The 115,343-nt window shown below is 70.3% G+C and carries 94 protein-coding genes, 4 tRNA genes and 3 pseudogenes (1 of these 101 running past the window's edge); 62 read left to right on the forward strand and 39 right to left on the reverse strand.

The window, feature by feature from the left end; translation table 11 throughout:
* Nucleotides 1–76: 76 nt before the first annotated feature.
* The 6 genes from dnaA (at nt 77) to L3i22_RS00030 (ending at nt 8,497) form a co-directional block, all read left to right on the forward strand.
* Complete coding sequence (dnaA, locus tag L3i22_RS00005) at nt 77–1,975, forward strand: chromosomal replication initiator protein DnaA (RefSeq protein ID WP_221324962.1); 1,899 nt, start codon at nt 77–79, stop codon at nt 1,973–1,975.
* A 1,900-nt stretch (nt 1,976–3,875) separates the two neighbouring features.
* Nucleotides 3,876–5,009: a DNA polymerase III subunit beta gene (gene dnaN / locus L3i22_RS00010; RefSeq protein ID WP_221324963.1), complete on the forward strand. Its 1,134-nt coding sequence runs from the start codon at nt 3,876–3,878 to the stop codon at nt 5,007–5,009.
* Nucleotides 5,010–5,048: 39 nt separating this feature from the next.
* On the forward strand, nt 5,049–5,921 hold the full coding sequence (gene gnd, locus L3i22_RS00015; RefSeq protein WP_221324964.1) for a phosphogluconate dehydrogenase (NAD(+)-dependent, decarboxylating): 873 nt from the start codon (nt 5,049–5,051) through the stop codon (nt 5,919–5,921).
* A 3-nt stretch (nt 5,922–5,924) separates the two neighbouring features.
* A complete protein-coding gene (gene recF, locus L3i22_RS00020) occupies nt 5,925–7,055 on the forward strand; it encodes a DNA replication/repair protein RecF (protein ID WP_221324965.1) in 1,131 nt (376 codons plus the stop codon).
* Nucleotides 7,056–7,712: 657 nt separating this feature from the next.
* Complete coding sequence (locus L3i22_RS00025) at nt 7,713–8,192, forward strand: DciA family protein (RefSeq protein ID WP_221329713.1); 480 nt, start codon at nt 7,713–7,715, stop codon at nt 8,190–8,192.
* A 77-nt stretch (nt 8,193–8,269) separates the two neighbouring features.
* Nucleotides 8,270–8,497: a hypothetical protein gene (locus L3i22_RS00030; protein ID WP_221324966.1), complete on the forward strand. Its 228-nt coding sequence runs from the start codon at nt 8,270–8,272 to the stop codon at nt 8,495–8,497.
* A gap of 177 nt (nt 8,498–8,674) precedes the next feature.
* Here the strand turns inward: L3i22_RS00030 and L3i22_RS00035 are convergent, their stop codons facing one another.
* Nucleotides 8,675–9,241, reverse strand: a complete 567-nt coding sequence (locus L3i22_RS00035) for a hypothetical protein (protein ID WP_221324967.1) — start codon at nt 9,239–9,241, stop codon at nt 8,675–8,677.
* A 525-nt stretch (nt 9,242–9,766) separates the two neighbouring features.
* Here L3i22_RS00035 and gyrB point away from each other — a divergent pair.
* The 8 genes from gyrB (at nt 9,767) to L3i22_RS00075 (ending at nt 16,962) form a co-directional block, all read left to right on the forward strand.
* Nucleotides 9,767–11,719 carry a DNA topoisomerase (ATP-hydrolyzing) subunit B gene (gyrB, locus tag L3i22_RS00040; RefSeq protein ID WP_221324968.1) on the forward strand — a complete coding sequence of 651 codons (1,953 nt, stop codon included), beginning with the start codon at nt 9,767–9,769 and terminating at the stop codon, nt 11,717–11,719.
* A gap of 124 nt (nt 11,720–11,843) precedes the next feature.
* The gene (gene gyrA, locus L3i22_RS00045) at nt 11,844–14,357 is read left to right on the forward strand and encodes a DNA gyrase subunit A (RefSeq protein ID WP_221324969.1); all 2,514 of its coding nucleotides are present in this window, start codon (nt 11,844–11,846) and stop codon (nt 14,355–14,357) included.
* Nucleotides 14,358–14,360: 3 nt separating this feature from the next.
* Nucleotides 14,361–15,260 (forward strand): DUF3566 domain-containing protein, encoded by a 900-nt coding sequence (locus L3i22_RS00050; protein ID WP_221324970.1) that lies wholly within the window; start codon nt 14,361–14,363, stop codon nt 15,258–15,260.
* 76 nt (nt 15,261–15,336) lie between these two features.
* Nucleotides 15,337–15,410, forward strand: a tRNA-Ile gene (locus tag L3i22_RS00055).
* 100 nt (nt 15,411–15,510) lie between these two features.
* On the forward strand, nt 15,511–15,639 hold the full coding sequence (locus L3i22_RS00060; protein ID WP_212847121.1) for a DLW-39 family protein: 129 nt from the start codon (nt 15,511–15,513) through the stop codon (nt 15,637–15,639).
* A 10-nt stretch (nt 15,640–15,649) separates the two neighbouring features.
* A tRNA-Ala gene (locus L3i22_RS00065) sits at nt 15,650–15,725 on the forward strand.
* A 165-nt stretch (nt 15,726–15,890) separates the two neighbouring features.
* On the forward strand, nt 15,891–16,436 hold the full coding sequence (locus tag L3i22_RS00070) for a DUF6461 domain-containing protein (RefSeq protein WP_255658809.1): 546 nt from the start codon (nt 15,891–15,893) through the stop codon (nt 16,434–16,436).
* Nucleotides 16,437–16,527: 91 nt separating this feature from the next.
* Nucleotides 16,528–16,962, forward strand: coding sequence for an NUDIX domain-containing protein (locus L3i22_RS00075; protein WP_221324972.1), 435 nt, complete (start codon nt 16,528–16,530; stop codon nt 16,960–16,962).
* Nucleotides 16,963–17,114: 152 nt separating this feature from the next.
* On the opposite strand, the gene L3i22_RS00080 is transcribed toward L3i22_RS00075, so the two are convergent.
* Nucleotides 17,115–17,561: a hypothetical protein gene (locus L3i22_RS00080; RefSeq protein WP_221324973.1), complete on the reverse strand. Its 447-nt coding sequence runs from the start codon at nt 17,559–17,561 to the stop codon at nt 17,115–17,117.
* A 121-nt stretch (nt 17,562–17,682) separates the two neighbouring features.
* Here L3i22_RS00080 and L3i22_RS00085 point away from each other — a divergent pair, with 121 nt between their 5' ends.
* Nucleotides 17,683–18,234 carry a YbaK/EbsC family protein gene (locus L3i22_RS00085; protein ID WP_221329714.1) on the forward strand — a complete coding sequence of 184 codons (552 nt, stop codon included), beginning with the start codon at nt 17,683–17,685 and terminating at the stop codon, nt 18,232–18,234.
* Nucleotides 18,235–18,291: 57 nt separating this feature from the next.
* On the opposite strand, the gene L3i22_RS00090 is transcribed toward L3i22_RS00085, so the two are convergent.
* The 4 genes from L3i22_RS00090 to L3i22_RS00105 form a co-directional block, all read right to left on the reverse strand.
* Nucleotides 18,292–18,933, reverse strand: coding sequence for a DsbA family protein (locus tag L3i22_RS00090; RefSeq protein ID WP_221324974.1), 642 nt, complete (start codon nt 18,931–18,933; stop codon nt 18,292–18,294).
* A 128-nt stretch (nt 18,934–19,061) separates the two neighbouring features.
* Complete coding sequence (locus L3i22_RS00095) at nt 19,062–19,490, reverse strand: SufE family protein (RefSeq protein WP_221324975.1); 429 nt, start codon at nt 19,488–19,490, stop codon at nt 19,062–19,064.
* An 88-nt stretch (nt 19,491–19,578) separates the two neighbouring features.
* Entirely contained in the window at nt 19,579–19,968 is a 390-nt protein-coding gene (locus tag L3i22_RS00100; RefSeq protein ID WP_221324976.1) for a CBS domain-containing protein, read from the reverse strand.
* 30 nt (nt 19,969–19,998) lie between these two features.
* On the reverse strand, nt 19,999–21,732 hold the full coding sequence (locus tag L3i22_RS00105) for a proline--tRNA ligase (protein ID WP_221324977.1): 1,734 nt from the start codon (nt 21,730–21,732) through the stop codon (nt 19,999–20,001).
* Nucleotides 21,733–21,867: 135 nt separating this feature from the next.
* Between L3i22_RS00105 and L3i22_RS00110 the strand changes: the two genes are divergently transcribed.
* The 10 genes and pseudogenes from L3i22_RS00110 to L3i22_RS00150 all read left to right on the forward strand — a co-directional run bounded on the left by L3i22_RS00110 (nt 21,868) and on the right by L3i22_RS00150 (nt 34,103).
* Nucleotides 21,868–22,641 (forward strand): SGNH/GDSL hydrolase family protein, encoded by a 774-nt coding sequence (locus L3i22_RS00110; protein WP_221324978.1) that lies wholly within the window; start codon nt 21,868–21,870, stop codon nt 22,639–22,641.
* 17 nt (nt 22,642–22,658) lie between these two features.
* Nucleotides 22,659–23,558 carry a sulfurtransferase gene (locus L3i22_RS00115; protein WP_221324979.1) on the forward strand — a complete coding sequence of 300 codons (900 nt, stop codon included), beginning with the start codon at nt 22,659–22,661 and terminating at the stop codon, nt 23,556–23,558.
* A 97-nt stretch (nt 23,559–23,655) separates the two neighbouring features.
* The gene (locus tag L3i22_RS00120) at nt 23,656–25,395 is read left to right on the forward strand and encodes an HSP90 family protein (RefSeq protein WP_221324980.1); all 1,740 of its coding nucleotides are present in this window, start codon (nt 23,656–23,658) and stop codon (nt 25,393–25,395) included.
* Nucleotides 25,392–28,163, forward strand: coding sequence for a tetratricopeptide repeat protein (locus L3i22_RS00125; protein WP_221324981.1), 2,772 nt, complete (start codon nt 25,392–25,394; stop codon nt 28,161–28,163). The genes L3i22_RS00120 and L3i22_RS00125 overlap by 4 nt, the downstream gene beginning before the upstream one ends.
* 32 nt (nt 28,164–28,195) lie before the next feature.
* Nucleotides 28,196–28,801 (forward strand): TetR/AcrR family transcriptional regulator, encoded by a 606-nt coding sequence (locus L3i22_RS00130; RefSeq protein ID WP_221324982.1) that lies wholly within the window; start codon nt 28,196–28,198, stop codon nt 28,799–28,801.
* Nucleotides 28,802–28,818: 17 nt separating this feature from the next.
* A pseudogene (locus tag L3i22_RS53255) lies at nt 28,819–28,938 on the forward strand (hydroxymethylglutaryl-CoA lyase); the annotation flags it as partial.
* Between the two features lie 157 nt (nt 28,939–29,095).
* Nucleotides 29,096–30,211, forward strand: coding sequence for a hypothetical protein (locus tag L3i22_RS00135; protein ID WP_221324983.1), 1,116 nt, complete (start codon nt 29,096–29,098; stop codon nt 30,209–30,211).
* 242 nt (nt 30,212–30,453) lie between these two features.
* A complete protein-coding gene (locus L3i22_RS00140; RefSeq protein ID WP_221324984.1) occupies nt 30,454–31,806 on the forward strand; it encodes a hypothetical protein in 1,353 nt (450 codons plus the stop codon).
* Nucleotides 31,807–31,942: 136 nt separating this feature from the next.
* Nucleotides 31,943–32,599, forward strand: a pseudogene (locus tag L3i22_RS00145) (acyl-CoA dehydrogenase family protein); the annotation flags it as partial.
* Between the two features lie 142 nt (nt 32,600–32,741).
* Nucleotides 32,742–34,103, forward strand: a complete 1,362-nt coding sequence (locus L3i22_RS00150) for a helix-turn-helix domain-containing protein (protein ID WP_255657845.1) — start codon at nt 32,742–32,744, stop codon at nt 34,101–34,103.
* 317 nt (nt 34,104–34,420) lie between these two features.
* On the opposite strand, the gene L3i22_RS00155 is transcribed toward L3i22_RS00150, so the two are convergent.
* Nucleotides 34,421–34,906 (reverse strand): MarR family winged helix-turn-helix transcriptional regulator, encoded by a 486-nt coding sequence (locus L3i22_RS00155; RefSeq protein ID WP_221324985.1) that lies wholly within the window; start codon nt 34,904–34,906, stop codon nt 34,421–34,423.
* A 99-nt stretch (nt 34,907–35,005) separates the two neighbouring features.
* On the opposite strand from L3i22_RS00155, the gene L3i22_RS00160 reads away from it, so the two are divergent.
* Nucleotides 35,006–35,575, forward strand: coding sequence for a YceI family protein (locus tag L3i22_RS00160; RefSeq protein ID WP_221324986.1), 570 nt, complete (start codon nt 35,006–35,008; stop codon nt 35,573–35,575).
* 224 nt (nt 35,576–35,799) lie between these two features.
* Nucleotides 35,800–37,272, forward strand: coding sequence for a glutamate--cysteine ligase (locus L3i22_RS00165; protein ID WP_221324987.1), 1,473 nt, complete (start codon nt 35,800–35,802; stop codon nt 37,270–37,272).
* 9 nt (nt 37,273–37,281) lie between these two features.
* Here the strand turns inward: L3i22_RS00165 and L3i22_RS00170 are convergent, their stop codons facing one another.
* On the reverse strand, nt 37,282–38,826 hold the full coding sequence (locus L3i22_RS00170) for a Hansenula MRAKII killer toxin-resistant protein 1 (RefSeq protein WP_221324988.1): 1,545 nt from the start codon (nt 38,824–38,826) through the stop codon (nt 37,282–37,284).
* A 153-nt stretch (nt 38,827–38,979) separates the two neighbouring features.
* On the opposite strand from L3i22_RS00170, the gene L3i22_RS00175 reads away from it, so the two are divergent.
* A complete protein-coding gene (locus tag L3i22_RS00175) occupies nt 38,980–39,771 on the forward strand; it encodes a Stk1 family PASTA domain-containing Ser/Thr kinase (RefSeq protein WP_221324989.1) in 792 nt (263 codons plus the stop codon).
* Between the two features lie 24 nt (nt 39,772–39,795).
* Here L3i22_RS00175 and L3i22_RS00180 read toward each other — a convergent pair whose 3' ends face one another.
* The gene (locus L3i22_RS00180) at nt 39,796–40,098 is read right to left on the reverse strand and encodes a hypothetical protein (protein WP_221329716.1); all 303 of its coding nucleotides are present in this window, start codon (nt 40,096–40,098) and stop codon (nt 39,796–39,798) included.
* 650 nt (nt 40,099–40,748) lie between these two features.
* Here L3i22_RS00180 and L3i22_RS00185 point away from each other — a divergent pair.
* A complete protein-coding gene (locus tag L3i22_RS00185) occupies nt 40,749–40,967 on the forward strand; it encodes a DUF397 domain-containing protein (RefSeq protein WP_370644596.1) in 219 nt (72 codons plus the stop codon).
* 184 nt (nt 40,968–41,151) lie between these two features.
* Nucleotides 41,152–41,604: a hypothetical protein gene (locus L3i22_RS00190; protein ID WP_221324991.1), complete on the forward strand. Its 453-nt coding sequence runs from the start codon at nt 41,152–41,154 to the stop codon at nt 41,602–41,604.
* A gap of 342 nt (nt 41,605–41,946) precedes the next feature.
* Here the strand turns inward: L3i22_RS00190 and L3i22_RS00195 are convergent, their stop codons facing one another.
* From L3i22_RS00195 to L3i22_RS00205, 3 genes are all read right to left on the reverse strand, one after another.
* Nucleotides 41,947–42,570 (reverse strand): hypothetical protein, encoded by a 624-nt coding sequence (locus tag L3i22_RS00195; RefSeq protein ID WP_255657846.1) that lies wholly within the window; start codon nt 42,568–42,570, stop codon nt 41,947–41,949.
* A gap of 260 nt (nt 42,571–42,830) precedes the next feature.
* Nucleotides 42,831–43,601: a WecB/TagA/CpsF family glycosyltransferase gene (locus L3i22_RS00200; protein WP_221329717.1), complete on the reverse strand. Its 771-nt coding sequence runs from the start codon at nt 43,599–43,601 to the stop codon at nt 42,831–42,833.
* A gap of 330 nt (nt 43,602–43,931) precedes the next feature.
* Nucleotides 43,932–44,014, reverse strand: a tRNA-Leu gene (locus L3i22_RS00205).
* Nucleotides 44,015–44,283: 269 nt separating this feature from the next.
* On the opposite strand from L3i22_RS00205, the gene L3i22_RS00210 reads away from it, so the two are divergent.
* The 7 genes from L3i22_RS00210 to pknB all read left to right on the forward strand — a co-directional run bounded on the left by L3i22_RS00210 (nt 44,284) and on the right by pknB (nt 53,089).
* The gene (locus L3i22_RS00210) at nt 44,284–45,084 is read left to right on the forward strand and encodes a DUF3662 and FHA domain-containing protein (protein WP_221324993.1); all 801 of its coding nucleotides are present in this window, start codon (nt 44,284–44,286) and stop codon (nt 45,082–45,084) included.
* Nucleotides 45,085–45,089: 5 nt separating this feature from the next.
* A complete protein-coding gene (locus tag L3i22_RS00215; RefSeq protein ID WP_221324994.1) occupies nt 45,090–45,572 on the forward strand; it encodes an FHA domain-containing protein in 483 nt (160 codons plus the stop codon).
* Complete coding sequence (locus L3i22_RS00220) at nt 45,569–46,942, forward strand: PP2C family serine/threonine-protein phosphatase (RefSeq protein WP_221324995.1); 1,374 nt, start codon at nt 45,569–45,571, stop codon at nt 46,940–46,942. The genes L3i22_RS00215 and L3i22_RS00220 overlap by 4 nt, the downstream gene beginning before the upstream one ends.
* A gap of 139 nt (nt 46,943–47,081) precedes the next feature.
* Nucleotides 47,082–48,470: an FtsW/RodA/SpoVE family cell cycle protein gene (locus L3i22_RS00225; RefSeq protein WP_255658810.1), complete on the forward strand. Its 1,389-nt coding sequence runs from the start codon at nt 47,082–47,084 to the stop codon at nt 48,468–48,470.
* Nucleotides 48,467–49,969 carry a penicillin-binding protein 2 gene (locus tag L3i22_RS00230; RefSeq protein WP_221324997.1) on the forward strand — a complete coding sequence of 501 codons (1,503 nt, stop codon included), beginning with the start codon at nt 48,467–48,469 and terminating at the stop codon, nt 49,967–49,969. The genes L3i22_RS00225 and L3i22_RS00230 overlap by 4 nt, the downstream gene beginning before the upstream one ends.
* 1 nt (nt 49,970) lies before the next feature.
* Nucleotides 49,971–51,320 (forward strand): serine/threonine-protein kinase, encoded by a 1,350-nt coding sequence (locus L3i22_RS00235; RefSeq protein WP_221324998.1) that lies wholly within the window; start codon nt 49,971–49,973, stop codon nt 51,318–51,320.
* On the forward strand, nt 51,317–53,089 hold the full coding sequence (pknB, locus tag L3i22_RS00240) for a Stk1 family PASTA domain-containing Ser/Thr kinase (RefSeq protein WP_221324999.1): 1,773 nt from the start codon (nt 51,317–51,319) through the stop codon (nt 53,087–53,089). Before L3i22_RS00235 ends, pknB begins: the two co-directional genes overlap by 4 nt.
* Before the next feature lie 81 nt (nt 53,090–53,170).
* Here the strand turns inward: pknB and L3i22_RS00245 are convergent, their stop codons facing one another.
* From L3i22_RS00245 to L3i22_RS00260, 4 genes are all read right to left on the reverse strand, one after another.
* Entirely contained in the window at nt 53,171–53,830 is a 660-nt protein-coding gene (locus L3i22_RS00245; RefSeq protein WP_221325000.1) for an aminodeoxychorismate/anthranilate synthase component II, read from the reverse strand.
* Nucleotides 53,823–54,131, reverse strand: a complete 309-nt coding sequence (locus tag L3i22_RS00250; RefSeq protein ID WP_221325001.1) for a hypothetical protein — start codon at nt 54,129–54,131, stop codon at nt 53,823–53,825. Before L3i22_RS00250 ends, L3i22_RS00245 begins: the two co-directional genes overlap by 8 nt.
* A 4-nt stretch (nt 54,132–54,135) precedes the next feature.
* Nucleotides 54,136–56,331, reverse strand: a complete 2,196-nt coding sequence (locus L3i22_RS53260; protein ID WP_255657847.1) for a class E sortase — start codon at nt 56,329–56,331, stop codon at nt 54,136–54,138.
* Nucleotides 56,332–56,492: 161 nt separating this feature from the next.
* Complete coding sequence (locus L3i22_RS00260; protein WP_221325002.1) at nt 56,493–57,302, reverse strand: DUF881 domain-containing protein; 810 nt, start codon at nt 57,300–57,302, stop codon at nt 56,493–56,495.
* A 173-nt stretch (nt 57,303–57,475) separates the two neighbouring features.
* Here L3i22_RS00260 and L3i22_RS00265 point away from each other — a divergent pair, with 173 nt between their 5' ends.
* Nucleotides 57,476–57,739 carry a cell division protein CrgA gene (locus L3i22_RS00265; RefSeq protein WP_221325003.1) on the forward strand — a complete coding sequence of 88 codons (264 nt, stop codon included), beginning with the start codon at nt 57,476–57,478 and terminating at the stop codon, nt 57,737–57,739.
* Nucleotides 57,740–57,904: 165 nt separating this feature from the next.
* On the forward strand, nt 57,905–60,052 hold the full coding sequence (locus tag L3i22_RS00270; protein ID WP_221325004.1) for a (Fe-S)-binding protein: 2,148 nt from the start codon (nt 57,905–57,907) through the stop codon (nt 60,050–60,052).
* Nucleotides 60,053–60,108: 56 nt separating this feature from the next.
* Here the strand turns inward: L3i22_RS00270 and L3i22_RS00275 are convergent, their stop codons facing one another.
* The gene (locus tag L3i22_RS00275; RefSeq protein ID WP_221325005.1) at nt 60,109–60,771 is read right to left on the reverse strand and encodes a GPP34 family phosphoprotein; all 663 of its coding nucleotides are present in this window, start codon (nt 60,769–60,771) and stop codon (nt 60,109–60,111) included.
* Nucleotides 60,772–60,857: 86 nt separating this feature from the next.
* Between L3i22_RS00275 and L3i22_RS00280 the strand changes: the two genes are divergently transcribed.
* The 3 genes from L3i22_RS00280 to L3i22_RS00290 all read left to right on the forward strand — a co-directional run bounded on the left by L3i22_RS00280 (nt 60,858) and on the right by L3i22_RS00290 (nt 64,267).
* Entirely contained in the window at nt 60,858–62,195 is a 1,338-nt protein-coding gene (locus L3i22_RS00280; RefSeq protein WP_221325006.1) for a hemolysin family protein, read from the forward strand.
* A complete protein-coding gene (locus tag L3i22_RS00285; RefSeq protein WP_221325007.1) occupies nt 62,188–63,219 on the forward strand; it encodes a hemolysin family protein in 1,032 nt (343 codons plus the stop codon). Before L3i22_RS00280 ends, L3i22_RS00285 begins: the two co-directional genes overlap by 8 nt.
* Nucleotides 63,220–63,409: 190 nt before the next feature.
* Nucleotides 63,410–64,267: a LamG-like jellyroll fold domain-containing protein gene (locus tag L3i22_RS00290; protein ID WP_221325008.1), complete on the forward strand. Its 858-nt coding sequence runs from the start codon at nt 63,410–63,412 to the stop codon at nt 64,265–64,267.
* A 563-nt stretch (nt 64,268–64,830) separates the two neighbouring features.
* Here L3i22_RS00290 and L3i22_RS00295 read toward each other — a convergent pair.
* Together L3i22_RS00295 and L3i22_RS00300 are read right to left on the reverse strand one after the other, a co-directional pair.
* A tRNA-Gly gene (locus tag L3i22_RS00295) sits at nt 64,831–64,901 on the reverse strand.
* A gap of 76 nt (nt 64,902–64,977) precedes the next feature.
* On the reverse strand, nt 64,978–65,484 hold the full coding sequence (locus tag L3i22_RS00300; protein WP_221325009.1) for a pyridoxamine 5'-phosphate oxidase family protein: 507 nt from the start codon (nt 65,482–65,484) through the stop codon (nt 64,978–64,980).
* 120 nt (nt 65,485–65,604) lie between these two features.
* Here L3i22_RS00300 and dcd point away from each other — a divergent pair, with 120 nt between their 5' ends.
* On the forward strand, nt 65,605–66,183 hold the full coding sequence (gene dcd / locus L3i22_RS00305; protein ID WP_221325010.1) for a dCTP deaminase: 579 nt from the start codon (nt 65,605–65,607) through the stop codon (nt 66,181–66,183).
* A gap of 9 nt (nt 66,184–66,192) precedes the next feature.
* A complete protein-coding gene (locus L3i22_RS00310; protein WP_221325011.1) occupies nt 66,193–66,819 on the forward strand; it encodes a class I SAM-dependent methyltransferase in 627 nt (208 codons plus the stop codon).
* Nucleotides 66,820–66,860: 41 nt separating this feature from the next.
* Here the strand turns inward: L3i22_RS00310 and L3i22_RS00315 are convergent, their stop codons facing one another.
* Nucleotides 66,861–67,337, reverse strand: a complete 477-nt coding sequence (locus L3i22_RS00315; RefSeq protein ID WP_255657848.1) for a YcxB family protein — start codon at nt 67,335–67,337, stop codon at nt 66,861–66,863.
* A gap of 183 nt (nt 67,338–67,520) precedes the next feature.
* Here L3i22_RS00315 and L3i22_RS00320 point away from each other — a divergent pair, with 183 nt between their 5' ends.
* Nucleotides 67,521–67,799, forward strand: coding sequence for a YciI family protein (locus L3i22_RS00320; protein WP_221329719.1), 279 nt, complete (start codon nt 67,521–67,523; stop codon nt 67,797–67,799).
* Between the two features lie 12 nt (nt 67,800–67,811).
* On the opposite strand, the gene L3i22_RS00325 is transcribed toward L3i22_RS00320, so the two are convergent.
* Nucleotides 67,812–68,354, reverse strand: a complete 543-nt coding sequence (locus L3i22_RS00325) for a phosphoribosyltransferase (RefSeq protein ID WP_221325013.1) — start codon at nt 68,352–68,354, stop codon at nt 67,812–67,814.
* Between the two features lie 124 nt (nt 68,355–68,478).
* On the opposite strand from L3i22_RS00325, the gene L3i22_RS00330 reads away from it, so the two are divergent.
* The 3 genes from L3i22_RS00330 to L3i22_RS00340 all read left to right on the forward strand — a co-directional run bounded on the left by L3i22_RS00330 (nt 68,479) and on the right by L3i22_RS00340 (nt 73,536).
* A complete protein-coding gene (locus tag L3i22_RS00330) occupies nt 68,479–69,606 on the forward strand; it encodes a PP2C family protein-serine/threonine phosphatase (protein ID WP_221325014.1) in 1,128 nt (375 codons plus the stop codon).
* 462 nt (nt 69,607–70,068) lie between these two features.
* Nucleotides 70,069–71,922 carry an acyl-CoA dehydrogenase gene (locus L3i22_RS00335; protein ID WP_221325015.1) on the forward strand — a complete coding sequence of 618 codons (1,854 nt, stop codon included), beginning with the start codon at nt 70,069–70,071 and terminating at the stop codon, nt 71,920–71,922.
* A gap of 165 nt (nt 71,923–72,087) precedes the next feature.
* On the forward strand, nt 72,088–73,536 hold the full coding sequence (locus L3i22_RS00340) for an Ig-like domain-containing protein (RefSeq protein WP_221325016.1): 1,449 nt from the start codon (nt 72,088–72,090) through the stop codon (nt 73,534–73,536).
* A gap of 6 nt (nt 73,537–73,542) precedes the next feature.
* Here the strand turns inward: L3i22_RS00340 and L3i22_RS00345 are convergent, their stop codons facing one another.
* Nucleotides 73,543–74,061, reverse strand: a complete 519-nt coding sequence (locus L3i22_RS00345) for a histidine phosphatase family protein (RefSeq protein ID WP_221325017.1) — start codon at nt 74,059–74,061, stop codon at nt 73,543–73,545.
* Nucleotides 74,062–74,178: 117 nt separating this feature from the next.
* On the opposite strand from L3i22_RS00345, the gene L3i22_RS00350 reads away from it, so the two are divergent.
* Nucleotides 74,179–74,460, forward strand: coding sequence for a DUF6458 family protein (locus L3i22_RS00350; RefSeq protein ID WP_221329720.1), 282 nt, complete (start codon nt 74,179–74,181; stop codon nt 74,458–74,460).
* 80 nt (nt 74,461–74,540) lie between these two features.
* Here the strand turns inward: L3i22_RS00350 and L3i22_RS00355 are convergent, their stop codons facing one another.
* Complete coding sequence (locus L3i22_RS00355; protein ID WP_221325018.1) at nt 74,541–75,218, reverse strand: hemolysin III family protein; 678 nt, start codon at nt 75,216–75,218, stop codon at nt 74,541–74,543.
* A gap of 88 nt (nt 75,219–75,306) precedes the next feature.
* On the opposite strand from L3i22_RS00355, the gene L3i22_RS00360 reads away from it, so the two are divergent.
* Entirely contained in the window at nt 75,307–76,065 is a 759-nt protein-coding gene (locus tag L3i22_RS00360; protein WP_221329721.1) for a LamB/YcsF family protein, read from the forward strand.
* On the opposite strand, the gene L3i22_RS00365 is transcribed toward L3i22_RS00360, so the two are convergent.
* The 6 genes and pseudogenes from L3i22_RS00365 to pdhA all read right to left on the reverse strand — a co-directional run bounded on the left by L3i22_RS00365 (nt 76,040) and on the right by pdhA (nt 85,562).
* Nucleotides 76,040–77,827, reverse strand: a complete 1,788-nt coding sequence (locus L3i22_RS00365; protein ID WP_221325019.1) for an NHL domain-containing thioredoxin family protein — start codon at nt 77,825–77,827, stop codon at nt 76,040–76,042. The two genes, L3i22_RS00360 and L3i22_RS00365, sit on opposite strands and share 26 nt — an antisense overlap.
* Before the next feature lie 62 nt (nt 77,828–77,889).
* The gene (locus L3i22_RS00370; RefSeq protein ID WP_221325020.1) at nt 77,890–81,162 is read right to left on the reverse strand and encodes a hypothetical protein; all 3,273 of its coding nucleotides are present in this window, start codon (nt 81,160–81,162) and stop codon (nt 77,890–77,892) included.
* A gap of 474 nt (nt 81,163–81,636) precedes the next feature.
* Complete coding sequence (locus tag L3i22_RS00375) at nt 81,637–81,774, reverse strand: hypothetical protein (RefSeq protein WP_221325021.1); 138 nt, start codon at nt 81,772–81,774, stop codon at nt 81,637–81,639.
* Nucleotides 81,775–81,972: 198 nt separating this feature from the next.
* Nucleotides 81,973–83,397 carry a dihydrolipoamide acetyltransferase family protein gene (locus L3i22_RS00380; protein ID WP_221325022.1) on the reverse strand — a complete coding sequence of 475 codons (1,425 nt, stop codon included), beginning with the start codon at nt 83,395–83,397 and terminating at the stop codon, nt 81,973–81,975.
* A 5-nt stretch (nt 83,398–83,402) separates the two neighbouring features.
* Nucleotides 83,403–84,392, reverse strand: coding sequence for an alpha-ketoacid dehydrogenase subunit beta (locus L3i22_RS00385; RefSeq protein ID WP_221329722.1), 990 nt, complete (start codon nt 84,390–84,392; stop codon nt 83,403–83,405).
* A pseudogene (gene pdhA, locus L3i22_RS00390) lies at nt 84,389–85,562 on the reverse strand (pyruvate dehydrogenase (acetyl-transferring) E1 component subunit alpha). The gene L3i22_RS00385 and the pseudogene pdhA overlap by 4 nt, the downstream one beginning before the upstream one ends.
* 397 nt (nt 85,563–85,959) lie before the next feature.
* Here pdhA and L3i22_RS00395 point away from each other — a divergent pair.
* Nucleotides 85,960–87,168 (forward strand): hypothetical protein, encoded by a 1,209-nt coding sequence (locus L3i22_RS00395; RefSeq protein ID WP_221325024.1) that lies wholly within the window; start codon nt 85,960–85,962, stop codon nt 87,166–87,168.
* A 91-nt stretch (nt 87,169–87,259) separates the two neighbouring features.
* Here L3i22_RS00395 and L3i22_RS00400 read toward each other — a convergent pair whose 3' ends face one another.
* Genes L3i22_RS00400 through L3i22_RS00410 form a run of 3 tightly spaced genes read right to left on the reverse strand, consistent with a single transcriptional unit; the run spans nt 87,260 to nt 91,933 of the window.
* Nucleotides 87,260–88,465 (reverse strand): hypothetical protein, encoded by a 1,206-nt coding sequence (locus tag L3i22_RS00400; protein WP_221325025.1) that lies wholly within the window; start codon nt 88,463–88,465, stop codon nt 87,260–87,262.
* A 34-nt stretch (nt 88,466–88,499) separates the two neighbouring features.
* Entirely contained in the window at nt 88,500–90,167 is a 1,668-nt protein-coding gene (locus L3i22_RS00405; protein WP_221325026.1) for a GTPase family protein, read from the reverse strand.
* A complete protein-coding gene (locus L3i22_RS00410; protein WP_221325027.1) occupies nt 90,164–91,933 on the reverse strand; it encodes an ABC transporter in 1,770 nt (589 codons plus the stop codon). The genes L3i22_RS00405 and L3i22_RS00410 overlap by 4 nt, the downstream gene beginning before the upstream one ends.
* A gap of 374 nt (nt 91,934–92,307) precedes the next feature.
* On the opposite strand from L3i22_RS00410, the gene dnaK reads away from it, so the two are divergent.
* From dnaK to L3i22_RS00430, 4 genes are all read left to right on the forward strand, one after another.
* Nucleotides 92,308–94,164: a molecular chaperone DnaK gene (gene dnaK / locus L3i22_RS00415; protein ID WP_221325028.1), complete on the forward strand. Its 1,857-nt coding sequence runs from the start codon at nt 92,308–92,310 to the stop codon at nt 94,162–94,164.
* Complete coding sequence (grpE, locus tag L3i22_RS00420) at nt 94,161–94,760, forward strand: nucleotide exchange factor GrpE (RefSeq protein ID WP_221325029.1); 600 nt, start codon at nt 94,161–94,163, stop codon at nt 94,758–94,760. The genes dnaK and grpE overlap by 4 nt, the downstream gene beginning before the upstream one ends.
* Before the next feature lie 73 nt (nt 94,761–94,833).
* Complete coding sequence (gene dnaJ / locus L3i22_RS00425; RefSeq protein WP_221325030.1) at nt 94,834–96,033, forward strand: molecular chaperone DnaJ; 1,200 nt, start codon at nt 94,834–94,836, stop codon at nt 96,031–96,033.
* A 20-nt stretch (nt 96,034–96,053) separates the two neighbouring features.
* Entirely contained in the window at nt 96,054–96,497 is a 444-nt protein-coding gene (locus L3i22_RS00430) for a heat shock protein transcriptional repressor HspR (RefSeq protein WP_221325031.1), read from the forward strand.
* Between the two features lie 73 nt (nt 96,498–96,570).
* Here L3i22_RS00430 and L3i22_RS00435 read toward each other — a convergent pair whose 3' ends face one another.
* The 4 genes from L3i22_RS00435 to L3i22_RS00450 all read right to left on the reverse strand — a co-directional run bounded on the left by L3i22_RS00435 (nt 96,571) and on the right by L3i22_RS00450 (nt 100,178).
* A complete protein-coding gene (locus L3i22_RS00435) occupies nt 96,571–97,017 on the reverse strand; it encodes a hypothetical protein (protein WP_221325032.1) in 447 nt (148 codons plus the stop codon).
* 199 nt (nt 97,018–97,216) lie between these two features.
* Entirely contained in the window at nt 97,217–98,425 is a 1,209-nt protein-coding gene (locus tag L3i22_RS00440) for a cation:proton antiporter (RefSeq protein WP_221325033.1), read from the reverse strand.
* Nucleotides 98,426–98,431: 6 nt separating this feature from the next.
* Complete coding sequence (locus tag L3i22_RS00445; protein ID WP_221325034.1) at nt 98,432–98,929, reverse strand: cation:proton antiporter regulatory subunit; 498 nt, start codon at nt 98,927–98,929, stop codon at nt 98,432–98,434.
* Between the two features lie 43 nt (nt 98,930–98,972).
* Nucleotides 98,973–100,178 (reverse strand): sugar efflux transporter, encoded by a 1,206-nt coding sequence (locus L3i22_RS00450; protein WP_221325035.1) that lies wholly within the window; start codon nt 100,176–100,178, stop codon nt 98,973–98,975.
* Between the two features lie 158 nt (nt 100,179–100,336).
* Between L3i22_RS00450 and clpB the strand changes: the two genes are divergently transcribed.
* The 6 genes from clpB (at nt 100,337) to L3i22_RS00480 (ending at nt 110,063) form a co-directional block, all read left to right on the forward strand.
* On the forward strand, nt 100,337–102,922 hold the full coding sequence (gene clpB, locus L3i22_RS00455; protein ID WP_221325036.1) for an ATP-dependent chaperone ClpB: 2,586 nt from the start codon (nt 100,337–100,339) through the stop codon (nt 102,920–102,922).
* Nucleotides 102,923–103,582: 660 nt separating this feature from the next.
* Nucleotides 103,583–105,397: a hypothetical protein gene (locus tag L3i22_RS00460; RefSeq protein WP_221325037.1), complete on the forward strand. Its 1,815-nt coding sequence runs from the start codon at nt 103,583–103,585 to the stop codon at nt 105,395–105,397.
* A 222-nt stretch (nt 105,398–105,619) separates the two neighbouring features.
* On the forward strand, nt 105,620–107,320 hold the full coding sequence (locus tag L3i22_RS00465; RefSeq protein ID WP_221325038.1) for a hypothetical protein: 1,701 nt from the start codon (nt 105,620–105,622) through the stop codon (nt 107,318–107,320).
* A 1,147-nt stretch (nt 107,321–108,467) separates the two neighbouring features.
* Nucleotides 108,468–108,632, forward strand: a complete 165-nt coding sequence (locus tag L3i22_RS00470; protein ID WP_221325039.1) for a hypothetical protein — start codon at nt 108,468–108,470, stop codon at nt 108,630–108,632.
* A 282-nt stretch (nt 108,633–108,914) separates the two neighbouring features.
* Nucleotides 108,915–109,292: a helix-turn-helix transcriptional regulator gene (locus L3i22_RS00475; protein WP_067701749.1), complete on the forward strand. Its 378-nt coding sequence runs from the start codon at nt 108,915–108,917 to the stop codon at nt 109,290–109,292.
* A gap of 96 nt (nt 109,293–109,388) precedes the next feature.
* Nucleotides 109,389–110,063: a class II aldolase/adducin family protein gene (locus L3i22_RS00480; protein ID WP_221325040.1), complete on the forward strand. Its 675-nt coding sequence runs from the start codon at nt 109,389–109,391 to the stop codon at nt 110,061–110,063.
* A 232-nt stretch (nt 110,064–110,295) separates the two neighbouring features.
* Here the strand turns inward: L3i22_RS00480 and L3i22_RS00485 are convergent, their stop codons facing one another.
* The 3 genes from L3i22_RS00485 to L3i22_RS00495 form a co-directional block, all read right to left on the reverse strand.
* A complete protein-coding gene (locus L3i22_RS00485; RefSeq protein WP_221329723.1) occupies nt 110,296–111,078 on the reverse strand; it encodes a DedA family protein in 783 nt (260 codons plus the stop codon).
* A gap of 166 nt (nt 111,079–111,244) precedes the next feature.
* The gene (locus tag L3i22_RS00490) at nt 111,245–113,734 is read right to left on the reverse strand and encodes a polynucleotide kinase-phosphatase (protein ID WP_221325041.1); all 2,490 of its coding nucleotides are present in this window, start codon (nt 113,732–113,734) and stop codon (nt 111,245–111,247) included.
* A complete protein-coding gene (locus tag L3i22_RS00495; protein WP_221325042.1) occupies nt 113,731–115,092 on the reverse strand; it encodes a 3' terminal RNA ribose 2'-O-methyltransferase Hen1 in 1,362 nt (453 codons plus the stop codon). Before L3i22_RS00495 ends, L3i22_RS00490 begins: the two co-directional genes overlap by 4 nt.
* A gap of 98 nt (nt 115,093–115,190) precedes the next feature.
* On the opposite strand from L3i22_RS00495, the gene L3i22_RS00500 reads away from it, so the two are divergent.
* A protein-coding gene (locus L3i22_RS00500) for a SigE family RNA polymerase sigma factor (RefSeq protein ID WP_221325043.1) crosses the window boundary here: on the forward strand, nt 115,191–115,343 show its 5' end (the start). Its footprint extends 354 nt past the window's final position; only the first 153 of its 507 coding nucleotides appear in the window; it begins with the start codon at nt 115,191–115,193; the stop codon falls past the right edge of the window.

Below are 115,343 nucleotides of genomic sequence, written 5' to 3' on the forward strand. Positions count from 1 at the left end.
GCACGGGCGCCGACAGGCAGAGGAAGGCCGGACACAAGGTCCACCGGGGGTCGGTGGCGATGGGGGTGGCGCGGCGGTGGCCGATCAGGTCGACCTTGGCTTGCTGTGGCAGGACACGCTCAGCGAGTTGTCCGAGGAGATCGCTTCCCGGCAGCAGCGTGCCTATCTCCGATTCACCCGTCTGCGGGCGATCGTCGAGGACACTGCTCTGCTGTCGGTTCCGGACGCCTACACCCGGGACGTGATCGAGCTGCGACTGCGGCCGGCGATCACCGAGGCCCTCACCCGCCGGCTGAACCGGCCGATCCAGGTCGCCGTCACGGTCCGCCCGCCGGAGGACGGCACCGGCATGCCCGGGACCGTGTACGGCACGCCCATCGAGGACACCGCCGAGCAGGCGCCCCGCGATCCGCAGCCGATGCACTACTCCGACGCGCCCCGGCATCCCGACCCGCGGCCGTACCAGCCCGAGTCGTACCAGCCCGAGCTCCCGGCCTACCCGCCCGAGCAGTCGCAGTATCAGCAGCAGGCCTTCGGCCCGCCGGACCGCGCGCCCGAGCCCTACCCGACCGGGTCCGCGCAGCACTCGTCGCCGTCGCCGTACGGCCGCGGTCTGTCCTCGGGCCGAGACAACCGTGACGGCCGAGATGGCCGGGACGGCCAGGAGGCGCTCTTCGCCGACCCGATGCCGCCCGCGACACAGGCCAACCGGCAGGGGCCGGCCCGCGCCCAGGAGCGGGGTTCCGATCGGGAGATGCCGCCGGCGCCGAACGAGTCCAACGCGCTGCGGCACCCCGCCGACCAGGCACACCTGCGGGACAACCAGCGCCATCAGGACGACCGCCGCGACGACCAGATGCCGATGCGCGCCGGTGACAGCGGCCCCGGCCGGGCCCCGATCGACCTGCGCGGCCCGGGTTCCTCCCCGCGCCCCGGCGGCCAGGACGGGAACCGGCTCAACCCGAAGTACATGTTCGAGACGTTCGTCATCGGCTCGTCCAACCGCTTCGCGCACGCGGCGTCGGTCGCGGTGGCCGAGTCCCCGGCGAAGGCGTACAACCCGCTCTTCATCTACGGCAGCTCCGGGCTGGGCAAGACCCACCTCCTGCACGCCATCGGTCACTACGCAACCACCCTCGGACACGCACGCTCCGTGCGCTACGTGTCGACCGAGGAGTTCACCAACGATTTCATCAACAGCCTGCGGGACGACAAGACGCAGGCGTTCCAGCGCCGCTATCGCGACGTCGACATCCTGTTGATCGACGACATCCAGTTCCTGGAGAACCGCGAGCGGACGCAGGAGGAGTTCTTCCACACCTTCAACACGCTCCACAACGCGAACAAGCAGATCGTGATCAGCTCGGACCGCTCGCCGCGGCAGCTGGCCACGCTGGAAGACCGGATGCGCACCCGCTTCGAGTGGGGCCTGCTCGCCGACATCCAGCCGCCGGACCTCGAGACGCGCATCGCGATCCTGCAGAAGAAGGCCGCGCAGGAGCGCATGTACGCCCCCGACGACGTGCTGGAGTTCATCGCGTCCCGGGTCTCCAGCTCAATCCGCGAGCTCGAGGGCGCCCTCATCCGGGTGACCGCGTTCGCCAGCCTGACCCGCTCCCCGGTACAGCTCTCGCTGGCCGAGGAGGTCCTGCGCGACTTCATGCCGGACGGCGCCGGCCCGGAGATCACCGCGGACCAGATCATGGTCTCCACCGCCGATTACTTCGGCGTCTCGCTGGAGGATCTGCGCGGACACTCCCGATCGCGGGTGCTGGTCAACGCGCGCCAGGTCGCCATGTACCTCTGCCGCGAGCTGACCGATCTCTCCCTGCCGCGGATCGGCCAGGCCTTCGGCGGCCGCGACCACACCACGGTCATGCACGCCGACCGCAAGATCCGCCAACACATGGCCGAGCGCCGGTCGCTCTACAACCAGATCGCCGAGCTGACAAACCGGATCAAACAAAACACCTGATTCGGTACGCCGAGCAGCGCCCTCACCGCAGTGACCCCGCCCCGCCGAGCGACCCATGCCCAGCGGGGCCCGGGCCGCTTCCGGCAACCGGGCTGAATCTCTACTCCAGGTACGCGGTCCCATGGCCGGCATCGGTCAGCCACGGGCCACGCCACGGCCGGCCCCCGTCGCCTCTCCTCGCCGCGTCGTCCCCGGCCCGTCCACAGCCACGCGCCACCCGCGCCCGCTGCCCCGCTGCCCACCGCCGTACGCCCGCCCCGCGCCCGCTGCCCCGCCGCCGTGCCCGCGCCCCGCGCCCGCTGCCATGCCCGCGCGTCGGCCCGCGCGCCGCCGGCCGACGCATCCAGGGCGCCTCTCGCCGTCCACACGGCTGGTCACCTGCCCATGGCCTGGTCAAACGCCGTCCACAGACCCCACGCGCCACGTTGTCCACAGGATCCACACAGACCTATACACAGGCCCTCGACCCGCTATTCACCCCTAGTCACGAGTCCCAGCAGGCATTTCGCCACTCGACGGCTGGCCGCCGCCACAGTTATCACCAGGCCCGGCACGGCATCGACCCCGGTTTACCCACAGCCTGGGGCCCCATCGCACAGCTCGCCGCGCCTCCGGCCCGATCCGGCCCACGCCGCCGGACGGCCCCGGACGCCGGCCGATCTGGGTTTCCCACAGGGACGCCAGTTACCCACAGGCAGGTGACAACGGCATTGAACTGGGACAACGCGGAATCCCCACAGTTATCCACCGGTTTTACACGGGGTTGTCCACAGACTCGGCCGCAAATTCGACCCTGAACTGCAGGAATTCACGGTCATCCATGTCAACTTTTTAGGGCGGCCGGAGCAAAGTTGTCAACGTCGGAACGGGTCTGTTTCGTGCCAACGTTGTCCACAGCTATCCACAGGCGTCCACAGGCTCCCTCCCCAGACAGTGGATATCTTTTCGCTCGTAACCCACAGATGTGGACAACTTCTGGGGAAATCGATGTGGACAACCACGGAGAGTCATCGGTTAGTCAGGTGCCTGTGGACGCCTGTGGATTACCTGTTGAAGGATCTGGGGACGACGGGACGGTCACGTGTCTACGTTCATCCACAGGTCGGGGGACAAACCCAGTGGATTACCGGTGGATAACCGGTGGACAACGGTGGACAACCCTGTGCGCGGAGCCTGGCTGTGGACACAGACCCCCAGTTTTACCCCGGTTTCCCACATGTGAATCACCGGTGGATAACCCTGTGACCTGCAAAAACACGGGTTTTCCACAGTTTGCACAGGACCTATGAAGACGACTAGTTATTTCTCTAATGGAGAACAAAAGAAATCATCAGCGTGTGGAAAGTTGGTTGGGCCGCTCGCGGAGCGCCTCGGGAGGGCAGAAACCCGCACCGGAAAAGAGGGTCAGGTGCCTAGCCTCGGATCCCGGAGACTCGCTGCCGATGGGAAGACCGTCGGGAGAGACAGCACCGATGCGCCGCCAACGGAGAACGGTCCAGGACGGCACCGAGCGGATGTGGACGCGCCCTTCCGGCCCGGTGAAGAGTTAGCCCCGATGAGCGTCGACGCCTCGACCCGCTCCGGACCCCGCCTCAGCGATGGATCGGAAGCAGCCGGGCGTCACCCGCTCGGTCAGACCATCAGCACCGGAAGAGACCCGACAGCCCGGCGACCCCGGCGCTGTCGTCCGGATCGAAGAGCGTTCAGTCGGAAGAGCGTCAACATCGGCCGCCCCCGGCGTTTCGCTTCTCGGGCCGGAGCAAGGCAAGGTAGGGCAGTGCCATAAAGGCTCGGCGGGCCTCGCTCGCCGCACCCGGGGTCGGGCACACGTGCACACGGTCAGCGCCATAGAGTTTCAGTGGGCTCCACGCCCCGTAGAGAAAGCATCGCGGAGGACAGCATGAAGTTCCGGGTGGAGCGAGACTCGCTCGCCGAGGCCGTGGCCTGGACGGCCAAGAGCCTGCCCAGCCGGCCGTCAGTGCCGGTGCTCGCCGGCGTCCTGCTGCGAGTCACCGACGGCCGCCTGCAGGTCTCGGGGTTCGACTACGAGGTCTCCAGCCAGGTCTCCGTCGAGGTCCAGGCGGACGCCGACGGCGCCGCGCTGGTCTCCGGCCGCCTGCTCGCCGAGATCACCAAGGCGCTGCCCGGCAAGCCGGTCGACATCGCCGCGGTCGGCGCCCACCTCGAGCTGGTCTGCGGCAGTGCGCGTTTCACCCTTCCCACGATGCCGGTGGAGGACTATCCGACCCTCCCGGACATGCCATCCAGCGCGGGCCTCGTCGACGCCGCTACGTTCGCCTCAGCGGTTTCCCAGGTGGCCATCGCGGCCGGCCGGGACGAGACGCTGCCGATGATGACCGGGGTCCGGATCGAGCTGAACGGCTCGTCGATGGCGATGCTCGCCACCGACCGCTACCGGCTGGCGATGCGCGAGATCGAGTGGACCCCGGACGACCCGGACATCAGCCTGAACGCGCTGGTCCCGGCGAAGACGCTGAACGACACGGCCAAGGCGCTCGGCCCGGCCGGCGGCTCGGTCACGCTGGCCCTGGCACAGGGCAACGCCGGCGAGGGCATGATCGGCTTCGCGGGCGGCGCCCGGCGGACGACCAGCCGGCTGCTCGACGGGGCGAACTACCCGCCGGTCCGCTCGCTCTTCCCGGCCTCGCACAACGCCGAGGCCCGGATCGCCGTCTCGGCCCTGGTCGAGGTCGTCCGACGGGTCGCCCTGGTCGCCGAGCGCACCACCCCCGTGCTGCTCAGCTTCAGCGAGGACGGTCTGGTCGTCGAGGCCGGCACCACCGAGGAGGCGCGCGCCAGCGAGGCAATGGAGGCCGCGTTCACCGGTGAGGGGCTGACCATCGGCTTCAATCCGCAGTATCTGATCGACGGTCTGCAGAACCTCGGCGCACCCACCGCGGTCTTCTCGTTCGTCGACGCGTTCAAGCCGGCTGTGATCTCGCCCGCTGCCGAAAGCGGCGAAATCATCCCGGGATACCGCTATCTGATCATGCCGATCCGGGTAACGCGCTGATACTGAGCGAGGATCATTCGCACTTCTAGGGGGAAGACCATGCAACTCGGCCTGATCGGTCTCGGCCGCATGGGTGGCAACATGCGGGAACGACTCCGTGCTGCCGGGCACGAAGTCGTCGGATTCGACCAGAACCTGGACATCAGTGACGCCAGCAGCCTGGCCGACCTGGCCGGGAAACTGGCTGCTCCGCGCGTGGTGTGGACCATGGTTCCGTCCGGCAAGATCACCGAGGACACCATCGACGCCCTCGCCGAGGTGCTGTCGCCCGGCGACGTCATCATCGACGGCGGGAACTCCAAGTTCACCGACGACGCCCCGCGAGCAGAGCGGCTCGCGAAGAAGGGCATCAAGTACATGGACGTCGGCGTGTCCGGCGGCGTCTGGGGCATCACCAACGGCTACGCCCTGATGGTCGGCGGCGACAAGGAGACGGTGGCGCACTGCATGCCGATCTTCGAGGCGCTGAAGCCGGCCGGTGAGTTCGGGTTCGCGCACGCGGGCGGCCCGGGTGCCGGTCACTACGCCAAGATGGTGCACAACGGCATCGAGTACGGCCTGATGCACGCGTACGCCGAGGGGTACGAGATCCTCGAGGCGTCCGAGCACGTCGACAACGTGCCCGCGATCATCAAGAGCTGGCGGGAGGGCAGCGTCGTCAAGTCGTGGCTGCTCGACCTGCTGGACCGGGCCCTCGACGAGGACCCGAAGCTGTCCGCCCTCAAGGGCTACGCGGACGACACCGGCGAGGGTCGCTGGACCGTCGACGAGGCGGTTCGCCTCGCCGTGCCGGCCCACGTGATCTCGGCGTCGCTGTTCGCCCGGTTCGCGTCCCGCCAGGAGGACTCGCCGGCGATGAAGGCCGTCGCGGCACTCCGTAACCAGTTCGGCGGCCACGCCGTCAAGCGCTGATCGATGCACGTACGCCGGGTCGAGCTCGTCGACTTCCGTTCCTACGAGCGGGTTGCCGTTGATCTCGAACCCGGCGTGTCCGTGCTGGTCGGCCAGAACGGCATGGGCAAGACGAACCTGATCGAGGCGCTCGGGTACGTGGCCACTCTGGACAGTCACCGGGTGGCCACCGACGCTCCGCTGGTGCGCTTCGGCGCCACCTCGGCGGTGATCCGCTGCGCGATCGTCCACGATGGCCGCGAGCTGCTGGTCGAGCTGGAGATCGTGCCGGGCCGGGCGAATCGGGCGCGGCTCAACCGGTCGCCGGTGCGGCGCCCGCGCGAGGTGCTCGGCGCCCTGCGGATGGTGCTCTTCGCGCCGGAGGACCTGGAGCTGGTCCGCGGCGACCCGTCCGAGCGCCGGCGCTATCTCGACGACCTGCTGGTCGCGCGGCAGCCGCGGTATGCCGGGGTCCGCGCCGACTACGACCGGGTGGTCAAGCAGCGCAACGCGTTGCTGCGGACGGCGTATCTGACCCGCAAGGTGGGCGGGACCCGTGGGCAGGACCTGTCGACGCTGGCCGTTTGGGATCAGCATCTGGCCCATCACGGGGCGGAGCTGCTGGCCGGCCGGCTCGAGCTGGCGGCGGCTCTCGCGCCGCATCTGACCAAGGCGTACGACGCGGTGGCGGCCGGCAAGTCGGCGGCGTCGATCACGTACGCGTCGCGGCTCGGCGACGACGTGACACCGGACCGCGCGGCGCTGCAGACCGCCCTGCTGGACAAGATGCTGGAGCGGCGGACGGCCGAGATCGAGCGGGGTACGACGCTGGTCGGCCCACATCGCGACGACCTCGCGCTGTCGCTGGGCGAGCTGCCGGCGAAGGGGTACGCGAGCCACGGCGAGTCGTGGTCGTTCGCGCTGGCGCTGCGGCTCGCGGCGTACGACCTGTTGCGGTCGGACGGGATCGAGCCGGTGCTGATCCTGGACGACGTCTTCGCCGAGCTGGACGCCGGCCGGCGTGATCGGCTGGCGGCGCTGGTGTCCGATGCCGCCCAGCTGCTGGTGACGTGCGCGGTGCCGGAGGACGTGCCGGCGGCGTTGCGCGGCGCCCGCTTCGACGTGACCACCGGAGCCGTGAGCCGTGCGCTCTGACGGCGGTGGGACTACCCACAGCCTGTGGACAACTGCTGTGGTGCTTTGTGGAGATTCGCGGACTTCGCCGGGAATGTGGACGACGATGTGCGCGGGGCGGACGGCCGGCCCGGGAACGGGGCGCCGTTCAGCGGCGCTGAACGGGCCGTGGAGCGCTCCGGGGTGGGCGATGCCGGGGTCGGTGTGGCTGAATAGGTCCGGCGGGGCTGGTGCGCTTGTTGACGGATCGTCGGCCGGTGTCGTGAGCGCGGGTTATCCACAGGGGGTGGCGGCATGCCGCGAGCGGTGAGTGGGGCCGGCGGCGGACGGCGCAATCAGCGGCCTGCGGCGGAGACCGGATCGGCCACGGGCGGCAACGCGGCTCCGGCCGGCGGGGATCCCGCCGCGGCGAGGAGCGGCGCGAGCGGCGGCGACGAGGCATCCGCGGCCAGGGGTGGCACGGCGGGCCGCGGCGGCGCTTCCGCGGCGAAAGCCGGCGCGACAGGCAAAGGAACCACGGGCGCGACAGGCAACGGAACCGCAGGCGGGACAGGTAAGGGAACCGCAGGCGGGACCGGTGACGGGACCGTTGGTGCGACGGGTGGCGGGACCGCTGGGGCGGCCGGTGGCGCGGATGTCGCCGCGGCTGCGGCGGAGGCAGGGAAGGCCGGGCCGGAGCTGGCCCGCGCGGTGCTGGACGCGGCGCTGACGAAGCGGCGGGCGGCGGCTCAGCAGCCCCGCCGGCGCAATGCCGGCCAGGGCGGGAAGCGGCTGCGCGGATACTCCGGGCCGGGGCCCGATCCGCGGGACCCGCAGCTGTTCGGCGCGGTGCTGGAGCGCCTGATGAAGGCGCGCGGCTGGGAGCGGCCGAAGGCCGAGGCGACCGTCTTCGGCGCCTGGGAGAAAGTGGTCGGGGCGGACATCGCCGCGCACAGCCGGCCGATCAAGCTCGATGCCGGGGTGCTGACCGTCGAGGCGGAGTCGACGGCGTGGGCGACCCAGCTGCGGATGCTGACCGGCCAGCTGCTCAAGCAGATCGCCGGCGAGGTCGGCCACAACGTCGTCAACCGGTTGAACATCCACGGGCCGGCCGCGCCGTCCTGGGCCAAGGGGCCGCGCCGGGTGCAGGGCCGCGGGCCGCGGGACACCTACGGCTGAGGTTTGCCGTCGGGTGAACTTCCCGGATTTTCTGCTGTTCGTGCAACCAGAACGGCTTTTCCAGCGTCTTAGCCCACATGGTCCTTCGGCGATTACTGGCCCTGCTCCTGCCCGTGGCGGGTGTTCTCGCGGCCGCGACGACCCCGGCCTGGGCGGCGGCGTCCGGCGGCTCGGTGCGGGACGGCATGCGCTGGTCGTTGTTCCTGGGCACCGGGATCGGGGTGCTGCTGCTCGTGATCGTGGGCGAGATGTGGTGGCTGGGCCGTCAGGACGCGCGTGCGTCGGTGGACTCCGACCGCACGTGACGGACGGTTGAAGCGCAACCACCCACGCAGAATGAAGGGTGCGGCGATCGTTTTGGACGCGCCAGCGGCCAGATCGCCGTGCCCGGCCCCCGCGGGAGCGGCGGTCTGTACCCGTCGCCCACATGGGACATCAATAATTTGATCTTTAATCGGCGGACGGTGACCGAAAACGATCCGTCAGTAATCGGCGAAGACCGCGAACCCGCGCTCCGCGCAGCGGCGGTAGAAACCGGCCAGGACCGCGAGCTCGGTGCGGGCGAAGCTCCAGTGCGGGGCGTTGCCGGCGTCGTCGCGCAGCGCGGCGAGCCGATGATCGAGCCAGCGCAGCTGCTGCTCGGCGAGCCGGCCCCCGGCGATCGCGGTCCGCATCACCTCGGCGACGGTGTCGAAGGTGACCAGGTCACCGAACTTCTCGTGGCCCTCGACGAAGCGCTCCAGGCCGCCGGCGATCCAGGCGCAGCCGTCCGGGTCGATCACCGGGTCCTCGTCCTCGGCGGCCGCGTCGGTCGCGTAGAGCACGCCGTCCAGGCCCAGGAGCAGGTCGACGAGCTCGGTGTACGCGGTCGCGCGCACCGTGCCGGTCTTCGCGATGTGCAGCGCGAGGGCGCCGGTGGGCGCGGCGATCTCCGGCGCGTCGGCGATCCCGCCGAAGTCGACGAACTCGGCGGGGGCCACCGGGTCGTAGTACTGGTTCGTCCGCGGCCAGTGCACCGCGACGTTGTCCAGGCCCTTGTCGTGCGCCATCGGGGCAACCCTTCCTCGACCTGACCTTGCGGCCTTGCGCCATGCATGGCCCGCGCGGGCGAGGTTACGACACCAACGCCTGCCGTTGACAGGCAGTGTCGCAGCGAGTCCCGGCCGGGCCCGGAAGGCGCGCCCGGCTGGCAGCGTTTGCGGTTGCGCGGCCGGGCGTTCCGTGTAGGGGGAGACGTGGGAGGCGGGCTGAATCCGGCTACGGGACTCTCAGACGCCCGGAAGGGGTGCGCGCCCTCGCCAACTCGCTTCGGCGGAGTAGAATCGACAGGGACCGGGAAAACCGTGCTTGACGGTGTTGGAGCTGCTACACGCAGCTACCTTCGTCACGCTACGCGGTTTTTCCAGCCGATCATCATCCGCGGGCAGTCCGCGGCGACCGGCGTGCGTGGTTCCACCGGTGGTCCGCTGCTTCCGCGGTGTCATCAGCCGGTGCCTCGTGCGCGTCGTTCGCTGCTGGGCGCCCGTCAACCCCGTGCGGGGCCCGACGGGTCCGGTGCGAGAAAGCGGCCGAGGGTGGCAGAGAACAATCAGCAGTATGGTGCCGAGTCGATCACCGTGCTCGAAGGCCTCGAGGCAGTTCGCAAGCGTCCCGGTATGTACATCGGCTCCACCGGCGAACGGGGTCTGCACCACCTGGTCTGGGAGGTCGTGGACAACGCCGTCGACGAGGCGCTGGCCGGCTACTGCGACACGATCGACGTGGTCCTGCTCGCCGATGGTGGCGTCTCGGTCACCGACAACGGCCGTGGCTTCCCGGTCGACATGCACCCCAAGCTGAAGAAGCCGGGCGTCGAGGTGGCGCTGACCGTGCTGCACGCGGGTGGCAAGTTCGACAACCAGGCCTACAAGGTCTCCGGTGGTCTGCACGGCGTCGGCGTCTCGGTGGTGAACGCGCTCTCCACCAAGATGGCCGTGGTCATCCACAAGAGCGGCTTTGTCTGGCGTCAGCAGTACAACCTCTCCATCCCGACCGAGCTGATCAAGGGCGAGACGACCGAGACGACCGGGTCGACCGTCCAGTTCTGGCCGGATCCGAACATCTTCGAGACGGTGGAGTTCGACTTCCAGACGATCTACCGCCGGCTCCAGGAGATGGCCTTCCTGAACCGCGCTCTCACCATCAACTTCACTGACGAGCGGCCGGTGTCGGCCGACGAGAACGGTGAGCCCCGCAAGGTCAGCTTCATGTACGCGGACGGCATCGCCGACTTCGTGCGGCACCTCAACGCCACCAAGAGCGCGATCCACAAGACCGTGATCGAGTTCGGCACCGAGGACGACGCCGCCGGCATGGGCGTCGAGATCGCCATGCAGTGGAACGAGTCCTACGGCGAGTCGGTCTACACCTTCGCGAACCGCATCAACACGCACGAGGGCGGCACCCACGAAGAGGGCTTCCGCGCCGCGCTGACCACGATCGTCAACAAGTACGGCACCGAGAAGAAGTTCCTCAAGGGCGACCAGAAACTGTCCGGTGAGGACATTCGCGAGGGTCTCGCCGCGATCATCTCGGTGACCCTGCGCGAGCCGCAGTTCGAGGGCCAGACCAAGACGAAGCTCGGCAACACCGACATGAAGAGCTTCGTGCAGCGGGTCGCCAACGAGCAGCTCGCGGACTGGTTCGACCGCAACCCGGCCGATGCCAAAATGATCATCACCAAGGCCGACCAGGCGGCCCGGGCCCGGATCGCCGCGCAGCAGGCGCGCAAGCTGGCCCGTCGCAAGTCGCTGCTGGAGTCCGGCTCGATGCCGGGCAAGCTGGCCGACTGCCAGTCCACCGACCCGCGCGAGACCGAGCTGTTCATCGTCGAGGGTGACTCGGCCGGCGGCTCGGCGAAGCAGGGCCGGTCGAGCAAGTACCAGGCGATTCTCCCGATCCGCGGCAAGATCCTGAACGTGGAGAAGGCCCGGATCGACCGGGTGCTGAAGAACAACGAGGTCCAGTCGCTGATCACGGCGATGGGCACCGGCATCCACGACGAGTTCGATATCGGCAAGTTGCGGTATCACAAGATCATCCTGATGGCCGACGCCGACGTCGACGGCCAGCACATCCAGACGCTGCTGCTCACCCTGCTGTTCCGCTTCATGCGGCCGATGGTCGAGCTGGGTCACGTCTACCTGGCCGCCCCGCCGCTCTACAAGATCAAGTGGAACAAGCGTGGGGACGATGCGCAGTACGCGTACTCCGACCGGGAGCGGGACGGGCTGATCGCGCTGCGTCAGCAGAAGAAGGCGAACGCCAAGCCGGACGACATCCAGCGGTTCAAGGGCCTCGGCGAGATGAACTTCCACGAGCTGTGGGACACCACGATGGACCCGGAGACGCGGACGCTGCGCCAGGTGACCCTGGACGACGCCGCGGTGGCCGACGAGCTGTTCAGCGTGCTGATGGGTGAGGACGTCGAGGCGCGGCGGTCCTTCATCCAGCGTAACGCCAAGGACGTCAGGTTCCTCGACATCTGATCCTCCGGACTGACACTGCTGGTCATGTGTCCACAGCGATGGGCACATTTCCACAGTGTTATCCACAGCAATTCGCGGGTCTTTGACCGAATTTGTCTGGCTTCACCTTGAGTAAGGGTTAACAGTGACTGACATTCCCGAACCCCCTGACGGCGACGCGATCCCGGAGGCGCCCGGCGGCGGCGTGAGCCAGCGCGTCGAGCCGGTGGGTCTCGAGGTCGAGATGCAGCGGTCGTACCTCGACTACGCGATGAGCGTCATCGTCGGGCGAGCCCTGCCCGACGTCCGTGACGGCCTGAAGCCGGTACACCGCAAGATCCTTTATGCGATGTACGACGCCGGCTTCCGGCCCGATCGTGGGTACGTCAAGTGCGCGCGCGTCGTCGGTGACGTGATGGGCAACTACCACCCGCACGGCGACTCGTCGATCTACGACGCCCTGGTCCGGATGGGCCAGCCGTGGTCGCTGCGGTACCCGCTGATCGACGGCAACGGCAACTTCGGCTCGCCGGGTAACGACCCGCCGGCGGCCATGCGGTACACCGAGTCGAAGCTGTCCGCGCTGGCGATGGAGATGCTGCGGGACATCGACGAGGACACCGTCGACATGCAGGACAACTACGACGGGCGGACCCGGGAGCCCACGATCCTGCCGGCTCGGTTCCCGAACCTGCTGGTCAACGGTTCCGAGGGCATCGCGGTCGGCATGGCGACCAAGATCCCGCCGCACAACCTGCGGGAGATCGCGGCCGCCGTCCAGTGGGCCTTGGACAACATCGACGCCGACGAGGCGACCACGCTCGAGGCGCTGCTCGAGATCGTCAAGGGGCCGGACTTCCCGACCTACGGCCTGATCGTGGGGCAGCAGGCGATCCAGGACGCGTACCGGACCGGGCGCGGCTCGATCCGGATGCGCGCGGTGGTCGAGGTCGAGGAGGACCAGCGCGGCCGCCCCTGTCTCGTGGTGACCGAGCTGCCCTACCAGGTGAACCCGGACAACCTGGCCGAGCGGGTCGCGGAGCTGGTCAAGGAGGGCAAGCTCACCGGGATCGCCGACATCCGGGACGAGTCCTCCGGCCGTACCGGCATGCGGTTGATCCTGGTCCTGAAGCGCGACGCGGTCGCCAAGGTGGTGCTGAACAACCTCTACAAGCACACCCAGCTGCAGGAGACCTTCGGCGCCAACATGCTGGCGCTGGTCGACGGGGTGCCGCGGACGCTGAACCTGGCGCAGTTCATCCGGTACTACGTCGAGCACCAGATCGAGGTCATCCGCCGGCGGACCGCGTACCGCCTGCGCAAGGCCGAGGAGCGCGCGCACATCCTGCGCGGTCTGGGCAAGGCGCTGGACATGCTCGACGAGGTTATCGCCCTGATCCGGCGGTCGCCGACGGTGGAGGACTCCCGCCAGGGCCTGATGACGTTGCTCGACGTCGACGAGATCCAGGCCACCGCGATCCTCGACATGCAGCTGCGCCGCCTGGCCGCCCTGGAGCGGCAGCGGATCATCGACGAGCTGGCGAAGATCGAGCTCGAGATCGCCGACTTCAAGGACATTCTCGCGAAGCCGGAACGGCAGCGGGCGATCATCTCCGAGGAACTCGGCGAGATCGTGCAGAAGTTCGGGAACGACCGGCGTACCCAGATCATCCCGTTCGACGGCGAGGTCTCCATGGAGGACCTCATCGCGCGCGAGGACGTTGTGGTGACCATCACACGAACTGGTTACGCCAAGCGCACCAAGGTCGACATGTATCGATCGCAGAAGCGCGGTGGCAAGGGCGTGAGCGGCGCAACCCTGCGCCAGGACGACATCGTCTCGCACTTCTACGTGATCTCCACGCACGACTGGATGCTGTTCTTCACGAACAAGGGCCGGGTCTATCGGGCGAAGGCGTACGAGCTGCCCGAGGCGAACCGCACGGCCAAGGGGCAGCACGTCGCGAACCTGCTGGCGTTCCAGCCGGACGAGCAGATCGCCCAGGTCATCCAGATCCCGAATTACCAGGTCGCGCCCTACCTTGTGCTCGCCACTAAGAATGGTCTGGTGAAGAAGACCCGCCTCGACGAATTTGACTCCAACCGCAGCGGTGGCATCATCGCCATCAACCTGCGGGAGGATGACGAATTGGTGGGCGCGGCGCTGGTGGCACCGGAGGACGATCTCCTCCTCGTGTCCAAGCACGCCCAGGCCATCCGGTTCAACGCGACCGACGACGCGCTGCGGCCGATGGGCCGGGCGACGTCCGGCGTGATCGGCATGCGCTTCGGCGACAACGACGAGCTGCTTGCCATGGAAGTGGTGGTCCCCGACATGGATGTGTTGGTCGCCACCAATGGTGGGTATGCGAAGCGGACACCGATCGAGGAATATCCGGTGCAGGGTCGTGGCGGCAAGGGGGTGCTCACCGCGAAGATCACCGAACGTCGTGGTGGACTTGTCGGCGCTCTGGTGATCAGCCCGGAGGATGAACTGTTTGCCATCACCAGCAATGGTGGTGTCATCCGGACTCCCGTGAAGCCTGTACGGCGCACACGGGATCGGAACACAATGGGGGTCAAGCTGATGGACCTCCCTGAAGGTGTAACCATCGTGGCGCTTGCTCGCAATGCCGACGAGCCTGACGAACAGGACTAGTTGATGCCGGAGACACAGGCGAAGTCGGGGGGCCCCGGGAGCTCAGCGGCACCGGGCGATGCGGCGAAGAACGACGGCGCCGCAACGCCCGGACGCGAGTCCGCTGGGCGCGCCGCTGTCCCCGCCGATGCCCCGTCCCCGCCGAAGTTCACCAGGGCGCCGGGCATGGCACCGCCGCCCGGTGAGCCATCCGCTCCCGGGCCGGAGGCCGAGGCCAAGCGCCCCGGCGCGCCGGCCGTGGCCAAGGCCTCGGCCGCGGTTCCGGTCGTGACCAAGGGCAAGGGCGCCGCGCCCGGAGCCGTCCAGGCGCGTCCTGGGCAGACCTCCGGCACCGTCTCAGGCGCCGCTGCGCGCCCGGCGGGCAGCGTTCCCTCGGTGACCCCGCCCGGCGCCGCGAAACAGCGCAGCGCGCCTGTCAGCGGGTCGGCCACGCCGGCCGGCCCGGGTGGCACGTCGGCGGTCGGGGCGGCCCGGGTCTCCGAGGCCGTTCGCTCGGCCCGTTCCACGGTCTCGTCGGCCGCGGCGCGTGGCCCGCGCCGGGCCCGGCTGAACCTCAAGCGGATCGACCCCTGGTCGGTGATGAAGTTCGCGTTCGCGGTCTCGATCGTGCTCTTCATCGTGGTGGTCGTCGCGACCTCGGTGCTCTACCTGGCGCTGGACACGATGGGCGTGTGGACCTCGGTCAACGACAGCCTCAAGGAACTGGTCAGCGCCAGCGGCGGGCCGGGCTCGACCGGTGGTGGCTTCCGGATCACCGCGTGGGGTGTCATCGGCACGTCGATGCTGATCGGCGCCGTCAACGTCGTGCTGTTCACGGCGCTGGCGACGCTCGGCGCGTTCATCTACAACGTCTGCGCCGACCTGGTGGGTGGCATCGAGCTCACGCTCGCGGAGCGCGACTGACGTCCTGATCGGGTTGTGAGCCACCCCCGTTTTGGTGGCTCGCAACCCGATGCGGTAAAGTTCTGTCCGCAGGTGAGGGGCTATAGCTCAGTCGGTTAGAGCGCAGAGCTGATAACTCTGAGGTCGATGGTTCGATTCCATCTAGCCCCACGAGCGATCGGGCGATCCCGTCCGCAGAAACGCGGACACGGGTCGCCCATTGTTTTTCTGGTGTTCCGTTACGTCTCCCGTTTCAGAGTGGGGGTAGCTGATGCTCAAGAAGCTTCTGATCGTGGCGGCCGTGGTCGGTGCTGCTGCGCTGGTGGTCAAGAAGGTCAAGGCCTCCAGTGACGAGCGCGCCCTGTGGCACGAGGCGACCACCGCTCCCGATCTGCGCTGAGGCGTCGTCCGGGGCCCTAGCTCAACTGGCAGAGCACCGCCTTTGCAAGGCGGGGGTTAGGGGTTCAAGTCCCCTGGGCTCCACCAATCCTCCAGCCCTCACCCTTCGGTGAGGGCTTTCGCGTTTTCCGGACTGTTTACGCGTTGCGCTCCAATCAGGACAATGCGTCAGCGCATCCTATTCTTTGCGTTACCTTTCGATGAAATTTTTGATCTACTGACGCGGTGCGACGGCGGGCTCTCCTGGCGGCGGTGACGTTGGCGTCATTGGCCGGATGCGGCAGGTCACGGGCGGTTCTGGAGCTCGCGGACAGTGACGAAGGACACCTATGGGCGAAAGCGGACGGGCCGCTCGGGCGGGGGTTCTGCCTCACGCTCGTGCGCGGGCTGCGCCCGGTCAAGGTGGCGCGGGCGATCGGCGGTAAGAGCCACGAGACGGTCTACTGGGCGCAGCTTGTCGGGCCCGGGGACGGTGAAGAGGGTGGCGGGCGGTATTTCCTCGGGCTGGCCGGCTTCGACGACTGGACGCTGATCCTGGAGGACGGCGGCGACGGCGGGCTCGGAATGGACACCGCGATCGTGGGACCGTTGTCCGAAGGGCGTTCCGTGCTGGCGTACCGGGGCGATGCGATGGGACGCGGGAATCGGCGGACCTATCGTGACGGGCGACTCGAAACGGACGTGATGGATCACACCTCGACGGCCATTTCGTACCTCGAAGGGCAGATCGGGTTCAAGCTGACCGGGGCGTTGCTCGAGTCGAAGACATATCTGCTGGTCACCGTTCCGAAGGTGTAGCTACGCATTTGCCCGTTCTGCGTCTGCCAGTTATCCACAGGGGAATGAAGGAATCCTGCACGCGGCCATCGCGCCGGTTAGCCTGCGATTCGTGAGTGAGCGAAGACGGGCCGCCGCCGTGATCGTGCGGGACGGGCGGGTGCTGATGGTGCATGAGCGCAGCCGCCGATCCGGTGGCGGCGAATGGTGGACTCTGCCCGGCGGCGGGCTGCAGCCCGGCGAGACGGCTGAGGACGCGGTGCGGCGTGAGGTCTTCGAGGAGACCGGGCTGGTGGTCAGCGACCTGCGGTATGTGTTGGAGATGCCGTATCCGTCGGGGATGACCTCGGTGTTCGCGGTCTCCGTCGCCGACGGGGAGCCACGGGCGGGGCGGGATGACGGGTCCGGGCCGGAGCCGCTCGGGTTGGACTGGTTGCCGGTGCCGGAGCTGCCGATCGAGACCAGTGGGGTGCCGGTGCCGCCGTTGATGGTGGTGCTGCCGACGATGGGGTCGCCGGTGGAGCGAGCTTCGGCGGTGGATTGGTAGAGGCTGCGGCCGGGGTGCGCGGTGGACTTCTCCGGGCTTCTCCGGGCTTCTCCGGGTCTCGCCAGGGCTGTGAGGCGCCGAGGCCGGCTCAGATCGAGGCCGGCTCAGACCGAGGCCGGCTCAGACCGAGGCCGGCTCAGATCGAGGCCGGCTCAGACCGAGGTTGACTCGGAGATCGGGGCTGGGGTGGGCAGCGGGGCCGCGATCGTGCGGTGGCGCTCGGCGATGAAGTAGACGACCGCCGCGGCGTAGCTGAACGTCAGCAGCAGGCTCAGGACGCGGATCGACGGCGGCGGGAAGGGCAGCGCCGCGATCGAGAGCGAGACGGCCGCCCAGCCGGCGAGCAGGCCGGTGTTGATCAGGTCGTGGCGTCCCCAGCGGCCGGTGCGGCGGTGGGCCTGGCGCTGGATCTCCACGGTGAAGGCGTGAGACATACCCAGGGCCAGCAGGGCCAGCAGAATCGTGGCGAAGACGGAGTGCTGGCCGCCGGCGACCGCGGCCATGGCGGTGGCGCCGGTCATCAGGGCCAGGCCACTGACGGTTCCGACTCGGGCCTCGCGGCGCTCGGGTGCGTACTCCTCTCCCACAATCTCAGACATTCGGCATGATCCGGCGAAACCTGAGTAGTGGCTGGCGGGATGGTGCTTCTGTCCCGCAATGCGTGGCCGGTTGGTGTCCGGTGGTTGCCGGGCGCGGGTTGGGGCGATGATGGCGGGCGTGATGGGAAGCCTGCAGACCGAATCTGCTCAGTCTCGACCCGATCTGCTCGCGGCGCCGGTGGCCAAGGCGCTCGCGGTGTGGCCGGAGGACGCCCCGGTGGACGTCGATCAGGTGCTGGTGGCGCCGATCGATGCGAGCCTGGCGGACACCGCGGCGTTCTGCGAGGCGTACGGGGTGACCCTCGCCGAGTCGGCCAACTGCGTGATCGTCGCCGGCCGGCGGGGTGAGGTCACGAAGTACGCGGCCGTCGTCGTGCTCGCCACGACCCGGGCGGATGTGAACGGCGCGATCCGTCGACACCTCGACGTGCGTAAATGCAGCTTCGCGCCGATGGATGAGGCGGTGTCCCGGACCGGGATGGAGTACGGCGGGATCACCCCGATCGGGCTGCCCGCCGACTGGCCGATCCTGGTCGACTCCCGGTTGATCGCCACGCCGCACGTCATCGTGGGATCGGGAGTCCGGCACAGCAAGATCGCGTTGCCCGGCCCGGCGCTCGGAGCGCTCCCGGGTGCCCAGGTGATCGATGGCCTGGCCAAGGAGATCGGCTGACCTGCGGGGCTCCGACCGTAGCCGTCGATCAGTGTCTATACCGTTCCACGTGAAACGCTATAGACCGGCGTCGACGGCTTCGCGGCGGGCGATCTCGGTGAACGCGGCCAGCAGCGTCGCGGGTTCCTGGGCGCCCTGGACCATGTACTTTCCGTCGATGAAAAAGGCCGGGACGCTGGTGATGTTCAGTTCCCGGGCCGCGGCCAGGTCGGTGGTGACCGCGCTGGTGCCGGCGTCCGACTCCAGGTAGGCCCGGGCCGCCGCGGGGTTCAGCCCGATCGAGCCGGCCACCTCGGCGAGGGCCGGGAGCGAGCCGACGTCGATACCCGCGGCGAAGTGCGCGCGTTGGACGGCGTCCAGCATGTCGGCCTGACGGTTCTGGGTCGCGGCCCAGGCGATCAGCCGGTGCGCGGCGAACGTGTTGGCCGCGATGGCGCGATCGAAGTCGAGCGTCAGGCCGTCCGCCGCGGCCAGGGCGGTCACGTGGGCGAGCATCTGGTCGGCCTGCTCCGTGCCGCCGAACTTCTCGGCCATGACCTGCCGGATCGGGAGTGGGCGTGGCACCGGCGCGGCGTCCAACTGGTACGCGCGGTAGGTGACCGTGACGTCGCCGTCGTACCGGGACAGCGCGATCTCGAGGCGCCGCTTGCCGAGGTAGCACCACGGGCAGACGACATCGGACCAGACCTGGATGTCCACGCTTCTCCGTTCCGAAGTGAAGGGGTGAAGGGGCGAAGGGAAGGCGGCCGACCTGGGGGCGAGGGGTGACGGCCCGGGGTGAGCGGGCCGGGCTGGGCGCCGGCTGGCCCGGGTGGTGTGCGGGTGGGTCAGCTCAGCTGGTCGGTGATCTGGCGCTTGAGGCGGGCCAGGATCGCCGTGCCGCCGCGGACCCGGAGCGGGCTGATCGTCTGGCCCAGACCCATCCGGCCGTAGAGATCGTCCGGCACGGCGAGGATCTCGGCCGCGGTCGAGCCGGCCAGGCCCTCGGCGAGGATGCCGGCGAAGGCGCGGGTGGTCGGCGCTTCCGGCGGGCAGTCGAAGTACGTCACGACGGTGGAGTCCGGCTGGACCTCGGCCTTGAGGAAGAACGCGGTCTGGCACTCCGGCACCTGCTCCATGCCCTCGTGCCCGGTCAGCTCGGCGGGCAGCGGGGGCACCGCGTCGGAGAACTCCAGCAGCATCTCCAGGACCACCTCGCGGGGTGCGGAGACGAAGTCCTCAACGATCTCGGCCAGCTTCGGCGGCATATCGGTCACGAGATCCAACCTACGCGTCGATGCCCAGCGCCCGCCCAACAGCCGGGCGTGAGATCAGGCAGCGGCTGTGGTGGGCCGGTGGGATGGGTCAGGCGGCGGCTGAGGTGGGGAGCAGGGCCACGTCGCTCAGGCTCAGTAGGCCGACGACCTGACGGTCGGCGTCGCAGACCAGGAGGCGGCGGACGGCCCGGGACCGCATGGCCTGGACCGCCTCCTCCACGGTCGCGTTCTGCTCGATCATGATGAGCTCACGGGAGGCGATCGAGCCGAGCGTCGTCGACCCCACCGGCAGACCCTCGGCGATCGCCCGGACCACGATGTCGCGATCGGTGACGATGCCGGCCATGGTCGGCCCGTGGGTCACCACCACGTCGCCGATCCCCTGGTCGCGCATCGCCTGAGCGGCCTCGTCGAGCGACGTGTCCGCCGGCAGGTAGACCACCCGCCGGGTCATCGCGTCCGCCACCAGCCTCGCCATGCCGATCACTCCTGTCCGTCGATACGTCGATTACTCCAGTCTGCCCATGACCACCCCGGGGATGTCCACCAGCGACACGTCGTTCCGCTCACCGGTGCGACGATCACGCCATTCGGCGTACCCCTCGGCGAGGCGGCGGCCGACCACGATCGTCCGGGCGATGCCGATCAGCTCGGCGTCGGTGAACTTGACCCCGGCCGACAGGTTGGGCCGGTCGTCGACCAGGACCCGGAGCCCGGCCGCGACAAGCGTCCGGCCCAGGGACAGCGCCGCCTCGATCTGGCCGTCCTTCCCGGCCGCGACGATGTGCACGTCGGCCGGCGCGACCTCGGCCGGCCAGAGCAGCCCGCGCTCGTCGTGGTGCTGCTCGGCGATCGCGGCGACGGCCCGGGACAGGCCGATGCCGTAGCTGCCCATGGTCGGGCGGACCGGCTTGCCGTCGGCGCCCAGCACGTCCACCTTGAAGGCGTCCGTGTAGCGCCGGCCGAGCTGGAAGATGTGCCCGATCTCGATGCCGCGCCGGATGGTCAGGACGCCGTCGCCGCAGGCCGGGCACGGGTCGCCGGCCCGGACCTCGGCCGCCTCGATCGTGCCGTCCGGGGTGAAGTCCCGGCCGGCGACCACGTCGGTGGCGTGCCGGCCGGGCTCGTTGGCGCCGGTCAGCCACGCGGTGCCGGGCGCGACGCGCGGATCGGCCAGGTAGCGCAGCTTGGTGTCCTGCGGGCCGATGTAGCCCTTGACCAGGTCCGGGCGGGACGCGAAGTCGTCGAAGAGGGTGGCGGTGGCCGGGGCGAGCGCGGCGTTCAGGCGCTTCAGGTCGACCTCACGGTCGCCGGGCACGCCGATGGCCAGCACCTCGTCCTCGCGGCCCGGGTGGTGCACGGTGACCACCACGTTCTTCAGGGTGTCGGCGGCGGTCCAGTCCGAGCGGCCGCCCAGTTGCCGGGCGTTGGCGACGTCGACCAGGGCGGCGATGGTCGGGGTGTCCGGGGTGTCGTGCACGGTCAGGGCCGGCGCGGTGACCGGGGCGGCGGGCGGCACGGGCGTGGTCACGGCCTCGGTGTTGGCGGCGTAGTCGCACGTGGTGCAGCCGACGAAGGTGTCCTCGCCGACCTCGGCGACGGCCAGGAACTCCTCGGAGGCGGACCCGCCCATCGCGCCGGACACCGCCGAGACGATCGTGTGGTCGAGGCCCAGGCGACGGAAGATTCGCTGGTAGGCGGCGCGCATATCGCCGTACGCCGCAATTAGTCCGTCGTCTTTGAGGTCGAAAGAGTAAGCGTCCTTCATCAGGAACTCGCGGCCGCGCAGCAGGCCGCCGCGTGGCCGCGCCTCGTCCCGGAACTTCGTCTGGATCTGGAAGAGGCGGAGCGGAAAGTCCCGGTACGAGGTGGTCATGTCCTGCACGAGCAGGGTGAACATCTCCTCGTGGGTGGGCGCCAGCAGGTAGTCGGCGCCGCGGCGGTCCTGGAGCGTGAAGATGTCGTCGCCGTATTCGGTCCAGCGCCCGCTGACGTCGTAGGGCTCGCGCGGCAGCAGCGCCGGGAAGGCGACCTCCTGGCCGTCGACGGCGGTCATCTCCGCGCGGACGATCGTGGTGATCCGGTCCAGCACCAGCTTGCCGAGCGGCAGCCAGGTGTAGCCGCCCGGCGCGGCGCGACGGATGAAACCGGCGCGAAGCAGGAGCCGATGGCTCGGCACCTCCGCGTCGGCCGGCTCCTCGCGCAGGGTCCTGAGCAGCAATGTGGACATCCGAAGCAGCATGGACATCGAGCCTAGAGATGCGGTACGACTAAATCACGCGCTTATCTAGGTGTCGCCAGCGTCACGTTCCGCTTCTTACCTGTCCGGTGGAAAACTGATCCGGCAACCAAAGCTGAACAGACGTTAGGGGGAACGATGGCCTGGCGCAGCTTCGTGGCAATCGGGGACAGCTTCACCGAGGGCATGTGCGACGAGTATCCGGACGGCACGTACCGAGGGTGGGCGGACCTGGTCGCCACTCGACTAGCGGTCGATTCCGGCCCCGACTTCGGGTACGCCAACCTGGCGATCCGCGGCCGGCTCCTGGATCAGGTGATCGCCGAGCAACTCGAGCCGGCGCTCGCGATGAAGCCGGATCTGGTGAGTTTCGCGGCCGGCGGCAACGACATCCTGCGGCCCCGGGTGGACCCACACACCCTGGTCGAGCGGATGGACCCGGTGATCGCCCGGATCCGGGCCACCGGCGCGGACGTGATCATGTTCCGGTTCGCCGACGTCGCGGTGCACATACCCGGTGGTCAGCGCATGATCGGGACTCGTGCGGGGATCCTCAACGACGGGTTCCGGGAGATCGCCGAGCGGCACGGGGCGCATCTGATCGACCTGTTCGCGGATCACACGTACCTGAACCGGAGCATGTGGAGCGACGACCGTCTGCACCTCTCCGACACCGGGCACCGCCGGGTCGCCGGGCACGTGCTGAACGCGCTCGGCGTCGGCGTCGAGGAGGACTGGATGCTGGTCCCGCCGGCGCCGCAGTCCACGCCGTGGCGGCTGGCGCTCAGCGCGGACGTGCGCTGGGCCCGGGAGCACCTGGCGCCCTGGGTCGGGCGGCACCTGCTCGGGCGTTCGACCGGTGACCTCATCACGGCGAAGCGCCCGGTGCTGGCCCCGATCGACGATGTGTAAGCGCTAGCGTGGCAGGCATGTCCGTTCCGAACGATCCGGCGCAGGCGCTGCAGGCCTACGCGCACCCCGACAAACTGGTCACCACCGAGTGGCTCGCCGCGAACCTGGATACGCCCGGTCTGGTCGTCGTCGAGTCGGACGAGGACGTGCTGCTCTACGACACCGGGCACATCCCGGGGGCGGTCAAGGTCGACTGGCACCTGGAGCTGAACGACCAGGTCACCCGCGACTACCTGGACCCGGCCGCGTTCGCCGCGATGTGTGCGGCCAAGGGCATCGGCCGCGACGACACGATCGTGTTCTATGGCGACAACTTCAACTGGTGGGCGTCGTACGCACTCTGGGTCTTCAGTCTTTTCGGACACCGGGACGTGCGCCTGCTCGACGGCGGCCGGCAGAAGTGGGTGGCCGAGGGGCGCGAGGTGACCCGGGAGAAGACCACCCGCCCCAAGGCGGAGTACGCGGTGCCGGTCCGCAACGACGCGGAGATCCGGGCATTCCGTGACCAGGTCATGGGGCACATCGCCAGCGGGCGGCCGCTGGTCGACGTCCGTTCCCCGCAGGAGTACACCGGCGAGCTGACCCACATGGCGGCGTACCCGCAGGAGGGCGCGCTGCGTGGCGGGCACATCCCGGGCGCGGTGAGCAAGCCGTGGAAGTCCGCCGCCAACGACGACGGCACGTTCAAGGCGCACGACGACCTGATCAAGATCTACCGCGACGAGCTGGGCCTGGAGACGGGCGACGACATCATCGCCTACTGCCGGATCGGCGAGCGGTCCAGTCACACCTGGTTCGTCCTGCGGCACCTGCTGGGGTACCCGCAGGTCCGCAACTACGACGGTTCCTGGACGGAGTGGGGCAATCTGGTCCGCGCCCCGATCGCCAAGGGCGCCGAGCCCGGCGGACTCAGTTGATCTTCGCCTGACGAAAGTCTGATGAAAGCCTGACCAGAGAAGGGGCCCTCGGAAAAGGGCCCCTTTTTGTCAGACGGACCCGGTACCGTGCGCTGCCGTGAGCAACACCTTCCAGGTCGATCTACGGGGCATCGTCGACCTGCTCAGTCACCACCTCTACGCGAGCCCCCGCGTGTACGTCCGTGAGCTTCTGCAGAACGCCGTCGACGCGATCACCGCGGTCGGCCCGGACCACGCCGGCCGGGTCGAGATCAGCACCGGCGAGCGCCTGCGGATCACCGACAACGGCATCGGGCTCACCGAGGCGCAGGTCCACGAGCTGCTCGCCACGATCGGTCGCAGCTCGAAGCGGGACGAGCTGGGCTTCGCCCGGCACGAGTTCCTCGGCCAGTTCGGCATCGGCCTGCTCTCCTGCTTCCTGGTGGCCGACGAGATCCACGTGCACACGCGGCGCGCGGGCGCTCCCCCGGTGCTCTGGACCGGATATTCCGACGGGCGTTACGACGTGCGGCCCGGCGAGGAGCGCGAGCCGGGGACCACGGTCACCCTGCTGCCGCGCCGGGGCGCCGAGCACTACCTGACCGGTGCGACCGTGACCGAGCTGGCCGGGCTCTACGGCTCGCTGCTGCCGGTCGAGGTGACCGTGGACGGGCGCCGGGTCACCACCGGGACGGTGCCGTGGGCGCTTCCGGCGAGCGAGCGGAACGCGTACGCCGAAGAGGTCTTGGGTTTTCGGCCCTTTGACGTGATCGAGCTGAACGTGCCCGGCTCCGGCCTGAGCGGTGCGGCGTTCGTGCTGCCCACCCCGGTCAACCCGGCCAGCCGGGGCGGCCACCGGGTCTACCTCAAGCGCATGCTGCTCTCCGAGGGCGTCGAGGGCCTGCTGCCGGACTGGGCGTTCTTCGCCCGCTGCGTGGTGGACAGCACCGAGCTGCGGCCGACCGCCAGCCGCGAGGCGCTCTACGACGACGGCATGCTGGCCGAGACCCGGGAGGCGATCGCCGACCAGCTGCGCGGCTGGCTGGTGCGGCTCTCCGCGACCGATCCGCGGCGTCTCGCCCAGTTCCTGCAGATCCATCACCTCGGGGTGAAGGCGCTGGCCCTGCACGACGACGAGATGTTGCGCCTGGTCGAGCAGTGGTACCCGATGCAGACCAACATGGGCGAGCTGACGCTCGCCGAGTTCCGCGCGAGGTACGGCGTGCTCCGGTACGCCGCGACCGCCGACGAGTTCCGCCAGCTGGCCGCGGTCGCGGCCGCGCAGGACATCGGCCTGATCAACGGCGGCTACGTCTACGACGCCGACCTGATCCAGCGGCTCGCCGTGGTCGACGCCGAGGTCCGCACCGAGCGCCTGGACCCGACCGACCTGACCACCCGGTTCACCGCCGTCGACGCGGAGACCGAGCTGCGCCTGCGCCCGTTCCTGTCGGCCGCCCAGCGCCGGCTGGACCGGCTCGGCTGCGAGGTCGTGGTCCGCTCCTTCGACCCGGCGAGCCTGCCCGCGCTGTACCTGGTGAGCCGGGCCGCCGCCTTCCACGACGAGTTCACCGCGAGCCGGGACCAGGCCGACGACCTGTGGGGCGGGGTGCTCGACGCGCTCTCCTCGACGGTGCCGAACGACCGGCCGCAGCTCGTCCTGAACCACCGCAACCCGCTGATCCGGCGGGTGGCCGCGCTGGGCGACGCCGGGCTCGCCGCGCTGGCCGTCGAGTCGCTCTACGGCCAGGCGCTGCTGCTCGGCCACCATCCGATCCGGCCGGCCGACGCGGCCCTGCTGACCACGTCGTTCCTGGGCCTGCTGGACCGGGCCGTTCCCGAGGAGGAGAGCCGATGAAGACCGCGGAAGAGCTCTGGGGCGCTCTCGAGGAGGCGCATCAGCTTCCGTACGGCGCGGCCCAGATCGCCCTCGTCGAGCAGGTGCTGCGGCACGCGGACGGCGCGGGCGACCCGGCGCTGGCGTTCTACACCCGGCTGTTCGCGACCACGGCGTACATCTACGGCGGCGAGTCGGTGAAGTCGTTCGCCACGTTCTCCTGGTGCGTCAGCGACTTCGACCGGAACCCGCAGCCGTACCACGAGCGCTGGACGCACAACCTGCTCTGGCTGTTCAAGACGATGACCAGCGCGCTCACCAAGTTCCCGGAGATCCCGCTGGCGCGGACCCGCGCGGTGCTCGACGACATGGAGCGGCGCTATCGGGAGAGCGGGCACGGCCTGCAGCCGGTGTTCAAGCACCGGTACCTGGTCGCCCGGCACATCGGCGCGACCGACGAGGCGAACGACTGGTTCGAGAAGTGGCGGACCGCGCCGCGGACCGAGCTCTCCGACTGCGCCGGCTGCGACCCGACCACCCTGGTCTGGCATCTGAACAGCCGGGAGCGGTTCGACGAGGCGGTCGAGCTGGCCACGCCGGTGCTGGCCGGCGAGCTGAACTGCAACGAGCAGCCGCAGAGCATCCTCAGCGAGCTGATGGTGTCGTACCTGCGGAGCGGTCGGCTGGACGAGGCCGCCGACGCGCACCGCCGCTCCTACCTGGTCGAGCGCGGCAACCTGGCCGATCTGTCCGGTATCGGGGACCACCTGCTGTTCTGCGCGCGCACCGGCAACGAGGCGCGTGGCCTGGAGATCCTGCAGCGGCACATCGACTGGCTGGAGCGGGCGCCGTCCCCGGCCGCGGCGATGGACTTCGCGGCGGCGTCGGTTGCGCTGCTGCGCCGGCTGGTCACGTTGGGGCACGGCGACTCGCCGATCCGGCGGGCCGGGCAGCCGGAGACGACCGTCGCGGCGCTCGCCGACGAGCTGGCGGCGTTCGCGACCGACCTGGCGGCCCGTTTCGACGCCCGCAACGGCACCGGTCACCAGGGTGACTTCATCAAAGAGCGAATGGCTTCCGAGCCGTACGACGTGGTGCTGCCACTGTCCCCGACGGCTCGCCGGACCGTTGCTCCACAACAGACCGTGCAACGGGAGCAGAAGCCGCAAATCGCCGAAGTTCCCGCGGATCTCACCGAGACCGAGCTGCTGGACCTGGCCCAGAAGCACGTCGACGAGGACGAGTACGAGCTGCTCGGCGCGGTGCTGGAGGCGTATTCGAGCCGCTTCCCCGAGCCGGCCGACCCGGGGCTCGCCGGTCGCCTCTGGATGCTGCGCGGCTTCCGGGACAACGGCGACGACCACGAGGCCACGATCGCCGACTACGAGAAGTCCGTCGCGGCGTTCGAGGCGGCCGGTGACCCCGGCAGGGTGAGCGCCATGCGGGCCCGGGCCGCGCTGGAGCGGGCCCGGGCCGGCCTGCTCGACCCGGCGGAGGCGCTGCCGCTCGTCCAGGCGGACGTCGTCCACCAGGACGAACGCGGCACCCATCGGGATCGGGCGAGCGCCGGCCTGCGACTGTCCATGGTGTACTTCCTGATGGAGCGGTACGCCGAGGCCAACGAGGCGGGTGACCGCGCCGACCAGCACGCCGCCGAGCTCGGCGACGTCCGCCGGATGGCGTATCACTCGATGATGCGGGCCCGGAACCGCGGCGCGATGGACCGCGAGGACGAGGCGCGCGTAGCCGCCCGATCCGCGTGGGACTTCTACCGGGCGAACGGTCCGGCCCGGGCGAGCGCGGAGGCGGCGACCGTTTACGCCCAGCTCGCCGAGGAGCCGGCGGACGTGGTGGCGGCGATGACCGAGTCGCTGGCCTACGGGGTGTCCGGCGCCGAGTTGATCGCGTACGCGCTGCGGGCCCGGGCGTCGCTGGCCCTGGAACGGCCGGTCGACGCGATCGAGGACCTGGTGGAGGCTGTCGCGATCTGCGCCGAGCAGGAGAACGACCATTCCGGAACATTCGCTCGGCAGGACCTGGCTCGGGCGTACCGGATGGCCGACCGTCTCCCCGAGGCCGCCGAGGTGGCCGAGGAGGCGCTGCTCGGGTTCGAGCGGCTGGGGTTCGTCCCGCCGGCCAACGACATCCGGTACCTGCTGGCCGGCATTTACCGTGATCTTGGCGACACCGGCCGCGCGCTGGAGTTGTACCGCGAGCTGCTCGAGGCGCTGGCCGACAACCCGGCCGGTCGCGGTCAGATCGGGGAGGACGCCGGCGAGGTGCTCTACAACCTGGACCGGGACGCCGAGGCGGCGCTGACCTTCCAGGCCTCGGCCGAGGCGCTGCGCGAGGCCGGCGATCCGGCCGGGGAGCTGCGGGTCCGGCGGCGCCAGTTGATGGCGTTGAACTACGCGGACCAGGTTCCGGAGGCCGAGGAGTTGATCACCCTGGTTACTCGCCGGTACGAGGAACTGCCCGCCGAACTGGCCGAACAGCCGGCCGTCCAATGGGGTCGCGGGGTCTTCGCATTCGAGGCCGGCAATCTCCTGATGCGCCGCGGCCGGTGGGCCGACGCGCTGCCGCACCTCGACGGAGCACCCGAACGACTTCGCTCGATCGGGGCAGACGATGACGCCGATCGGGTGGCGGGTATGCGTTCCGAGGCGCTTCTGCGGTCCGGCCGGCCGGTCGAAGCGTTGGCACTGATGGACTCGTTGCCGGAGGAGCGACGCTTCCCCGAGCTGTACGCCGAGGCCCGGGAGGCCGTCGATCGGCTGAACGACCGTTAAGTAAGGGCTTGACGACGCGTTAAGGTGGCGAGGTGACGACGGTAGATCAGCGGCACCGGACCACCCCGCCGGCGCCCCGGCGGCGGTCACGCCGCGACGAAATCCTCGAGATCGCGGTCGGGCTGTTCGCATCCCGCGGCTATCACGGTGTCTCGATGGACGACATCGGCTCGGCGGCCGGCGTCACCGGCCCGGCGTTGTATCACCACTTCGCCGGCAAGGAGGCGATGCTGGTCGCCGCGCTGATCCCGGTCAGCGACGGCCTGCTGGAGGGCGGCCGGGAACGGGTCGCCCGCCACCCGGCCGAGGCCGAGGCGGCGCTTGCCGACCTGATCGACTTCCACGTCGACTTCGCCCTGGCGAACCCGGCGGTGATCGCCCTGCACCTGCACGAGCTGGACCGTCTGCCGGAGGAGCCGCGCCGGCAGATCCGGAAGCTGCAGCGCCTCTACGTGGAGGAGTGGGTCGGCGTGCTCACCCTGCTGCGGCCCGAGTTGGACGCGGCCGAGGCGCGGGTGCTGGCGCACGCCGCGTTCGGCCTGATGAACTCGACGCCGTTCCTGGGCGGCGAGGTGGAGCGGCGCCGGCGCGCGGCCCTGCTGCGCGACGCCACCATGCATGCCCTGACCGGCCGCTGACCCGGCGCTCCTGAGCCGGCCACCACGCCGGAATCGATCCGGACGAGTTGATCGGGGCCGCCGAACTGGCCAAATGGCTGGTCGGCCGTCCCCTTCCATCGGGTGTTCTCAGAGCCGGGCCGCAGACCCGTCTCTGATGATTCTTGAGCGCGATTCCTGCGATCATTTTTCTGATTTGCTCGCGTGACTTTCCGCTTGCTCACCTCGTTACCAATACCGAGTGGCCGATATCGCCTGTTCCTCTATTAAGAGGTACGGACGTTTGCGGAAGGCCGACGACGAGGGGTGGAAACGATGCCGGGCTGGAGGGTCGAGCGCACGCCGCGTACGGCGTCCGGTTCCGTGCGGTCCGCCCCCGGCGGCTCCCCGTTCATGCCGCCCCAGAGCCAGGGGGCGGAGCGACGGCCGGAGCGCCGCGCCGGACGTACCGGTTCCCGGTGGGTCCTGCGTGCACTCGTCGTCGGTGGCCTGGCCGGAGTGGCCTGGCTGCTCACCGGCGCTGCCGCGAACGCCGCGGAGCCGGACGCCGAGCCGGTCAACGGCTCGACGTTCGAGGTTGTGCTCGACGACGATGTCGAGCCGGCGACCACCTGGGCCGAGACGGTCCAGGAACCCGCGGCGGGAGAACTCCTGAAGGCGGCCGTCCAGCCGCTGGAGTCCGAGCCGAAGAGCCACCATCGCGTCCTGACCATGCTGTTCGGAAAGCCGGCCGAGAAGCCGGTGGAGGACCTGGTCGAGGACGACGACGAGCCCGCGATCGACGCGGATCCGCTCGGCGATGCCCTGCGAACGGCGCTCGCGCCGCTGCGTGCCAGCAGCGGGACCGTGGCCGCCGACGAGCAGCCCGCAGCCGAGGGTGACGTGGCCGATGCCGAGGCCGTGCCGGCGGCGCAAGCCCCGGTGACCGACCCCGTCGTGACCTCGCGACCCGCTGCCGAGCTGCCGGAACATCCGGTCGCGACCGGCATGGCCGCGGCGACGGCACCGCTCGCCGAAGTGTCGCTCGACGTAGCTGAGTCGAGCGGGACAGATCGGGCGAGCACCAGCATCCGGGCCTTCCGCGACCCGGCCGGCGACACCTCTGACGGTGTCGCACCGGCCCGGCGGATCAGGAAGGCCCCCTCCCGGTCGCACGTCCATCGGCATGCCCCGGCCGCCCGGCCGGCCGCGCCGGAGGCGATCCGGGAGGACGTACCCGGCGGTGACGGACCCGCGCCCGCGCGGACGAACCTCGGGGCAGTCAGCGGTATCCCGGCCGGTGGGTCGGGGGCGAACACGGAGAGCGGCTCGTCGGCCGTGCTTCCGAGCGGGATCGCGAACGGCCCGGTGGACTGTCACCGCTGCCCGGTCGCGCCCGATGTCGATGCCCGGCGCAACGACGCCGAGGCGCCGACCGTCTCACCTGACTAGCAGTTGGCCCGGCGGCGCGCAGAGGCCGCCGTCAGAGCACAGGCCGAACGATTCCCGAACCGTTTGCGTACAAGCGGCGAATCGTGCGCGGTCTGCGGAGCCAGCACCGTAGCGGCGCATGTCGACGAGCGGGGTCAAGGTCGAATAAATCGAGCCGGGGCACCGCTGCGCCCAAAATCGAAAAAGCCAATTGAATACGTGCAAATCCTTGCCGACCATTTTTGAAAGGCATTACTTTCCTCATGAAGAAGACGTGGGTTCGTAAGACGCTGAGCGTCGGAATCATGGCCGCCGGGGCCCTGCTGCTCGGCCCGGTCGCCGCTGCCCAGGCCGGCGGGCACCACACCGCCCCGCAGGGTGGCCAGAACGGGATCACGCAGGTCTCCTCGACCAACCTCGGCGCCCTGAACGGCACCCAGTTCGCGATGCCGGTCACCGCGCCGATGAACATGAACGGCAACGCCCTCGCCCTGGGTGGCATCTCCTCCGCCACCGGTGGCGGCGTCAACCACATCGCCGAGGGGTCCCAGGCCCGCCGCGGCGGCAACGGGATCGCGCAGCAGTCCGGCGGCAACGTCGGCTTCGGGAACGGCACCCAGATCTCCGTGCCGGTCACCGTTCCGACGAACATGAACGGCAACGCCGACAGCCTCTTCGGGGTCAGCTCGGCCCGCGGCACCGGGGTCAACCACGTCACCGAGGGCGCGCAGGCCGCCAACGGTGGCTGGGGCAACGGGATCGGGCAGCAGTCCGGCGGCAACGTCGGCATCCTGAACGGCACCCAGATCGCCGTGCCGATCACCATCCCGATCAACCAGTGCGGCAACGCGGACAGCCTGTTCGGGGTCTCCTCGGCGCGGGCCACCTGCGGCAACTTCATCGGTGGCAGCGGCTTCGGCCGTAGCGTGCAGCAGGGCGGCAACGGCGGCGCGGTCGGCAACGACGGCTGGGGTCACGGCGGCAACGCGGTCGGCGCCCTGGGCCACGGTGGCAACCGGGTCGGTGGCTGGGACAACGGGATCAACCAGTCCAGCTTCGGCAACATCGGCTTCCTGAACGGCACCCAGTTCGCGGCGCCGATCGTCGCCCCGATCAACGCCTGCGGCAACTCGCTCGGCTCGCTGCTGGGCTCTGCCCAGTCCTCGGCGATCTGCGTGAACCGGATCGGCAACGACGGCGACGACGTCATGTGGGTCAAGAAGCCGGCCAAGGGACACCAGCACGGCGGCGACGTCCAGGGTGACCAGGGCGACGACTGCTCCTGCAACGACGACGACAACAGCGGCGACGTCCGTGGCGACCACGGTGGCTACGACAACGGTGGCTCGGCCCCGGCCGTCAACGACGACCACGGCTACACCAACGACGACGACAACGGCGACGTCAAGGGTGACAAGGGTGGCAAGGGCTACGGCGACGTCAAGGACGACAACAAGGGCGACGTCAAGGGCGACAAGGGTGGCAAGGGCTACGGCGACGTGAGCCCGGACAAGTACGGCGACAAGACCGGTGGCCGCAACTCCATCGAGAGCACCCCGGTCAGTGGCCTGACCGGCAGCCTCGGCGGCCTGGACCTGCTGAACAGCCTGCGCTGACGCGCTCGCGGAGACGTCCTTCCGGGCGTCTCCGCACACCGGTGCTCCTCCACGCGCCGGTAATCAGGACGGGAGTCCTCGCTGCGGCGAGGGCTCCCGTTCGTCGTTGCCGGGCGGCGACTACTTCGCGCTCGGCTTCGGTCTCACCGAGCCGGACTCGGGCTCGGACGCGGCCGGCATCACCACCCGCGCGGTGCTCGACGAGGCGACCGGCGAGTGGGTGATCAACGGGACGAAGGCGTTCATCACCAACTCGGGCACCGACCTCACCGTCCTGGTCACGGTCATGGCGGTGACCGGGACGAGGCCGGACGGCAGCCGCGAGCTCTCCACGATCATCGTCCCGTCCGGCACGCCCGGCTTCACCGTCGCCCCGCAGTACTCGAAGGTCGGCTGGTGCACGTCGGACACTCACGAGCTGTCCTTCGACGACGTGCGCGTCCCCGCGGCGAACCTGCTCGGCGAGCGTGGCCGCGGCCTCGCCCAGTTCCTGATCGCGGACATGGAGATGCGTGCCCACCTGGCCCGTCTCGGCTACTACGACGCGGCCGCCCGGCTGGTCGCCGGCGCGGACTTCAAGCGGTACGCGGCGATCGCCAAGCTGAACGCCGGCAACGCCGCCATGGAGAACAGCCGCTATGCGACCCAGGTGCACGGCGGCTACGGCTTCATGAACGAGTCGGCGGTCGGCCGCTTCTACCGCGACGCCAAGATCCTGGAGATCGGTGAGGGCACCTCGGAGGTCCAGCGAATGCTGATCGCCCGCGGGCTCGGACTGGGCGCCGACGCGTGAGTCGAGCGGGGGCCGGACTGGGCGTCGCCGCGTGAGTCACACCGGGGTCGGACTTTAAGTTTTAGTAACTCTCCGGAGTCGAATTCCCGACAAAGGGCCTTCTGGGTTCGCCTCGATCGATTCCGGTGCCTAGGTTCGCAGCATGGCGTCCGATCAGGGCTTCGCGGTCCTGCTGCGCAATTATCGGCGGCGCGCCGGCCTGACTCAGGAAGAGTTGGCCGTCCGCGCCGCCATTGGTGTGCGTACCGTCCGTGATCTGGAGCGGGGTCGCGCCTCGCGTCCACAACGGACCACCGCCGAGCTGCTGGTCGGCGCCCTCGACCTGACCGGTTTCGATCGGGCCGCGTTTCTGGCCGCGGCCCGCGGCCGGCCGGCTCACGACTCGTTTCCCCCGGAGATTCCGCACCCTCCGGACACACCGTTCCTCCGGGCCACGCCGACCGACGACCTGATCGGCCGGGATGCCGACATCGCCCGGCTCGTCGCCGGGGTCCCGGCCACCGGCGGGCCGCGCGGGACGACCCTGGTCGGCGTCGCCGGCGTGGGCAAGACCAGCCTCGCCACGGTCGTCGCGCACCGGCTGGCCGACGTCCACCCGGGCGGTGTGGCCGGGGTGGCGGTGGGCGACGACTCCACCGCCGACGAGCTGCTGGACAGCGTGGCCGCCGGGTTCGGCGCGGCCCGGTCGCGGGATATGTCCGGGCATCTCGCCGGCGGGCCCGCGCTGCTCTTCGTGGACGGGGTGGACCGCGCCCCGGACGCGGTCCGGGAGGCACTGGCCGGGCTGCTGGACCGGGTGCCGGGGCTGCGGTTCCTGGCCACCGGGCGGCAGCCGTCCGGGCTGGCCGAGGAGCGGGTGTGGCCGGTGGTGCCGCTGGCGACCCCGCCGGCCGGACTGTCCGTGCGGACGGTCGCGGAGTTGGTGCCGTACTCCGCAATCGGTCTTTTTCTGGAACGTCTCGGCCGGGTCCGCCGGACCCGTCTGGCCGCGCACGAGATCGACCCGCTCGCCGCGCTGGTCCGCCGGCTCGGTGGGCTGCCGCTGGCGATCGAGCTCGCCGCGGCCCGCGGCCGGGTGCGCACCATTCCGGAGATTCTCGCCGGCTATCCCGGCCCGCCGCCGCATCCGGACCCGGCTCGTCCGCAGGCCGTCGTCCCGCTGCACACCGTGGTGGCGGAGACGTATCGGGTGCTCGCGCCGGCCGAGCAGCGGGCGTTGCGGCTGCTGGCGATGTTCCGGCACCGCTGGTCGCGGGAGCTGGCCGAGGCCCTGCTGGACACCGTGGACGATGACCGCGCCGACGTGGTGCACCTGCTGGATCGCCTGGTCGCGCTCGGGTTGCTCAGCGTGAGTGGCGAGGATGCCGTGCGATTCCGGCTGCCGGCCGCGGTCCGGGATTTCGCCACCGAGCGGGCGTCCGCCGAGGGTGAGCTGGAGGACGCCCGGAAGCGTCATGCCCGCCTGGGCCCGGACACCGGCTCCGGCTACGGCGTCGTGCCGTGATCTCCGGTTGAAACCGGAGAGCTGAAGCCGGAAAAGCTGGGCCCGGGCGCGGCGTGCGCAACCGGCGTGACTCGTGCCCCCCACGCGCCGATCGCTGCTACGCCGCGCCCTCAAGCGGCGAGAACGAAGACTCCCCCGTAAGCCCCGTACGTCGCCTCGAACGCGCCGCATCCCCCAGGGCCGCAACAGTAGCCGGGCCGTGCACCGGGCCAAGGGAATTCGCCCGTTCTGCCGGTGGTTCTGCCGGTCTGCCCGGCCCGGCTTGCCGCAGCGTGACCGTTTCTGACCGGTCGGCGACGACCCTCCACAAGGGCCGGTCAGGCGGTGGCGACGGTCTCCGCGCTGCCGGCCGTGGCGCACGGGTTGACCGCGTCCCGGACCGTCCGGAGGGAGTCGAGCAGGTCGTCCAGCCGGTCCGCCGGGAGCAGCCCGACGAACCACTGCTGGACCAGCTCGAGGTGCCCCGGCAGGACCTGGGCGAGGCGTTCCTGGCCGACGTCGGTGATCACCGCGTAGGAGCTGCGCCGGTCGCTCGGGCAGGCCTCGCGGCGGACCAGGCCGCCGCGCTCCATCCGGTCCACGACCCGGGTGACGCCACTGGTGGAGAGGGTGGTCTGGCCGGCGAGGTCGGTCATCCGGAGGCGGTGGCCGGGCGAGCGGGCGAGGCGCATCAGCACCTCGAACTCGACCGGGGAGAGCCGGTGCTGTTCGAACTGTGTGGCCAGGCGGTTCATCAAGCCCGTGTACGCCTCGGCCAGCAGGCCGACCGCGGTGAGGCGAGGGTCGTCCAGATCGGTGTTCACGCACTCAACACTAGCAGGCACTTGACAAGGGGAATATTGCTGAGCATATAGTTGCTCCGTCAGACAAGCACCCCGCCAGACTTGAGAGAAGGACCAGTCATGACCGTCAGCACGCGCGAGTTCGAGGGCCTGCAGTTCCCCGCGGCCGGCACCTACGACCTGGACGCGGCGCACAAGCGGGTCGGCTTCGTCGTCAAGCACCTCATGGTCAGCAAGGTTCGTGGGCAGTTCGCCGAGGCGAGCGCGACCATCGTGGTGGCGGAGAACCCGCTGGAGTCCTCGGTGACGGCGTCGATCAAGACCGCGAGCGTCCAGACCGGTCAGGTCGACCGGGACAACCACCTGCGCTCCGGTGACTTCTTCGAGCCCGAGAAGTTCCCGACGATGGAGTACCGGAGCACCGGCGTGAAGTCGCACGCCGGCACCGAGTTCGTCCTCGACGGTGAGCTCACGATCAAGGGCATCACCAAGCCGGTCGAGCTCGTCGTCGAGTTCGAGGGCGCCACCACCAGTCCGTACGGTCAGCACGTGTTCGGCTTCAGCGCCAGCACCGAGATCGACCGCACCGAGTGGGACCTGAACTGGAACGTCGCGCTCGAGGGCGGTGGCGTCATGGTCAGCAAGAAGGTCAAGATCGAGATCGAGGGCGAAGCCGTTCTGCAGGCCTGATCCCCGCATCGTCCACAGTCGAGGCGCCACCGGACTCCGGTGGCGCCTCGTTCTGTCTGCCCACCGAAAACTGCCTTTCTGTCCGCAATGCCGGTGTTGCGCCCGCGGAAAACCGTTGTCTGGCGGTAGTCGCTCGGGGATGCGAAGGTGGACCGACAGTATTTGCTCGTTCACAGCGCGGTGATCGGCGTCCGTTTCGTCCCCGACCGGAGCGGGAGGGCACCATGGGCACAGATCTGGCACACGCCGTCTTTTCGCCCGACGATCGGGTTCGTTTCCGGCACAAGGTGCGTCGTGGCCTGGATGTGCTGGGCGGCCTGCTGGACGCCGAGGTGTTCGACACCGGCACCGGCATGACCGGGCTGGAGATCGAGATGAACCTGGTCGACGCGGCGGGCGGCCCGGTGATGCGCAACGCCGAGTTGCTGGCCGACCTGGCCGATCCGCGTTTCCAGGCCGAGCTGGGGCGATTCAACCTCGAGCTCAACGTGCCGCCCCGGCACCTGGCCGCGGACGGTTTCGGAGCCTTCGAAAAAGAGATAACAGACGCTTTGCGTACGGCGGAGGAACGCGCCGCCAAGGCCGACAGCCGCCTGGCGCTGATCGGCATGCTGCCCACGCTCGCCCCCGACGACCTGGTGCTGGCGAACCTCTCGGCGGGCAAACGGTTCCGCGCCCTCAACGACGAGATCGTCGCCGCCCGGGGCGAGCAGTTCCCGCTCGACATCCGCGGGGTGGAGCGGCTGCGCAGCGCGAGCGGGACGATCGTGCCCGAGTCGGCCTGCACCAGCACGCAGTTCCACCTGCAGGTCGCGCCGGAGTCGTTCGCCCGCTACTGGAACGCGTCCCAGGCGGTGGCCGGGGCTCAGGTGGCGCTGGGTGCGAACTCGCCCTTCCTGCACGGGCGACGACTCTGGGCGGAGACCCGGATCGTCCTGTTCGAGCAGGCCACCGACACCCGGCCGGACGAGCTCAAGGAGCAGGGCGTCCGACCACGGGTGTGGTTCGGGGAGAGATGGATCACCTCGGTCTTCGATCTGTACGAGGAGAACGTCCGATTCTTCCCGCCGCTGCTGCCGTACCTCAGCGACGAGGACCCGGACGGCGTCCGGACGGCCGGCGGGATCCCGCGGCTGGCCGAGCTGTGCCTGCACAACGGAACCGTCTACCGGTGGAACCGGCCGGTCTACGACGTGATGGACGGCAAGCCCCACCTGCGCGTGGAGAACCGGGTGCTGCCGTCCGGCCCGACCGTGGTCGACCTGCTGGCGAACGCGGCCTTCTACTTCGGGGTGGTGCGCCGGCTCGCCGAGGCGGAGCGCCCGGTCTGGTCCCGGCTCGACTTCGGCACCGCCGGTGCGAACTTCCGGGCCGGGGCGCGGGCCGGGCTGGACGCCACGGCGCGCTGGCCGGGGCTGGGCGAGGTCGGCGTGGTCGAGCTGGTGCTGGAGACGTTGCTGCCGCTGGCGTACGACGGACTTGATCGTTTCGGGGTTCCGCCGGTCGATCGGGATCGGCTGCTCGGGATCATCGAGGGACGCTGCCGGAGCCGGCAGAACGGGGCATCCTGGCAGACCGCCGCGGTCCGCGCCGCGGAGCGTCGGGGGCTGTCCCGGCCGGATGCCCTGCGCGAGATGACCCTGCGCTACCTGGACCTGCAGCGCTCGAACGAGCCGGTGCACACCTGGCCGGCCTGACCGCCCGGGTCAGTCCCTGGGGTTGATGCGGGCGATCGGCGGGTTCGCCGGCGGCGGCGTGATCGTGGAGCGCGGCGTCGCTTCCTTGCGGGCGGCGGCTCGCTTGGTGGCGCTCTTGGCAGGTCGCGCGGCGGCGGCGAGCTCCGGGTCGGCGAACCCCGCGGCCGGCGTGTTCCCACTGGTGGAAGCCTTCGGCGGGGTGGGCTTAGCGGCCGGCCCGGGCCGGGGAGCTTCGGGCTTCGCCGTCGGCGAGGCCGGCTTGGCGGCCGGCGCCGCAGCGGCTGCGACGGGCTCGGGGGTGCGCGACTTGCGACCGCGACCGGTCGGCTCCGAGTCGGCCGGCTCGGCCGGAGTTTCCGCAACGCTCTCGGCCGGGCGCCGCTTGCCGAAGAGGAGCCAGCGACGACGACCAGCGGCCGGCGGTTCCTCTTCGGACAAATCGGGCGCGTACGGCTCGGCGTCCGATGTGAACTTCGCCCGCTTCGTGGGCTTTGCTGAAGCCTTGTCCGGTGGGGTGGCCGGAGCGGGCTGCGGCGCGGGCCGGGGCTGGGCCGGCACCGGACGGGTCGGCGTGGCAGCCTTGGCCACCGCGGCACTGCTCTCCGTGTCGGCGGCGGCGGCCGGAACCTCGGCACTCTGCCCGGCCGGCAGCGGCAGCGGCGGATTCTCCCGGCGGGCCGCACCACGCGACCCCTTGGCCAGCGCGACCGTCAACGCGGAACCGGCCAGCCCGGCGAGCACCGCGTACGGCGCGATCAGGTAGGCGGACTGCAGCGGCCCGGCGGCCTCGGTCAACAGCGGGGCCAGCGACAGGAACGAGATCGCGACGAGCAGCGGCCCGACCGCACCGGACGTGGCGGTGCCCAGTCCCAGATTCCCCCGCCGGGCGGCCGGCCAGGCCATCAGCAGCCCGATCAGGAACGCGGCGGTCAGGGTCAGGGCGGCGCTGGGCCAGTAGATCCCCCCGTACCGAATCGGGGTCTGGGTCTCGGCGAACTGCCAGCTGGTGAGGTAGGTCTGCAGGTCACGATCGGTGGCCAGCTCGGCGGCGACGCCGGCGACGGCGAGGGCCCACAGCCAGGCCGCGGTGCCGAGGAGGTTGGCGGCGACCGGCGCGGAGGAGACCGCCCAGAACGCGACCACGATCCCGGCGACCAGGCCGATCAGCGTGTACCCGACGGCGACCAGCTGCGGTGAGTGGGAGAAGAGGCCGTTCGGCCGGACCGCGGACCGGGCCGGCAGGGCGACCAGCGCCACCGAGATCAGGGCGCCGAGCGCCGCGGCGGCGGAGAGCGCGATACGCCAGAGCGTGCGCCACGGCGCGGGTCGGTCGGCGCGCAGGCGACCGGCGATCACCGCACCCAGGACGGTGGCGCTCGCGGTGATCCAGGTCGCCCAGCCCAGGCTGTTCAGCCAGGTGCTGTCCGATGCGGTCGCGGTGGTCGGCCACTCGATGACGCCGAGGCCGTACCCCAGACCCAGTTGTGCGGCGCCCGCGCCGGCGGCGATTCCGGCCGCGGCGCCGGCCTGTGCTGTCCAGCCCTTCTCGGCCATGCCGGGCACTGTACTGGCCATCGACGAACTCCGCGAAATACCCATCCTGGTCACGCCCCGGATCGCGTTGCTCACGGAACTCCCCCGGGTACCCCAAGATTCGATACCTTGACGCTGCGACGAGATCCTGCGTACGGAGCTGAGGGAGCGGCAATGCCGGACGAGCGCCAGCCCGGTCGGGACGGCGATCCGTCGCGTCCCGACGAGACCCGTCCGATGCGGGCGGTCGACGACGACGCGACCAGGGTGCAGCCGAATCAGCCGTCCGGCGGCCCCCGATCGGGGGACACCCCGACCGAGCCGCTGTCCCCGGCCGGCGGGTGGGATCCGGATCCGCGCGATGCCGAGGATCTGTGGACCGGTCGCGCCGCGGTCCGGCCGCCCGGCCCGGCGACGTCGCGGTACAGCGACACCGCGGAGTGGACTCCGGGCCCGCCCGGTGAGGAGCCGCCCGGTCGCTGGTGGATGCCGATCGTGTTCGGCATCGTGGCGTTGCTGCTGTTCGGCGTGCTGGCCTACGGCATCTACCTGATCGCGCGGAACTCGGGCGCGGGCACCGACGCCCCGGCGCCGACCCCGGCACAGACCCACACCACGACTGTCGCGACGACGCCGCCCACCACCGAGCCGACGACGGAGGCGCCGCCCAGCACGGTCGCGACCACCGATCCGACGATCACCGAGGCAACCGTCCCGGCGCTGCGCGGGATGCCGCTGGAGGACGCGAAGGCCGCTCTGGAGCGCAGTGGCCTGAGCTACCGGGTGATCCGGCTGCCCAGTGACGCCGAGCCCGGCACCGTGATCGACTGCGACCCGGCGGAGGGCCAGGTGGTCCCGCCGGACTCGAAGGTCACCCTCGTCGTCGCGGCCGCGCGGACCGACGGCCCGACCTCGACGACGACGGCGCCGACCGGAGACACCACCGCCGAGCCCGGCGAGAACTGAGCGCGCCCTCGCCGTCGGGTTGGCTCAGCGTGGCGAACGGACCGGCCGGACGGGCGCCACATTGGGGCGCGTCGCGGGCTGGCGGCCGTTGCGAGCCCGCGGATCGGGAGCCTTGCCAACCGGGCGAAGGCCGCTGACCTGCACGAAGATTGAGCGGCGTTCCACGGCGTCGCCGGCCGAGTTGAGCTCGTAGCCGTCGAGCCAGACCCAACCCTCGTACGTCGGCCAGTCGTGCACCCGGATGACCCGGAAGAGCATCGGTGATGCGAATTGGACGCTCGCCGCCTTTGTCACGTGGATGACATCACCGGAACGAGGAAGTAGCACGTCATCTCCTGCCCTGAGATTCTTTGCCGGATGGTTTTGCTGGATTGACTTGTGACACAGATGCACCAGTCTGCCCGGCTCATGCACCTTTGCAACCCTGCGACGGTGCCAACCATCGAGGGTTGCAGAACGTCACCATCGCCGATCCCGCCACCCAGGTCTCGGGCGGAAGTCCAAGAGGGACCCCCGGTGGCTCGGCACCCCGTGTCGGACGTCTGTTTGGTGTGGTTGCGTCGGACTTGGCCACATCACCCAAGAACATTGAGTAATGCAAGCCGTACGGAAAGATTGCACCACCAGTGTCGTCGATGCAAGTTGCATATCCCTCTTCCGTGATTCTGAGTGATCATGGCACATCTCTCAGTGATCTTCGAGGTCTCGCAGGTCGGGCCGATGTGACGGGGTGTCACCGCATGATCCACAGTGCTCTGAGCTTTTCGGACATATATGTTTAAAAGCTGGCAATCACTGTCTAATCGCGGCTGACCTGCCGGGATCTATGTCATCCGATGGGACTAACCCGAACGGAGAACCCCATCCGTGACGGCGCGTCCCCACGTACCCACGGTCGTTACTGATTCAGAGCGATCACTGGCGGGTGGGTCCGTCGGGATCGGTACACCCCTGGGCAGAGGAGGGCCATCGTGGAAATCGAGGTCAAAGGTCTACGGATCGACCTGAGCCGGGCGCAGTGGTTCAAGAGCGTCCGCAGCGGTGCGGACAGCGACAATTGTGTCGAGGTGGCGTTCGTCGACGACGCGATCGCGGTCCGCGACTCCAAGAACCCGTCCGGCCCCGCGCTGATCTTCACCGCGGCCGAGTGGGACGCCTTCGTGAACGGCGCCAAGGACGGCGAGTTCGATCTCTGATCGCGCGCCCACATCTCTCACGGCACCCGACGGCCGACTCGCTGACCTGCATCAACGAGTCGGCCGTGGCTATTTGCCCGATTTTCCCGTCGCTGAGTGCGACGCGCCTCGTTGAATTGTCCAAGCGCGGACCGGACTGCGCTGACGGGCCGGGACGGATCTTCAACGAGGCAAGGCAGTGAGAATGACGATTGGTTCGGAGAACCTCAGCAACGGCTCGTCGACGGCGCAGGACCGCTTCAGCGGGGGCGTGAGCGCCTACCGGCACGGCCGCCGCGACGTGCTGAGCGGTGACCTCGACGGCGACCTGCTGTCCCGCGGCACGTCGGGTCTTCCGACCCGGACGCCCGGGCGCACGCACGGTTCGCACAGCCTCGAGCCGACCAGCGCCCTGGACCGGGCGGCCAAGCTGCCGTCCCTCGATCTCCAGGGCCTGACCGAGCCGGTCTTCCCGGCGAGCTGGACCGACGGCACGAACATGTCGATGGCCGATCACCCGCTGCTGCGCGGCCTGCTCCTGGAGCTTCCGGCGCGCGGCACGCTCCCGCAGTCCGACTGGCTCGACCGCTGGTTCGAGGCGGCGCGCTCGATCCTGGAGCTCCTCTACGTCCAGGAAGCGAAGAAGGCCGCGCACTAAACCAAGGTCAACTTCCAGACCTTCATGTCCCATCTGGGCGACGGGTACAGACCGCCGCTCCCGCGGGGGCCGGGCACGGCGATCTGGCCGCTGGCGCGTCCAAAACAATCGCCGCGCCCTTCATTCTGCGTGGGTGGTTGCGCTTCACCCAAGATCAAAACCGAAGAGCTCCGCGCATCGCGCCCTCCGACGACAAGTCAGAGGGCGCGCGGCTTTGTCAGCGGCCCTGGTCAGGAGCGCGGCTTTCGGTGGCGACCCTGGTCAGGGGCGCGGCTTTCGGTGGCGGCCCCGGTCGGGGGCGCGGCCTTTGGGTGGCGGCCTTGGTCAGGGGCGCGGCGCTGGTCAGCGGACGCCGACGCGGGCGCGCTCGCGGGCCCGGCCCAGCGGGGCCAGGACCAGCGGCGCCAGCCGGCTGTGCCGCAGCGCCGCCCGGATGCCGATCGTCACCACGGCGACCGCCACCACGGTGATCGAGACCCCGGCGATGCCGGTGAAGCCGGTGGTCGCCGGGACGCCACTGCCCGGCAGATGCACCAGGCCGGCGGCGAGCGGCAGACCGACCACCGCGGCCAGGCCGGTGATCTGGAGCGGAGCGGCGATCAGCGGGTGCGCCGCGGCCGCCCGCAGAGCGGGCGGAACCGGCGCCTGCGGGGCGGTCGCGAACGCACCGGTGCCCCGGCGCACCCAGCTCAGCCTGCGCAGGCCCAGGGTCAGCACGATCAGTGCCGGCACGGCTGGGAGCAGGGCAGCGGTGGGCGCCGCGGAGACGCCCGGAATCAGGGCGGTGACCAACGGCACCGCGACGAACAGCGCCGCCCCCGTAGCGACCAGGACGGCGAGCAGCCCGGCCCGGCGGCGCATCAGCCGCGCGGTGCCGGCCGCCGGCAGCCCGTCGGCCAGCAGCCCGGCGGTGAGCCAGACGACGGCGAGGGCGCCGATCAGAATCACGTCCACAGCGGTGTTCACATCGACAGCGTTCACCCGCGTCCGAAGAATCGAAACCGGGATATGCCCCCATCGCTGACCCGTAGGGGTTCGTCTCAGCCCGCTCTCAGGTACCTGAGCTGCGCGTTCGCCGGAACCGCGGAACAGGGGTGTCAACATCGCGACGGACCGCACACTGTGGACCGGGGATCGCGCGGTATGTGACCTCTGCCCCACTGTCGGCCCTGGGACGAAAAAAGATCATCCGCGCCCGAAGACACGGATGATCCCAAACGAAGATCTCAGACCGCGAAGTTGTGGACCTGCTCACCGGTCGGCGTGGCCGGGGTGGCCTTCCACACGCCGGTCTTCTGCGCCGCGAGCCGGGCCAGGTAGGCCGGGTTCAGCAGCACGTACCGCTTCCACAGCCGCTTCGGCTCCAGGCCGAGCCGCCACAGCCACTCCAGCGCGTACTTCTGCATCCACGCGGGCGGGTTCTTCAGCAGGCCGGCGTGGTAGTCGAACGCGGCGCCCACGGCCAGCAGCGGCATGTCCAGCAGCGGCCGCATCGCGTAGGTGAAGACCTCCTGCCGCGGGCAGCCCAGGCCGACCAGCACGATCCGGGCGCCGGACGCCTTGATCCGCTCGGCGATCTCGGCCTCCTCGCCGGGCTGCGCGGCCCGGAACTTGGACGCCTCCACGCCGGCGAGCTTCAGCCCCGGGAACATCCCCATCAGCGCCGGGACCAGGCGGTCCAGCGTCGGCTGGGTCGACCCGTACAGATAGACCGGCAGGCCCTCGGCGGCGGCCTGCTCGACGACCTTGAGGGTCAGCGTCGGCCCGTAGACCCGATCGGTCAGGCCGGCGCCGTGCAGCACGTTCAGCGCCCACCGGACCGGCTGCCCGTCCGGCGTCACCAGATCGAAGGAGTTCAGCCGGGCCTCGTGCGCCGGATCCTGCACCCCGGTCATCACGCCGTGCACGGCGAGCGCGGTGACCGCGAACGGTCGCCCCTCCCGGGCCGCCGCGATGATCCGCTCGGTGGCGGACGCGTAGTCGGTCGCGTCCACCATCACCCCCAGCACGTTGCGCTTCCCCTGGTCCACCCCAGCAGGCACAGCGGCCACGACCACACCCCACGCTCAAACGAGACTCGAAGATCGGACAGCACTCAACAGGCGGGCGAGCATACCGCCGGACCTGGTTTCACCCAATCGTGGACGCCCGCGGCCGTACGGCGAAGGCAGTCGTCCCCACCGCGAAGCCCGCAGGGCGAGCCGTCTCTTCCAAAAACAGACAGTGACATGCGGCACCCACCTCGGCTGCCGCGGCGCCGGGCCCGGATATGACGAGGGCGACCGCAGTTCGCGTTTCCGCGGACTAGGGTCGCCCATTCGTGCTCGTGGGGATGGGGGGAGTTGAACCCCCACGTCCTTTCGGACACACGGACCTGAACCGTGCGCGTCTGCCATTCCGCCACATCCCCATGTGACTAGGTCGCTGAGATCGTATAACCCGCCTCGTTGACCTTCGAAACCGCCCCCAGTGGGGCTGCTTCGGGTTACTACCTGCGACAGACTACGCTGTCGCGAGTAGTTATCGGAGACAGTACCAAGCTCAGTTGATTACCCAGCTGAGTTGATATCGCCCCGCGACGGGGGAAACACTAGCACGGCGTCGTGGGGCGTCATACGAGGGTCAGAAGTGCCGGTCGCTCTTGGGCTACAGATGCGCAAGCGGCGGCCGGATACCATCATGTCCTCGGAACCCGAGGAGGAGCCGGTGAGCGTGCTGCAGCGCTTTGAGAAGCGATTGGAAGGCCTTGTCGAGGGGGCCTTCGCGAAGGTGTTCAAGGGTGTCGTGCACCCTGTGGAGATCCTGAATGCCATGCAGCGGGAGGCCGAGGCACACAAGGCCATTCTCGCCGGTGGCCGCACCCTCGTGCCCAACCGCTACGTGATCGATCTTTCGCCGTACGACCACAGTCGTCTGGCGCCGTACGCGGCCGCCCTGGCGCAGGAGCTTGCGCAGTCCCAGGCCGAGTTCATCGGTGAGCAGGCCTGGACGGTCTACGGCGACGTGATCGTCGAGATCGAGCGCGGCGACGGCCTGGACACCGGAATGTTCCGGGTGACCGCGGAGGTCTACACCGGTGGCGAAGTCGCCCCGGTGCAGCAGCCGGCCTACGACGCCGGCCCGCAGTACTCGCCGTATGACAACCAGCAGCAGCACGGTGGCGGTTACCCGCCGCAGGGCGGCGGCCACGGTGGTCCGCGCAGTGTCGGGCTGGTCTCCGGTGACGGGCGGACGTACCCGCTCCAGATGGGCTCGACCGTCATCGGCCGCGGTGACCAGGCGAACCTGCGACTGCCGGACGTCGGCATCTCGCGTCGCCACGCGCGGCTGGACTACGACGGCAACCAGGTGGTGCTGACCGACCTCGGCTCGACGAACGGGACGATGGTCAACGGTCAGCGGGTCTCCGCGGTGGCGCTCAACCCGGGCGACATGATTCAGCTGGGGACGACCACGCTGACCTTCCGAGTGGACGGCTAGCGGCGTTGCCCGAATTCGTCCTCACCGTCGCCCGGTTCGGCTTCCTGATCCTGCTGTGGATCTTCGTATTCACAGTGGTCGGGGTGATCCGGCGGGACCTGTTCGCGGGTGCCCGGTCGAAGAGCATCGTCGCCAGCCCTCGGGGGGTGGGTGGCGCGATCCTCCAAGGCCGGCCGTCGAAGGCCAAGCGCGGTAAGGCGGCGCGGCAGATGGTGGTGACCGCCGGCCAGCTGGCCGGCACGCGGATCACCCTCGGCGAGGCCCCGATCACTATCGGTCGCGCCGAGGATTCGACCCTGGTCATCACCGACGACTTCGCATCGGCCCGGCATGCCCGGCTGGTGCCCCGCGACGGGCAGTGGTTCGTAGAGGACCTCGGCTCGACCAACGGCACCTACCTCGATCGCGGTAAGGTCTCCGGACCCACCCCCGTCCCCCTCGGCGTCCCGATCCGCATCGGACGCACTTCTCTCGAATTACGGCCATGACCCTGACTCTGCGCTATGCCGCTCAGTGCGACCGCGGGCTGATCCGAGACCTGAACCAGGACTCCGTCTACGCCGGGCCGCGGCTGCTTGCTGTCGCGGACGGCATGGGCGGTATGGCCGCCGGTGACGTCGCGTCCAACATCGTCATCGCCGCGATGGCGCCACTAGACGACGACGTCCCCGGGGACGCGCTGGTCGACGCGCTACGACATGCCGTCGGCATCGCGAACCAGCAGCTGCGGGACACCGTCGACGCCAACCCCCAGCTGGAGGGGATGGGCACCACGCTGACCGCGGTGCTCTTCACCGGCAGCAAGTTCGGCATGGTGCACATCGGCGACTCCCGGGCGTACCTGCTGCGCAAGGGCGAGTTCTCGCAGATCACCAAGGACGACACGTACGTTCAGATGCTGGTCGACGAGGGCCGGGTCAGTCCCGAGGAGGCGAGCAGTCACCCACAGCGGTCACTGCTCACCCGGGCGCTGGACGGCCGGGACATCGACCCGGAGTACTCGGTGCGCCAGGTGCTCAAGGGCGATCGGTACCTGATCTGCAGCGACGGCCTGTCCGGCGTGGTCAGCGGCGAGACGATCGGCCAGACCATGCGGGAGATCGCCGACCCGAAGGCGTGCACCGAGCGCCTGGTGCAGCTCGCGCTGCGCGGCGGCGGGCCGGACAACATCACCGTGGTGATCGCCGACGCGACCGACGCGGACATCGTCGAGCAGGCTCCCATCGTCGGTGGCGCGGCCGCGCTCGACCGTGGCAACACCACCGTGGCGGACGCGTCGACCCCGGCGTCCCGCGCGGCGGCGCTCAAGCAGCCCCCGCCGCGTCCGGCCCAGCCGGAGAACGAGGGTTACGACCGCGAGCCGGAACCGGCCGGTCACCCGGTGCGGACCAGCCTGCTGGTCCTGCTGGTGCTCGGCGTGCTCGGCGGCGGCCTCTGGGCCGGCTGGAAGTACACCCAGGACCAGTATTACGTCGGCGCGACCGACGCGGGCCAGCTCGCCGTCTTCCGCGGGGTGCCCGGGCAGATCGCCGGGCTGAACCTGTCCGCGGTGAACGAGACCAGCACGGTCCGCCTGGAGGACCTGACCACGGTCGCCCAGGAACGGGTCAAGCAGGGCATCCACGCCGACAGCGTGGCCGACGCCCGGAGCATGCTGACCGACCTGACCAGCGACGAGCCGTCGAACCCGAACCTGAAGCCGGTCTGCTCCGTAGTCAGTGTCGCGCCCGCCGTCTCGGCGTCGGCGCGACCGGCCACCAGCCCCGCGACTTCGGCTCCGGCCACCGTGCCGAGCGTTCAACCGTCCGAGAGTGCGTCCACCGCCACCGACACGACCGGTTGCCGGACCGCCGACTGAGCACGGCCTACAACGTCTGGGGAATTTCTTGACCGCGCCCGCCGTACCGGCTCCCTCACCCTCCACCACGGGTGAGCTGTCGCGTATCCCGGGATTGAAGACCCGCCGCAACGCCGAGCTGGCCCTGCTGGGGCTGGCGATGGCGTTGGTGGCGGCGTTCGGCTGGACCGTCGAGGCGAACCAGTACGGCACCGTCTCGGCGACGTTCTGGGTTCCGGCGGTACTCCTGAGCATCCTGTTCCTGGGGCTGCACCTGGTGGTGCGGCTGACCGCGCCGTACGCGGATCCGGTGTTGATCCCGGCGGTCGCGCTGATCAACGGGATCGGGGTGGCGTTCCTGCGCCGCCTCGACATCGCGCGCGCGATCGCCCAGAAGGACCCGATGCCGGGCGTCTTCGCCGGCACCGGCGGGCGGCAGCTGGCCTGGACGCTGGCGTCGCTGATCCTGGCCGCGGTGCTGCTGCTGGTGGTGCGCGATCACAAGGTGGTCTCGCGGTACGCCTACACCCTGGGCCTGGCCGGCATCGTGCTGGTGATGATCCCGGCGGTGCTGCCCGGCAGCCTCTCCGAGGTGAACGGCGCGAAGCTGTGGATCAAGTTCGGCTCGTTCTCCATCCAGCCGGGTGAGTTCGCCAAGCTGGCCCTGGTCTCCTTCTTCGCGTACTACCTGGTCCGCAAGCGCGAGGTGCTGTCGCTGGCCAGCCACCGGTTCCTCGGGCTGGACTTCCCGCGCGGCCGCGACCTGGGCCCGGTTCTCACGGTCTGGCTGCTCAGCCTCCTGGTCCTGGTCTTCGAGAAGGACCTGGGCACCGCGCTGATGTACTTCGGCCTGTTCGTGGTCACGCTCTACGTGGCCACCGAGCGGTCCAGCTGGCTGATCATCGGCCTGCTGCTGTTCTTCGGCGGCGTCTACGTGGCGTACCTGCTGGGTGAGTCGGTGGGCGGCCCGTTCGCGAACTTCTACGACCGGGCGTCGATCTGGCTCGACCCGTTCGCCCCGAAGTACATCGACAACGACGGCTACCAGCTGGTCCAGGGCCTGTTCGGCCTGGGTTCGGGCGGCCTGTTCGGGTCGGGGCCGGGGGCCGGCTCGCCGGGCTTCATCCCCGAGGTGCGTACCGACTTCATCTTCGCCGGCCTGGGTGAGGAGATCGGCCTGTTCGGCCTCTCCGCGCTGCTGGTGACGTACCTGCTGATCGTCGAGCGGGGCCTGCGCGCGGCGCTGGCGGTCCGGGACTCGTTCGGCAAGCTGGTCGCCGGCGGCCTGGCGTTCACGCTCGGCTTGCAGATCTTCGTCATCCTGGGTGGCATCACCGGGTTGATCCCGCTGACCGGTCAGACCACGCCGTTCCTGTCCGCCGGTGGCTCGTCGCTGATGGCCAACTGGCTGCTGGTGGCGATGCTCCTGCGGATCTCCAACGCGGCGCGCGGTCCGGCCGCCGGCGGGACCGGGCCGGAGCGGCCCGGCGGACCCAAGAAAGCCCCCACTCAGCTGCACGGCGCCATGACGGAGGTGATCAAGCCGTGAATGCCCCTCTTCGCCGCGCCGGCGTGGTCGTCCTCGTGCTGTTCGGCCTGATCTTCGCGAACCTGAACTGGATCCAGGCGTACAAGGCCGACGAGTACCGGACGGCGGCCCGCAACCCGCGGGTCACCGTGGCCGAGTACGAACGCCCCCGGGGTGTGATCGAGGCCGACGGCGGCGTCGCGCTGGCCAAGAACACCGCCACCGACGACACCCTGAAGTACCTGCGGGTGTACCCGAAGAAGGAGATCTACGCCCCGGTCCTCGGGTACAAGCCGGTCAGCATCGGCGCCACCGGGATCGAGTCGAGCGAGAACGACTTCCTCTCCGGCGAGAGCGACAAGCTCTTCGCGGACCGGCTCAGCGACATGTTCACCGGTCAGCAGACCGAGGGCGGCAACGTCATCCTGTCGCTGAAGTCGAAGGTCCAAGAGGTCGCCTGGAAGCAGATGACCGACAACGAGCGCGGGGCGACGAAGGGCGCGGCGGTCGCCATCGACCCGCAGACCGGCGCGATCCAGGCGCTCGTCTCGATGCCGAGCTACGACCCGAACCAGCTGGTCACGCACGACAAGACGGCGGCGTCGAAGGCGTACCAGCAGCTCAACGCGGACAAGGACCAGCCGCTGCTGAACCGGGCGCTGGCGCAGACCCTGCCACCCGGCTCGACCTTCAAGGTGATCGTATCGGCGGCGGCGCTGCAGAACGGCTACGACGTCAACTCCGAGATCCCGGCCGGCAGTGAGTACCGGGAGAGCGGCGCGGTCATCCGCAACGCCGAGGACGAGGTCTGCCCCGGTGGCCAGATCTCGCTCAAGGAGGCGCTGACCGAGAGCTGCAACACCGGGTACGCCAAGCTCGGCGTGAAGCTCGGCGCGGACAAGGTCAAGGCGGCCGCGAAGGCGTTCGGGTTCGAGGACGACACGCTCAAGGTCGGCGAGCTGGAGAGCGGCGACGGCCTGAAGGTCGCGGCCAGCCACACCGGCAACATCGCGAACCCGGACGGCAGCACCGACAAGGGCGCGCTGGCGCAGTCCTCGATCGGCCAGCGGGACGTGCGGATGACGCCGCTGCAGGGCGCGCTGATCGCGGCCACGGTGGCGAACGGCGGCGAGCAGATGCGCCCCTACCTGGTGCAGAAGCTGCTGAGCTCGGAACGCCGGACGATCTACACCGCCTCGCCGAAGAAGCGCAGCAACCCGATCGACGGCAAGGTCGCCTCGCAGCTGAAAGAGATGATGGTCAGCGTCGTCGAGAACGGCACCGGTAAGAAGGCGCAGATCGACGGGATGACCGTCGGCGGCAAGACCGGTACCGCGCAGAACGCCGAGGGCGCCGACCCGCACGGGTGGTTCATCGGCTTCGCGTTCGACGACAAGGGTAAGGCCGTCTCGGCGGTCTGCGTCATGCTGGAGAACGTGCAGGGCGGCCACGCGAGCGCCGAAGCGGCCCGGATCGCCGGCCTGATCATGAAGGCCGCGGCCGGCGGGGGAGGAAACTGACATGATCCGCCCGGGGGTCACGCTCGGTGGGCGGTACCGCTTGGAAGAGCGGATCGCCGGCGGCGGTATGGGTGACGTGTGGCGCGGCACGGACGACGTGCTGGGCCGGACGGTCGCCGTCAAGATCTTGTTGCCCGCACTGCTGGACGAGCCCGGCTTCGCCGAGCGGTTCCGCGGTGAGGCGCGCACCATGGCGACGATCAACCACCCTGGCGTGGTCGACGTCTACGACTACGGCAGCGACCAGCAACTCGCCTTCCTGGTGATGGAGTACGTCGAGGGCGACGCCCTGTCCCGCACGCTGAGCCGGGTCGGCCGGCTCACCCCGGCGCGGACCATGGCGCTGGTGGCCCAGGCCGCCGACGCGCTGCAGGCCGCCCACGCGAACGGGATCGTGCACCGCGACGTGAAGCCCGGCAACCTGCTGGTCCGGCCGAACGGGACGCTGGTCCTGACCGACTTCGGCATCGCCCGGTCCGCCCTGGTCGGGCAGCTGACCGTGGCCGGCGCGGTGCTCGGCACGGCGTCGTACATCTCGCCCGAGCAGGCGGCCGGCGACACCGCCACCGCGGCCTCCGATGTGTACGCGCTCGGCGTCGTCGCCTACCAGTGCCTCTCCGGGCACCGGCCGTTCGACGGGTCGACCCCGATCGAGATCGCCATGAAGCACGTCCGGGAGACGCCGCGCCCGCTGCCCGGCGACATCCCGCCCGCGGTCCGCGCCATCGTCGAGCGCGCCCTGGCCAAGGACCCGACCGCCCGCTGGCCCAGTGCCGCGGCGATGGCCGCGGTGGCCCGGCAGGCCGCCGCGTCGCTGACCACCACGGTGCAGCCGCCGGTGAGTCAGCCGATGCGGGCCACCCCGATCAGCCCGGCCCCGGCTCAGCAGGCCCGGGCCTCGGTGCCGCGCCCGACGTCGGGCGCCCGCGGCGCCGCGTCGGTGCCGTCGGTCCCGTCCGCACCGCCGGCGTCCGGTCCACCGGCCGCGCCGGTCGCGCCGCCGATGCCACCGCACTACCGCCCGCAGTCCGGTCCGCCGATGAGTGGCTATCCGCAGCAGCAGATGCCGGGGGCCAAGCCGGAGGGCTCGTTCGGCCGTCAGGTGCTGATCGTGCTCGCGGTGGTGCTGGCTCTGCTGGTGCTGCTCTGTGCCGGTGTCATCTCATTCCTGTATCGACAAGGCAACACACAAGGCGCCGCCGAAATCGCGCTGGGTGATCGCAGCAGCTCGACGGCTATCCTCCGGATGGGCGTGGCCGGCGACCGGGTGTCGACGGCGTCGTACCGTCTTATCAAGGCCGATGCCCAGTTCGGCCGGATCCGACCGAACGAAGGACGACAGACGCTATGACGGCGCAGGCCCGACTGCTAGGTGGCAGGTATCAGGTCGGCGAGCTGCTCGGCTATGGCGGCATGGCGGAGGTGCACCGGGGCCGCGACCTCCGTCTCGGCCGGGACGTGGCGATCAAGATGCTGCGTACCGACCTGGCCCGGGATCCTACGTTCCAGGAGCGGTTCCGCCGCGAGGCGCAGAACTCGGCCGCGCTGAACCACCCGGCCATCGTCGCCGTCTACGACACCGGCGAGGAGATCTCCGCCACCGGTGAGAAGCTTCCGTTCATCGTCATGGAGTTCGTCAACGGCCAGACGCTGAAGGAAGAGCTCGCCCAGGAGCAGCGGCTGCAGCCACGCCGCGCCCTCGAGGTCATCGCCGACATCTGCGCCGCGCTGGAGTTCAGCCACCGGCACGGGATCATCCACCGGGACATCAAGCCCGGCAACGTGATGATCACGCAGAGCGGCCAGGTCAAGGTCATGGACTTCGGTATCGCCCGGGCCCTGGCCAGCGGCGCCACCACGATGACGCAGACCAGCGCGGTGATCGGGACCGCGCAGTACCTTTCTCCCGAGCAGGCCCGCGGCGAGGCGGTCGACGCCCGCTCCGATGTGTACGCGGCCGGCTGTGTCCTCTTCGAACTGGTCGTCGGGCACCCGCCGTTCGTCGGTGACAGCCCGGTCAGCGTGGCCTACCAGCACGTCCGGGAGGACCCGAAGTCGCCGAGCTCGATCAACCGCGAGGTCCCGCCGGATCTCGACGCGATCGTGCTGAAGGCCCTGGCGAAGAACCCGCTGAACCGTTACCAGAGCGCCCAGGAGATGCGCGCCGACGCGCTGCGCGCCGTCTCCGGCCGCCCGGTGATGGCCACCCCGGTGATGAACCAGGCCGAGACCGTCGCGATGAACAACGGCCCCCGGCAGTGGCAGCCGCAGGCGGCGACCACCATGCAGCGGCCGGTCCAGGGTGGTTACCCGGCGGGTCGGCAGCCCGACAACAAGCAGTCCTGGGTGTGGGCCGCGCTGGCCGGCCTGGGCGTGCTGGTGGTGATCGTGCTCGGCGTCGCGCTGGCGCTGAACAAGAACAACGACAAGACCGGCAACACCCCCGCGCCGACGGCCCAGGCGCAGCTGCCCGATCTGAAGGGCCTCACCGAGTCGCAGGCGCAGTCGAAACTGACCCAGCTCGGCTTCACCAACGTCTCGGCGACCGACCCGACGACCGACGCGGACTGCAAGGGCGAGGTCAGCGCACAGACCCCGACCAAGGGCACGACCGTCCCGGTCGACACCGCGGTCACCTACACGATCTGCAACGCGCCGGACAAGGTGACCGTGCCGTCCGGCCTGGTCGGCAGCACCCGGGCCTCCGCCGAGCAGGCGCTGAAGAACGCGAACCTGGTGCCGGTCATCAAGAACGTCGACAGTTCCGCGCCGAAGGACCAGGTCGTCGCTGTGGAACAGGAGGGCGATTCGGTCGCCCCGGGCACCAGGATCACCGTGAGCGTTTCCAACAACCAGCTCGTGCTGGTGCCGGACGTGATCGGCCGGTCGCAGGACGCCGCCACCGCGCTGCTGCAGGAGGCCGGTCTGAACGTGACGGTCAACAAGGTGCAGGACGGCGGCGACCCGGGCACCGTGATCGCCCAGAGCAAGAAGGCGAAGAGCAAGGTCAACACCGGTTCCCCGATCACGATCACCGTGGTGAGCGACGAGCCGAACCCGAGCGACTCCGCCTCGCCGGACCCGACGGACGGCGGCACCGGCGGCGGCCTCAACGGGTAACCCGCAACGAGAACGAGAGCCGGTCGCCTGTCAGGGCGGCCGGCTCTCGGCGTCTTCCGAGGTGCGTCGAGGCAGCGTGGTTCAGGCGGTGGCGAACGCCGAACGACGCCGCGTCTCCACCTCGGCGGCCAGCTCCGGGGCCTTGGCCAGGGCGTCCGGCAGACCGCAGGTGGCCAGCCAGTTCGCCAGCATGGTGTGGCCGCCCTCGGTGAGCACCGACTCCGGGTGGAACTGCACACCCTCGATCGGCAGCGTCCGGTGCCGCATCGCCATCACCACGCCGGACTCGGTGCGCCCGGTCACCTCGATCTCGTCCGGCAGCGTCTCCTCGAGCACGGCGAGCGAGTGGTACCGGGTCGCGGTGAACGGATCCGGCAGGCCGGTCAGCACCCCCGAGCCCTTGTGGTGCACCAGCGACGTCTTGCCGTGCAGCAACTCCGGGGCGCGGGTCACGGTCGCGCCGAAGGCCGCGCCGATCGCCTGATGACCAAGACAAACCCCAAAAAGAGGGACCTTCCCGGCGTACGTCTTGATCACGTCCAGCATGATCCCGGCGCGCGTCGGCTCCCCCGGTCCGGGTGACAGCAGGATGCCGGCCGCGCCCATCTCGCCCACCTCGGCGACGCTGATCTCGTCGTTGCGGCGGACCTCGCACTCCGCGCCGAGCTGGCCCAGGTACTGCACCAGGTTGAAGACGAACGAGTCGTAGTTGTCGATGACCAGGATGCGGACGTCAGTCACCGGCCAGGCCTCCTCCGGAGTCGGGTTGGTTGGAGGTCGTGCTGTAGGGGATCGCGTCCGGCGCCGAGGCGTCCGGGTCGGGTGACGGGACGGCGCTGGGCACCGCCGCGTTCTGATCCACCGAGTTCGGGTCGATCTGCGAGGTGTCGCCGACCTGCACGTCGTCGAAGGGCAGCAGCGGCGTGGCCCAGGGGAAGACCACGTACCAGAGCAGGGAGCCGACCGTGGCGAGCAGCACCACGGAGATGCTCAGCTTGCTCCAGACGTTTCCCGGGAACTTGCGCCAGATCCAGGCGTACATCCGCTTATGCCTTCAACTTCATCTCGGCCGGGATCCCGGCGTCCGCCTTGGTCTGGTCCCGGGGCACCGTCTTCACCAGCTCCGCGTGCACGATCAGCCGCTGGTAGTTGTTGAACTTCGGGTTGCAGGTGGTCAAGGTGAGCAGGGCCTTGGTCGGGGTGGCGTCCGGCTCGTTCGGGACCGCGGCGACGACCTCGACCTGGTTCGGCTTGACGACCTGCTGGCCGTAGACCTGGTAGACGTACCACGCGTCGCGGGTCTCGACGCCGATCACGTCACCGGCCTTCAGCTCGTCGATCCGCCAGAAGATCTTCTTGATCCGGTGGCCGGCGACCGAGAAGTTGCCGATCTGGCCGGGCTTGGCGGTCTCCGGGTAGTGGCCGGGCGCGTACTTGATGTCCTGCGGGCGGACGCCGTCGACGACCACCCACTCCTTGTCCAGCTTCGGGATGTAGATCCGGCCGACCAGGTTCTCGCCCGGAGCGGCCGGGCCCTTCGCCGCGTTGGTCGGCGTGACGGTCGGGTCGGCCCACGACTGGTCCAGCTCCTGGGCCAGGTGGTCCTGCTCGTTCTGCACCGCGGCGGAGTTGCCGAACACCTCGTAGCCGGCGAACAGCAGCACGATCAGACCGAAAGTGATCATCAGCTCGCCGGCTCCGCGGATGCCGCTGCGGACCTTCGACGGGCGGGTCAGCTCGGAGTAGACGCTCTTGTAGCCCTCGCCGGTCTGCTCCGCGCGGAGCTTGACCACCTTCTCGCCGCGCTTCGGCTCGCCGGGCTGCTCCGGCTCGAACTCCGGCTCGGCCGGTGCGGCCGGGAGGCCGTCGACCGAGGCGGCGCCGAGGACGACCGCGGGGCCCGCGGCATCCCGGGCGGCGGCCGCCGCCGCGCCCGGGGGCAGGGCGGTGAGCTTGCCCGGGAGCGAAGCCCCGGCGGACAGGGTGGGCAGGACGCCGGTGGGGGCGTCGATGGTCCGGATGATCTGGGTCTCGGACGGGTTCGGGTTCACCGCGGCCGGGGGCTCGGCCGGTTCCGGCGGCTCGTTGCTCATCCAGCGGGTGTTCGCGGTCCCCATCTGAGGAGCGGGCCGGCTCGGGGTCGCCGCGGGGGCAACCTGGCCGGGGTAGCCGCCGGACGCGGTGTGACCGCCGGAGTGGGCCGCTGCCGCCGCCGGGCTGCCGGGGGGCGACCAGGGGGCGGGCGCGGCGGTTTGCGGCGTCTGCGGGGCGTTCCAGGGGGTTTGCGGGGTGGTTGCCACCGGGTCCGGCCGGCTCGCGGGCATCTCGGCGCGGGCCGGTGCGGCGGTCTCGATGCGGCCGGTCGCGTCCGGATCCCAGGACGGGGCGGTCGCGGCCGGGGGGACCGGGTCCGCGTGGCGGCTGGCGACCGGGGCGGTCTGGCGGGTGGGCTCGGCGTCCCAGCTGGGCGGGCTGCTGGGCTTGACGGTGTCCGCGTTCCAACCCGGCGAGGCCGGGCTGCTCGGCGCGGCGGACCCGTAGACGGGACTGCCAGGAGCGGCGGAACCGTAGGCCGGGCTGCTCGGAGTCGCGGACCCGTGGACGGGGCTGCCGGGAGCGGCGGAACCGTAGGCCGGGCTGCTGGGGGCGCTGGTGCCGTAGGCCGGGCTCTGCGGGCGGGTCGGCTCGGCGTTCCAGCTCGGGTCGGTGGAAGCGGCGGTCGGCACCGAGATGCTGGGCAGGGTCATGCCCGGCATCGGAGCGCCGTGCAGCGTCACGCCGGTCAGCGCGCCACCGGGCACGGCGGGGCCGGGCGCCGCTGCGGCGATCGGCGGGGACGGCTCGGCCGACCGGGCGAGCGGGACCGCGGAGCCGGGAATCTGCTGCGTATCGGCGATCTGCGGGGCGGCTTCCGCCCGTACCGTAATCGGGTTTTCGATCTTTTCCGGGTTGCCGGGAGCGGGGAACGGCTGCGGCGCGGCAGGCGGCTGAGCGGCCGACGACATCGCGCGGCGGCGGGCCGCGGCTGCGGCGGCGCTCACCTCGTCCAGGCTGACGTCGGTGCGCGCGGCCTGGATCCGCTGCTGAGTGGCCTCGTCGGCCTGGAGGATCGCGGTGTCCGCCGCGGCCTCCGGCGGAGTCCGGGCCGGCTGGGCCGCGGTCGCGCCGGTCGCCGACGGGTCGGCGGCGGCGGGCTCGGCGGCGCGCGCGGCGTGGGGGGAACCGGCCGGACTCGGGCTCACGTTCGTGCCCAGGCCGACCGGGGGTGTCAAGGGCCCGCCGGGCACACCGTCCGGCGAGGCGTCGCTGAGACGCGGAATATACGCGGTCTGGGCCTCGGCATCAGGCGCTCGGTGTCGCCCTCTGCCCGCCGTGCTCCCGGGGAACTCCGCCGGCGTGCTCGTCACTGGGCCGCCTGCGCGGATCGGAGGTCGGTCGAGCCGTCGTACGCCCGCACTGTCACGTCCTTTTCCATCTTCTCCGTGTAACCGAGACCGAAGTCGGTGACGGCCTCTCGGAACTGCTTGACTCCTTCTGCGGACTCCAACGCGCGATGCATCGCTGTGGGTTCGCCGATTGCCGTGATCTTGAAGGGCGGGGAGAAAACCTGGCCGTGAAGGAGCAGCGTGTTGCCGACACAGCGTACCGCGCTGGTGCTGATCACACGCACATCCATGATCGTCATGGCCTCGGCTCCGCCGGCCCACATCGCGTTCACCACAGCCTGGACATCGCCCTGGTGAACGACCAGATCGTCGTTGTCCGGAGCGTTGTCGCCGAAGTCCGATCCGCGCCGGGGTGAGTCGTTCAGGGCGACCGTCAGGCCGGGGCCGTGCAGGGCGGTGAACCCCGCCGGTTCACGAATGGCGTCGGCTTGCTCACGTGCGGTCGCCACCGGGGTGTCGACCTCGGCGAGCCGGGCCGCCTCCTGGTCGACCTGAGCACGCAGCGCCGATTCGCGCTTTTCGATGTCGGCGAGGCGTTCACGTTTGTCGGCGATCAGTTGCGCCAGTTGGGGCCTTCGGTCGTCGCGCAGTGCCGTACCGTCGGCGGTTGTCGCGGAGGTGGTGAACAGCAGGCCCGCAGCCAGCGCGATCAGCGGAACTCCGACGGACCAGATGGTCCGGCTGCCGTCGTGGCGCGGCCGCAGACCGCCGGCGGCGCGCCGCAGCGCGAGCCGCCAGGAGGCCCCACGTTCGCTCTGAAAAGCCACCCCAGCCTCCCTCGAGAACCGTCGCCGGGTATTTTCTCGCCCCGGCGGGTGCCTGTGTGCGCGTCGACTTGATTACGCTAGCTGGCGAACAGTATTCGCCACGGGCAGCATTCGGAGTCCCCGGAGCCGCTCACCGGTGGTTGTTCACCACTTGTTGCCCACAGGAGAGCGCCGTGCCCAAGTCTCAGGTTCGTAAGAAGAAGGTCTACACCCCGCCGTCCGACATCCGCCCTGCGGCTGCGGCGGCCGGCAAGAAGCCGAGTCCGACCTGGCTGCCGGCCACCGCGGTGATTCTGATCGTGGTGGGTATCGGGTGGCTGGTCACCTACTACCTGTCCTCCCAGCAGTGGCCGGTGGAGAGCTGGCGATACTGGAACCTCGCGGTCGGCTTCGGCTGCATGGTGGCGTCGCTGGGCATTTTGTCGCGCTGGCGGTAAGCGCGCGGCCGCGTGTGAACTTCGTCTAAACCAGGCGCACCCCCGCTCGGCGTGGGGTGCGCTTTCGGCTGAGGGGCCGCAAGTCCTTGACCTGCGGCCCACACCGGCCTATTACTCATGGGTAACATAGGCTGGCGCCCAGCCGACCGAGGAGGCACTACACAGATGGGCATCGCGCAGATCATCGCCACCGTTCTGGCGGGGGCGGTCACGGTGGTGGCCGTCGCGCTGGCGGTCCGGGCCGTCCTGACGATCACCAAGGTGATCCGGTCGGGCCAACCGGCACCGGAGCGGTTCACCGACCGGGGTACCCGTACTAAGACCCTGCTCAAGGAGTCAGTCGGGCACACCCGGATGCTCAAGTGGTCCGCGATCGGGGCGGCCCACTGGTTCGTGATGTTCTCCTTCATCATCCTGTCGTCGCTGGTCCTCGAGGCCTACTTCGAGGCGGTCACGCCCGACGGCGAGCTGCCGATCATCGGCCACTGGGCGATCTTCGGATTCGTCACCGAGTGGTTCGGCATCCTCGGCACCGTCGGCATCGGCTACCTGATCTTCGTCCGGCAGCGGCAGAAGCCCGGCGCGGTCAAGCGCAGCCGGTTCCTCGGCTCCACGATGTGGCAGGCCTACTTCGTCGAGTCGATCATCGTGGGCGTGCTGGTCTGCGGGTTCGTCATCCGCGGGCTGAAGGTCGCCAACGGCACGTTCCCGTACCCGGTGTGGGCCGCCCCGCTCTCGCACGCCATCGGCGCCGGCCTGCCGGCCTGGGCGGACGGGCCGACCTGGGGCGCCCTGATCAAGCTGCTCATCTCGATGGGCTGGCTGATCACCATCTCGCTGAACCCGACGATGGGCGTGGCCTGGCACCGCTTCCTGGCGTTCTTCAACATCTACTTCAAGCGCAGCCCGGAGAAGCCGGCCGGTTCCGGCCTGGGCGCGCTCAAGCCGATGATGAGCAACGGCAAGCCGCTCGACTTCGAGGAGGCCGACCCGGAGAAGGACCTCTTCGGCGTCGCCCAGGTCGAGCAGTTCACCTGGAAGGGCCTGCTGGACTTCTCCACCTGCACCGAGTGCGGCCGCTGCCAGTCGCAGTGCCCGGCCTGGAACACGGCCAAGCCGCTCTCCCCGAAGCTGATGATCCTGTCGCTGCGGGACCACGCGTACGCCAAGGCGCCGTACCTGCTCGGTGGCGGCGGCAAGGACCTCACCGGCGAGGAGAAGGCCACCGAGGCCCAGCTCGCGCACATGGACGTGCTGGCGCTCGCCGAGGGCAACCGCCCGCTGATCGGCACCGCCGAGGACATGGGCGTGATCGACCCGGACGTGCTCTGGTCCTGCACCACCTGCGGCGCCTGCGTCGAGCAGTGCCCGGTCGACATCGAGCACATCGACCACATCGTCGACATGCGCCGTTACCAGGTGCTGATCGAGTCGTCGTTCCCCAGTGAGGCCGGCGTGATGCTGCGCAACCTGGAGAACAAGGGCAACCCGTGGGGCGCCCCGCAGAACACCCGCGAGGACTGGACCAAGGGCCTGGACTTCGAGGTGCCCAAGGTCGGCGAGGTCGAGGACTTCGACTACCTGTTCTGGGTCGGCTGCGCCGGCGCGTTCGAGGACCGGGCCAAGAAGACCACCCGCGCGGTGGCGACGCTGCTGCACGAGGCCGGGGTCAACTACGCGATCCTGGGCGAGGGTGAGACCTGCACCGGCGACCCGGCGCGGCGGATCGGCAACGAGTTCATCTTCCAGATGCTGGCCCAGCAGAACGTCGAGACGCTGACCGAGGCGTTCGGCGAGAAGAAGTCCAAGAAGATCGTCGCGACCTGCCCGCACTGCTTCAACACCCTGGGCAACGAGTACGAGCAGCTCGGCCTCGAGGTCGAGGTGGTGCACCACACCCAGCTGCTCGCCCACCTGGTCAAGGAGGGCAAGCTCACCCCGGTCCAGCCGATCGAGGGCGACGTGACCTACCACGACCCCTGCTACCTGGGCCGGCACAACCGGGTGTTCGACGCGCCGCGCGAGGTGCTCGGCGAGGCGGCCAACCTGGTCGAGATGCCGCGTAACCAGGAACGTTCCTTCTGCTGCGGCGCCGGTGGCGCCCGGATGTGGATGGAGGAGCGGATCGGCAAGCGGATCAACGTGGAGCGCACCGAGGAGGCCCTGGCCACCGGCGCGAAGACGATCGCGGTCGGCTGCCCGTTCTGCTACACGATGATCGGCGACGGCGTGACCGGCAAGGGCAAGCAGGACGAGGTCGAGGTGGTCGACGTGGCCACGGTCCTGCTCCGCTCGCTCAAGCAGGACGTCTGACCTAGCGGTTCATGATTCACGTGAAACGGCCGGTCCCGGACGGGGCCGGCCGTTCCTCATGAGCTGATCACGGCCGCCGTGCTCGCGGCGACCGCGCCGGCCATGATCGCGGCCTGGATGTCCTGGATCGCCTTGCGGACCGCGGCGGCGGCCCAGTCGCCCTGCCCGATCTCCTTCAGCCGGGCCCGGACCACTCTCCGGTCCAGGTCCGCGAGAATCTTGCGGTCCAGCTCGGTTGCGGCCGCCAAGGCACAGAGCGCGGCCGTACGGGGTGGGACCGGTCCCGCCCCGAGCACCGCCGCCCGGAGCTTCTCCCGTGCCTCGGTCCGCGCCACCGGCTCGGTGCCGAAGGCGGCCGGGTACCGGGTCCGCGGAAAGACACCGAGCACCCGGCTCCGTTCGATCCGCAGCACGCCGGCCGCGGCCAGACCCTCGACCACCCGGCGCTGGGTGCCCTTGGCGAACCACTTCACCCAGTCCACCGGCTTGCGGGACCGGCGGTCGGTGGCGATCCGCGCCCAGGCGTCGTCGAGCAGCGGGTCACCCAGCGAGCCGGTGCCCCGGGTCACCACCCGGCGGTCCACCACGTCGATCCGCTCGGCGAGCGCCAGCTCCAGCAACACGGCTCCGCCCAGGCCGTGATCGACCCGGGTGCTGTCGATGATCCGGCGGCCGAGTTGATCGTGGGCGAGGAGCGTGAACTCTTCGAGGAGGTTCATCACCCGACGGTAAAGGTGCTTGTCACCACCACGGTTGGTATCGGATGGTCCCGGTCCGGCAGAATGAGGGCCGAGGTGAAGCGATCATGGACGGCCTGCTCCTGACCGCGGTGCTCCCGCTGGCGGCGTTCGCGCTGCTGACGGTGGGCAACGCGTTTTTCGTGGCCGCCGAGTTCGGCCTGGTCACCGTCGACCGGGCGGAGATCGATCAGCGTGCCAAGGCGGGTGACCGCCGGGCCAAGACGGTCCGAACCGCGCTGCACGAGCTGTCCTTTCAGCTCTCCGGCGCCCAGCTCGGCATCACACTTACCGCACTGCTCACCGGCTATCTGGCCGAGCCGGCGCTGTCCCGGCTGATCAGCCCGGTGGTCGAGCCGGTGACCGGATCCGCCACCGAGACCGTCACGCACGTGCTCGCGCTGGTCGTCGCCACCCTGGTGTCGATGCTCTTCGGCGAGCTGGTGCCGAAGAACGCGGCGCTGGCCCGCCCGATGCCGCTGGCCCTGGCCACCGCGGCCCCGCTGCGCGGCTTCTCCCGGCTGCTCAAGCCGATGATCACCGCGCTGAACGGGACGGCCAACTGGCTGGTCCGCCGGCTCGGCATCGAGCCGCAGGAAGAGCTGGCCAGCGCCCGCTCGCCGGAGGAGCTGGGCCTGCTCGCCGCGATCAGCGCCCGGGCCGGCGCGCTGCCGGCCGAGACGGCGACGCTGATGCGCCGCACGATCCGGTTCGGGGAGAAACGCGCCGCCAAGGCGATGACCCCGCGGGTCGACGTGGTCGGGCTGAAGACCACGGCCAGCGTTGCCGACCTGATCACGATCGCCCGGCGGACCGGGCACACCCGCTTTCCGGTGTACGAGAACACGCTCGACGTCGTCACCGGCGTGGCCGGGGTCAACGACGCGCTCGGCGTCCCGCCCGAACGGCGGGCTGCGACCAAGGTCTCGGCCGTTGCACGGGAGCCGGTGTACGTACCGGAAAGTCTTGGTCTTGACAAGGTTTTGGCTGCTCTTCGGGCTGCCGACGCCGACCTGGCGATCGTCGTCGACGAGTACGGCGGCACCGACGGCGTGGTGAGCGTCGAGGATCTGATCGAGGAGCTCGTCGGGGAGATCGCCGACGAGTACGACACCGAGGTCGGCGAGACCGGCACCGCCGAGCTGACCGCCCCGGGCGGCGAGAAGACGTTCCTGGTCGACGGCCTCCTGCGGGAGGACGAGGTGCTGGAGCAGACCGGCTTCCAGCTGCCGGAGGGGCCCTACGAGACGCTCGCCGGCTTCCTGCTGGCCCGGCTCGGGCACATCCCGGTGGTCGGCGAGTCCCTGGAGGAGAACGCGTGGGAGTTCACCGTCATGGAGGTGGACCGGCACCGCATCGAGCAGGTCCGGGTCGTCGCCCCGCCCGAGGAGCCGGCCGATGACTAACGTGATCATCACGGTGGTGCTGCTGCTCGGCAACGGCGTCTTCGTCGGCGGCGAGTTCGCGCTGATCGCCTCCCGGCGGACCGCGCTCGAACCGCTCGCCGAGACCTCGCAGCCGGCCCGCTGGGCGCTGTCGGCGATGAACCAGATCCCGCTGATGATCGCCGGTGCCCAGCTCGGCATCACGATCTGCTCGCTGGCGCTCGGCGCGATCGCCGAGCCGGCCCTGGCCCACGTGCTGGAGGGGCCGTTCCACTCGATCGGCCTGCCCGAGCGCGCGGTGCACCCGGTCGCGTTCGTGCTGGCCCTGATGGTCGTGGTCTTCCTGCACACAGTCATCGGCGAGATGGTGCCGAAGAACATCACGCTGGCCGGGCCAGAGCGGTCCGCGCTCATCCTCGGGCCGTTCATGCTGGCTTTCTGTACGGCGACGAAGCCGCTCCTGGTCGCGATGCGCTGGGCGTCCCGGACCGTGCTGCGACTGTGGAAGATCGAGGCGACCGACGCGGTCAAGACGGTGTTCACGGCCGAGGAGCTGGCCGGGATGGTCACCCAGGCGCGGAGCGAGGGGCTGCTCGGCTCGGAGCAGTACGCGCGGATCCACGCCGCGCTCGGCCTGAACAACCGGACCGCGGCCGACACGCTGCTGCCGTGGTCGCGGGTGACGACGGTGGCGGCGGACGTGTCACCGGCCACGCTGGAGGCGGTGGCGACCCGGAGCGGGCGCTCGCGGTTCCCGGTGGTGCAGCGGGACACCCGGCGGGTGCTGGGGTTCGTGCACGTCAAGGATGTGCTCGGGATCCCCGGCTCGCAGCGGCGGCTGCCGATCCCGGCCGAGGTGATCCGGCCGCTGGCCGTGGTGTCGCCGGAGCGGAGCCTGGCCGAGCTGCTGCTGACCATGCGGCGGGATCGGCTGCACATCGTGCTGGTCAGCGACGGGCGGCGGCCGCTCGGGGTGATCACGTTGGATGACGTGCTGCACGCGGTGATCGGAGAGCCGGCGCACGCGGCGGTGTCGGCGCGCTGATCTGTGCGCTGTTCGCCGGGTGTTCTTCGGCTCCTCTTCGACCCGCTTCGGCGTGCTCTTCGGCGTCGATTCGTGAAAGGTTACGGTCGGGTCTTTCAGGTTCGGCATTTCGGGCTAACGCGTACGAGTGGTCTTTTCTGTGTCCGGAGTTTCGACACAGGGGCCAACTGACAATGCGGACAATAGCCCCATGTTTCGCTCCCGGCGGCGTGCCGTTCCGATCGGTGCCCTGTCCGCAACCCTCGTACTGGGCAGCCTCTTCTTCCTGACCCCCCGCGTGGTCAGCACACCCGCGGGCGCACACCCCGCGCTCGAGATCCTGCCGTCACCCACGGCCGGCGTGCTGCCCAACGCGGCCCGCTTCCCGGCGCCCGCAGACCTCAGCCGGGTCCAGACCGCCAGCGCGCCGGTCGCCCTGCGCTACGACTTCGACGACGGCGTGGGCAAGCCGATCGAGGACACCAGCGGGGAACACGAACTGCGGCCACTCGGCGAGAACGGGGGGACGCTCCGCCTCGTACCGGGCGGAACCGGTCTCGCCGTCGCCTACCCGGACCGGTGCAACCTGCCCAAGGAGCGGGAGTGCCCCCGGGCGATCCTCGAAGGGCAGCGGGACGACAGCCTCAACCCGGGCCGGCGGCCGCTGCGCTACGGCGCGTCGGTCCTGATGACCCACGGCGACCTGGCGGACGGCGCCAACGTGGTGCAGAAGGGCTACTCGGTCGGCGGGGTCAGTCAGTTCAAGCTGCAGGTCGACCACAAGCAGGGGCATCCGAGCTGCGTGATCGCCGGGAACCGGGCCCGGATCTACCGGGCTGAGCCGCGGATGGACGTGGCGGACGGGCGCTGGCACGACCTGGAGTGCAGCCGGACCTCGGACCGGCTGACCCTGCTGGTCGACGGCAGGCCCTGCGCGGCGGTGACGATCCCGCCGGCATTGTCCATCGCCAACGCCGAGCCGCTCCGCATCGGCGGCAAGGGCCCCGGCCTCTCCAACGACCAGTTCGCCGGCGAAATCGACAACGTCTTCGTCGACATCGGCGCCTGACCCCATCCTGGCTGAACCCGCCGACCTGACCACCCGACACACAGCCGACTGCTGAACCCACCCATGACCGAGCCACGCGACGGCGTCCCGACAACCCGGGGCATGGCCGACGCTGATTCAACCTCGCCAACTGACCCGCGCCCCACGGCACGCTGCGCACGAATGGCCGCCTCCCGCACCAAAGCCGCGGGAGGTGCCGGCCAGGATCCGAAGAGCGGACAGCCCCCGCCGCAAACTGCGCGCGAACGACCGCTGTCGCGCTGACGGCGCGAGAAGCGTCGGCCAGGAGCCAAGGAGCGAACCGCCCAGCCGCGAGCCGCGTGCGAACGGCCGCGCCAGCGTGAAGGTGCGGATGGTGCCGGCCAGGAGCCGAAGAGCGAGCCGCCCCGGCGCGAGCTGCGCGCGAGCGGCCACTGTCGCGCCAAGGGCGCGGAGAGCGTCGGCCAGGAACCGAGGAGCGATCCGCCACCACCGTAACGCGGGGTCTGGGGGCTCGGCCCCCAGGCAGAAAGGCGAAGAGGCCCCAGTCCACGCTTTCCGTGGACAGAGGCCCCCTGCATCTGAGCGGGTGACGGGAATCGAACCCGCGCTGTCAGCTTGGGAAGCTGATGTTCTGCCATTGAACTACACCCGCAAGCGGCATCACTGTACCCGATTATCCGGCGCCGTGGCGGAAGCACCCCGCAACGTGGGTGGCCGGGCGGAAACGGTCAGCCGACCATGGCGAGCTTGCGGGGTAACTTGCGGGGGGCTCGCCAGCTCTGCGAGATCGGCATCGGCAGGGGGGCCGCGGCGAGCGGCAGGGCGCCGGCCGGCCCGTGGTGGCGCAGGGTTGCCGACTCCACGTTCAGCTCGAAGAGCTGCCAGTCCACCTCCGGGGACGCGCGCAGGGCGTCGGCGATGGACGCGACCGTGCGCGGGTCGCGGACCGGGTAGGCCTGGCCGGACAGGTAGGCCTCGTCGTCGCTGAGCTCCGGCGGGTAGGAGTGCAGCGCGTAGCGCGGGTCCCGCTCCAGGTCGCGCCGTTTCGGCGAGTTGACCAGGAAGCAGTAGAGCCCGCTGCCGGCGAAGACCGGCGAGATCGGGTGCACCCGCGGGCCGCCGTCGGGGCGGATCGTGGCCAGGTAGCCCATGCCGGGGCCGTACTGCTGCAGGAGTGCGCGGATGCCGGCGGCGAGCGAGGGCTCGACGGCGGCGAACTCGGACCAGGATGCCATGCGAGCAGTCTATCGAACACATGTTCGAACCTGCCAGCGAACACGCCGACCGGGTGACATGAACCCGGCCGCCGGACACGCCGGTCGGGGACCGGTGAACAGGCTCGGTATGGTGTTGCGATGCTGCTCTCCGACCGTGACCTGGTTTCCGAGATCAAGGCCGGTTCCTTCGCGCTGGAGCCCTTCGAGCCCTCGCTCATCCAGCCGTCCAGCATCGACGTACGTCTGGATCGGTTTTTCCGGGTGTTCAACAATCACCTCTACACCCACATCGATCCGGCCGAGCAGCAGGACGACCTGACCGCCGAGGTCGAGGTCGAGGACGGGCAGCCGTTCGTGCTGCACCCCGGCGAGTTCGTGCTGGCGTCCACGCTTGAGGTGATCACTCTCGGGCAGCAGCTCGCGGCTCGGCTGGAGGGCAAGAGCAGCCTGGGCCGCCTCGGCCTGCTCACGCACTCCACGGCCGGCTTCATCGACCCGGGCTTTTCCGGTCACGTCACGCTGGAGCTCTCCAATGTGGCGAATCTGCCGATCAAGCTCTGGCCGGGCATGAAGATCGGGCAATTGTGCATCTTCCGGCTGTCCAGCCCGGCCGACCACCCGTATGGTTCGTCCGTCTACGGGTCTCGCTACCAGGGCCAGCGCGGTCCGACGGCGAGCCGCTCGGCGCTCAACTTCCGGACGTGGCCGACCCGCTAGGGTCGCCGCATGTCCCATCTGGATCGCACCCGGACGGCCTACGACACGGTCGCGCGTCCCTACGCCACGCTGCTGAAGGACGAGCTCCGGCAGAACCCCTGGGACCGTGCGGTCCTGGCCGCGTTCGCCGAGGTGGTGACCGGGCCGGTGCTGGACGCGGGCTGCGGGCCGGGCCGGCTCACCGGGCACCTCGCCGACCTCGGGCTGGCGGTCGGCGGGCTCGACCTGTCACCCGAGATGATCGCGGTGGCCCGGGAGACGCATCCGCTGCTGGAGTTCACCGTCGGCTCGGTGCTGGACCTGGACCTGCCGGAGGCCTCGCTCGGCGGCGTCGTCGCGTGGTATTCGCTGATCCACACGCCGCCGGAGGAGTTGCCGCGCGCGTTCACGGAGTTCCACCGCGTGCTCGCGCCGGGCGGCCACCTGGTCATCGCGTTCAAGGTCGGCGACGGGCTGCGGCATCCGATGATGGGCAGCTACGGCCCGACGATCGAGCTGGACATCTGGTGGCACCCGGTCGGTTTCTTCGCCGGGCTCGGCGCGTCCGCCGGGTTTGCCGAGGTCGCGCGCCTGGAACGGGCCGCATCGGAGACCGAGCACCAGCCCCAGGGTTACCTGATGTTCCGCAAACCCTGAAAGGCAATTGCGACGGTACGACGTGAGCCCCGCCCCCAGGCTCAGCGATGGACGCGCAGACCCTGGGCGGAGGCGGCGCCGAGCACCTGGTCCACCTGGGCCGTGCTCAGGCCGGTCGTCGGCACCCGCACCCACCGGCCGCCGCGCAGGCTGAACATCAGCTGGCCGGAGAGCGCCTCGACGCTCCGGAACGCCCGCCAGGCGTACGCGTGCCGCCCCACCTCGTCCGAGCGGGCCACACCCCCGTCGCTGATCTCGTAGGTGGCCGGCCGGCCACCCCGCATCGACCGGCGCGCGGTCCGGTTGAGCAGCACCAGCGGCACCGCCAGGGCGAGCGCCGCGCCGGCGATCAGGAGGCCGGGCTGCAGGTCGCCGGTGACGAACTGGATCAGCGCGGTGACGAGCAGCAGCACCCAGCCGGCGCTGCGGGCCACCAGCACCGGGGTCCGCAGCCGTCGCCTGGTCGCCGCCGCGATCAACGCCGGATCGGGGGTCGCGATGATCTGGATCTGCACCATTGCAACGTAGCTCTCATACAGGGCAAATCGTCACCGCCCGGACGGCCGATCGGCCCTGCCCGCTCAGCCCTCCGCCACCCGGCGCGCGATGTCCCCCGATCGGGTCGCCGCGGATCCCACGCCGGGTTTCCGTCGGCGGGTCGGGTGGCCGGAGCGGAGATCTACGATGACGACGTGTATCTCATGATTTCGACTTACCAGAAGCCGCTCGCCGAGGTCGACCAGGCGCGGGACCAGCACCTCACGTTCCTCGCCGGGCTGGAGGAGCGGGGCCTCGCGGTGACCGCCGGCCGGCAGGACCCGCCGGTGGGCGGGATCATCCTGCTGGACGTGGACACCGAGGCCGAGGCGCAGGAGCTGATCGCCCAGGACCCGTACGTGGTGCAGGGGCTGGCCACCTACGCCGCGATCGGCTGGCAGATCGGCCGTGGCGCGCTCGCCGGCTACCAGCGCAAATACTGAGCACAGAGGACCTCACGGCTCGAGGTCGGCGGCGGTCAGGAGACTGCGGATGGTCAACTCGGCGGTGACCCCGGGCGGGCACTCGTCGACGATCACCGCAGTCCCCAGGTACCGATCGCCGAGCAGCCCACGCAGGCCGCGGGCCTGGGCGCCGGTCGACGCCCAGTCGTCGACGACGAGCACGCGGTCGTCGGGGGCGAGCAGCTCACGCCGTACGCCAAGATGTTGAATCTCTCCTCGATGATCGGCCGGGACCTCGGCCCAGAGCATCGGCTCCGCGATGGCCCGGCGCGCCCCGGCGCGGTACGCCTCCACGAACCCGACGCCGAGCGCCCGCGCCACGAGCGGCCCGAGCAGAAATCCGGTCACTTCGGGTGACACCACGACAGTGGGACGCTCGGCCCGGAAGAAATCGGCGAGCGCCGGGCCCACTCCGTCCAGAATTGCCGGATCCCGCCACCAGCCGGACCGGTCGCTGACCAGATAGTCGGCCGGCGGACCCGGGTCCGTCCAGCGAAAACCCTGGCGGAGACGGTCACGGAGATCGTCGTTCATCGGCACATCGTGTCATCGCCGCGCCGCCTCCCGTGGACCGACCGAATGACCCCGCCACTGACAGGTGGTCAGAACCTCATCGGACAAGGGGTCAAGTTGATGCCCGATGTGACGTGGATCGGGCATGCTGTTCCGCGGAACCATGCCTACCTTCGCGCCGGGCCGCCGCCCGATGAGTTCAGGGAACCGCGCCGGCCTCGGCGCGGCCCTCGTGCTGCTCGTGATCGTGTCCGCGATGGAGTCCACGGACACCACCTCGGCCGCCTACGTCGGCCTGCTCGCGATCGCCCCGATGGTCGCCGCCCTCTTCGCCGCCTGGCAGTACGTGGTCGGCGTCGGCGTGGTCGCCACCGTGCTCGGCGCGGTCTTCGTCGGCCAGGCCGGTGCGGCCGGCCCGAGCGGGATGGTCTATCTGCTCGGCGTGCTGCTGGCGACCGGGATCGCGGTGGGTGCCGCGACGATGCGCCAGCGCCAGACCGAACGGATCGCCGAGCTGCGCCAGCTGGCCTCGGTGGCCCAGCAGGCGGTGCTGCGTCCGATCGGGCCGCAGGTCGGCTCGTTGGCGGTGTCCGGGCGGTACATCTCGGCGACCGCGGCCGCGGACATCGGGGGCGACCTCTACGAGGCGCTGCACACGCCGTACGGCGTCCGGATCATCATCGGTGACGTGCGCGGCAAGGGTCTGGACGCGGTCCGCCTGGCGAGCATCGTGCTGGGTTCCTACCGGCATGTCGCGTTCGAGCGGGCCGACCTGAAGTCGATCGTGGCCGACCTGGACCGGGCCGTCGCCCGCAGCGTCGGCGACGAGGACTTCGTGACCGCGGCCCTGGTCGAGGAGCGTGGCGGCACGCTGACGATCGTCAACTGTGGACATCCGGCGCCCCTGCTGCTCCGCCGTGGCCAGGTCATTCCGCTGGAGCCGCCGGCCCCGGCGCCGCCGCTGGGGTTCATGCCGGAGGTGAAGGCGCGGGTCGAGCGGCTGGAGCCGGGCGACCGTCTGCTGCTCTTCACCGACGGCCTGGGCGAGGCGCGCCGGGACGGCGAGTTCTTCCCGACCGCCGATCGCGCCTGGCGACTGCTGGGCCACGGCACGGTCGGCGACGGGCTGGCGTCCCTGGAGACCGCGCTGGTCGACTGGGTGCACGGGCGCCTGGAGGACGACATCGCGCTGGTCCTGCTGGAGTACGCGGGTCCCGACGCCGGCGCCTCGGTCCCGGTGCCCAGCTGGGAAGTCGGCGCGGCCGGAAGCTGAGCCGGGTCCCCGAGCCGCCGGAAGCTAGGCGGCGGGACTCTCCTCGGGCTCCGCGGGAGCCGGTGCGGTGGGCGAGGACGGCACCGGCGACGGTGCCGGCGGGGCCTGCTCGGGCTGGCGGTGCCGGCCGACGTAATTTCGCGGCTGGTTCGCCTGGCGGGGTTCCGGAATCAGGCTTTTGATCGTGGCGAACATGGTTGTCCCCCTTAAAGCTTGGTCTATCCGGAGCAACGAACCTCGTGGGTGTGCGATACGTGGATCCCGGTTCGAAACCCGCAAATGGCCGAACGGCTGTCCGGGTGACCACCCGATCGGCGACGCCGGTTCCTCGATCCGACGAACACGCCCCCCGAGCAGGTGGGTTGGTCACAGATCGCTGCCCGGGTTGTCGCTGCCTACCGATCAGTAATACAGTGCTAGTTACTGACGGGTAACTCGCGTTCGGAGAGCGGGCCAAACACCATGACTCACTACCAGAGCAACCTTCGGGACCTCCAGTTCAATCTGTTCGAGGTCTTCGGGGCGGACCAGGCCTTCGGCCAGGCGCCGTTCGACGAGATCGACGCGGAGACCGCGCGCGACGTTCTCGCCGAGGTCAACCGGTTGGCCCGCGAGGACCTCGCGGCCAGCTACACCGACGCTGACCGCAACCCGCCGGTGTTCGACCCGGCCACGCACACCGCGCCGCTGCCGGAGTCCTTCAAGAAGTCGTACGAGACCTTCATGGCCTCCGAGTTCTGGCGTCTCGACCTGCCGGGCTCGCTGGGCGGCACGTTCGCCCCGCGCACCCTGTGGTGGGCGCTCGCCGAGCAGATTCTCGGCGCGAACGCCCCGATCTGGATGTACGCGTCCGGCCCCTCCTTCGCCCACGTGGCGCACACCGAGGGCACGGACGAGCAGAAGGAGTGGGCCAAGCTCTTCGTCGAGAAGCAGTGGGGCTCGACGATGGTGCTGACCGAGCCGGACGCCGGCTCGGACGTCGGCGCCGGCCGCACCAAGGCGATCCAGCAGCCGGACGGCTCGTGGCACATCGAGGGCGTCAAGCGCTTCATCACCTCGGGTGAGCACGACCTGACCGACAACATCATCCACTACGTCCTCGCCCGCCCGGTGGGCGTCGAGGGTGTGGGCGGCCCGGGCACCAAGGGCCTGTCGCTGTTCATCGTGCCGAAATACCACTTCGACGGTACGACCGGCGAGCTCGGCGAGCGCAACGGCGTCTACGCCACCAACGTCGAGCACAAGATGGGCCTCAAGGTCTCCAACACCTGCGAGATGACCTTCGGCGAGCACGGCACCCCGGCCAAGGGCTGGCTGCTGGGCGACAAGCACGACGGCATCCGCCAGATGTTCATGATCATTGAGTACGCCCGGATGATGGTCGGCACGAAGGCGATCGCCACCCTCTCCACCGGCTACCTGAACGCGCTGGAGTACGCGAAGAACCGCGTCCAGGGCGCCGACCTGGTCAGCAACGACAAGGCGGCTCCGCGGGTGACCATCACCCACCACCCGGACGTACGTCGTTCGCTGATGCTCCAGAAGTCGTACTCCGAGGCCCTGCGCGCCCTGGTGATCTACACCGCGTCGTGGCAGGACAAGGTCGCGATCGCGGAGGCCGCCGGCGACGAGAAGGCCGCCAAGATCGCGAGCCGGGTCAACGACTTCCTGCTGCCGCTGGTCAAGGGCGTCGGCTCGGAGCGGGCGTACGAGCTGCTCGGCCACGAGTCGCTGCAGACCTTCGGTGGCTCCGGCTTCCTGCAGGACTACCCGCTCGAGCAGTACGTGCGGGACGCGAAGATCGACACCCTGTACGAGGGCACCACCGCGATCCAGAGCCTGGACCTGATCTTCCGCAAGATCGTCAAGGACAACGGCCGCGCGCTCGGCACGATCGCCACCGAGATCCAGGGCTTCATCGAGAGCGAGGCCGGCAACGGCCAGCTCAAGGACGAGCGGCTGGCGCTGGGCAAGGGGCTCGGCGAGCTCCAGCAGATCCTCGGCGTGACGATGGGCTGGCTGGCCGCGGTGCAGAACGGCGAGGCCCGCGAGCTCTACAAGATCGGTCTGACCTCGCGCCGGATCCTGCTCGCCCTCGGCGACGTGGTCCTCGCCTGGCTGCTGCTGCGCCAGGCCGAGGTGGCGCTGAACGCGCTGAACGGCGAGGTCTCCGAGGCCGACAAGAAGTTCTACACCGGCAAGGTGGCGGCGGCCCGCTTCTTCACCCGCGAGATCCTGCCGCGGCTCGGCTCCGACCGCCGGATCATCGAGAACACCACCCTCGACCTGATGGACCTGGACGAGGACGTGTTCTGAGCTAAAAAGCTTTTCCCACTCTCCTGAAAAAGACGTAGGCCGGCGGACAATGGCGTCCGCCGGCCTTCGTTGTTCTCCAGATCTTGACCTAATTGGAGGACGTAACCGTATCGACGTACCGGTAAGATCGTGCTCGATATTTGAGATCATCGAGCGGGGGCTCTGGTGCGCATCATCGCTTCCTGTCTTTCCTCCCTTCTTCTGGTCGGCCTGGCCGCCGGTCCGGCGGTCGCCGCCGAGCCGGTGAGCCCGGTGCCGGCCGCCGCGGCCGCCGAGGTCGCATCGCTGCTGCAGTCCACCGGCCTGACCGCGGGTCAGCTCGTGCCGGCCCGGGGCGTGCTGGTCACGCCGGTCCCGGCCGCCGACGGCGTCGTCGAGCGGGTCGAGTTCGTGATCGACGGTCAAGTGGCCGCCACCGTGACCAACTTCGGCAACGGCGCCGTGCTCAAGCCGCCGGCCGGTTACAACGGCGACCTGACGATCACGGTCAAGGCCTACGACCAGGACGGCAACGTCTCGGAGCAGGTCGTCACGGTGCTCGCGGACACCGTCGCGCCGGTCGCCACGATGCTCACGCCGACCACCGACGGCACGTATGTCACCTCGCCGACGAACGTCGTGGTGACCAGCGCCGACTCGGACATCGACACGATCTTCGGCCAGGACGGGATCACCCTGACGCAGATCGAGGGGACCACCCGCTGGGCCGGCAAGCTCCCGGTCGTCAACGGGACCATCGCCGTCGTGGTCCGGGACCGGGCCGGCAACGACACCACCCTGATCCGCCCGGTGGTCCTCGACAATCAGGGCCCGTTCCCGGCGAACGTCACGCCGGTCAACGGCACCGTGGTCCGCGGCGACTTCGTCACCTCGATCGGGTCCGCCACCGACCCGAGCGGCGTCGAGAAGGTCGAGCTCGCGGTCAACGGCGCGCCCGTCGGCACGGCCACCTCGGCGCCCTACACGATTCCGGTGACCGGGGCGCCGAACGGCTCGGCGCTGCTGGTCTGGACGCTGACCGACACCCTCGGCAACAAGCGGGTCGTGAACGGCGTGGTGAAGGTCGACACCGAGGGCCCGACGGCCACCGGGTACCGGCCGGCGCACAAGGCGCACGTCGGCGCCTCGTTCTACGCGCAGCTGCTCGGCGTGACCGATGTCGTCGGCTTCGCCTCGGTCGAGCTCTCGGTGAACGGGAAGTCGCTCGGGTCGAGTCCCTACGTGGCCTACGCGTTCCCGGTCACGACCGGCGGCGCCAACGGGTACGTCAGCCTGACCTGGAAGGTGACCGACAAGTTCGGCAACTCCCGGATCTACAACCAGCTGGTGATCGCCGACAACACCGGGCCGACCATCACGATCACCAAGGCGCCGGCCAACAAGGCCAAGGTCAAGGGCACCGTGAACGTCTCGCTGAAGGCGACCGACTTCAGCGGCATCAGCCGGGTCGAGATGCTGGTCAACGGCAAGGTCGTCGCGCGGGACACGCACTCCGCCTACCTGCTCTCGGTCAACACCGCGAAGCAGAGCAAAACCATGAAGATCCAGATTCGGGCGTACGACAAAATGGGCAACGTCCGTTACGCCAGCACCCGGACCTGGTACCGGAAGTAGCGGTCCTCAGCCGCGGGCGGTGTGCCGACGTGTCAGGCGCATCGCCTTCGGCTGGGCCTCGGACCAGGCCGCCTCGCTGGTGTGCACGGCGAGCCCGGAGGTCTTCATCTCCATCGCGGCGCCGTCCCACTGCTCGTCCGGGATGAGCAGGGCGGACACTTCGGACATGGTCGGGTTGTGGCCGACGACCAGGATCGTGCGGACCGTCTCCGGCACCGCCCGGAGCAGGTCGAACACCTCGGTCCGGCCGCCGTAGTAGAGCTGGTCCTCGTAGTGCACCTCGGGTGCGCCGTGGCCCGGGCTGCCCTGGGCCAGCGCCACCGACGCGGCCTGCCAGGTCTCCCGGGTGCGCTTGGCCGGCGAGCAGATCACCAGGTCGGGGTGCAGTCGCTCGTCCGCCAGCCAGGCGCCGGCCGCATCAGCGTCCGATGTGCCCCGATCAGTCAGACTCCGGTCGAAGTCGGGTAGTTCGCCGGGAGTCTCCGCTTTGGCGTGGCGTAGCAGGATCAGCGTCCTCAAGGTCATTGGAACAGCTTGCCTGATTGGAACTTCGCGCGTCCGGGTAAGGCCTCGATCGACGTATTCAGGATGGTCGAGCCAGGTTCTCAACCGGATGGCCCGGCCGCTTTCGAGGAGGACCCGATGGGCATCGGCGCAAGTATTTTCCTGCTCGCTCTGGGGGCGATCCTGGCGTTCGCCGTCAACGCGGACATCAGCGGCCTCGACATCAGCGTGATCGGCTGGATTCTGATGGCCGCCGGCCTGATCGGACTGGTCACCACGCTCTGGTTCTGGAACAGCCGCCGGCGCACGGTCGTCACCCGTTCGACAGCCGCCCCGGTCGCTGGGACGGGCTACACCAACGAGTACCGCGAGGTGCGCCAGGACGACGTGCCGCCGCCCCCGCCGCCCGCGTACCGCTGAACTCCGTACCCCTAATTGCTTCAGACAGTGAAATCGGCCCGGCGGCGAACCGCCGGGCCGATTTTCGCGTGCGACCGCCGTCAGGCGTAAAGCGCGAAGTAGATCGCGATGTGATGGCAGATCGCGGCCACCAGCGTGCAGGCGTGGAAGAACTCGTGGTGACCGAAAACGGTCGGCCACGGGTTCGGCCGGCGCAGGGCGTAGAAGACCGCCCCGATCGTGTAGATCGCGCCGCCGACCAGCATCAGGACCAGGCAGGTCACGCCGCCGACGTGCAGCACGTTCGGGATGATGCCGACGGCGACCCAACCGAGGGCGACGTAGAGCGGCGCGCCGGCCCAGCGGGGCAGGTTCGGCCAGATCACCTTGAGCGCGACCCCGCCCACGGCGCCGCCCCAGACCAGGCCGAGCATCAGCTCGGCCATGCCCTTGCTCAGCAGCTGGACGCAGAACGGCGTGTACGTGCCGGCGATGAAGATGAAGATCATCGAGTGATCCATCCGGCGCATGATCTGGTAGCCGCGCTCGCTCCAGACGCGCCGATGGTAGAGCGCGCTGATGCCGAACAGGCCGCACACCGTGATGCTGTAGATCAGGCAGCTGATGAACGGGGCGATGCCCGGCCGGGTCAGCGCGATCGAACAGAGCACGGCGCCGCAGACCAGGGCGACGAAGAACGCGTACTGATGCAACCGGCCGCGGAGTCGCGGCTTGCCGAGGTCGGTCGGCTTCATCCGAAACGGGGCTGAGGTCGTCACGAGATCCAGGTTACGGCACCGTAGGTTACCAGCGGGTAGTGATGCCGCATACGGTTGACCCTGCGGGATGATTTTCTGTGTGACCCCGATTGATCTGAACGCGGACCTCGGCGAGGGCTTCGGCGCCTGGCGACTCGGTGACGACGACGCCCTGCTCGACGTCGTCACCTCGGCGAACGTGGCCTGCGGATTCCACGCCGGCGATCCGTCCACGATGCATCGGGTCTGCCGGGCCGCCGTCGGCAGGGGGGTCGCGATCGGGGCCCAGGTGGGCTATCGGGACCTGGCCGGATTCGGTCGGCGGCGGATCGACTACGAGTTCGGCGAGCTCCGCGACGACGTGCTCTACCAGATCGGGGCCCTTGAGGCGTTCTGCCGGGCGGCCGGCGACCGGGTGCGGTACGTGAAGCCGCACGGCGCCCTCTACAACACCGCGGCCGTCGACCGGGGGCAGGCCGAGGCGGTCGTGGCGGCGGTGCTCGCCTACGACCGGGCGCTTCCGGTGCTCTGCCAGCCCGGGTCGGTGCTGTTCGAGGTGGCCGGGGCGGCCGGGCTCACCGCGGTCGGCGAGGGCTTCGCGGACCGCGGATACCTGCCCGACGGGCGGCTGGTGCCGCGGTCGCGGCCGGACGCGCTGGTGCACGAGCCGGCCGCGGTGGTCGAGCGGGTGACCCGGATGGCCGTCGACGGCGAAGTGGTCGCCGTCGACGGCACGGTGATCGCGGTTCCGGTCCGCTCCATCTGCCTGCACGGGGACACCCCCGGCGCGGTCGAGCTGGCCCGCGCGGTGCGGGCCGGGCTCCCGGTTCCGGTACGGCCGTTCAGCCGTCCAGACCCCGGAGAATGAGCGGCAGACGGTTCGGCGCGGCCGGGTCGACGACGATCGGCACACCCCAGTCCTGCCGGGTCAGGTGACAGGCGCCGTACTCGGCGTCGACGTCGCACGTCGCGGCCTGGGCGACCACCTGCAGCACGCCCTTCGGCACGTCCGGGTTGAGGACCAGCTTGCGGGACAGGTCGGTGGTGGTGCCCTCGCCGTCGAGCAGCAGCTCGGCCGGGGACGCCGAGACGGTCAGCCGCAGCGGCGAGCCGAACTGGCTGTCCAGCTTCTGCCCGGGGGCGGGCGTGAAGATCACGTCGAGCGTGACCTCGCCCGGCGCCAGGTGGGACGGCGGGCGCTCGGTCTTGTGCCGCTCGCCGGCGACCGTTTTCACCACGCCGGGCGCGAGCCGGGTGAGCCGGTGCGCGGCGGACTCGACGACCAGGACGTCGCCGCCGCTCGTGACCAGGATGTCGCTGGGCTCGGCGAGACCGGAGTCCACCGTGGAGACCTCGTTCGACGCCGGGTCGTAGCGCCGGACCGCGCCGTTGTACGTGTCCGCGACCAGCACCGAGCCGTCCGCCAGCGCGGCGACACCGAGCGGGTGCTGGAGCAGCGCCGTGTCGGCCGGGCCGTCCACGTGACCGAAGTCGAACAGGCCCTGACCGACCGCGGTGTGCAGCGCGCCGTCCTCGATCCAGCGCAGGGCCGACGTCTCGCTGTCGGCGATCCAGAGCCGGTGCTCGGTGGCCGACAGGCCGGACGGCTGGGCCATCCAGACGTCGGGCAGCGGGCCGTCGCGCAGCGCCTCGACCGTCGTGCCGGCGTAGACGCCGACCGTGCGCTGGATCGGGTCGAACCACCACAACTGGTGGATGCCGGCCATCGCGATGATGACCTTTCCGTCGAACCAGGCCAGATCCCACGGCGAGGACAGATCGGCGGCCAGCGCGTCGTGCGCGTGATCGTCCACGCTGGACCGCCACGGCCGGCCCGAGCCGGCGACCAGGGTGATCTCGCCGGACGTCAGGTTCAGCCCGCGCAGCTGGTGGTTGACCGTGTCGGCGACGACCACGTCGTAACCGGCCGTCCCGGCCACCGCCGGGGGCAGCAGGACCAGGCCCTGCGGCTCGCTGAACGGCTGATTCCGCTCCTCGCCGCCGAACCGGTGGACCAGGGACTCGCCGTCCGCGGACAGCTCGACGACCGAGTGCCGGGCCGAATCCGAGACCAGCAGGTTCCCGCCGGGCAGCTCGATCGCCTTGCCGGGGAAACGGAGCAGACCGTCCGGCGCGGGGGGCGGAACATACGGCCCGTCGCCGCGGTGCAGCGTGCCGTCCGCCTCGTGCTTGGCGACCAGCTCGTCGATCAGCCGGGACAGGCCCTCGGCGTGACCCTCGCCGGCCATCGAGGCGACCAGATAACCGGTCGGGTCGACCACGGCCAGGGTGGGCCAGGCCTTCGCGGCGTACTGCTGCCAGACGTGCATGTCGCCGTCGTCGAGGACCGGGTGGTGCACGCCGTACCGCTCGACGGCGGCGGCCAGGGCCTTCGGGTCCCGCTCGTGCTCGAACTTCGGGGAGTGCACGCCGATCACGACCAGGGCGTCACCGTACTTCTCCTCCAACGGCCGCAACTCGTCCAGCACGTGCAGACAGTTGATGCAGCAGAAGGTCCAGAAGTCGAGCAGAAGGATCTTGCCCCGCAGGTCGGCCAGAGTGAGGGCCTTCCCACCGGTGTTGAGCCAGCCGCGACCCTTGAGCTCGGGGGCACGCACGCGAGAAGTCATCCGACCATGGTGCCTCAGCGCGATCCTGACCGGCCTGGTGGCCGATCAGGATCACAACATGCTCAGCCGGCCGGCTTGACCAGGCAGTAGACCTTGTCGTCCGCCTGAAGGAACGGCTGCGCCTGGTCGGCGCACTTCTCCTTCGCGTCGACGACCTGCTTGACCTGGTACGCGTCCGACTCGGTGCACGCCACCTTGGACACCTTGGTGCCGTTGCGCACGCAGTCACCCACGGCGTAGCTCTCGCCACCACCGCCGGCGATCAGGTAGACCAGGCCGAAGACGACGGCCAGCAGCAGGGTGGCACCCAGCACCACGGCCAGCGTCACCGGGCCGGTCTTCACCACCGGCTTCGGCGGGGCGGGCGGCTCGTCCGGCTTGAACTGGTCGAACCCGCCCTGCTCGGCCGGGCCCGGCCAACTCGTGGTGTCCTCCGGGCCGGGCGGGGTGACCGTGGCCCGCGCCGCCGGATCGGCGCCGAACGGGTCCGAGGTCGGCACGCCCGGCATCGGGGTCAGGGCCGGGGCCGGAACGTACGGCGAGTTGCCGCGGCCGGACACGTCCGTGGTGTGCTCGTTGAACGGGGCGGTCGGCGGGGCGCCGGTGGTGAAGTCACCCCAGGCCGGGCCGCCCTGCTGCGGCGCGCCGAATGGGGTATTTGCCGGGCCGCCCGGGAACGTCGAGGACGGCGGCGGGAACGTCGGCTCCTCGCCCGGGCCGAACTGCGGCGGGGGCGGGGGGAACGACGGGGCACCGGCCGGCGAGCCGGCGAAGGCGGCCGGCGAACCGGGCGGGGGGAATCCCTGGGACGGGAAACCCTGCTGCGGGAAGCCGGGGGAGGCGGAGCTCGGCGGCGGGAAGCCCGGAGCCGGCGAGCCGGACGCCGGGGTCCCGTAGGCCGTGCCACCCTCGGACGGGATTCCCGACGGAGTGCCGTAAGCCGTGCCACCCTCCGACGGGGTGCCATAGGCCGTGCCGCCCTCGGACGGGGTGCCGTAAGCCGTGCCGCTCTCCGCCGGGGTGCCGTAGGCCGTGCCGCCGCCCTCGGGCGGGGTCACGCGGGCGCTGCCGGACGTCGGGCTGGTCGGGGCGCCGGGCTCGGGCGGGGACACGCGGGCGCTGGCCGAGGCGCGGGCGGTGGCCCGGGCCGGCGACTGCGGCGCCGCTCCGGGGGTTTCGCCCTGCGGCGCCGGGAACGTCCCGAAGCCTTCCTCGCCACGCTGAGAACCCGGGAACGCGCCGAAGCCACCGGAGCCCTCCTCGCCACGCTGCGGCGGCGGGAAGGAATCGCCGGGGGAGCGCTGGGCGAACGGGTTCGTCTGCGCGCCGCTGGGGCCCTGGCTCTGACTCTGACCTTGGTTCTGGCTCTGGTTCTGGCTTTGGCCGAAGCCGTTGCCCTCCTGGCCGAAGCGGGAGCTGCCCTGGCTCGGCTGCTCCGGAGCGAAGCTGTCCTGCGGGTTGAAGCTCTCCTGCGGAGCGAAACTCTCCTGCGAGGTGAAGCTGTCCTGCGGCTGCTCCCCCGGTCGCTCCTGCGGTGCGAAAGGCGACTGCGGTGCGAAAGGCGACTGCGGTGCGAATGACGACTGCGGTGCGATCGGAGACTGCGGCTCAGGCGACCGCTGCGCGAACGGATTCGCCGCCGCCCCGGATTGAGCCGCGAACGGATTCGCCGCCCCGGCGTCCTGCGCATACGGATTCCCAGGCTGGCCGGAGCTCGGCGCGAACGGATTCGCCGCCGCCCCGGAATCCGGCGCGAACGCCTCCGGCATCCGAGCCCCAGGGAACGGAGCCGCGCTGAACTCCTCAGCAGCCGGCGTCTCCGCAGGCTCCTCAGGCGCCGGAGCCGGCCGCCCATACACCCCGGCCCGCGGCGCGGAGGTGGCCGGCGGCGGCAACTCGGCACCGTCGGTAGGCGGGGTGACCAGGCCGGGCACCGAAACGCTCGCGGTCGCCGGACGTGCCGACCCGGAGGCGGGCCGGGCGGTGCCGGCATCCCGCGGCTGCGGAACCGATCCCGAAGCGGGCCCGGAGACCGAGGCCGAGCCGGACGACCCGGGCGCGGAGGTGGACGACTGAGGCATGGAAGCGGTTCCCGGCATCGAGGAGGAGCCGGGCACCGAGGCGGCGCCGGATGACCATGGCGGCGCGCCACCGCCGGAGGACGGGGCGACCGGCGGAACCGACACGGCCCGGACCGACGGCACGGAGGCCGCCCCGGACGGCGAGACCGAAGCCGAACCGGGCGCGGGCAGTGAGCCACCGGAGCCGAGCGCGGCACCGGGCACCCGCTGCGGGAAGCCACCCGGGCCGGCCGGCGGCTCGAAGGCGGGAGCGGAGGACGGGGCGGACGCGGGCTCGCCGAACGAGGGCGGCATGTTCCGCGGCGTGGACGCACCGAACGGGGTGGCCGACGACGACTCACCGAACGGCGACGGCAGCTCGGACGCCTGGGCGGGCGTGCCGTAGGACGCCGGCGCCCCGTACGTCGACGGAGTCCCGGTCGGCGGCGCGGCATACCCCGACGTACTGCGGATCGGCAGGTCGAGGTTGGGTCCGGAGCCGTTCGGCTCGTCGGCCGCGGCCGGTCCGGCCGGCGCCCGCAGCGGGAATCCGCCGCTGTCGCCCTGCCGGGTCGGGAACGTGTTGGCGGCCGGCGCCGGCTGCGCCTGCTGTTGCGGCTGCTGCTTCGGCGCCGGCTCGGCGGCCGGGCGGGCGGCGTTGCCGAGCCAGCTGTTCTCGGCCGGGCCGGTCAGGCCGGGACGGCCGGAGGCATCCGGAAGATCGGTGAGGGTGGCACCGGGGACGCGCGCCTTCTGCTCGCCGAACGCGGAGAAGGTCGACTGGTCGGCCGCGGCCGCGGAGGCACCCGGAGTCCGGGTGGGCAGGCCACTGCTGGTGGTCGGCGGCGGGAATCCCGGCGCATCCCCCGAAGACGACGGCGGAAAAGCATCCCCCGAAGGCGGCGGAAAGGCATCGCCCGAGGACGGCGGCGGAAAACCCGAAGGCGGCGGCGGGAAGCCGGACGCGCCCGAGGAGGAAGACTGCGGCACGGAGGCGGACGCCCGCCCCGGCGGCGTGAACCCGGCCGGCCCGAACGGCCCGGCCGACCCGAAGTCCGGCTGCTGCGGCTCACCGGCGGGTGCCGGCGGCGCCCACGCGGACTGCGGCTGCTGCGATCCATACGTCGAACCCGGCGAGACCGAACCGTAGGGCGAGGCCTGCGGAGTGACCGAGCCGTACGGCGAAGCCTCTTCCGGCTCCGGCGCGCGCGCCGATCCATACGGTGTACCGCCCGGGCTGGAGCCCGAGCCGAAGGTGGAGACCGCCGGAACCACGAACGGTGACCCCCCGCCCGGCGCCGTCTGCGGCGGCGGACCGTACGACGTGGGGGTGCCCTCGGTCGGAGGCGGCGCCGATGCCCGGCCCGACACTCGCTGACCGTCGGATTCGGGTCCGCCCGACGCGGCCTCGGCCGGCTGACCGGCGTGCTGCCCCTCGGACGTCATACGCGCCTCCTCATCAATGCGGCCGTGCCAGCTTTGCACGGACGCGACCCCTCGGCGACCATCCGCCGCGGGTCGTGCCAGCTACTCAGGCCTGGCCGTGCTGGGGCGCCGAAGAGAGCCCCGGTTCCCACTCCGACCGGCCGTGCCGGGTCGGGAACCAGTGCCCAACCGTACCGGGCGTTCGCGACGGAGAAAATCCCGGTGTACGCCACAGAGGGAATGCCACGCGGGGTGTCCGTCCGGTCGCCGATACGAAACAGCCCGCCCGGATGATGCGGGCGGGCCGGTTGGTGAGCGCTCTGCCTAGAAGGGCTGACGCTGGGCGAGGAAGGCGATCTCGTCGCGCATGGCCTGGGTCGGAGCGGCCTGCATGGCGCGGTCGATGGCGCGGTGCTGGCGGTTGATCTGGCGGCGGCGACGGATGCGGTCGATCACGTTCACGGTATTGCTCGTTTCCCCGGTGGTGGCCGGTATCTCGATGTGCCACCTTCGGGCCGCTTGTGGCGGACACCCTCGGCGCGCATCTCTGCTGTGCCTTAAGTGTCCGCCGCAAGGGTGGACCTTGCCAACTATTTAGATGGTGATCCCGGTCATCTGCCTAAGAATCTAAAGTCTGTCGGGTAGATGACCTTCAGGTAATCAGGTCCAGGCCAGCAGGGCCGCTTCCGGGTCGGTCAGGAACTCACCGATGTCCCGGAGGAACTTGGAACCCAGCTCGCCGTCGATGATCCGGTGATCGAAGGAGAGCCCGAGCGTGGTGACCTGGCGCACCTTGATCTTGCCGTTGTGCACCCACGGGGTCGGCCGGATCGCACCGAACGCCAGGATCGCCGACTCGCCCGGGGGCAGGATCGGGGTCCCGGTGTCGATCCCGAACACGCCCACGTTGGTGATCGAGAGCGTGCCGTGCGCCATGTCCGACGGCGGCGTCTTGCCCGATCGCGCGACGCGGATCAGCTCGTTGAGAGCTTCGGCGAGCTCCCGCAGACTGAGACGACCGGCGTCCTTGACGTTCGGCACGATCAGCCCGCGCTCGGTCGCCGCGGCGATCCCGAGGTTCACGTACTCCTTGACCACGATCTCGTTGGTCGACGCGGACCAGGACGAGTTGACCATCGGGTGCCGCCCGACCGCGAGCAGCACCGCCTTGGCCACCAGCAGCAGCGGGGAGACGCGCAGGTCGGCGAAGTCCCGCCGGGCCTTCAGCTTCTCCAGCGCCTTCATGCTCCGGGTGACGTCGACGGTGAGGAACTCGGTGACGTGCGGCGCGGTGAACGCCGAGGCCACCATGTTCTCGGCGGTGAGTTTGCGCACCCCCTTGACCGGGATGCGCTGCTCACGGGCCGCGTCGAAGACCGCGACGGGTCGAGCTGCCGGGATTGCCGCCGGCTTCGCGACGCCTTCGGCGGCCTGGTGTACGTCATCCCGGGTCACCGACCCCAGCGGCCCACTCCCCGGAATCGTGGCGAGGTCCACACCCAGGTCCCGTGCGAGCTTCCGCACCGGCGGCTTGGCCAGCACCGGCCCACTGCGAGCCGGCACGGCAGTCGCCGCCGGCGCAACAGCGGGTGCGGCCGGAGCAACAGCCTGGGCCGCCGGGGGGACGACCGAGACCGGCGCCGCCGCGGCACTGACCCGCGGCCGCCGCTTCACGCTTGCTTCCCGGACCCCGTAGCCGACCAGCACCGGAGTGCGGCCGACGCCGGGCGCCGCGGGTGCCGGGCTGCCGACCATGCCGGGCTCGACCGCGCCCTCCTTCGGCGCGATCTGGACCGCGGCCAGCGACTCGGCCGACGGCTCCGGCAGGTCGCCGGCGCCCGGGTCGGTGTCGATCGAGATGATCGGCCGGCCCACCTCGACGGTGGTGCCCGCCTCGTGGAAGATCCGGGTCACGACGCCGGCCCACTTCGCCGGGATCTCCACGGCCGCCTTCGCCGTCTCGACCTCGACGATCGGCTGGTTCAGCTCGATCGTGTCGCCGACCTTGACCAGCCAGGCGAGGATCTCGCCCTCGGTCAGGCCCTCGCCCAGGTCGGGCAGGTTGAATTCCTTTATCCGCGACATCGGGGTCACCAGCCGAAGGAACGGTCGACGGCGTCCAGCAGCCGGTCCAGGTCGGGCAGGTACTCCTCCTCGGAGCGGGCGGCCGGGTACGGAATGTCGTACCCCGTCACGCGCAGCACCGGAGCCTCGAGCGAGTAGAAGCACTCCTCGCTGATCCGGGCCGCGAGCTCGCCGCCCAGGCCGCCGCTGCCGGGCGCCTCGTGCACGACGACCGCGCGGCCGGTCCGCTTGACCGACTCGAAGATGACCGGGTAGTCCACCGGCGAGAGCGTGCGCAGGTCGATGACCTCCAGGCTGCGCCCGTCCTCCGCCGCGGCGGCCGCGGCGTCCAGCGCGACGCGCACCATCGGCCCGTACGCCAAAATTGTCGCGTCGGACCCGGGCCGCGCCACCCTGGCCGAGTGCAGCGGATAGGCGCCGGCCAGCGAGGCGTCGAGCTCGACCTCGCCCTTCTCCCAGTAGCGCCGCTTCGGCTCGAAGAAGACCACCGGGTCGTCGGACGCGATCGCCTGCTGGATCATCGTGTACGCGTCGGCCGGGTTCGAGCAGCTCACGACCTTGAGGCCGGGGGTGTGCGCGAAGTACGCCTCGGGGGACTCGGAGTGGTGCTCGACCGCGCCGATGCCACCGCCGAACGGGATCCGGATGACCATCGGCACCCGGACCTTGCCCTTGGAGCGGTAGAACATCTTCGCCACCTGGGCGACGATCTGGTTGTAAGCGGGGAAGACGAACCCGTCGAACTGGATCTCGCAGACCGGGCGGTAACCCCGGATGGCCAGGCCGACCGCGGTCCCGACGATGCCGGCCTCGGCCAGCGGGGTGTCGATGACCCGGTCCTCGCCGAAGTCCTTCTGCAGGCCGTCGGTGATCCGGAAGACGCCGCCGAGCTTGCCGACGTCCTCACCCATGATCACGACCTTTGGGTCGCTCTCCAGCGAGCGGCGCAGGCCGTGGTTGAGGGCCTTGCCCAGGGTGATCGTCTCGGCCATCAGTGCCCACTCCCCTCGAACGTCGCGTGGTACTCGGTGAACGCCTTGCGCTGCTCATCGAGGTCCGGCGAGCCGTTCGGATAGACGTGGTCGAACATGGTGACCGGTTGTGGATCCGGCATCGCCAGCACCCGCTCGCGCAGGTCCAGGGCGAGCGTGCGGGCGGTCTCGTCGACCTCGGCGAAGAAGTCGTCGCCGGCCAGCTTCTGCTTGGTCAGGAACGCCTTGACCCGGGAGATCGGGTCCTTCGCCTTCCACGACTCGACCTCGGAGGCGATCCGGTAGCGGGTCGGGTCGTCCGAGCTGGTGTGCGCGCCCATCCGGTACGTGTAGGCCTCGATCAGGGTCGGGCCCTGGCCGGTCCGGGCGTTGTCCAGCGCGGCACGGGTCACCGCGTAGCTGGCCAGCACGTCGTTGCCGTCGATCCGGATGCCGGGGAAGCCGTAGCCGGCCGCCCGCCGGTACAGCGGGATCCGGGTCTGGCGCTCCAGCGGCTCGGAGATCGCGTACTGGTTGTTCTGGCAGAAGAAGACCATCGGGGCGTTGAACACCCCGGCCCACACGAAGGCCTCGTTGACCTCGCCCTGGCTGGTCGCGCCGTCGCCGAAGTAGGCGATCACGGCCTCGCCGTCCGCACTGCCGGTCTTGCCGTCCATGGTGATGCCCATGGCGTAACCGGTCGCGTGCAGCGTCTGCGAGCCGATCACGATGGTGTAGCTGTTGAACTTGTGCTCGTTCGCGTCCCAGCCACCCTGGTCGACGCCCCGGAACAGGCCGAACGGCATGATCGGGTCGATCCCGCGGCAGTACAGCACGCCGTGCTCACGGTAGGTGGGGAACGCCATGTCCTGAGCGCGCAGCGCCCGGCCGGAGCCGACCTGCGCGGCTTCCTGACCCAGCAGACTGGCCCAGAGTCCCAACTCGCCCTGCCGTTGCAGGGCGGTCGCCTCGGCGTCGAGCCGGCGCACGGTCACCAGATCGCGGTAGAGACCGCGGTACTCGTCGTCGGTGAAGTCGACCGAGTACGTGGTGCCGTCCGCCGTGGTGACGCTGCCGAGGTGCTCACCGTCGGGCGTGAGCAACTGGACGAAGCCGCCGGCCGGAGCGTCACTGCCCCCGGACGAGGGGGGTGCCGCTACGGCTTTGCCTTTCGCCATCCGTGTCTCCCTGTATCTCTCTGCGCCCGCGGCGGGTGTCGCCCGGCCAACGAGGCGGAACCACATGGGGTTGCCGTGCGTGTGCCGGGTGAGGCTGCCGCGCGGCGTTCCGGCTGGGACTGCGCCCCTACCGGGACGGCCCGCCGTGCCCCGCTGGTCGGCGGAAGGCGACGGCGGCGGTGCCGTCGCCCCCATCCTGACAGAGGGAGTGAGTGACGTTACAGAGTGCGTGGATCACGAATAGAGATTTTCTGTTGACGTATCGTTAAGGGTATTTGTCCGCTTTAGACCTTTTTGTACGGTCACTACCGTACGAATGGCCCGACTTCGCCGCTGCCGAACGGCCGACGGGTCGTTCACCCCTTTGACCGAGACGGATCTAGGTTGATCTTTGGTTCGAAAGGGACACCCGCGTGCCGCACCGACCCGACGACGACGGCTACGAGCCGCCCCTGAAGGTGCTCAGGAAGCGGTTCAACGGGGTATACCGCGAGGACCACGGGCTGTCCGGCCCGACCCGGCGGTACCTGATGCTGGTCGCCATGCTGGTCGCGCTCGCCTCGGTGCCGACCCTCGCGGTGATCACCGCGGGGACCCGGGAAATCTCCGGGAACGACCGCAGTGGCGCGCTGGACGCACCCTTCCTGCCGCCGCCGATGACCGGTCCGGTGCGACCTTCACCCCCAACCCAAAACCATTCGGCGTACGACCATCCGGGGCGCCCGCCGTCCGTTTCCGTCCAGCCGTCGACGGCTCCCCCCGGCGTGTCGCCCCCCGTCCGGACGGCCGATCCGGTCCCCACGGTGCCGGGCCTGCCGGAGGTTCCGGCCGATGAGCCGCCCGTTTTGTCGGCTAAGCGACGTTCAAATCCGGCCGACGGCGGCATGCGGCGTCCGAAGCCGGTCGCCACGTTCCCGACGATCCCGAATCTGCCCGCGGTTCCGGACGACGACTGGCAGATCCCGGTGGGTCGCCGGGCGTTCCCGGATTCTTCAGATGACGGCGATTCCGGTGACGGCGACTCCGGTTCCTGGCGCGACGACCCGTCCGCGGACGAGGACGCCGACGACTCGACCGATCCGGACGCGGCCGACGAACAACCGGCCGACGAACAGTCGGCCGACGAAGAACCGGCCGATCAGGACCAGGACGACGAAGACCAGGCCGACGAGGCCGACGAGCACGACCACTCCCCGCACCACGAGTGCGAGGTCGCCTTCCGTTCCACCGTCTCCGACCGGCCCCGAGTCGGTCCCGCTTCAGCCGGAGGTCAGCACGTGACCGAACGCCCGCAGAACGTCAACGCCGCCCGGATCCTCGACTACGACTACCCGACCGGCCGCAACGTCCGCCGGTCGATGGCGCAGCCCTACTCCGAGGAGGGCGGCCGGAACACCAACCGTCCGTACCGCGGCCACCACCGCGCCGAGCACACCCTGCACGACGAGAACGGCCCGGCCCGCCGCCGCAGCTCCCGCGTAGGCCGGCACCACGCCGGGTCGGATGCCGCGGTGCCGCTGGCGGCCGACGTGGAGAGCGCCGGCACCGACGCCTCGCTGGCCGTCTCCGAGGCGCCCGACTTCGGCGGTCGCAACGCGCGATGGCCGAGGGACGGCCGCTGACCCGCGTTCTGGGTCTGTCCCGCCGCGCGGTCGCGTGGGCGGGGCGCTCCGGATCTGCCCCGCCGCGCGGTCGCGTAGTGCGGGGCAGGCCCTATTCGTCGCCGAGGCGGTCGCTGTTGGCCTCGAGCCAGGCGTCGATCGCGTCCGAGTCGTTCGGGTCGACGCCCTCGGCGATCAGCTGCGCCACCGCCGCGGTCGCCGGGCTGCGCCGCTCACCGGTGGAGTAGAGCCGGACGAACTCCGGCACCAGCTTCTCCACCTCCTCCGCGGTCTCGGCGATCGCGGCCGCGGGCAGCCCGCGCCGCCAGGTCGCGTACGCCGACCAGGCGCGCACCACCTGCGGCAGCATCGCCGCGTCGTCGATGTCCAGCACCGCGCGGCGATGCACCCAGTCCAGCAGGAACAGTCCGGCGATGGCCGGGCTCCAGCGCAGCGGATCGCCGCCCGGCAGGGTCGCCGCGTGGTCGAAGAGCAGGCCCAGGCAGAACTGCAGGGACGGCTGGTCGGTGTCCGGCCCGGCCAGCCCGGCGCGCGCCGCCTCGGGCGAGGCCAGGAAGTCCCGGAGCAGCTCGGCGGCGTTCGCCCCGCCGGGCTCGTCGAGCGGCGGCGTGGTCGCCGCGGGCAGCAGCGCCAGCCGGGACGCGGCCAGCGCGCGGTCGGTGGAGAGCGACCCGTCGGCCGGCAGCTCGCCGAGGTCGTCGGTGATCCGCAGATGCCGGTCCACCTCGTCGCGCAGGCGGCCCGGGTCCTCGTCGCGGAACCAGGTCAGCTCGTCGCTCTCGCAGACCGTCCGCACCTGGGTGAGGACGTGGTCGGCGGCGGCCGAGACGAACATGTCCTTGACGATGCCGATGTTGTGGTCGACCAGGGTCACCACGGCGTGGTCGGGACCGCCGTCGGCGCTGTCCTCGTACGCGTACGTCACCAGGTACGACGTCTGATCGCCGTACACATCGCCGTAGGCATAGCAGCCGGTCGGCCGGACCCGCCCCAGCTGCCCGGCCCACGACGGACCGTGCTTGTCGTGCTCGATCCGGTCGGCACCGGCCGCGTCCGGCACGAGCGTGGCGAAGACCTCGCGAATGGTCGAGGCGGCCGGCTCGGGGCTGTGGTCGGTGGCGGTCAGGAAATCACCGACGAAGTCGCGGACGGCCAGGGCGCGGTTCTCCGGGGCGATCGAGTAGACGCTGCCGAGCAGCGCCGTCCCGAGCATCTCGGCGTCCAGCGCGCAGTCCAGCTTGATCACGTCGCGGGCCGCGTGCAGCACCGCCTCGTACACGCTGTGGGGTGCCGACATGCCGCGAGCCTACCGCCCGCGGCATGTTCGTGAACTATTCCGTACGCACCATGCCGAGCGCCTCACGTGCCTGGGCGTACGCGTTGAGCACCTCACGCACCGGCGCCACCACGTATCCGCGGCCGACATCGGTGACCGCGGCCCGCAGCTTCTGCTCGGCCCGTCGCCGCGCCCGTCGCCCACCCGCCTCGACCAGCGGCTTCAGCAGCAGCCAGAGCAGCAGGCCGAGACCCAGGCCACCGAGCAGCAGCAGGGTCGCCAGCGGCACCGAGCCGACCTCGGGGTCACCGATCTCGGGCAGGCCGAGGGCGGTCAGCGCGTACCCCAGCACCAGCCAGAGCAGGCCGGCCGCGGCCGCGGCGAGCAGCACCCACTGCAGCCCGCCGGCCACCCGCCACCAGGCCGGATGCCGCTCGGCGCCCAGCTCGGTGGTGGCGATCGCCCGGTCCAGCGCGTCCGGCAGATCGCCGGCCCTGGATCGGGCGGCGGCGTTCAGCGCCGGGGCCCAGATCTCCGGCAGCGGCGCCGCGGCGCGCGCGGCGACCGCGCGGACCGACAGGCCGACCGCCGACTTCTGCGCCGCGTCGGCTTCCGGCAGCGACGTCCGGGGTACGACGTCGGTCGACACCCCGTCGGTCGCCGGCTTGTCCGCGAGGTGCAGCCGGCGCAGCGGGTCCGGCCGCAGCCGGCGCAGCCCCCGGACCAGCGGCCAGCCGGTCGCCGCCGCGGCGTGCTGCCGGTAGGCGGAGGCCGCCGCGTCGGCGACCGCGGGCACCCCGGCGGACGCCGCGAGCGCGTCGGTCAGCTGCCGCACGGTCGCCCGGTCCACCTCGTCCTCGGCGGCCGGCGGGCCCATCATCTCGGCCAGTTCCTCGCCGGCCACGTCCAGGTCGGCGTCGAGCCGGCGCAGCGCGGCCTGCCGTTCGGCGACCGTCGACTCCAGCGCGTCCCGCAGGTCGCGCAGCATGCCGGGCTGCTTCGCCGAGGAGGCCAGCACCGGCGCGCCGGTCAGCCCGTCGTCCTCCAGCAGCCGCCGCAGGTCGGTCAGCACCGCCTCGGTGTCCGACTCGCTCAGCCGGTCGGCCTGGTTCAGCGCCACGATGGTGACCCCGGCGTGCGTGCTGAACTGCGAGAGATAGGCCTGGTGCAGGATCCGGTCGCCGTACTTCTGCGGGTCGACCACCCAGACGATCTGGTCGACCAGCCCGAGCAGCCGGTCCACCTCGAGCTGGTGGGCCTGCTCGATCGAGTCGAAGTCGGGCAGGTCGAGCAGGACCAGCCCGCGCAGCGAGGCCTCGTCGTCACCGTCCAGCGCGCTCTCCCGGACGAAGCGCTGCCGGGGCAGCACGCCGACCCAGTCCAGCAGCCGGTTGGCCGGCTCCAGCGGGCCCCAGACCACGGCGTGCGCGGTGCCGGTGGTCGGCCGGCGCACGCCGACCGGCGACAGCTTGAACCGCGCCAGCGCGTTGAACAGGCTGGACTTGCCGCTGCCGGTGCTGCCGGCCAGCGCCACCACGGTGTGGTCCAGGGACAGCGTCAGCCGCCCGCTGGCCCGTTCCACCACGGTGTGCGCGTTGACCAGCTCACCGTCCGGCAGGTACGGATCGACCAGCCGCAGGAACCGGGACAGCGCCTCCAGACGTTTCGCCAGGCTCTCGGCGTCCACCCGATCGGTGTCACGCACCTTTTCCACCAGACTCATGACCCCGATCCGGTCAACGCGATGTCCTTCCTGGCGCTCTCCACCTCGGCGGCGGCTCGGCGCAACAGTGTGCCGGGTTCGGCCTCGAGCCGCACGGCCGCGGTCCGTTTCGCGTAGCGCGCGGCCTCGGCGTCGAGCAGTTCGTCGAAACGGGCGACCAGCTCGGTGCGGGCCCGCGCGGCAAGAGTACGGATCGCCTGGTCCCCGAAGACCGCCTCGAGCACTTTCTGCGCGGCGACCGTGGTGCCGGCGCCGACCGCGACCTCCAGGCCGGTCGGGATGAACGCGGTCGCGGTGAACACGGCGATCATCACGGCCAGGCCGGCGCCGTTCACCGCGTACGCCGTGCCGCGGGCGACCGAGCGCTTGTCGCCGCTCTCCCGCCGGACCAGGTCGAGCACCCACTTCTGCCAGTCGCGGACCATCCGGTCGGCGCGCTCGGGCAGGCCGGGCGAGGCCGACTTCAGCTCGGGGAGCAGCAGCGCCGCCCCGGCCGGGTGCTGCTGCCAGGACGCCCAGGCCTGTTCGGCGGCGTCCGCCGCGACCCCGCGCAGCAGCGTGACCAGCTGGGACTCCAGCGCGATCTGCAGGTTGCGGCTGGGCTCGGGGCGGCCGGTGACCGCCGCGATGAACTTGTCGCGGATGGCGCCGACCCGGGACTCCAGGGCCCGGATGAACTCGCCGGTGCCGACGAACTCCTGCCAGCGGGCCAGCACCTCGCCGCGGAGCAGCCGGCCGTCCTGCAGGCCGTCCCGGACGGTCTGCTTGGCCGCCCGGTACGCCGCCTCGACCCGCTCGTCCAGCGCCTGGGCCGCGCGGGTCTGGTCCTCGGCCGCCTCGGCCAGGCCGGCCACCACCGGGACCAGGGCGGCCAGCGCCCCGTTGAGGGTCTGCCGGGCCACCGCGTCCCGGGCCTGCGGGTCCGCCGAGAGCTGGGCGAACCACTGCCGCATCGGCTGGATCACCGGGGCCGGCAGCATGCCGCGGGCGTCCAGCTCGCTCTCCGGCAGCACGAACAGCGGGGCCGCGCCGAGGTCGTGCTCGGTCAGCATCTCGCCCAGGTGCGTGGAGATCTCGGCGGCCGCGTCCAGCGGCACCCGGTCCAGCACCAGGGCGATCACCGTGCCGCGCAGACGGGCGGTCTTGAGCAGCTCCCAGGGCACCGCGTCGGCGTACCGCGCCGCGGTGGTGACGAACAGCCACAGGTCGGCCGCGGCCAGCAGCTGGGCGGCGAGCTTGCGGTTGTGGTCGACCACCGAGTCCACGTCCGGCGCGTCCAGCAGGGCCAGGCCGGGGCCGATGCCGCGGGCCCCGACGATCTGCAGCGAGTTCGGATCGTCACTGGTCTTGACCGTGCGGATCAGCCCGGGCAGCAGATGTGGCTGCTCGAACCAGCCGAGATTTTCCGGGTGCGCGACCAGCACCGGCGAGCGGGTGGTCGGCCGCAGCACGCCGGACGTCGTCACCGGCTCCTGGATCAGGCTGTTGACCAGCGTCGACTTGCCGGCGCCGGTGGACCCGCCGACCACCACGAGCAGTGGCGCGTCGAGCCGGGACAGGCGGGGGATCAGATAGTCGTCGAGTTGGGCGAGGAGGGCGGATCCGACGCGCCTGGCCTCGTCGGCGGAGGGCAGCACCAACGGGTACGAAACCGTGCCGAGTGCGGTGTGCAGCCGGTTCAGTGCCGCCGCGAGCCTGCCCACGGCGGGTGGGGGTGCGACCGATGCGGTGGTGATGCCGTTCTCCTTGTTCGCGGGACGGGCCAAGCCGGACCCCGTACGATCAGCAATGTCTGCTCGTGTCGGGCCGAAGCCTACGGCAGATGTGCTGACCTGGTCTTTCTTGCTTGCTTCAGCGGGGACAGGGGCCGAGGCCTCCTGCTCGACCGCCTCTCCGTGCGTCGTCACGGATAAAGCGTGCACGATCTATCCAGGTCGGGCAACGGGTACCGGTATGCCGTGACCGGACAGGTACAGAGGTGTTTGCGCTCGGTACGGGCCTTCAGCGCTCGACTTGCGTCACTCCGACTCAACTTCGATTTGACGGTTGGCGAACCCGTGGCATCATTGAGTCGGTTCCACTCAACCCTGTACGGACTCACGCTCGTACGACACAGCCGGTAATCGAAGCGAGGAACACCATGGCACGTGCGGTCGGCATCGACCTCGGCACCACGAACTCCTGCGTCAGCGTTCTGGAAGGAGGCGAGCCCACCGTCATCGCCAACGCGGAGGGCTCCCGGACGACGCCGTCGATCGTGGCCTTCGCCCGCAACGGTGAGGTGCTCGTCGGCGAGGTCGCCAAGCGCCAGGCGGTGACGAACCCGGACCGGACGATTCGTTCGGTCAAGCGGGAGGTCGGCACCAACTGGTCGATTGACATCGACGGCAAGAAGTACACCCCGCAGGAGATCTCCGCGCGGGTGCTGATGAAGCTCAAGCGCGATGCCGAGGCGTACCTCGGTGAGCAGATCGCGGACGCGGTCATCACCGTCCCGGCGTATTTCAACGACGCGCAGCGTCAGGCGACCAAGGAGGCCGGCGAGATCGCCGGTCTGAACGTCCTGCGGATCGTGAACGAGCCGACCGCGGCCGCCCTGGCCTACGGCCTGGACAAGGGCACCAAGGAGCAGACCGTCCTGGTCTTCGACCTCGGCGGCGGCACCTTCGACGTCTCCCTGCTGGAGCTGGGCGACGGCGTCATCGAGGTCAAGTCGACCTCCGGTGACAACCACCTCGGTGGCGACGACTGGGACCAGCGGATCATCGATCACCTGGTCAAGACGTTCCGCGGTGAGCACGGCATCGACCTGTCCCAGGACAAGATGGCCCTGCAGCGTCTGCGCGAGGCCGCCGAGAAGGCCAAGATCGAGCTGTCCGCGGCGACCACCACCAGCATCAACCTGCCGTACATCACGGCCGGGGCGAACGGCCCGCTGCACCTGGACACGTCGCTGTCCCGGGCCGAGTTCCAGCGCATGACGCAGGACCTGCTCGACCGGTGCAAGGGCCCGTTCGAGTCCGCGATCAAGGACGCCGACGTCAAGCTCGCCGACATCGACCACGTCATCCTGGTCGGTGGCTCGACGCGGATGCCGGCCGTCACCGAGCTGGTGCAGAGCCTGATCGGCCGCGAGCCGAACAAGGGCGTCAACCCGGACGAGGTCGTCGCCGTCGGCGCCGCGCTGCAGGCCGGCGTGCTCAAGGGCGAGGTCAAGGACGTCCTGCTGCTCGATGTCACCCCGCTGTCGCTGGGCATCGAGACCAAGGGCGGCATCATGCACAAGCTGGTGGAGCGCAACACCACCATCCCGGCGCACCGCTCCGAGGTCTACACCACGGCGGACGACAACCAGCCCTCCGTGCTGATCCAGGTCTACCAGGGCGAGCGCGAGATGGCCGCCTACAACAAGAAGCTCGGCACCTTCGAGCTCTCCGGCATCGCGCCCGCGCCGCGTGGCGTGCCGCAGATCGAGGTCTCCTTCGACATCGACGCGAACGGCATCGTGCACGTGTCCGCCAAGGACCTGGGCACGGGCAAGGAGCAGAAGATGACGATCACCGGCGGCTCCGCGCTGCCGAAGGAAGACATCGAGCGGATGATGCGCGACGCCGAGTCGCACGCCGACGACGACAAGAAGCGGCGTGAGGACGCGGAGTCCCGCAACCTGGCCGAGCAGCTCCAGTGGCAGACCGAGAAGTTCCTGGCGGAGAGCGGCGACAAGCTCCCCGAGGACAGCAAGAACAAGATCGGCGAGGCGCTCGGTGAGCTCCGCGGCGCGCTCGGCGGCACCGACATCGAGAAGATCAAGTCGGCGCACGAGCGGCTGTCCCAGGTCTCGCAGGAGGCCGGTTCGCTGCTCTACTCGCAGAGCGAGGCCCCGCAGGCCGGTCCCGCGGGTGAGGGTGCGCCCGGCGGCGCGACCGGCGCCGGCCCCACGGCCGGTGGTGGCGACGACGTCGTGGACGCCGAGATCGTGGAGGACGACAAGAAGTGAAAGCCAAGGACGACGACATCGACGGTCCGGCGACCGAGCGGGAAGTCATCCAGGGCGAGATCGACACGACCGAAGAGGCTCCCCAGAAGAAGCGTGGCGCACACCGCGCGCCCGACGAGGAGGACGGGACTCCGGTGGTCGAGGAAGCCAAGCCCGCCCTCGGTGCCGAGCTGTCGGCGCTGCGCAACGAGCTCGACGAGCGGACCCACGACCTGCAGCGGGTGACGGCGGAGTACGCCAACTACCGCAAGCGGGTCGACCGCGACCGGGGCGCGGCGGCGGAGCAGACCACCGGCGCCGTGCTCACCGCGCTCCTGCCGGTGCTGGACGACATCGACCGGGCTCGCGAGCACGGTGACCTGGTCGGGCCGTTCGCCTCGGTGGCGGAGCAGCTCACCGCGGTGACCGGCAAGCTCGGCCTGGTCGCCTTCGGCGAGAAGGGCGACCCGTTCGACCCGAATCGCCACGAGGCGGTCGCGCACCAGACGTCCGCGGACGTCACCGAGCCGAGCTGCATCGAGGTGATGCGGCGTGGTTACACGCTGGGCGAGCGGCTGCTGCGCCCGGCGATGGTCGCCGTCGCTGATCCGGAGTGAGTTTCCGATTCGGTCCCGCCCGCCGGTTCTCCGGCGGGCGGGACCTCACCCGTAAGTTGAGGAGGGAGGCCGAGTGAGCTCGAAGGACTGGCTCGAGAAGGACTTCTACGCCGTTCTCGGCGTGAACAAGTCCGCCTCAACCGACGAGATCAAGAAGGCGTACCGGAAACTCGCCCGCGACCTGCATCCCGACCGCAACCCGGACAACAAGGAAGCGGAAGAGAAATTCAAGGCCGCTTCCGAGGCGTACGACGTGCTGGCCGACGACAAGAAGCGCAAAGAGTATGACGAGATGCGCTCCCTGTTCGGCTCCGGCGCGTTTCGTCGTGGCGCGGGCCGGCCCGGTGCCGGTGGCGCCCAGTTCGATCCGTCCGACCTGTTCGGCGGGTTCAGCGGGGCCGGCGCGGGTGCCGGGGGCGCCGATCGCCGGTTCGGCGGCACCGGCTTCTCGGACATCTTCAGCTCGATCTTCTCCGGCGGTGGCGCCGGCACTCCGGCCGGGCGGCGTGGCCCGCAGCGCGGCCGGGACGTGGAGACCGAGGTGACGCTGGACTTCGCGCAGGCCGTGCGGGGCACCACGCTCCCGCTGACCCTGCGCACCCCGGGCGCCTGCGACACCTGTCACGGCAGCGGGGCGAAGCCCGGCACCACGCCGCGCGCCTGCCCGAAATGCCAGGGCACCGGCCTGATCTCCAGCAACCAGGGTTCGTTCAGCTTCTCCGAGCCGTGCCGGGACTGCCAGGGCTCCGGCAGCATCGTGGACGAGAAGTGCCCGGAGTGCCGGGGCAGCGGTGGCGTCACCAAGAGCCGGACGATCAACGTGCGATTCCCGGCCGGCGTCGCCGACGGGCAGCGGATCCGGCTGTCCGGCCGCGGCGAGCCGGGTGACCGGGGTGGCCCGGCCGGCGACCTGTACGTGCAGGTCAAGGTGCGTCCGGACGACCTGTTCGGGCGCAGCGGCGACGACCTCACGCTAACCGTGCCGATCACCCTGGCCGAGGCCGTGCTCGGCACCGACCTGCGGGTGCCCACCCTGGACAATCCGGTCACGCTGCGGGTGCCGGCGGGGACGCCGAGCGGTCGCAAGCTGCGGGCCCGGGGCAAGGGCGTGGCCCGCAAGGAGGGCCAGTCGGGCGATCTGATCGTCACCGTCGACGTGCAGATCCCGTCCGGCGTGACCGGTGAGGCCCGGGACGCGCTGGAGACGTTCGCGAAACTCACCCCGCCTGCCGGGCGGGAGCGGCTCGAAGCGCGCCTGCGCAAGGCCGTCTAGGGACCTTCCGGAGGTGGCACATGTATGAAGAGATCAGCATCTCGGTGGAACAGGCCTCCGACGCGAAGGTCCTGATCATCTCGGTGGCCGCCCGGCTCGCCGGGATGCACCCGCAGACGCTGCGGCAGTACGACCGGCTCGGCCTGGTGCAGCCCGGCCGGGCCGGCGGCGGCGGCCGGCGGTACAGCGAGCGTGACGTGGCGCTGCTCCGTGAAGTGCAGAAACTGAGCCAGGAGGAGGGCGTCAACCTGGCCGGCATCAAGCGCATCATCGGCCTCGAGCAGCTGGTCGGTGACCTGCAGCACCGGGTCGCCGAGCTGGAGCAGCAACTCGACGACGCGTATACCCGGCTGGCCCAGGTGGAGGCGATGAATCCGTACACGAACCGGGGTGATCTTGTTCGTCAGGAGACCCACTCGACGGCTCTCGTGGTCTGGCGCCCGCGTCGCTCACCGGACAGATGAGCGGTTCCGAACACAGAACGGCGGCCCTCCGGATGTCGGAAGGCCGCCGTCACTGCATGTAGTTACCGACTGATTACCGTCGGTTGAAGAGGCCGACGCGGCGCGGGTTGCGCACCAGGCCGCCCTCCATCCAGTCGTGGTGGTCGAACAACTCCGGCCGGGTCATCAGGACCCGGCAGTTGTGCGCCCAGATCTGCATCGGCTCGTCGCCGACCTGCTCGGCGCGCTCCATGAACTTCTTGAGCCGCCGTTTGCGCTGGCTGGTCGCGTTCTGTCGAACGCCGTCCGCCGCGTAGATGTACATACAGTGCTGCGCGAACCGCCGGGCCGGGCACTGCCGGTCCATGGCCAGTTCGAACAGCGTCGGGCCGAGCACGTCACCGGAGATCAGCAGGTCCCAGTCCCGTGGCATCGAGCTCAGTGGTACTGCCTCGGGGTGGTAGGCCCACGCCTCCAGTTCGGCCGGCCGGGGATCGACCGGGTTGTCGAACCCGCTGAAAGTCGCCTCTCGCACACTCAACGCCGCCGCCTTATTCACCCGTTCGTACCGCGACAAGGATCACACTGTCCGTCGCACGTGTCGAACGTCCCAATACAGAGAGTCGTCGCGGCGCAACGGTAGCGCGATCAAGGGATGAACGGAAGTGTCAAGTGTTCACATTCAGATACTGGACAGTAACTTTTGGCTCGGTTCCTGGTCGCATCGGTGGTTACCAAGATCACTCAACGCTGGGCAGGGGTTTTGCCGTGGAACGCTGTGCGGCCATCCGTCTGCGCACCAGCTTCTTGAACCACGCGTAGTCCGGCAGGCGGGCCAGCATCGGGCCGGAGATGACCGTGATCAATACGTACGCGGTGGCGAGCGGAGCGAGTCGCGGCTCCACCCCGGACGCGACCGCGAGCCCGGCGATGACCACCGAGAACTCGCCGCGCGGGGTGAGCGCGAGCCCGGTCCGCAGCCGCCCGGGCAGCGCGATCCCGGTGCGCCGGGCGGCCAGGTAGCCGGTCGCGACCTTGGTCAGCATCGTCAGCACGGCCAGGCCCAGCGCCGGGAGCAGCACCGGCGGCATGTCGGCCGGGTCGGTGGAGAGCCCGAAGAAGACGAAGAACACCGCCGCGAACAGGTCCCGCAGCGGCGACAACATCTCGGTGGCGTGGTGCGCGACCGGCCCGGAGAGCGCGATCCCGACCAGGAACGCGCCGACCGCCTCGGAGACCTTCAGCTCGGCGGCCACCCCGGCGACGAACAGGGTCAGTCCGAAAACGCTCAGCAGTAGCGCCTCCGGATCCTTCACCGACATGAACCGGCTGATCACGGTGCCGTACCGGATCGCCACCACCAGCACCGCGACCACCGTGACCACCGCCACACCCAGCGTGCTCAGGCCGCCGAGCAGCCCCGCGCCGGCCAGCACCGCGGTGGCGATCGGCAGGTAGAACGCCATCGCCAGGTCCTCGATGACCAGCACCGAGAGGATCACCGGGGTCTCCCGGTTGCCGAGCCGGCCCAGGTCGCCGAGCACCTTGGCGATCACCCCGGACGAGGACACCCAGGTGATCCCGGCCAGCACCAGCGCGGCCTTCGCGTCCCAGCCCAGCAGCAGCGCGAACAGGGCGCCGGGCAGCGCGTTGAACAGCATGTCGATGACCCCAGCCGGCGCCGCCGAGCGCAGGTTCCCGACCAGCTCGTCGGCCGAGTACTCCAGACCGAGCATGACCAGGAGCAGGATCACCCCGATCTGGGCGCCGATCCCGATGAAGTCCTCGCTGGCCGAGAGCGGGATCAGGCCGCCGTGCCCGAACGCGAGGCCGGCCAGCAGGTAGAGCGGGATCGGCGACAATCCGAACCGCCGGCCCGCCCGGCCGAGCATTCCGAGGCCGAACAGCAGGGCCCCGATCTCGATGAGCAGGACCGTGGTGTGATGCACGACCGGTCAGCCGTGGGTGTCGCCGGCCAGGATGGCGGTGACGCCGTCCAGGCCGTCGCGGGTACCGACGGCGACGACCACATCGTTCGCCTCGAACTGGAAGGACGGGCCGGGCGAGGGGATCACCTCGCGGTCGCGCAGCACGGCCACGATCGACGCGCTGGTGCGGGTGCGGGCCCGGGTGTCGCCGAGGAGGCGGCCGACGAACGGCGAACCGGCCGGCAGCGCGATCTGCTCGGTGAGCAGCCCGGCGGCCTGCTGGCGCAGACCGGCCAGCTGACCCAGCATCAGCGACGCGCCGAGCACGTCGGCCAGCGCCTCCGCCTCGTCGTCGGTCAGCGGGATCGAGGCCAGGCAGGCATCCGGGTCGTCGACGTCGTAGAGCACCAGGTCCCGGCGGCCGTTGCGGTGGGAGACCACCCCGACGGTACGCCCGGAGGACGTCACGAGATCGTGTCGGACGCCGATTCCCGGCAGCGGAGTCTGTTCCACCCGTACGCGCACGATCACCACGTTAGCCCGCGGAGAGTGACTTTCGTCGCAACCGTCAAGCCTTCTCGGTCTTGATCTCCAAGACCGGTTCGGGCGCCGTGCGTGCCGGCGCTCTCGCAACGGCCAGGAGAAGCAAACCCAGAAGGGCAAGACCCAGATTCATGACGTACGCGAGTCGGTAGTCGAACTTCTGGGCGATGCCGAACAGGGGTGCCGCCAGAATCTGCCCGAGTGGGAAGGCGTTGGTGAACATGGTCGTGGCCCGTCCCGGATGCGCGGGCATCAGATCCTGGACGTACGAGATGCCCAGCCCCGAGCAGGCCGCGATGAACACCGCGTTCAGCACCTGGGCCGCCGCCAGCATCCACACCGAGCCGGCGACCGCGGCCATCGCCTGATACGCCACCCCGAACCCCGCGCCGATCAGGATCAGCCGGCGCAGCGGCACCCGGGTGCTGAGCGCGCCGAAGCCGAGCATCAGCGGGATCTCCAGGGCCGCGCACAGCCCGAGGACCAGGCCGGAGTCGCCGATCGTGCCGTGCAGGTCGGTGCTGACGTACAGCGACATCGCCTGCACGCCGAGAACCATCGTGGTGGTGATCAGGACGAAGCCGCCGATGATCGGGTACATCACGCGCGGCGGGCGGGCGTCGTCGGGCCGGCCGTCCTTCGTGGTGGGGGCGGGGGCCTCGATCTCGGGCAGCCATCGTGTGGTGATCAGGGCCGCGACCAGGTAAAGGACGGCGGCGGTGCTATAGACGTACCGAAAATCGGTTTTGTCCAGAATGATGGCAGCGACCGGCGGGCCGCCGACCCAGGCGATCGAGAAGACCGTGCGCAGGGCGCTGATCCCCATCGCGGCCCGGGTCGGATCCTCGCTGGTCAGGACCTGTCGGGCGTACGCGAAGGACTGGGGGTAGAGCGAGCCGGCGATCGCCGTCGCCGTCACGGTCAGCGCGAGCAGGACCCAGTAGTTGCGGACCACCGAGGTCAGCCCGGTGCCGGCGCAACCGGCCAGGGCCGCCGCGATGAGCAGCGTCCGTCGCATCGGGCGACGGTCCGAGACGCGGGCGATCAGCTGGGACATCGCGACGCCGGAGAGCGAGGCGACGATCAGGAACGCGGAGACCTGTACCGGACCGGCGTGCACCGCGGTGCTGAGGAAGAGCCCCAGGAACGGGCCGACCACCGCGGTGGCGATCCCGGAGGCGAGGAAGATGAAGCCGAGCGGGAGCAGCCGCCGCGACAGGAGGCGCGTCACTCCCTGCACGTTACGGCGCTTCCGTCGGAGAGCGCTCTCGGCGGTGGTGTCCGTCACCCCGAGATTTTCCGGCGCCCTTTGCTGGGCAGATTAAAGTTGAGTGAAATACGCTCAAGTCTGTTGGGTTACACCCGGTGGGACGCCGATCAGGGGAGCTCATGAACGCCGAACGTTTGACCACCAAGAGCCGCGACGTGATCAAGGGCGCCGTGGCCAACGCCGCACAGAGCGGGCACGCCACGGTCGAGCCGTGGCACATGCTGCTCGCGCTTCTCGACACCGCCGGGTCCACCGCGCCCGCGCTGCTCCGGGCCGTCGGCGCCAACCCGGCCGACGTCCGCCGGGCCGCGGCCCGCGCCGTCGAGCAGCTGCCCAGCGCCCGCGGCTCGAGCACCGCCGAGCCCAGTCTCTCCCGCGAGTTCGTCAACGCGATCGGCGAGGCCGAGCTGATCGCCAAGCCGCTCGGCGATGAGTACATCTCGACCGAGCACCTGCTGGCCGGCCTGGCCCGGGTCGGCGGCGCGGTCGGCCAGACGCTGAAGACCGCCGGTGCCACCGAGGAGGCCCTGGTCACCGCGTTCCCCCAGGTGCGGGGTGGGGACCGGAAGGTGACCAACGCGGATCCCGAGCAGACCTACAAGGCGCTGGAGAAGTACAGCGTCGACCTGACCGCGCTGGCTCGGGACGGCAAGATCGACCCGGTGATCGGGCGGGACGCCGAGATCCGGCGCGTGGTGCAGGTGCTCTCCCGGCGTACGAAAAATAATCCGGTTTTGATCGGAGAGCCCGGTGTCGGCAAGACCGCGATCGTGGAGGGCCTGGCCCAGCGGATCGTCGCCGGTGACGTGCCGGAAAGCCTGCGCGACAAGAAACTGGTCTCCCTGGACCTCGGCGCGATGGTCGCCGGCGCGCAGTACCGGGGCCAGTTCGAGGAGCGGCTGAAGAGCGTGCTGGAGGAGATCCGCAGCTCGAACGGGCAGGTCGTGACATTCCTCGACGAGTTGCACACGGTCGTCGGCGCCGGCAAGGGCGAGGGCTCGATGGACGCCGGCAACATGCTCAAGCCGATGCTGGCCCGTGGTGAGCTGCGGATGGTCGGCGCCACCACGCTGGATGAGTACCGCGAGCACATCGAGAAGGACCCGGCGCTGGAGCGGCGCTTCCAGCCGGTCGTGGTCGGCGAGCCGACCGTCGAGGACACCATCGGCATCCTGCGCGGGCTCAAGGGTCGCTACGAGGCGCACCACCGGGTGCAGATCACCGACGCCGCGCTGGTCGCCGCGGCCAGCCTGTCCGACCGCTACATCAGCGACCGCTTCCTGCCGGACAAGGCGATCGACCTGATCGACGAGGCCGCCTCCCGGCTGCGTATGGAGATCGACTCCCGGCCGGTCGAGCTCGACCAGCTGCAGCGCCAGGTCGACCGGATGCGGGTGGAGAAGCTCGCGCTCAGCAAGGAGACCGACCCCGCGTCGGTGGCCCGGCTGGAGCGGCTCGACCGCGACCTGGCCGACCGCGAGGAGGAGCTGACCGCGCTCAATGCCAGGTGGGAGCGCGAGCGCGGCGGGCTGAACCGGGTCGGTGAGCTGAAGAAGCAGCTCGACGAGGCGAAGGCGGCGCAGGAGCGGGCCCAGCGTGACGGCGACCTGCTGCAGGCCTCCCGCCTGCTCTACGAGGTGATCCCGGGCCTGGAGAAGGAGATGGAGGCCGCCGCCGAGACCGAGGAGGAGGACGCCGAGCCGCCGATGGTCAAGGAGGAGGTCGGCGCCGACGACATCGCCGAGGTGATCTCCGCGTGGACCGGCATCCCGGCCGGCCGGATGATGGAGGGCGAGACCGCCAAGCTGCTCCGGATGGAGGAGTCCCTGCAGGCCAACGTGATCGGCCAGCGGGAGGCGGTGGCCGCGGTGGCCGGCGCGGTCCGGCGGGCGCGGGCCGGCATCGCCGACCCGGACCGGCCCACCGGCAGCTTCCTGTTCCTCGGCCCGACCGGTGTCGGCAAGACCGAGCTGGCCAAGGCGCTGGCCGGGTTCCTCTTCGACGACGAGCGCGCGATGGTCCGGATCGACATGAGCGAGTACGGCGAGAAGCACTCCGTCGCCCGGCTCGTCGGCGCCCCGCCCGGATACGTCGGGTATGAGGAGGGCGGCCAGCTGACCGAGGCGGTGCGGCGTCGGCCGTACAGCGTGGTCCTGCTCGACGAGGTGGAGAAGGCCCACCCGGACGTCTTCGACGTGCTGCTCCAGGTGCTCGACGACGGGCGGCTCACCGACGGCCAGGGCCGTACGGTCGACTTTCGCAACGCCATCCTGGTGCTGACCTCGAACCTGGGCTCGGCGACCGCCGACTTCACCATGAGCGACGAGGAACGAACCGACGAGGTGCTGGCCGTGGTCCGGGCGCACTTCAAGCCGGAATTCCTGAACCGGCTCGACGACATCGTCGTGTTCCACGCCCTGACCAGGAACGACCTGGTCCAGATCGTGGACCTCCAGCTCGGCCGGCTGCGGGCGCGGCTCGCCGAGCGGCGGCTCACGCTGTCGGTGGCCGAGCCCGCGGTGGACTGGCTGGGCGAGCACGGGTATGACCCGATCTACGGCGCGCGGCCGCTGCGCCGGCTGGTCCAGGCCACGATCGGGGACCTGCTGGCGAAGGCGTTGCTGGCCGGGGAGATCCAGGACGGCGACACCGTGGTGGTCACGCTGAACCCGGCGAAGGACGGGCTGTCGGTCCAGCGCGGCTGATCTTCCTACTTTCCTTGCACAGAAGGGCCCCGGTCTCCCGGGGCCCTTCTGCTATGCCACTGACCTGCTATGACACCGACTCTCGATGCCGGTATGCGTGGGTCATCAGGAAGTCGGTGATGGCGTGCTCGCCGTCCGCGGACCAGATGCGGATGCCGTCTCGATGGAGTTGATATCGGACATCTTTGAATCGGGTCCGGGTGTCGTCATGGTGAACGACGGTCAGGGTGTCTGCGTGCGGCATGGGACTCACCGGTCCTTGTCAGGTCTGGGGCGGCCGCGGTGTGGTCACGCGGCCGGCGCAATCGGGAAGGTGCCCGGATTCGGTCTGCCTCGGCCCCGGCTATGTATGAGCGGGGCGGGCGACTCGTGTGGGCAAGGGGCGTCGTCGAAGGTCTCTGGTCCCTGACGGACGCCACGAGATGCAAGTCTAGGTGCTGTCGTCCAGCCATGTCGCCCCTCGAACGAGCGACCCTTTGCGGGCATTTGCGTCATCGTCGCCCGATGTTGCCACAGCGTTGCCCAGCGTGCGTGCCGGTCGCGGGACCTGGTTCGAGACCGATACCGTGAATGGATCTAGAGGAGGACTCTGTGACCGTTCCCACATATCCGCCGCCGCCCTACTCGGCGGCGCCGCCGCCACAGGGTCGCCCAGTTACCGTGACCGTTGCGTCGGCGCTGCTCTTCATTGTTGCCGTGGCCCAGGTGGGGTATGCGATCCTCGCCTTCGTCGGGCTCGGCCAGGCCGGGCAGGTCTACGACGAGGCGTACAGCGGCACGGAGCTCGACGGGCTCGGCGGGGGCATCGTCGGATTCTCGGTGATGCTGGTCGTGCTCTATCTGATCTTCGCGATCGGGTTGGGGCTGCTCGGCTTCTTCAACCTTCGCGGTAAGCAGCCGGCGCGGGTGATCACCTGGGTCGTCTCCGGGGTGCTGATGTGCTGCGCGGTGCTCGTGCCGGCTACGACGACGGTGCTGGTCAGCGACTTTGCGGAAGTGGTCGCGGGGCAGTCGTCGGGTGGGTCGAGTGGGCTGCCTACCCAGCGGGAGTTGGATGCTCGGCTTGCGGGGGTGGTGCCGGACTGGCTCGGGACGGTTGGGGTCTGGTTCACGGTGCTCACTTTGGGGGCGCTGATCGTTGCGGTGATTTTGCTGGTGGTGCCGCCGTCGAATCGGTACTTCCGGAAGCCGGTGGGTGGATGGAGTCCGTATCAGCCGGGGTTCTCTGGGGGGTATGGGCAGCAGCCAGGGTTTGGGCAGGCTTATCCGGCGGGTTATGGGCAGCCTGGTTTTGGCCAGCCTGGACAACCGGGCTTTGGTCAGCCGGCTCAGCCCGGCTTTGGCCAGCCTGGTTTTGGTCAGGCCGGCCAGCCTGGTTTTGGTCAGTCGGGTCAGCCCGGCCAGCCTGGCTTTGAGCAGCCGGGGCAGCCGGGGCAACAGCCCGAGCAGTCGGGTCAGGCGGGCCAGTTCGGTGCCCCTGGGCAGCAGCCCGGTCAGCCGGGCCAGTTTGGCGCGCCTGGCCAGTTCGGTCAGCCCGGACAAATCGGTCAGCCCGGGCAGCCTGCGCAGCCGGGAGCCGGCCATCCTGGGCAGCCCGGTTTTGGGCAGCCTCAGCCGGGGTTCGGTCAGCCCGAGTTCGGTCAGCCGGGGTCGCCCCAGGCCGGGCAGCCGGCTTTCGGGCAGCCGGGGTCGCCGCAGGCCGGGCAGCCGGCTTTCGGACAGCCGGGGCAGCCCGCGCCCGGTCTGCCGCCGTACCCGGGTCAGCCCTCCTACGGCCCGCCCGCCGGGACCCAGCCGTACCCGGGTCAACCTGGGCCGTACCCGGGAAGCGCCGGCACCTACCCGCCGCCCGTTCCGCCGGGTGAGCCCGGCAACCCGTGGCAGCCGTCGTCCGCGCCGCCCTCGTCGACGCCGCCCTTCTCCGGGCCGCCGTCGTATGGGCCGCCGTCGTACGGACCCCCGGCCTATGGCCCGCCGGCCTATGGCCCGCCGGCCTATGGACCTCCGTCTTACGGCCCCCCGGCTTACGGGCCGCCCTCTTATGGGCCGCCTACCTACGGGCCGCCGGCCTCGCAGGCTCCGGCTTCGCCGCTGGACGAGTTCGGTCCGCCGAGTGACCCCTGGCAGTTGCCGCCCACACCTACCGACCCGCCTTCCGGGGCGGTGCCCGGCACGTCCACCGACGCATCGGCTTCGGCGCCTGGTCCGGTCTCTGACTCGCCGGCCGGTTCGGTGTCCGACGCGCTGCCTGGTTCGTCGGCCGGTTCGGTGTCCGACGCGCTGCCTGGTTCGTCGGCCGGTTCGGTGCCCGACTCGTCGTCTGGGTCGTTGCCCGGGTCGTTGCCCGGGTCGTCGTCTGGTGAGCAACCTCCTTCTGCTGCCTCGGCCTCCGGGGAACAGGGCGAGCAGCCGCCGGCCGCGCCCCACTCCGCTCCGCCCGCCGATGAGCAAAGGCCGCCGCGCGACTCGGCCTGACCATCGGCGTCCGCCCATCCTGCCCGACGTTTTTCCGAACCGGCCCGCTTGTCCACAGGCGGGCCGGTTCGTTTATCCACAGGCGCTCTGGTCCGCCCGCGGCGGGTGTTCGATACGCGATAGGTTTCTGCCAGCCGAACACCGCGGGAGCCATCGATGTCGTACGCAGCCATGCCACCCGTCACCGCGCCTCCGCCGCCCGGCGGCGAGCGACCGCCTGCCGTGACGACCGCGTCCGTCCTGCTCTGGCTGATGGGCGCGGCCGGCCTCTGCTATGCCGTTGCCACGGTCGCCATCGCCCCCGGCACGGTCAGCCGGTTCCGGGATGCGGCCACCGGCGAGACCGCGGACAACTTCGTCACCGTCGTCTGGCTGGACGCGGCACTCGCCGCGGTTCTGTCGATCCTGTTCTTCGCGCTCTTCGCGGTGCTGGGGCTGGGCCTGCGCCGGGGCAGCCGGGTGGCGCGCACGGTTGCGCTGGTGCTGTCCGTGCTGGGCACGCTCGGCGGCCTCGCGTCGTTCCTCACGGTGCTGGTGCAGCGCTCCGGCGACCCGGCGCCGGGGTCGATCAGCGACGCGCTGAGCTCGGCGTACCCGGAAGGTTGGATCGGCCTCAACATCGTCGTCTCCGCCCTCCAGGTCCTTGCCTACCTCGCTGTCGGCGCCATGCTCCTGGTCGCCCCACGCACTTTCTTCGGCCACGCCCCCAAGCAGTCCCACAACCCTGCCTACGGCCCCCAGCCCAACCCGTTCGGCGCCCCCAACCCGTTCGGCCCGCCCGGTGCGGCAGGCCCGTTCGGTCCGCCCGGTGCGGCCGGTCCGCCCAGCCCGTTCGGCCCGCAGGCCGGCCCCTATGGCCCGCCGACAGCCTTCGACGGTTCGTCGGCCGGCTATGGCATGCCGGGCACGCCTGGCGGTCCCGCCTCGCCTTACGGCCCGCCGACTGCTCCAGGCGGCTCGGCCTCGCCTTATGGCCCGCCGAGCACCTCTGGCGGCCCGGCCTCGCCTTATGGCCCGCCGACCGCCCCAGGCGGCCCGGCCACGCCTTTCGGAATGCCGACCGGACCCGGTGGCCCAGCCGCGCCCTACGGAATGCCGACCGGACCTGGCGGCCCAGCCGCGCCCTACGGAATGCCGACCGCTCCCGGTGGCCCGGCGTCGCCTTACGGTGCGCCGACTGCCCCTGGCGGCCCGGCGTCGCCCTACGCCCCGCAGCCGGGCATGCCCCACGGATCGCAGCCGGGGCTGCCGTATGCGACGGCGTCTTCCTGGGCGCCTTCCGGCGAGACGGCCCCTCCGTTCTTCCCCGGAACTGCGTCCAGCGATTCCTCGGGAACCCCGTCGGGCTACGCGCCCCCGGTGCAGAACTCCCCGTATGCACCCCCTGGTCCAGCCGGGTTCACTCCGCCCGTGCCGCCGTCCGTAGACCCTTCGGCCTACATGCGGCCCATGCCCACGCCACCGGCCGTCGGCACCCCGTCAGCGCCGCCCGCCGTAGACCATTCGGCTCACGCATCGACCGACCAGCCGCCCGCCCTACAGAGCGGCTATCCACCGGTCGGCGGCTTCTCGCCCCCGTCGCCCGCAGCCACCCCGTCGACCGGCGCACCCGTCGACGCGCAGGCCGCAGCGTCGGACGGCAATGCTCCCGTTAGCACCCCTGACCGCGCCAGCTCGACCGTCGCACCCGAGGCCGCTGCGCCCCAGGCATCCCAGACCACTGCCGCAGATGCAGCGCTCAAGAGCAGCGAGTCTGCGAGCACTGCGCCTGCGAGCACGGCGCCTGCGGTCGCGCCCGAGGACAGCGCGTCGAAGGCAGTGCCCGAGGGCTCTGCGGCTGAGACTGCCGGGTCTGGGGCTGCCGGGTCCGGCCTTACAAGTTCGTCGGAGGACAACAAGTCCACGGATACGCCCAACCGCTAAGACCGCGCCTGAGGGCACGGCAGCCCGGCGCCCGCTACCGGCGAGATCGGGCCGGGGATCGGTGCGGTGCTGGTCCGGTTCCGGCTGCAGAGGGCGGGGCTCGGCCTCGGCTCGTCTGTGGGAGGGCCGGCTGCGGGCGTTGGCGCGGCTCGGCTCCGGCTAGATCGGGCTGCGGGGATCGGTGCGGCTCCGGTTCGGTTCCGTGTGTGAGCGATGCGCGGTTCCGCGTGGGCGGGGCGCGGCTTCGGGTGTGGGCGGGGCGCGGTTCCGCGCGTGGGCGGGGCCGCGGCCTCGGGTGTGGGTGATGCGCGGCTTCGCGCGTGGGCGAGGCACGGTTCCGTGCGTGGGCAGGCCGCGATTTTGGCCGGGCCGGGGTGTGGCTTCGGCTGTGGGTGTCAGCGGGGGCTCCAAGGCGACTCCCCGAAGAACAGGCGCGGGCGCGCACCGATCGACCTCTCTGAGATTGGTTCGCGTCTCTGGCGGGTACGACCATGCCTCAGTCGGGTGACCCGACCACGACCTCTCCCGACAACCCCAGGGCGGAAATTTTTTCCAGTGATGCTGATAAGTGGCTGAGTCCCAACGACGATCGTCAGCCACCGTGACGCAGTGTCCGGGCACCATCCCAGACGTGACTTCGGCTACAGAGAGTGGCCAAGGACACATCAAGGACCGTCCACGGCCGGATGATCCGACGCCGAACCGGCCCGCGCCTGGATCCGATGACGAATACTGCCGGTTGTCATCAGAGTGACCATGCGGAAGGACGGCTAGATCCGGTTCCGTATCGACGACTGTGGGTCACTCGAACGGGTACAGACGGTTTCCTTCACCGTCACCCGATCGGCTGTCCGGATACCACTAGATCGGCCATCCGGTGGGTGTTTTCGCCTGGATGGACAAACGTGATTCCTGGGGTTCACAGCACTCTCACAGCGCGGCTACCAGGTCATCTTGAGGGGTGGATGGGTACCGTGGCGGTGTTAGCTGCTTTGAGCTGCATCTATGGTCGCCGGAAAGGTCGAGACCCGTTGTCTGATCGGTAAACCTTCTTTACAGAGGCATGTAGAGACCTGGGTCAATAGTTCGGTTCCGCCCCGGCGGGGCGAAAGATTCCGGTTTCCTTCAAGCCAGTACGCTCGATGTCATGAAGGCACGGCACGACCTGGGTAAATTCATCACTGAATTGCCCGTCGCGCAGCGTGGCGTCGTGCTTTCATCGGGTCGTGAGGCGCGTAGCGACCTGTTGATCGCGCAGCGTGGCGTGATGATGTCGACGCGTTCCGTGCCGAGCATCGTTGTCAGTCGGTGAACCGAAACAATCGATGAATCGACAATGTGGGTTGGCTCACCCTCCAGAAGGGGATCGAGAGCTCGACACGGATGGGTAGCGACCAAGTGGCGGCTGAGGCGTTGCAGGAGGCAGAGACCGAAGTCGGTGCGGCGGAAAGGTTGATCGGATGGGCGGCGCGGTTCGAGAGTCCGACTCGCGTCAGCGATCAACCGACACGGTGATCGATGTCGGCCTTACGGCCTGAAAGTTAACCGGTTCGTTCCTGCGTACATGCAGGAGAATCGATGCAGTTGGGGAAGGATGGAGATCGTGGGAACTGCGTTGGCGGAAATGACGATGCCTCAGATCTCGCCGCTTGCCGGCGAGCCGATTGAACGCGCTGACGCCGAGCGCCTGGCGGGAGTGCTGAAGGCGCTCGCCGACCCGGCCCGGCTGCGGCTGCTCAGCCTTATTCAGTCCGCGACGGACGGTGAGGCCTGTGTCTGCGACTTGACGGCTCCCTTGGGCCTCTCGCAGCCGACCGTGAGTCACCACCTGCGGATCCTGACCGAGGCGGGTCTGCTGGAGCGGGAGAAGCGGGGCGTGTGGGCGTACTACCGCCTCGTGCCTGCCGCTATTGCCACCATTGCGGACCTGTTGACGCCGCCCCGCAAGCGGGCGACGAAGAAGGCTCGCTGATCCGTGGGCAATGCCTGGCGTCACTGAAACATGGGGGCGTGACGCCAGGCCGAAGACCTCTTCCCTGGCCACCCCTGGCGATTCGAGGAGGAACGGGTGAACTACGTGCCCGGTGACCTGCGTGACCAGCTCGCGCATGTGGGTTACGACGTGGTCCAGTCCGGCCTTGTCTGCGGCTCCGGCGGCAACCTGTCCGCCCGGATCCCCGACGAGGAAGCCATCTGGGTCACCGCGAGCGGTGCCTGGCTCGACCGGCTCAGCCGGGCGGCCTTCGTGCCGGTTCGTGTCACGGACGGTGAGCCCGCGACGATTGGCGCCCTGCCACCGCCGCGTGTCGATCCGACCAGCGAGCTCGCCCTGCATCTCGCGCTCTACCGGGCCCGCCCGGATGTCAACGCCGTGGTGCACCTGCACCCGCAGACGGCGTTGCTGCTCGATGCGCTCGGTGAGCACATCCGGATCGTCACGACGGACCATGCGTTCTATCTGCGCCGGGTGTCGACCGTGCCGTTCCGGCTGCCGGGCACGACCGAGCTCGCCGCCCTGACGGCGGCGATGGCCGCGGACGGCACCGACTGTCTGGTGCTCAGCCAGCACGGCTGCGTGGTCATGGGGGACTCGGTGGAGCTGGCGCACAAGCGCGCCCGCAATCTCGAGGAAGCCGCCTCGCTGACGTACAAGGCGCTGGCCGCCGGCCGGTTGGAGAACCTTCGGGACTGCCCGGAGGAGTTTGTGGAACGGCTTTCCGGGTCCGTGGCGATCACCGTCTGAGCGGACCCACCCAATGACGCTGCCAGCCGGCCGTCCCTAAGGCCGGCTGGATCGCGTCCGCCCCGAGCCTGGCCGAGACGACGGCCAGGCTTTTTGTGTGCCAGGGCAAAGATCAACGGCAAGATCAAGATCCGATTGAGGTACGGACGAAGCACACCGTCCCCCAGGCCCCGGGAAACACCTCGGCCGGCCCTGGATGGATCCAGGACCGGCCGGAAGTGGTGGACCGAGGTCAGGCGCGGTGCGACCGCGGCCGCCGGTTCCGCTCGTCGTCCTCGTCGTCACGGTGGTGGTGCTGGGCCGCCTCGGCGAGCCCGGCGATGCTGGCCGCCGCGACCACGCCGACCGCCGCCGACGGCTGCGGGCCGGTGTGCGTGCCGTTCTTCTTGGCCTTCCGCTCGCGCAGCATCTCGATCAGGATCGGCAGCGCCGAGATCAGCACGATGACCACGACGACCGGCAGGATGTAGTGGTCGATCTTGTCGCCGATGGCGTCGTAGATCTGCTTGGCCAATGCGTACCCGATCAGCAGCACGCCGTCGGTCCACAGGATCGCGCCGACCGCGTTCCAGAGGAAGAACTGCCGGGCGGGCATGCCGAGGGTGCCGGCCACCGGGTTCAGGAACGTCCGCACGATCGGGATGAACCGGGCCAGCACCACGGCCTTGGCCGGGCCGAACTTCTGGAAGTAGAACTCGGCCTTCTCCACGTACTCCCGCTTGAACAGCTTGGAGTCGGGGCGTTCGAACATGTTGCGGCCGTACCGTGCGCCGAGCCAGTGACCGAACTGCGCCCCGGCGATCGCGCAGATCGGCGCGCCGATCAGCAGGCCGGCCAGCGAGATCTGGGTGCCGCCGCCGAAGATCGCGTCGGCCACCGGGGACGCCGCGATGCCCGCCAGGAACAGCAGCGAGTCACCGGGGAAGAAGAAGCCGACCAGCAGGCCGGTCTCCGCGAAGAGGATGGCCCACACGCCGTACAGCCCGAAGGTGTGCAGCAGGTCCTTCGGGTCCATCGGGTTCAGGGCGAGCTGCTCGGTGAGCGCACGGGTGGTGTCCACGGTTAGCCAGGGTACCGGCCCTTCGGCGCGCCCAACCTGTACGACTGCTGTGGATACTTTGTGCTTACGGCCTGGAAACAAGGGCGCCCCCGCGCGGCGGCGAGGACGCCCTCGAACACGGTCAGAGCCGCGGGTCGACCGGCTCGGACTCGGCGGCCAGGATCGCGAAGACCAGTTCGTGCACCCGCCAGGACGGCGCGCCCTCGGCCAGCCGGTCCAGCGCCGCCAGGCCCATCCCGTGCTCGCGCAGCGCCATGTTCCGCTTGCGGCCCAGGTTGCGCTGCCGCAGGCGGTCGAGCTGCTCCGGCCGGGTGTACTCCGGGCCGTAGATGATCCGCAGGTACTCCCGGCCGCGGCACTTCACGCCCGGCTGCACGAGCCGGCCCTTGCCGTCGACCGCGGCCAGGCCGGAGTACGGCTTCACCACCATCCCCTCGCCACCGGCCCCGGTCAGCGTCAGCCACCACTCGGTCGCCGCTGCCTCGGCGGCCGGGTCGGCCAGGTCCACCACCATCCGCCGGGTCGGCGTGAACAGCTCCGGGTCCGCCGCGACCAGGCGATCCGCGATCGCCAGGTGCCAGCCGTGGTCCCGGTCGGCGTAGCTCACGCCGGCGCCGGCCAGCACCGCGAACGGCGCGAGCGTGACCCCGGTCAGCCCGTCGGACGGCTTCACGTACGCCAGGTAGGCCGCCGAGTAGCCGGCGATCTCCGAGGAGCGCAGCTCGAGTCGGTCCCGCAGCGCCGTGACGTCCAGCCCGCGACCGGCGGCCCGGTCCAACACGTCCAGTGCGGCCGGCAGCGCGGCCCGCCCGGCCGCGCCCACCCCGGCGAAGTGGTCGCGGATCAGGCTGCCGGCCTTCGCCGACCAGGGCAGCAGCTCCGCGTCGAGCAGCAGCCAGTCGGTCTCCAGCTCGGCCAGGATCGGCGCGACGGCGGCCCGGACCCGGGCCAGCAGCGGCCCGTCGAGTTCCGGCCCGAAGAACGGCCGCCCGGTCCGGGTCCAGATCGCGTCGCCGGTGCCGGACGCCGAGACCCGGACGACGGCCCGGGAGCCCATGTGTTTCTCCTCGCAGATCACCCGGCCGACGCCGGCCGCGCGCAGGTTGGCGAAGGCCGACGTCGGGTACTCCAGGAAGCCCTCGACGGTTGAGCTGGAGCACGGTGCCATCGTCGGGGGCAGCCAGACCAGGGTTTCCGGGTCGACGGCGAACCGGCCCATCACCTCCAGCGCGGCCGCGGCGTTCTCGGCGGGGACCGTGGTACGCCCGTACCCATAATCGAGGTGTTTGCGGCCGGTGACGTCGGTGATGTCCAGACCGCGGTCGGGTGCCGCGGCCGTGATCAGCGGCCGGACCGGGGCGTAGTACTCCTTCGCGGCCGGCGTGTCGACCAGCTCCCGCTCCGGCCAGCGCAGCGCGGTCAGCGCGCCACCGAAGACGCAGCCGGTGTCCAGACAGATCGTGTTGTTGATCCACTCCGCGCGCGGGGTGGGCACGTGGCCGTAGACGACGGCGGCGGACCCGCGGTACTCCTGGGCCCACGGGTAGCGGACCGGCAGGCCGTACTCGTCGGTCTCGCCGGTGGTCTCGCCGTAGAGCGCGAAGCTGCGCACCCGCCCGGACGTCCGCCCCTGGTACGCCTCCTTCAGCCCGGCGTGCGCGACCACCAGCTTCCCGTCGTCCAGCACGTAGTGGCTGACCAGGCCCTCGATGAAGGCGCGCACCTCGCCGACGAACTCGGCCGGCTCGGCCTCCAGCTGCGCCAGCGTCTCCGGCAGCCCGTGGGTGAGCTGGACGTTGCGCCCGTTCAGCTTGCGGGCCAGCTTCTGCTCGTGGTTGCCCGGCACACAGATCGCGTGGCCGGCCGCCACCATGCCCATCACCAGGCGCAGCACGCCGGGTGAGTCCGGCCCGCGGTCGACGAGGTCACCGACGAAGACCATCTTGCGACCTTCCGGATGTACGGCGTCGACCGGCCGCCCCGAGTCGTCCCGGACCAGCTCGTAGTCCAGCTTGCCGAGCAGGACCTCCAGCTCGGCCCGGCAGCCGTGCACGTCACCGACGATGTCGAACGGCCCGTGCTCGTCCCGCTTGTCGTTGAACAGCTTCTCGTAGCGGATCTCGGCGCCCGCGATCTCCTCCGGCCCGCGCAGCACGTGCACCTTGCGGAAGCCCTCCCGGGTCAGCTGCCCGAGCGAGCGCCGCAGGTCACGCTGCATGCGGCCGAGGACCTGGCGCCCGAACGTCCGGTCCGGCCGGGCCTGCGTGCGCTCCCAGGCCACCGACTCGGGCACGTCCAGGACGATCGCGACCGGCAGCACGTCGTGCTCGCGGGCCAGCTTGATCAGGGCGGCCCGGCCGTGCGACTGCAGGTTCGTCGCGTCGACCACGGTGAGCCGCCCGGCGGCCAGCCGCTTGCCGGCGATGTAGTGCAGCGCGTCGAACGCCTCCGCGGAGGCGGACTGGTCGTTCTCGTCGTCGGCGATCAGACCGCGGAAGAAGTCCGAGGAGAGCACCTGGGTGGCGGCGAAATGGGTGCGCGCGAACGTGGACTTGCCGGATCCGGAGATGCCGACCAGCGCGACCAGGCTGAGTTCCGGGATGTCGATCATGCGGTCACCTCCGTACGGATGAACAGGGCCAGCTGGGTCGGGGCGCCGGTGGTCTCGTCGGACTCACCCACCCCGCGGATGGTCACGGTGTAGCCGAACCGCGAAGCGACGGACTCGGCCCACTCGGCGAACTCGGCCCGGGTCCACTCGAAGCGATGGTCCGAGTGCCGCATCCCGGTCAGGCCCGGATAGTGCACGTTGTACTCCACGTTCGGGGTGGTCACGATGACCGCGCCGGGCCGGGCGCGACCGAACACGCCGGCCTCCAGCGCCGGGAGCCGGGGCAGGTCGACATGCTCGATCACCTCCATCAGCACGGCCGCGTCGTACCCGCTGAGCCGGTCGTCGTGGTACGTCAGCGCGGTCTGGATCAGCGTGATCCGGTCCCGCTGACGCTGCGGCAGCCGGTCCAGCCGGAGCCGGCGCTCGGCCTGCTCCAGCACCCGGACCGAGACGTCGGCCCCGACGATCTCGGTGAACCGGCTCTCCTTGAGCAGGGCGCCGAGCAGCGCGCCGGGCCCGCAGCCCAGGTCGAGCACCCGGGTCGCGCCGACCTCGGTCAGCGCGGCGAGCACCGCGTCCCGGCGCTGCGCGGCGAGCGGCGCCTTGCGCTCCACCGGCAGCTCGGCCTCCTCCTCGGTGACCGGCTGGTCCGCGTCCAGCAGCTCCAGCGCGGTGGTGGCCAGCGACTTGCGGTGCGCGAGGTAGCGGCGGGCGATCAGCACCTTCTCCGGGTGGCCGGCGAGCCAGCCGGCGCCGGAGCGCAGCAGCTTCTCGATCTCGTCCGGCGCGACCCAGTAGTGCTTGCCGTCGTCGAGCACCGGGAGCAGCACGTACAGATGGTTGATCGCGTCGGCGAGCCGCAGCGTGCCGGCCAGGCGCAGGTCGACGTAGCGACTGTCGCCGCCGAGCTCCGGCTCGAACGGGATCGCGGTGGCGGTCACCGTCCAGCCCAGCGGGGCAAACAGGCGGGTGACCAGCTCGGTGCCGCCACGCAGCACGGGCACCCGGATCTCCAGCGGGATCGCCTGGGCGGCCAGTTCCGGCCGATCCTTCGAGGTGCCACGCTGGGCGCTGCGGAAGATCTTCGACAGGGCGCTGGCGAGCAGGCTGGACGCCGCGTACGGCCGGTCGTTGACGTACTGGCTCAGCTCGAAGGCGTCGGCCCGGGCGCGCAGCTTCTGCGGATCGACGTCCAGCAGCAGCGCGGCGGTGCACCGCTCCTCGGTGGCCTCCGGGAACATGACGTACGCCGTACCGGTGGGCAGGTCGAACTGCTGGACCTTGTCCGGATGCTTGACCAGCAGGTAGCCAAGATCTGTCGCGGGCCGGTGGGTGGTCGTCACGGTGAGTAGCACGCGGTAGATGGTCGCAGCGCCGAGCCGCGCTGGCGATTCATTTGCGCGGGACCGCAACGATTCCGGTGTCCAGTCCCGTCGTAGGAGCGGAGGTGCCCGTGACCTACGAGGATTTCGCCGACAGCCGGCTCAGCGCGCTGTTGCGCTATGCCGTCATGTTGACCGGCGACCCCCACGCCGCTGAGGACCTGGTGCAGGAGACCATGCTCCGGGCCCAGCTGCACTGGTGGCGGGTGGCGCGCAGCGACTCT

The organism is Actinoplanes sp. L3-i22 (assembly GCF_019704555.1).
Taxonomy (GTDB): Bacteria; Actinomycetota; Actinomycetes; order Mycobacteriales; family Micromonosporaceae; genus Actinoplanes.

What these genes read in the sequence shown, in the direction of transcription:
- clpB (WP_221325036.1), top strand. Translation starts at nt 100,337, where the DNA reads ATGAACGCCGAACGTTTGACCACCAAGAGCCGCGACGTGATCAAGGGC.
- L3i22_RS00365 (WP_221325019.1), bottom strand. Translation starts at nt 77,827, where the DNA reads ATGACTTCTCGCGTGCGTGCCCCCGAGCTCAAGGGTCGCGGCTGGCTC.
- L3i22_RS00285 (WP_221325007.1), top strand. Translation starts at nt 62,188, where the DNA reads ATGACTAACGTGATCATCACGGTGGTGCTGCTGCTCGGCAACGGCGTC.
- L3i22_RS00430 (WP_221325031.1), top strand. Translation starts at nt 96,054, where the DNA reads ATGTATGAAGAGATCAGCATCTCGGTGGAACAGGCCTCCGACGCGAAG.
- L3i22_RS00270 (WP_221325004.1), top strand. Translation starts at nt 57,905, where the DNA reads ATGGGCATCGCGCAGATCATCGCCACCGTTCTGGCGGGGGCGGTCACG.
- L3i22_RS00035 (WP_221324967.1), bottom strand. Translation starts at nt 9,241, where the DNA reads ATGGCGCACGACAAGGGCCTGGACAACGTCGCGGTGCACTGGCCGCGG.
- L3i22_RS00125 (WP_221324981.1), top strand. Translation starts at nt 25,392, where the DNA reads ATGAAGACCGCGGAAGAGCTCTGGGGCGCTCTCGAGGAGGCGCATCAG.
- L3i22_RS00150 (WP_255657845.1), top strand. Translation starts at nt 32,742, where the DNA reads ATGGCGTCCGATCAGGGCTTCGCGGTCCTGCTGCGCAATTATCGGCGG.
- L3i22_RS00330 (WP_221325014.1), top strand. Translation starts at nt 68,479, where the DNA reads ATGCTGTTCCGCGGAACCATGCCTACCTTCGCGCCGGGCCGCCGCCCG.
- pknB (WP_221324999.1), top strand. Translation starts at nt 51,317, where the DNA reads ATGACGGCGCAGGCCCGACTGCTAGGTGGCAGGTATCAGGTCGGCGAG.
- L3i22_RS00310 (WP_221325011.1), top strand. Translation starts at nt 66,193, where the DNA reads ATGTCCCATCTGGATCGCACCCGGACGGCCTACGACACGGTCGCGCGT.
- L3i22_RS00165 (WP_221324987.1), top strand. Translation starts at nt 35,800, where the DNA reads ATGGGCACAGATCTGGCACACGCCGTCTTTTCGCCCGACGATCGGGTT.
- L3i22_RS00220 (WP_221324995.1), top strand. Translation starts at nt 45,569, where the DNA reads ATGACCCTGACTCTGCGCTATGCCGCTCAGTGCGACCGCGGGCTGATC.
- L3i22_RS00405 (WP_221325026.1), bottom strand. Translation starts at nt 90,167, where the DNA reads ATGAGTCTGGTGGAAAAGGTGCGTGACACCGATCGGGTGGACGCCGAG.
- L3i22_RS00320 (WP_221329719.1), top strand. Translation starts at nt 67,521, where the DNA reads ATGATTTCGACTTACCAGAAGCCGCTCGCCGAGGTCGACCAGGCGCGG.
- L3i22_RS00380 (WP_221325022.1), bottom strand. Translation starts at nt 83,397, where the DNA reads ATGTCGCGGATAAAGGAATTCAACCTGCCCGACCTGGGCGAGGGCCTG.
- L3i22_RS00485 (WP_221329723.1), bottom strand. Translation starts at nt 111,078, where the DNA reads ATGGACCCGAAGGACCTGCTGCACACCTTCGGGCTGTACGGCGTGTGG.
- L3i22_RS00135 (WP_221324983.1), top strand. Translation starts at nt 29,096, where the DNA reads ATGCCGGGCTGGAGGGTCGAGCGCACGCCGCGTACGGCGTCCGGTTCC.
- L3i22_RS00225 (WP_255658810.1), top strand. Translation starts at nt 47,082, where the DNA reads ATGGCGTTGGTGGCGGCGTTCGGCTGGACCGTCGAGGCGAACCAGTAC.
- L3i22_RS00350 (WP_221329720.1), top strand. Translation starts at nt 74,179, where the DNA reads ATGGGCATCGGCGCAAGTATTTTCCTGCTCGCTCTGGGGGCGATCCTG.
- L3i22_RS00200 (WP_221329717.1), bottom strand. Translation starts at nt 43,601, where the DNA reads ATGGTGGACGCGACCGACTACGCGTCCGCCACCGAGCGGATCATCGCG.
- L3i22_RS00490 (WP_221325041.1), bottom strand. Translation starts at nt 113,734, where the DNA reads ATGATCGACATCCCGGAACTCAGCCTGGTCGCGCTGGTCGGCATCTCC.
- L3i22_RS00050 (WP_221324970.1), top strand. Translation starts at nt 14,361, where the DNA reads ATGCCGGAGACACAGGCGAAGTCGGGGGGCCCCGGGAGCTCAGCGGCA.
- L3i22_RS00115 (WP_221324979.1), top strand. Translation starts at nt 22,659, where the DNA reads ATGTCCGTTCCGAACGATCCGGCGCAGGCGCTGCAGGCCTACGCGCAC.
- L3i22_RS00210 (WP_221324993.1), top strand. Translation starts at nt 44,284, where the DNA reads ATGTCCTCGGAACCCGAGGAGGAGCCGGTGAGCGTGCTGCAGCGCTTT.
- L3i22_RS00105 (WP_221324977.1), bottom strand. Translation starts at nt 21,732, where the DNA reads ATGCTGCTTCGGATGTCCACATTGCTGCTCAGGACCCTGCGCGAGGAG.
- L3i22_RS00315 (WP_255657848.1), bottom strand. Translation starts at nt 67,337, where the DNA reads ATGGTGCAGATCCAGATCATCGCGACCCCCGATCCGGCGTTGATCGCG.
- L3i22_RS00400 (WP_221325025.1), bottom strand. Translation starts at nt 88,465, where the DNA reads ATGTCGGCACCCCACAGCGTGTACGAGGCGGTGCTGCACGCGGCCCGC.
- L3i22_RS00060 (WP_212847121.1), top strand. Translation starts at nt 15,511, where the DNA reads ATGCTCAAGAAGCTTCTGATCGTGGCGGCCGTGGTCGGTGCTGCTGCG.
- L3i22_RS00160 (WP_221324986.1), top strand. Translation starts at nt 35,006, where the DNA reads ATGACCGTCAGCACGCGCGAGTTCGAGGGCCTGCAGTTCCCCGCGGCC.
- L3i22_RS00080 (WP_221324973.1), bottom strand. Translation starts at nt 17,561, where the DNA reads ATGTCTGAGATTGTGGGAGAGGAGTACGCACCCGAGCGCCGCGAGGCC.
- L3i22_RS00470 (WP_221325039.1), top strand. Translation starts at nt 108,468, where the DNA reads ATGAAGGCACGGCACGACCTGGGTAAATTCATCACTGAATTGCCCGTC.
- dnaN (WP_221324963.1), top strand. Translation starts at nt 3,876, where the DNA reads ATGAAGTTCCGGGTGGAGCGAGACTCGCTCGCCGAGGCCGTGGCCTGG.
- L3i22_RS00140 (WP_221324984.1), top strand. Translation starts at nt 30,454, where the DNA reads ATGAAGAAGACGTGGGTTCGTAAGACGCTGAGCGTCGGAATCATGGCC.
- L3i22_RS00250 (WP_221325001.1), bottom strand. Translation starts at nt 54,131, where the DNA reads ATGTACGCCTGGATCTGGCGCAAGTTCCCGGGAAACGTCTGGAGCAAG.
- L3i22_RS00100 (WP_221324976.1), bottom strand. Translation starts at nt 19,968, where the DNA reads ATGGCGAGGCTGGTGGCGGACGCGATGACCCGGCGGGTGGTCTACCTG.
- L3i22_RS00475 (WP_067701749.1), top strand. Translation starts at nt 108,915, where the DNA reads ATGGAGATCGTGGGAACTGCGTTGGCGGAAATGACGATGCCTCAGATC.
- dcd (WP_221325010.1), top strand. Translation starts at nt 65,605, where the DNA reads ATGCTGCTCTCCGACCGTGACCTGGTTTCCGAGATCAAGGCCGGTTCC.
- L3i22_RS00170 (WP_221324988.1), bottom strand. Translation starts at nt 38,826, where the DNA reads ATGGCCGAGAAGGGCTGGACAGCACAGGCCGGCGCCGCGGCCGGAATC.
- L3i22_RS00290 (WP_221325008.1), top strand. Translation starts at nt 63,410, where the DNA reads ATGTTTCGCTCCCGGCGGCGTGCCGTTCCGATCGGTGCCCTGTCCGCA.
- dnaK (WP_221325028.1), top strand. Translation starts at nt 92,308, where the DNA reads ATGGCACGTGCGGTCGGCATCGACCTCGGCACCACGAACTCCTGCGTC.
- L3i22_RS00280 (WP_221325006.1), top strand. Translation starts at nt 60,858, where the DNA reads ATGGACGGCCTGCTCCTGACCGCGGTGCTCCCGCTGGCGGCGTTCGCG.
- L3i22_RS00085 (WP_221329714.1), top strand. Translation starts at nt 17,683, where the DNA reads ATGGGAAGCCTGCAGACCGAATCTGCTCAGTCTCGACCCGATCTGCTC.
- L3i22_RS00275 (WP_221325005.1), bottom strand. Translation starts at nt 60,771, where the DNA reads ATGAACCTCCTCGAAGAGTTCACGCTCCTCGCCCACGATCAACTCGGC.
- gnd (WP_221324964.1), top strand. Translation starts at nt 5,049, where the DNA reads ATGCAACTCGGCCTGATCGGTCTCGGCCGCATGGGTGGCAACATGCGG.
- recF (WP_221324965.1), top strand. Translation starts at nt 5,925, where the DNA reads ATGCACGTACGCCGGGTCGAGCTCGTCGACTTCCGTTCCTACGAGCGG.
- L3i22_RS00110 (WP_221324978.1), top strand. Translation starts at nt 21,868, where the DNA reads ATGGCCTGGCGCAGCTTCGTGGCAATCGGGGACAGCTTCACCGAGGGC.
- L3i22_RS00190 (WP_221324991.1), top strand. Translation starts at nt 41,152, where the DNA reads ATGACGATTGGTTCGGAGAACCTCAGCAACGGCTCGTCGACGGCGCAG.
- L3i22_RS00030 (WP_221324966.1), top strand. Translation starts at nt 8,270, where the DNA reads ATGGTCCTTCGGCGATTACTGGCCCTGCTCCTGCCCGTGGCGGGTGTT.
- L3i22_RS00345 (WP_221325017.1), bottom strand. Translation starts at nt 74,061, where the DNA reads ATGACCTTGAGGACGCTGATCCTGCTACGCCACGCCAAAGCGGAGACT.
- L3i22_RS00335 (WP_221325015.1), top strand. Translation starts at nt 70,069, where the DNA reads ATGACTCACTACCAGAGCAACCTTCGGGACCTCCAGTTCAATCTGTTC.
- L3i22_RS00300 (WP_221325009.1), bottom strand. Translation starts at nt 65,484, where the DNA reads ATGGCATCCTGGTCCGAGTTCGCCGCCGTCGAGCCCTCGCTCGCCGCC.
- L3i22_RS00325 (WP_221325013.1), bottom strand. Translation starts at nt 68,354, where the DNA reads ATGAACGACGATCTCCGTGACCGTCTCCGCCAGGGTTTTCGCTGGACG.
- L3i22_RS00175 (WP_221324989.1), top strand. Translation starts at nt 38,980, where the DNA reads ATGCCGGACGAGCGCCAGCCCGGTCGGGACGGCGATCCGTCGCGTCCC.
- L3i22_RS00235 (WP_221324998.1), top strand. Translation starts at nt 49,971, where the DNA reads ATGATCCGCCCGGGGGTCACGCTCGGTGGGCGGTACCGCTTGGAAGAG.